Origin of the sequence: Dictyobacter alpinus (assembly GCF_003967575.1) — a bacterium.
Lineage (GTDB): Bacteria > Chloroflexota > Ktedonobacteria > Ktedonobacterales > Ktedonobacteraceae > Dictyobacter > Dictyobacter alpinus.
Window position 1 is genome coordinate 1 of sequence record NZ_BIFT01000003.1, and the last position, 115,343, is coordinate 115,343.

At 54.2% G+C, this 115,343-nt stretch carries 118 protein-coding genes (1 of these 118 running past the window's edge); 46 read left to right on the plus strand and 72 right to left on the minus strand.

Translation table 11 applies throughout. The features are described from left to right. Positions 1 to 111: 111 nt before the first annotated feature. From EL633_RS35190 to EL633_RS35225, 8 genes are all read right to left on the minus strand, one after another. Positions 112 to 477 carry an ArsR/SmtB family transcription factor gene (locus EL633_RS35190; protein ID WP_218027667.1) on the minus strand — a complete coding sequence of 122 codons (366 nt, stop codon included), beginning with the start codon at positions 475 to 477 and terminating at the stop codon, positions 112 to 114. A gap of 208 nt (positions 478 to 685) precedes the next feature. Continuing rightward, positions 686 to 904, minus strand: a complete 219-nt coding sequence (locus EL633_RS35195) for a hypothetical protein (protein WP_126631991.1) — start codon at positions 902 to 904, stop codon at positions 686 to 688. Positions 905 to 1,144: 240 nt separating this feature from the next. After that, the gene (locus tag EL633_RS35200) at positions 1,145 to 1,747 is read right to left on the minus strand and encodes a hypothetical protein (RefSeq protein ID WP_126631992.1); all 603 of its coding nucleotides are present in this window, start codon (positions 1,745 to 1,747) and stop codon (positions 1,145 to 1,147) included. A gap of 68 nt (positions 1,748 to 1,815) precedes the next feature. Then, entirely contained in the window at positions 1,816 to 3,108 is a 1,293-nt protein-coding gene (locus EL633_RS35205) for a DNA polymerase III subunit beta (RefSeq protein ID WP_126631993.1), read from the minus strand. A gap of 94 nt (positions 3,109 to 3,202) precedes the next feature. Further along, complete coding sequence (locus tag EL633_RS35210) at positions 3,203 to 4,546, minus strand: DNA polymerase III subunit beta (protein ID WP_126631994.1); 1,344 nt, start codon at positions 4,544 to 4,546, stop codon at positions 3,203 to 3,205. A 278-nt stretch (positions 4,547 to 4,824) separates the two neighbouring features. Further along, positions 4,825 to 5,040 carry a hypothetical protein gene (locus EL633_RS35215; RefSeq protein ID WP_126631995.1) on the minus strand — a complete coding sequence of 72 codons (216 nt, stop codon included), beginning with the start codon at positions 5,038 to 5,040 and terminating at the stop codon, positions 4,825 to 4,827. Then, complete coding sequence (gene ruvC / locus EL633_RS35220) at positions 5,037 to 5,576, minus strand: crossover junction endodeoxyribonuclease RuvC (protein WP_126631996.1); 540 nt, start codon at positions 5,574 to 5,576, stop codon at positions 5,037 to 5,039. The genes EL633_RS35215 and ruvC overlap by 4 nt, the downstream gene beginning before the upstream one ends. A 3-nt stretch (positions 5,577 to 5,579) precedes the next feature. After that, a complete protein-coding gene (locus tag EL633_RS35225; protein WP_126631997.1) occupies positions 5,580 to 5,795 on the minus strand; it encodes a hypothetical protein in 216 nt (71 codons plus the stop codon). A 45-nt stretch (positions 5,796 to 5,840) separates the two neighbouring features. Here EL633_RS35225 and EL633_RS35230 point away from each other — a divergent pair, with 45 nt between their 5' ends. Then, a complete protein-coding gene (locus tag EL633_RS35230; RefSeq protein WP_126631998.1) occupies positions 5,841 to 6,071 on the plus strand; it encodes a hypothetical protein in 231 nt (76 codons plus the stop codon). A gap of 185 nt (positions 6,072 to 6,256) precedes the next feature. Here EL633_RS35230 and EL633_RS35235 read toward each other — a convergent pair whose 3' ends face one another. The 52 genes from EL633_RS35235 to EL633_RS35490 all read right to left on the minus strand — a co-directional run bounded on the left by EL633_RS35235 (position 6,257) and on the right by EL633_RS35490 (position 52,377). Continuing rightward, positions 6,257 to 6,625 (minus strand): hypothetical protein, encoded by a 369-nt coding sequence (locus EL633_RS35235; RefSeq protein WP_126631999.1) that lies wholly within the window; start codon positions 6,623 to 6,625, stop codon positions 6,257 to 6,259. Positions 6,626 to 6,903: 278 nt separating this feature from the next. Continuing rightward, on the minus strand, positions 6,904 to 7,797 hold the full coding sequence (locus EL633_RS35240) for a hypothetical protein (RefSeq protein ID WP_126632000.1): 894 nt from the start codon (positions 7,795 to 7,797) through the stop codon (positions 6,904 to 6,906). Further along, positions 7,794 to 8,303, minus strand: a complete 510-nt coding sequence (locus tag EL633_RS35245) for a DUF6908 domain-containing protein (RefSeq protein ID WP_371865606.1) — start codon at positions 8,301 to 8,303, stop codon at positions 7,794 to 7,796. Before EL633_RS35245 ends, EL633_RS35240 begins: the two co-directional genes overlap by 4 nt. Continuing rightward, a complete protein-coding gene (locus EL633_RS35250; RefSeq protein ID WP_126632002.1) occupies positions 8,284 to 8,886 on the minus strand; it encodes a hypothetical protein in 603 nt (200 codons plus the stop codon). Before EL633_RS35250 ends, EL633_RS35245 begins: the two co-directional genes overlap by 20 nt. Before the next feature lie 108 nt (positions 8,887 to 8,994). Next, the gene (locus EL633_RS35255; protein WP_126632003.1) at positions 8,995 to 9,201 is read right to left on the minus strand and encodes a hypothetical protein; all 207 of its coding nucleotides are present in this window, start codon (positions 9,199 to 9,201) and stop codon (positions 8,995 to 8,997) included. A gap of 166 nt (positions 9,202 to 9,367) precedes the next feature. Then, entirely contained in the window at positions 9,368 to 9,880 is a 513-nt protein-coding gene (locus tag EL633_RS35260; RefSeq protein WP_126632004.1) for a hypothetical protein, read from the minus strand. A gap of 118 nt (positions 9,881 to 9,998) precedes the next feature. After that, positions 9,999 to 11,360, minus strand: coding sequence for a pentapeptide repeat-containing protein (locus tag EL633_RS35265; RefSeq protein WP_161982711.1), 1,362 nt, complete (start codon positions 11,358 to 11,360; stop codon positions 9,999 to 10,001). Positions 11,361 to 11,498: 138 nt separating this feature from the next. After that, positions 11,499 to 12,338, minus strand: a complete 840-nt coding sequence (locus EL633_RS35270; RefSeq protein WP_126632006.1) for a hypothetical protein — start codon at positions 12,336 to 12,338, stop codon at positions 11,499 to 11,501. After that, positions 12,277 to 13,332: a hypothetical protein gene (locus EL633_RS35275; RefSeq protein WP_126632007.1), complete on the minus strand. Its 1,056-nt coding sequence runs from the start codon at positions 13,330 to 13,332 to the stop codon at positions 12,277 to 12,279. The genes EL633_RS35270 and EL633_RS35275 overlap by 62 nt, the downstream gene beginning before the upstream one ends. Before the next feature lie 71 nt (positions 13,333 to 13,403). Continuing rightward, positions 13,404 to 14,075 carry a PDDEXK family nuclease gene (locus tag EL633_RS35280; protein ID WP_126632008.1) on the minus strand — a complete coding sequence of 224 codons (672 nt, stop codon included), beginning with the start codon at positions 14,073 to 14,075 and terminating at the stop codon, positions 13,404 to 13,406. Positions 14,076 to 14,185: 110 nt separating this feature from the next. Beyond that, positions 14,186 to 14,512, minus strand: coding sequence for a hypothetical protein (locus EL633_RS35285; protein ID WP_126632009.1), 327 nt, complete (start codon positions 14,510 to 14,512; stop codon positions 14,186 to 14,188). Beyond that, positions 14,509 to 15,567, minus strand: coding sequence for a PD-(D/E)XK nuclease family protein (locus EL633_RS35290; protein WP_126632010.1), 1,059 nt, complete (start codon positions 15,565 to 15,567; stop codon positions 14,509 to 14,511). Before EL633_RS35290 ends, EL633_RS35285 begins: the two co-directional genes overlap by 4 nt. Before the next feature lie 106 nt (positions 15,568 to 15,673). Then, complete coding sequence (locus EL633_RS35295; protein WP_126632011.1) at positions 15,674 to 15,862, minus strand: hypothetical protein; 189 nt, start codon at positions 15,860 to 15,862, stop codon at positions 15,674 to 15,676. Positions 15,863 to 16,001: 139 nt separating this feature from the next. After that, positions 16,002 to 16,589 carry a hypothetical protein gene (locus EL633_RS35300; protein ID WP_126632012.1) on the minus strand — a complete coding sequence of 196 codons (588 nt, stop codon included), beginning with the start codon at positions 16,587 to 16,589 and terminating at the stop codon, positions 16,002 to 16,004. Next, entirely contained in the window at positions 16,586 to 16,954 is a 369-nt protein-coding gene (locus tag EL633_RS35305; RefSeq protein ID WP_126632013.1) for a hypothetical protein, read from the minus strand. Before EL633_RS35305 ends, EL633_RS35300 begins: the two co-directional genes overlap by 4 nt. Positions 16,955 to 17,038: 84 nt before the next feature. Next, on the minus strand, positions 17,039 to 17,959 hold the full coding sequence (locus EL633_RS35310) for a hypothetical protein (RefSeq protein ID WP_126632014.1): 921 nt from the start codon (positions 17,957 to 17,959) through the stop codon (positions 17,039 to 17,041). 41 nt (positions 17,960 to 18,000) lie between these two features. Next, a complete protein-coding gene (locus EL633_RS35315) occupies positions 18,001 to 18,324 on the minus strand; it encodes an ATP-dependent Clp protease adaptor ClpS (protein WP_161982712.1) in 324 nt (107 codons plus the stop codon). A gap of 32 nt (positions 18,325 to 18,356) precedes the next feature. Further along, positions 18,357 to 19,937, minus strand: coding sequence for a hypothetical protein (locus tag EL633_RS35320; protein WP_126632016.1), 1,581 nt, complete (start codon positions 19,935 to 19,937; stop codon positions 18,357 to 18,359). An 89-nt stretch (positions 19,938 to 20,026) separates the two neighbouring features. Then, positions 20,027 to 22,015 carry an ATP-dependent DNA helicase gene (locus tag EL633_RS35325; RefSeq protein WP_126632017.1) on the minus strand — a complete coding sequence of 663 codons (1,989 nt, stop codon included), beginning with the start codon at positions 22,013 to 22,015 and terminating at the stop codon, positions 20,027 to 20,029. Between the two features lie 108 nt (positions 22,016 to 22,123). Continuing rightward, a complete protein-coding gene (locus tag EL633_RS35330; protein ID WP_126632018.1) occupies positions 22,124 to 22,969 on the minus strand; it encodes a hypothetical protein in 846 nt (281 codons plus the stop codon). Then, the gene (locus tag EL633_RS35335; RefSeq protein ID WP_126632019.1) at positions 22,966 to 23,580 is read right to left on the minus strand and encodes a hypothetical protein; all 615 of its coding nucleotides are present in this window, start codon (positions 23,578 to 23,580) and stop codon (positions 22,966 to 22,968) included. Before EL633_RS35335 ends, EL633_RS35330 begins: the two co-directional genes overlap by 4 nt. A 132-nt stretch (positions 23,581 to 23,712) precedes the next feature. After that, entirely contained in the window at positions 23,713 to 24,192 is a 480-nt protein-coding gene (locus EL633_RS35340) for a hypothetical protein (RefSeq protein WP_126632020.1), read from the minus strand. A 16-nt stretch (positions 24,193 to 24,208) separates the two neighbouring features. After that, positions 24,209 to 25,087, minus strand: coding sequence for a hypothetical protein (locus EL633_RS37175; RefSeq protein ID WP_174845201.1), 879 nt, complete (start codon positions 25,085 to 25,087; stop codon positions 24,209 to 24,211). Positions 25,088 to 25,251: 164 nt separating this feature from the next. After that, complete coding sequence (locus tag EL633_RS35350) at positions 25,252 to 25,581, minus strand: hypothetical protein (RefSeq protein ID WP_126632021.1); 330 nt, start codon at positions 25,579 to 25,581, stop codon at positions 25,252 to 25,254. Next, on the minus strand, positions 25,571 to 26,482 hold the full coding sequence (locus EL633_RS35355; protein WP_126632022.1) for a hypothetical protein: 912 nt from the start codon (positions 26,480 to 26,482) through the stop codon (positions 25,571 to 25,573). The genes EL633_RS35350 and EL633_RS35355 overlap by 11 nt, the downstream gene beginning before the upstream one ends. Then, on the minus strand, positions 26,466 to 27,206 hold the full coding sequence (locus tag EL633_RS35360) for a hypothetical protein (protein ID WP_126632023.1): 741 nt from the start codon (positions 27,204 to 27,206) through the stop codon (positions 26,466 to 26,468). Before EL633_RS35360 ends, EL633_RS35355 begins: the two co-directional genes overlap by 17 nt. Before the next feature lie 85 nt (positions 27,207 to 27,291). After that, on the minus strand, positions 27,292 to 28,593 hold the full coding sequence (gene dnaN, locus EL633_RS35365; RefSeq protein WP_126632024.1) for a DNA polymerase III subunit beta: 1,302 nt from the start codon (positions 28,591 to 28,593) through the stop codon (positions 27,292 to 27,294). A gap of 8 nt (positions 28,594 to 28,601) precedes the next feature. Next, a complete protein-coding gene (locus EL633_RS35370; protein WP_126632025.1) occupies positions 28,602 to 29,585 on the minus strand; it encodes a ThiF family adenylyltransferase in 984 nt (327 codons plus the stop codon). Further along, positions 29,582 to 30,484 (minus strand): Mov34/MPN/PAD-1 family protein, encoded by a 903-nt coding sequence (locus EL633_RS35375; RefSeq protein ID WP_161982713.1) that lies wholly within the window; start codon positions 30,482 to 30,484, stop codon positions 29,582 to 29,584. The genes EL633_RS35370 and EL633_RS35375 overlap by 4 nt, the downstream gene beginning before the upstream one ends. A gap of 4 nt (positions 30,485 to 30,488) precedes the next feature. Further along, entirely contained in the window at positions 30,489 to 31,319 is an 831-nt protein-coding gene (locus tag EL633_RS35380) for a hypothetical protein (RefSeq protein ID WP_126632027.1), read from the minus strand. Then, on the minus strand, positions 31,265 to 32,077 hold the full coding sequence (locus EL633_RS35385; RefSeq protein ID WP_126632028.1) for a hypothetical protein: 813 nt from the start codon (positions 32,075 to 32,077) through the stop codon (positions 31,265 to 31,267). Before EL633_RS35385 ends, EL633_RS35380 begins: the two co-directional genes overlap by 55 nt. A 57-nt stretch (positions 32,078 to 32,134) precedes the next feature. Then, a complete protein-coding gene (locus EL633_RS35390) occupies positions 32,135 to 32,653 on the minus strand; it encodes a hypothetical protein (RefSeq protein WP_126632029.1) in 519 nt (172 codons plus the stop codon). Positions 32,654 to 32,670: 17 nt separating this feature from the next. Beyond that, entirely contained in the window at positions 32,671 to 33,336 is a 666-nt protein-coding gene (locus tag EL633_RS35395) for a hypothetical protein (RefSeq protein WP_126632030.1), read from the minus strand. A gap of 76 nt (positions 33,337 to 33,412) precedes the next feature. Further along, positions 33,413 to 33,910, minus strand: a complete 498-nt coding sequence (locus EL633_RS35400) for a hypothetical protein (protein WP_126632031.1) — start codon at positions 33,908 to 33,910, stop codon at positions 33,413 to 33,415. 94 nt (positions 33,911 to 34,004) lie between these two features. Next, positions 34,005 to 34,826 carry a hypothetical protein gene (locus EL633_RS35405; protein WP_126632032.1) on the minus strand — a complete coding sequence of 274 codons (822 nt, stop codon included), beginning with the start codon at positions 34,824 to 34,826 and terminating at the stop codon, positions 34,005 to 34,007. Positions 34,827 to 34,934: 108 nt separating this feature from the next. Next, positions 34,935 to 35,312, minus strand: a complete 378-nt coding sequence (locus tag EL633_RS35410) for a hypothetical protein (protein WP_126632033.1) — start codon at positions 35,310 to 35,312, stop codon at positions 34,935 to 34,937. 70 nt (positions 35,313 to 35,382) lie between these two features. Then, on the minus strand, positions 35,383 to 35,841 hold the full coding sequence (locus tag EL633_RS35415; RefSeq protein WP_126632034.1) for a hypothetical protein: 459 nt from the start codon (positions 35,839 to 35,841) through the stop codon (positions 35,383 to 35,385). Positions 35,842 to 35,916: 75 nt separating this feature from the next. After that, positions 35,917 to 40,728 carry a DUF6094 domain-containing protein gene (locus EL633_RS35420; protein WP_126632035.1) on the minus strand — a complete coding sequence of 1,604 codons (4,812 nt, stop codon included), beginning with the start codon at positions 40,726 to 40,728 and terminating at the stop codon, positions 35,917 to 35,919. 79 nt (positions 40,729 to 40,807) lie between these two features. Then, on the minus strand, positions 40,808 to 41,818 hold the full coding sequence (locus EL633_RS35425) for a hypothetical protein (RefSeq protein WP_126632036.1): 1,011 nt from the start codon (positions 41,816 to 41,818) through the stop codon (positions 40,808 to 40,810). Between the two features lie 73 nt (positions 41,819 to 41,891). Continuing rightward, positions 41,892 to 43,073: a hypothetical protein gene (locus tag EL633_RS35430; protein ID WP_126632037.1), complete on the minus strand. Its 1,182-nt coding sequence runs from the start codon at positions 43,071 to 43,073 to the stop codon at positions 41,892 to 41,894. Between the two features lie 150 nt (positions 43,074 to 43,223). After that, positions 43,224 to 43,733 (minus strand): hypothetical protein, encoded by a 510-nt coding sequence (locus tag EL633_RS35435; protein WP_126632038.1) that lies wholly within the window; start codon positions 43,731 to 43,733, stop codon positions 43,224 to 43,226. Positions 43,734 to 43,860: 127 nt separating this feature from the next. Beyond that, complete coding sequence (locus tag EL633_RS35440) at positions 43,861 to 44,295, minus strand: hypothetical protein (protein ID WP_126632039.1); 435 nt, start codon at positions 44,293 to 44,295, stop codon at positions 43,861 to 43,863. Positions 44,296 to 44,421: 126 nt separating this feature from the next. Next, positions 44,422 to 44,997: a hypothetical protein gene (locus EL633_RS35445; protein WP_126632040.1), complete on the minus strand. Its 576-nt coding sequence runs from the start codon at positions 44,995 to 44,997 to the stop codon at positions 44,422 to 44,424. 593 nt (positions 44,998 to 45,590) lie between these two features. Next, the gene (locus tag EL633_RS35450; protein ID WP_126632041.1) at positions 45,591 to 45,797 is read right to left on the minus strand and encodes a hypothetical protein; all 207 of its coding nucleotides are present in this window, start codon (positions 45,795 to 45,797) and stop codon (positions 45,591 to 45,593) included. A 409-nt stretch (positions 45,798 to 46,206) separates the two neighbouring features. Next, entirely contained in the window at positions 46,207 to 46,632 is a 426-nt protein-coding gene (locus EL633_RS35455; protein WP_126632042.1) for a tetratricopeptide repeat protein, read from the minus strand. A 14-nt stretch (positions 46,633 to 46,646) separates the two neighbouring features. After that, entirely contained in the window at positions 46,647 to 46,997 is a 351-nt protein-coding gene (locus EL633_RS35460; protein ID WP_126632043.1) for a hypothetical protein, read from the minus strand. A gap of 322 nt (positions 46,998 to 47,319) precedes the next feature. After that, a complete protein-coding gene (locus EL633_RS35465; protein WP_126632044.1) occupies positions 47,320 to 47,532 on the minus strand; it encodes a hypothetical protein in 213 nt (70 codons plus the stop codon). Further along, complete coding sequence (locus EL633_RS35470) at positions 47,516 to 47,941, minus strand: hypothetical protein (protein ID WP_126632045.1); 426 nt, start codon at positions 47,939 to 47,941, stop codon at positions 47,516 to 47,518. Before EL633_RS35470 ends, EL633_RS35465 begins: the two co-directional genes overlap by 17 nt. Before the next feature lie 14 nt (positions 47,942 to 47,955). Further along, positions 47,956 to 49,179, minus strand: a complete 1,224-nt coding sequence (locus EL633_RS35475) for a P-loop NTPase family protein (protein WP_126632046.1) — start codon at positions 49,177 to 49,179, stop codon at positions 47,956 to 47,958. Positions 49,180 to 49,312: 133 nt separating this feature from the next. Then, positions 49,313 to 49,972 (minus strand): tetratricopeptide repeat protein, encoded by a 660-nt coding sequence (locus tag EL633_RS35480; protein ID WP_126632047.1) that lies wholly within the window; start codon positions 49,970 to 49,972, stop codon positions 49,313 to 49,315. Position 49,973: 1 nt separating this feature from the next. After that, positions 49,974 to 51,026, minus strand: a complete 1,053-nt coding sequence (locus EL633_RS35485) for a bifunctional DNA primase/polymerase (RefSeq protein WP_126632048.1) — start codon at positions 51,024 to 51,026, stop codon at positions 49,974 to 49,976. A gap of 325 nt (positions 51,027 to 51,351) precedes the next feature. Continuing rightward, positions 51,352 to 52,377 carry a PP2C family protein-serine/threonine phosphatase gene (locus tag EL633_RS35490; RefSeq protein WP_161982714.1) on the minus strand — a complete coding sequence of 342 codons (1,026 nt, stop codon included), beginning with the start codon at positions 52,375 to 52,377 and terminating at the stop codon, positions 51,352 to 51,354. Positions 52,378 to 52,800: 423 nt separating this feature from the next. Between EL633_RS35490 and EL633_RS38005 the strand changes: the two genes are divergently transcribed. Then, on the plus strand, positions 52,801 to 52,926 hold the full coding sequence (locus tag EL633_RS38005) for a hypothetical protein (protein ID WP_281275987.1): 126 nt from the start codon (positions 52,801 to 52,803) through the stop codon (positions 52,924 to 52,926). A gap of 1,126 nt (positions 52,927 to 54,052) precedes the next feature. Here the strand turns inward: EL633_RS38005 and EL633_RS35495 are convergent. Together EL633_RS35495 and EL633_RS35500 are read right to left on the minus strand one after the other, a co-directional pair. After that, positions 54,053 to 54,946, minus strand: a complete 894-nt coding sequence (locus tag EL633_RS35495; RefSeq protein ID WP_126632050.1) for a hypothetical protein — start codon at positions 54,944 to 54,946, stop codon at positions 54,053 to 54,055. 683 nt (positions 54,947 to 55,629) lie between these two features. Next, positions 55,630 to 56,496 carry a hypothetical protein gene (locus tag EL633_RS35500; protein WP_126632051.1) on the minus strand — a complete coding sequence of 289 codons (867 nt, stop codon included), beginning with the start codon at positions 56,494 to 56,496 and terminating at the stop codon, positions 55,630 to 55,632. Positions 56,497 to 56,702: 206 nt separating this feature from the next. Here EL633_RS35500 and EL633_RS36880 point away from each other — a divergent pair, with 206 nt between their 5' ends. The 4 genes from EL633_RS36880 (at position 56,703) to EL633_RS35515 (ending at position 61,492) form a co-directional block, all read left to right on the plus strand. Next, a complete protein-coding gene (locus EL633_RS36880) occupies positions 56,703 to 56,855 on the plus strand; it encodes a hypothetical protein (protein WP_161982715.1) in 153 nt (50 codons plus the stop codon). Between the two features lie 355 nt (positions 56,856 to 57,210). Then, positions 57,211 to 58,107 carry a conjugal transfer protein TrbL family protein gene (locus EL633_RS35505; protein WP_126632052.1) on the plus strand — a complete coding sequence of 299 codons (897 nt, stop codon included), beginning with the start codon at positions 57,211 to 57,213 and terminating at the stop codon, positions 58,105 to 58,107. A 51-nt stretch (positions 58,108 to 58,158) separates the two neighbouring features. After that, positions 58,159 to 58,407 carry a hypothetical protein gene (locus EL633_RS35510; RefSeq protein WP_126632053.1) on the plus strand — a complete coding sequence of 83 codons (249 nt, stop codon included), beginning with the start codon at positions 58,159 to 58,161 and terminating at the stop codon, positions 58,405 to 58,407. Between the two features lie 58 nt (positions 58,408 to 58,465). Beyond that, entirely contained in the window at positions 58,466 to 61,492 is a 3,027-nt protein-coding gene (locus tag EL633_RS35515; protein ID WP_126632054.1) for a VirB4 family type IV secretion system protein, read from the plus strand. An 89-nt stretch (positions 61,493 to 61,581) separates the two neighbouring features. Here the strand turns inward: EL633_RS35515 and EL633_RS36885 are convergent, their stop codons facing one another. Further along, positions 61,582 to 61,722, minus strand: coding sequence for a hypothetical protein (locus tag EL633_RS36885; RefSeq protein ID WP_161982716.1), 141 nt, complete (start codon positions 61,720 to 61,722; stop codon positions 61,582 to 61,584). A gap of 138 nt (positions 61,723 to 61,860) precedes the next feature. Here EL633_RS36885 and EL633_RS35520 point away from each other — a divergent pair, with 138 nt between their 5' ends. The 5 genes from EL633_RS35520 to EL633_RS35540 all read left to right on the plus strand — a co-directional run bounded on the left by EL633_RS35520 (position 61,861) and on the right by EL633_RS35540 (position 74,518). Then, entirely contained in the window at positions 61,861 to 64,974 is a 3,114-nt protein-coding gene (locus tag EL633_RS35520) for a type IV secretory system conjugative DNA transfer family protein (protein ID WP_126632055.1), read from the plus strand. Next, positions 64,971 to 67,079, plus strand: a complete 2,109-nt coding sequence (locus EL633_RS35525; protein ID WP_126632056.1) for a hypothetical protein — start codon at positions 64,971 to 64,973, stop codon at positions 67,077 to 67,079. The genes EL633_RS35520 and EL633_RS35525 overlap by 4 nt, the downstream gene beginning before the upstream one ends. 323 nt (positions 67,080 to 67,402) lie before the next feature. After that, positions 67,403 to 68,764, plus strand: coding sequence for a hypothetical protein (locus EL633_RS35530; RefSeq protein WP_126632057.1), 1,362 nt, complete (start codon positions 67,403 to 67,405; stop codon positions 68,762 to 68,764). A gap of 42 nt (positions 68,765 to 68,806) precedes the next feature. After that, positions 68,807 to 72,445 (plus strand): DNA-directed RNA polymerase subunit beta', encoded by a 3,639-nt coding sequence (gene rpoC / locus EL633_RS35535; RefSeq protein ID WP_218027668.1) that lies wholly within the window; start codon positions 68,807 to 68,809, stop codon positions 72,443 to 72,445. A 429-nt stretch (positions 72,446 to 72,874) separates the two neighbouring features. Next, the gene (locus EL633_RS35540; protein ID WP_126632058.1) at positions 72,875 to 74,518 is read left to right on the plus strand and encodes a hypothetical protein; all 1,644 of its coding nucleotides are present in this window, start codon (positions 72,875 to 72,877) and stop codon (positions 74,516 to 74,518) included. Positions 74,519 to 74,745: 227 nt separating this feature from the next. Here the strand turns inward: EL633_RS35540 and EL633_RS35545 are convergent, their stop codons facing one another. After that, positions 74,746 to 75,519, minus strand: a complete 774-nt coding sequence (locus EL633_RS35545; RefSeq protein WP_126632059.1) for a hypothetical protein — start codon at positions 75,517 to 75,519, stop codon at positions 74,746 to 74,748. Between the two features lie 504 nt (positions 75,520 to 76,023). Here EL633_RS35545 and EL633_RS35550 point away from each other — a divergent pair. The 6 genes from EL633_RS35550 to EL633_RS35575 all read left to right on the plus strand — a co-directional run bounded on the left by EL633_RS35550 (position 76,024) and on the right by EL633_RS35575 (position 81,978). Then, positions 76,024 to 77,436, plus strand: a complete 1,413-nt coding sequence (locus EL633_RS35550; RefSeq protein WP_126632060.1) for a hypothetical protein — start codon at positions 76,024 to 76,026, stop codon at positions 77,434 to 77,436. A 20-nt stretch (positions 77,437 to 77,456) separates the two neighbouring features. After that, a complete protein-coding gene (locus EL633_RS35555; RefSeq protein WP_126632061.1) occupies positions 77,457 to 78,032 on the plus strand; it encodes a hypothetical protein in 576 nt (191 codons plus the stop codon). A gap of 162 nt (positions 78,033 to 78,194) precedes the next feature. Then, on the plus strand, positions 78,195 to 78,653 hold the full coding sequence (locus EL633_RS35560) for a hypothetical protein (RefSeq protein WP_126632062.1): 459 nt from the start codon (positions 78,195 to 78,197) through the stop codon (positions 78,651 to 78,653). Between the two features lie 355 nt (positions 78,654 to 79,008). Further along, positions 79,009 to 79,575 (plus strand): DUF2690 domain-containing protein, encoded by a 567-nt coding sequence (locus tag EL633_RS35565; RefSeq protein WP_161982717.1) that lies wholly within the window; start codon positions 79,009 to 79,011, stop codon positions 79,573 to 79,575. A 456-nt stretch (positions 79,576 to 80,031) separates the two neighbouring features. Next, positions 80,032 to 80,688, plus strand: coding sequence for a hypothetical protein (locus tag EL633_RS35570; RefSeq protein WP_126632064.1), 657 nt, complete (start codon positions 80,032 to 80,034; stop codon positions 80,686 to 80,688). Positions 80,689 to 80,898: 210 nt separating this feature from the next. Next, complete coding sequence (locus tag EL633_RS35575) at positions 80,899 to 81,978, plus strand: phage antirepressor N-terminal domain-containing protein (protein ID WP_126632065.1); 1,080 nt, start codon at positions 80,899 to 80,901, stop codon at positions 81,976 to 81,978. A 248-nt stretch (positions 81,979 to 82,226) separates the two neighbouring features. Here the strand turns inward: EL633_RS35575 and EL633_RS35580 are convergent, their stop codons facing one another. The 3 genes from EL633_RS35580 to EL633_RS35590 all read right to left on the minus strand — a co-directional run bounded on the left by EL633_RS35580 (position 82,227) and on the right by EL633_RS35590 (position 85,222). Continuing rightward, positions 82,227 to 83,273, minus strand: coding sequence for a ParB/RepB/Spo0J family partition protein (locus EL633_RS35580; protein ID WP_161982718.1), 1,047 nt, complete (start codon positions 83,271 to 83,273; stop codon positions 82,227 to 82,229). A 4-nt stretch (positions 83,274 to 83,277) separates the two neighbouring features. Continuing rightward, a complete protein-coding gene (locus EL633_RS35585; RefSeq protein ID WP_126632067.1) occupies positions 83,278 to 84,288 on the minus strand; it encodes a ParA family protein in 1,011 nt (336 codons plus the stop codon). A gap of 625 nt (positions 84,289 to 84,913) precedes the next feature. After that, entirely contained in the window at positions 84,914 to 85,222 is a 309-nt protein-coding gene (locus tag EL633_RS35590; protein ID WP_126632068.1) for a hypothetical protein, read from the minus strand. Between the two features lie 16 nt (positions 85,223 to 85,238). Here EL633_RS35590 and EL633_RS35595 point away from each other — a divergent pair, with 16 nt between their 5' ends. Together EL633_RS35595 and EL633_RS35600 are read left to right on the plus strand one after the other, a co-directional pair. Then, complete coding sequence (locus EL633_RS35595) at positions 85,239 to 85,931, plus strand: hypothetical protein (protein ID WP_126632069.1); 693 nt, start codon at positions 85,239 to 85,241, stop codon at positions 85,929 to 85,931. A 147-nt stretch (positions 85,932 to 86,078) separates the two neighbouring features. Beyond that, complete coding sequence (locus EL633_RS35600) at positions 86,079 to 86,840, plus strand: hypothetical protein (protein ID WP_126632070.1); 762 nt, start codon at positions 86,079 to 86,081, stop codon at positions 86,838 to 86,840. Positions 86,841 to 86,921: 81 nt separating this feature from the next. Here EL633_RS35600 and EL633_RS35605 read toward each other — a convergent pair whose 3' ends face one another. The 3 genes from EL633_RS35605 to EL633_RS35615 form a co-directional block, all read right to left on the minus strand. Then, positions 86,922 to 87,329: a hypothetical protein gene (locus tag EL633_RS35605; RefSeq protein WP_126632071.1), complete on the minus strand. Its 408-nt coding sequence runs from the start codon at positions 87,327 to 87,329 to the stop codon at positions 86,922 to 86,924. Between the two features lie 310 nt (positions 87,330 to 87,639). Next, the gene (locus EL633_RS35610) at positions 87,640 to 88,143 is read right to left on the minus strand and encodes a hypothetical protein (RefSeq protein ID WP_126632072.1); all 504 of its coding nucleotides are present in this window, start codon (positions 88,141 to 88,143) and stop codon (positions 87,640 to 87,642) included. 234 nt (positions 88,144 to 88,377) lie between these two features. Beyond that, entirely contained in the window at positions 88,378 to 88,641 is a 264-nt protein-coding gene (locus EL633_RS35615) for a hypothetical protein (protein WP_126632073.1), read from the minus strand. A 72-nt stretch (positions 88,642 to 88,713) separates the two neighbouring features. On the opposite strand from EL633_RS35615, the gene EL633_RS35620 reads away from it, so the two are divergent. From EL633_RS35620 to pgeF, 3 genes are all read left to right on the plus strand, one after another. Beyond that, positions 88,714 to 89,043, plus strand: coding sequence for a hypothetical protein (locus tag EL633_RS35620; RefSeq protein ID WP_126632074.1), 330 nt, complete (start codon positions 88,714 to 88,716; stop codon positions 89,041 to 89,043). A gap of 485 nt (positions 89,044 to 89,528) precedes the next feature. Next, the gene (locus EL633_RS35625) at positions 89,529 to 90,845 is read left to right on the plus strand and encodes a protein kinase domain-containing protein (protein WP_126632075.1); all 1,317 of its coding nucleotides are present in this window, start codon (positions 89,529 to 89,531) and stop codon (positions 90,843 to 90,845) included. A gap of 166 nt (positions 90,846 to 91,011) precedes the next feature. After that, on the plus strand, positions 91,012 to 91,875 hold the full coding sequence (gene pgeF / locus EL633_RS35630) for a peptidoglycan editing factor PgeF (protein ID WP_126632076.1): 864 nt from the start codon (positions 91,012 to 91,014) through the stop codon (positions 91,873 to 91,875). A 74-nt stretch (positions 91,876 to 91,949) separates the two neighbouring features. On the opposite strand, the gene fxsT is transcribed toward pgeF, so the two are convergent. Then, complete coding sequence (gene fxsT / locus EL633_RS35635) at positions 91,950 to 94,208, minus strand: FxSxx-COOH system tetratricopeptide repeat protein (protein ID WP_161982719.1); 2,259 nt, start codon at positions 94,206 to 94,208, stop codon at positions 91,950 to 91,952. Between the two features lie 199 nt (positions 94,209 to 94,407). Further along, positions 94,408 to 95,307, minus strand: a complete 900-nt coding sequence (locus tag EL633_RS35640; protein WP_126632078.1) for a hypothetical protein — start codon at positions 95,305 to 95,307, stop codon at positions 94,408 to 94,410. A gap of 417 nt (positions 95,308 to 95,724) precedes the next feature. On the opposite strand from EL633_RS35640, the gene EL633_RS35645 reads away from it, so the two are divergent. The 24 genes from EL633_RS35645 to EL633_RS35755 all read left to right on the plus strand — a co-directional run. Next, complete coding sequence (locus tag EL633_RS35645) at positions 95,725 to 96,876, plus strand: hypothetical protein (protein WP_126632079.1); 1,152 nt, start codon at positions 95,725 to 95,727, stop codon at positions 96,874 to 96,876. Between the two features lie 199 nt (positions 96,877 to 97,075). Then, entirely contained in the window at positions 97,076 to 97,300 is a 225-nt protein-coding gene (locus EL633_RS35650; RefSeq protein ID WP_126632080.1) for a hypothetical protein, read from the plus strand. A gap of 137 nt (positions 97,301 to 97,437) precedes the next feature. Continuing rightward, entirely contained in the window at positions 97,438 to 97,593 is a 156-nt protein-coding gene (locus tag EL633_RS37075) for a DUF5679 domain-containing protein (RefSeq protein WP_170216772.1), read from the plus strand. Positions 97,594 to 97,710: 117 nt separating this feature from the next. Continuing rightward, the gene (locus EL633_RS35655) at positions 97,711 to 98,088 is read left to right on the plus strand and encodes a hypothetical protein (RefSeq protein WP_126632081.1); all 378 of its coding nucleotides are present in this window, start codon (positions 97,711 to 97,713) and stop codon (positions 98,086 to 98,088) included. Between the two features lie 226 nt (positions 98,089 to 98,314). After that, positions 98,315 to 98,713 carry a hypothetical protein gene (locus EL633_RS35660; protein ID WP_126632082.1) on the plus strand — a complete coding sequence of 133 codons (399 nt, stop codon included), beginning with the start codon at positions 98,315 to 98,317 and terminating at the stop codon, positions 98,711 to 98,713. Positions 98,714 to 98,946: 233 nt separating this feature from the next. Next, positions 98,947 to 100,263 (plus strand): universal stress protein, encoded by a 1,317-nt coding sequence (locus tag EL633_RS35665; protein WP_161982720.1) that lies wholly within the window; start codon positions 98,947 to 98,949, stop codon positions 100,261 to 100,263. 93 nt (positions 100,264 to 100,356) lie between these two features. Continuing rightward, positions 100,357 to 100,725 (plus strand): DUF6788 family protein, encoded by a 369-nt coding sequence (locus EL633_RS35670; RefSeq protein ID WP_126632084.1) that lies wholly within the window; start codon positions 100,357 to 100,359, stop codon positions 100,723 to 100,725. Positions 100,726 to 100,742: 17 nt separating this feature from the next. Continuing rightward, a complete protein-coding gene (locus EL633_RS35675; protein WP_126632085.1) occupies positions 100,743 to 101,153 on the plus strand; it encodes a hypothetical protein in 411 nt (136 codons plus the stop codon). Positions 101,154 to 101,562: 409 nt separating this feature from the next. After that, a complete protein-coding gene (locus EL633_RS35680) occupies positions 101,563 to 102,393 on the plus strand; it encodes a hypothetical protein (protein WP_126632086.1) in 831 nt (276 codons plus the stop codon). Between the two features lie 80 nt (positions 102,394 to 102,473). Then, on the plus strand, positions 102,474 to 103,892 hold the full coding sequence (locus tag EL633_RS35685; RefSeq protein WP_126632087.1) for a hypothetical protein: 1,419 nt from the start codon (positions 102,474 to 102,476) through the stop codon (positions 103,890 to 103,892). Beyond that, the gene (locus EL633_RS35690; protein WP_126632088.1) at positions 103,889 to 106,228 is read left to right on the plus strand and encodes a DNA translocase FtsK; all 2,340 of its coding nucleotides are present in this window, start codon (positions 103,889 to 103,891) and stop codon (positions 106,226 to 106,228) included. Before EL633_RS35685 ends, EL633_RS35690 begins: the two co-directional genes overlap by 4 nt. Positions 106,229 to 106,433: 205 nt before the next feature. Continuing rightward, positions 106,434 to 107,360 (plus strand): glucosaminidase domain-containing protein, encoded by a 927-nt coding sequence (locus EL633_RS35695; protein WP_161982721.1) that lies wholly within the window; start codon positions 106,434 to 106,436, stop codon positions 107,358 to 107,360. Between the two features lie 215 nt (positions 107,361 to 107,575). Then, positions 107,576 to 108,010, plus strand: coding sequence for a hypothetical protein (locus EL633_RS35700; RefSeq protein WP_126632090.1), 435 nt, complete (start codon positions 107,576 to 107,578; stop codon positions 108,008 to 108,010). Beyond that, on the plus strand, positions 108,007 to 108,729 hold the full coding sequence (locus EL633_RS35705; protein WP_126632091.1) for an RNA polymerase sigma factor: 723 nt from the start codon (positions 108,007 to 108,009) through the stop codon (positions 108,727 to 108,729). The genes EL633_RS35700 and EL633_RS35705 overlap by 4 nt, the downstream gene beginning before the upstream one ends. Positions 108,730 to 108,849: 120 nt before the next feature. Next, complete coding sequence (locus EL633_RS35710) at positions 108,850 to 109,977, plus strand: phosphoadenosine phosphosulfate reductase domain-containing protein (protein ID WP_126632092.1); 1,128 nt, start codon at positions 108,850 to 108,852, stop codon at positions 109,975 to 109,977. 629 nt (positions 109,978 to 110,606) lie between these two features. Further along, on the plus strand, positions 110,607 to 111,998 hold the full coding sequence (locus EL633_RS35715; RefSeq protein ID WP_126632093.1) for a hypothetical protein: 1,392 nt from the start codon (positions 110,607 to 110,609) through the stop codon (positions 111,996 to 111,998). Between the two features lie 237 nt (positions 111,999 to 112,235). Continuing rightward, positions 112,236 to 112,736, plus strand: coding sequence for a hypothetical protein (locus EL633_RS35720; protein ID WP_126632094.1), 501 nt, complete (start codon positions 112,236 to 112,238; stop codon positions 112,734 to 112,736). Between the two features lie 37 nt (positions 112,737 to 112,773). Continuing rightward, the gene (locus EL633_RS35725; protein ID WP_126632095.1) at positions 112,774 to 113,049 is read left to right on the plus strand and encodes a hypothetical protein; all 276 of its coding nucleotides are present in this window, start codon (positions 112,774 to 112,776) and stop codon (positions 113,047 to 113,049) included. A 35-nt stretch (positions 113,050 to 113,084) separates the two neighbouring features. Continuing rightward, entirely contained in the window at positions 113,085 to 113,300 is a 216-nt protein-coding gene (locus EL633_RS35730; protein ID WP_126632096.1) for a hypothetical protein, read from the plus strand. Positions 113,301 to 113,530: 230 nt separating this feature from the next. After that, positions 113,531 to 113,980 (plus strand): hypothetical protein, encoded by a 450-nt coding sequence (locus EL633_RS35735; protein WP_126632097.1) that lies wholly within the window; start codon positions 113,531 to 113,533, stop codon positions 113,978 to 113,980. 6 nt (positions 113,981 to 113,986) lie between these two features. Further along, positions 113,987 to 114,235 (plus strand): hypothetical protein, encoded by a 249-nt coding sequence (locus tag EL633_RS35740; RefSeq protein ID WP_126632098.1) that lies wholly within the window; start codon positions 113,987 to 113,989, stop codon positions 114,233 to 114,235. A 59-nt stretch (positions 114,236 to 114,294) separates the two neighbouring features. Beyond that, positions 114,295 to 114,651: a hypothetical protein gene (locus EL633_RS35745; RefSeq protein ID WP_126632099.1), complete on the plus strand. Its 357-nt coding sequence runs from the start codon at positions 114,295 to 114,297 to the stop codon at positions 114,649 to 114,651. 63 nt (positions 114,652 to 114,714) lie between these two features. Next, on the plus strand, positions 114,715 to 115,209 hold the full coding sequence (locus EL633_RS35750) for a hypothetical protein (protein WP_126632100.1): 495 nt from the start codon (positions 114,715 to 114,717) through the stop codon (positions 115,207 to 115,209). Between the two features lie 113 nt (positions 115,210 to 115,322). Then, positions 115,323 to 115,343: the beginning of a hypothetical protein gene (locus EL633_RS35755; protein ID WP_126632101.1), read on the plus strand. Its footprint extends 327 nt past the window's final position; only the first 21 of its 348 coding nucleotides appear in the window; it begins with the start codon at positions 115,323 to 115,325; its stop codon lies beyond the right edge, outside the window.

Consider the following 115,343-nt stretch of genomic DNA (forward strand, 5'->3'; position numbering starts at 1 on the left):
GTTGGTCCTCCAGAACAAAAATGAGCTGGTGCTTGGCAGCACCAGCTCAGAGAATAGTGTGGATGAGAGAGATTATAGGCTGCCCTCGTGGTTAGGGGTGAGCCTGCGGAGTCAGAGAGCTTCGATGACATCACGCGCACGCACGAGAGCATCACGTTTTACGTAGTAATAGGCCCAAAGACCCTTTTTACGGCAATCAACGAGGCCAGCATCGCGCAGGATGCGCAGATGGTGAGAAATGGTTGGCTGTTCCAGCGTGAAGCTCTCCACGATCTCAAAGACACACGCCTCTCCCTCATAGCGGTTGAGCAGGCTCAGTATACGCAAGCGTGTTGGATCGGCCAGAGCTTTGAACAAGCGGGCCTGAACGACGGCATCAGGCTCAGGCAGTGGAGAGATAAAGCGAGGAACGGCCATTGATGTGTTCTCTCGTGACATCTGGCGGTTATGTTGTTTATTCGGTGTATTCGTTACCATGAGTAAGCCTCCTGATGGCATAAGAAATGCCTGTCCAGGAGATTTTTTCCTTGGGCAGGCACAGATCAAACAAAACATATCTTTCTTTGAAGCATGGGTTAGCAAGTATGGTGGGGCACGTGGTGCGGAGGATAGACGGTGCATTATTGCCACCTCGTGTAAAGCATTTCAGTAATCTGCGCAGACTCTCTGCCATGCTGCAGAGGGGTCACTCACGAATGTCCTTATAACAAGCAAAGGGGGTATGCCAGTGGAGATCGGTGGTCTGAACGCGGAGGGTATTTCCCTCCAGTTTAGTACCAACAATCTCTACCACGCACGCACCTGGAACCAATCGGGCAACGACCCTGGGGCCTGCTTCACGCCGATATGCTTCAATGGCAGCGCGGATGGTTTCGGCATCAGAAGTAAAAAATTGACGTAGCATGTGCTCTCCCTTCTTTCGCAGACTATATTCCATCGGACTACATGGATTGAGAGGCCACAAGGGCATCGGCTTCCTCAAGGAAGCGTTGAGTAGGAACACTACTGGGCCGCCAGCGTAGCCTGGTACAGTCAACCTATCCTGGTTCACCGACAGCAAAACAAGGTGCCATTGCGACACGCTTCCTCCTTTTTCCCGATAGGCCTATCACTACGAAATTCGTCGGTATCTCATGATGCTGTATCATTCACCCCCTCTCCTTGGCCCCGTCATCGCCTGTATAGCAGGTGCCGGCTTGCTGGCAACATCTTTGATGAGCTCAAAAGGTCTCGGTTCACGGTAGCCGCTGCTCGTCTCGATGGTCAAAGATTTCCGGTTCTTCCGTACCACCTTCACCAGGCCAAAGGCGCTATCAAGCACGTAATCGCCCACCACTGCCAGGCGTACGCGAGCTTCCGCCTCTTGCCGCCACTGCTCCAACCTTGCTTGCTTCTCGCGCTGCTGCTTTCGACGCCCGGAGGTCACGTCGGTGATCAATGCGGTAAGCCGCGTGCGCTCGCGGTAGAGCGGCTCCAGCTTTTTAGTGACCTCAAAGCTTCTATCCATCGCGCCGAGCTTTTTCTTATTCAGCTTTGCTGAGGCGCGGCCACCCCGGCCCACCATTCCTAGGTGAAAATGATCCGATATGTCGCGGGGAAAGAGACGCTCTAGCTGGGCCTCCAGAGCGGTGATCTGCTGTTGCACTGGCTCTAGTTGAAGCTTGAATGTCTCTAGTTCTTGCTGATCTTGCTCGTCCAGCACATACGCTTCCTGCTCTTCGCGTTCCGGTCTGGGGATCTCAGCCATATTTCCTCCCATAATAAAAGCCGGCCTTTATCTGATAAGGGCCGGCTCAGCAATTGAGACGTTCTTCACTATCGATTCGGCGTCATCGGCATGACAATATAGATGGTCTGCTCCCCTGGCCCTTCATAGCATGGCCTTGCAACCACTGGCCGCGCTGGCGTGGTCATCTCTATCACCACCTCTGATGCCTTTGTCGCCTTCAGAAAATCGAGCATATACTGGCAATTGAGGAGGGCATGGGTGTCGGGACCGCTGACAATCGCGGGGATCTCGTGGACGGTTGGCTCTGGCTGCTCCTCAGCAGAAGCCTCAATAAAGGCCGTGTCCCCGGTGATGCGCAGCTTTGCGATATTGCTCGAATCCTTCGCTACAGGCCAGATCGTCTGATATCCGCTCAATAGTTCTGCGGTATCGCAGACGACACGAGTGCTGTAGGATTTAGGCAAGGCCCCCTCATAATTGGGATATGTGCCCTCAGTCGGACGGAGCAGGACGACAGTAGTATCTGTCGCAAAGCGCACCTGGGAGATAGTAAGGTAGGGGAGAGTGTTTGCCTCCTCCTTCCCATTCTTTTCCAGTACTTTTTCAAGCGTGGACAGCACTTCTATGTCCACTCCGCAGTCTTTCGGGAGGAGCTTCCCGATCTGCGCAAAGTATTTCGCGTCGATGAGGACAGCGTGTTCCCATGAACCAGCGCAGGGCACGTCAACCACGTGCTTCACGAGGCGAAAGGCATCGGCTGCCACCATGGTCAGCCGATCATCCCTGAGATCGGTGAAAATGGCTCGATACACGGGCCGGGAATCATCATCCGCCGCAACATAAGCGACCTGGCTCAACATGCCCACGAGGAGGTTGCGAGGAAGACAGAGTTGTTGGATCTGCGTTTTGAGTACTTCGTATTTATAGGTATTTGTGACACGCGTACTTCCATTTCCCGACGAGTCCGGCTCGTATTCCTCCCTGGTCTCTGTGTAGGTTTCGCCAGGAACGTGCGCTGGCTTCCAGTCTGGATACTCCTCGGCCTCTATCCCCCGGACGAATTTGCGGCCAGAACAGGTGATTTCGACGGTGCCTTCCAGTCGCCGCACCGCGATGTCCGCCCGCTTAGGCAAGACCTTGATGGTGTCGAACAACTGCTTGTAATTCACCGTGTATGCCCCCTCCTCGGCCACCTTCACCGTGTGAGCCGCCGTGAACGTGACCCGCATCGTGAGGTCCGTCGTCGTGAAACTCACTACGCCATCTCTGGCCTCGATCAGCACGTTATTGAGCACCTCTAAGGCGAAGCGACCCTTGCAGGGGGCCTTCACCGCGCCCAGTGCTGACATCAGCTCGGCCTGGTTGATCGTAAATTGCATAGCGTTGTTTTTCCTCTCATTGCACAGAAAAAAGCGCCAGCACGCAGGCGTAATTCCGCGTGCGTGCTGGCGCTGTTCATCGCCAACGTTCTCTTTACGCCTTCGCCGCTGTGACCGCGCACCGATAATCGTCTGATCCGCCCGTGGGACGCAGTACTATGGGATCTTCAGGCCCGCTCATTTCTATCGTCACCTGGGGTGCGGTGATCGCCTTGAGCGCATCGGGTAAGCAGCCCCATCCGGTGGCAAAGCTGATATTCTCGCTCATCGAAGCTACTGCCTGAACCTGATGCAGCGCTCTCTGGAGAGACTGGTCGTCGTGTCCCGCCTCGATACTTATTCCGGCCTCGTTCACATGAAGCCACATAACAGTACTGCGAGCTTCAGCAACGGTCGAGACGGCTTTACAGGCATTCAACAGGTCGGCGGTCGCACACACCACCTGTGTCTCGCGTACTCTGGCGAAGAAGGACCGATAGTCTGGAATATCGCCGTTCAGCAGTCCTATGCTCACGCGCATATCGCCCGAAGAGAGGCGGATTTCTCGCGCTCTCATAAACGGTTCTGCGTCAAGTATGTCCTCCTCGTCTTTTTTGACGTGCTGATGTTGAAGCAAAACCGCCTCCAGGAGAATGTCTGACTTCTTCGGAAAGAGCTGGAGCGCTCGCTCCAATGGTCTTGCAGGGATGATTACCGCATGCTCCCAGTCCTCTGCCCCGGGAAGTTCGGCCCAACGCTGGGCCAGGCAGTGACCATCGCGAGCTTGCAGCAAGAGCACCTCGTCCTTGAGGCTCAGGTAGACACCAGTACGGCCCTGGTCCCCATTGCCATAGTCATCTTCCGATGCGACCGCCCACGCGACCTGCTTGAACATGGAGAAAAGTTGATCCCGCCCAACGCGGGCCTGTTGCGTCATTACAGCAGCAAGCCGATAGAGATTCACCTGTTCTTTGTGTTCACTTCTTCCACAGGTCGGACAATTTCCCCACTGTGACTCCTTTCTGGTGTAGGTCGCTCCTACCTCGGGATGTACTGTTCCTTCAGAGAAGAGACTTGTCACAACAGTCGTATCAGGGGAGATACTTGTTCCCTCGACAGGCGTTTGCTGTGTGAGATCGCCTGGACGTTCAACGATCACCGCTTGCTCTTCCCGCCGCAGAGCAATGGAGCCATCAAACATCTTGACAGCATTCACCAACGCCTGGTACTGCGCAGCATGCTGACCCTCCTCCGGAATGGTGAGCGATTCGGTGATCGACACACTTGCTACTACTGAAGGGGTTTCCAGTCTACTCCAGCGGAATGGTGGTTCCGTACAGGTTCGTAGCGTGAGCCGGCCATCTTGCGCCTGGATCTGGACGAATGCGTGCATGTGGTAACGGATATTGATACTTTTCAGCGCATGCAAAAGGGCATGCGCGTCTACGGTAAATTGCAAGGTATACTCCTTTCGAGGTGAAACAATGAAAAAGGCGGGTATGAACCCGCCTGGAACAGTGCGCTCGCGCTTCTCTCGCGCGAGCGTGGCATCAGATTCGCTGAAACGCGGATAACGAGAGGTGGAATGAGGCTGCTGTTTGTTGCCGATACACGGCCTTCGAGATAGCCCGCAGGATGCGAAGGCTGTTGGGGGGATGCTCCCGCCCTTGCGTGCAGCTTTGCCCAGAGGTCCATTCCACCAGAGGAGCTGATAAGGTCCTCGCTACCTGCGCGGCATCAGAGCTGGGGGAATAACGAAAGTTGTTCTGGCATTTGTGTGGGGAATACGTTTCTCGGAGGTTCCTCTTCCTCGGCCAAAGACTTGGGCGCTGAAAGTCGTGCGCACTCATCCAGGGAGAGCACATCAACACCCACCACATCAGGAAACAGGACCAATTGCATGAGTGGGGGTGTAGCCTGCCCAGCAAGCAGAATCGTCGTATCAAATGTCATACGCGATGGTTCCTTTCAATCTGTGAACGCCACGCATGGGTATGAGCGTGGCAAATGGCGGCAGCGGCAGCGTCGGCGGCATCATCTGGTCGCGGAATGGCCGAAAGCCTGAGAAGCACTCGCACCATTTCCCCAACCTGGGATTTGTCCGCATTTCCGTAACCAGTGACCGCAAGCTTTATTTGCGAGGGAGTATATTCGGCAATGGAAAGATGCGCCTGTTTCAGCGTGAGCATGGCAACCCCGCGCGCATGAGCCACATCAATGGCGGTCTTGCGATTTTTGCCAAAAAACAAGATCTCCATTGCCGACTCTGAGGGACGATAGGTAGCGAGCAACGCGGAAAGCTGATCATGCAGAGACTGCAAGCGGTCCGGTAAAGGGGTATGCTTCGGGGTCCGAATCACATCACAAGCGAGCATTTGCAACCCCCCGTGCTGTTCGTGAAGAAAAGCGTAGCCAGTAATCGCGATACCTGGATCGACGCCCAGGATGATCCGTTCTGGTGGAGAGCGCTGGGATATCACGTGAGCCATCCCTCACTCTCCGTTATAGTAGCGAATCACGTTCTGTGCGGCAGTCACGAACTCTTGCGGCGTCTTTCCGTCATCCCGCGCGTTAAAGTGTGAGGCCGCCTCGTCGGCGATTTCCTGCGCATGTAAGGTGACACTAATGTCAATATCTCCCACACGTCGCCGCATGTAGGACTCCACCTGGGTGAGCGAAAGGCGTGTTCGCCAATCAGTATGGGACATGGGATTTCTCCTTTCAAACTAGTGGACAGGACAAAGGCAGGTGATGTGAGGTATCGCTTGCGGGCAAAATCACGAAGTGAATGGTGTATCGATATCTTCGAGGGAATCGACGAGATCCTTTATCTCCGCTTCCGTGTGCGCTGGGAAGCACTGCCAGGCAATGTGGACGGCGAACTGGCGCAGTCGCCTCGCTATGTCGGACGAGCTGACCAGCTCATAGGCATCGGCATCGTCGGTAATACGCTCAGCCATCGCCTCGAATTGCCTTTCGCGTAGCTCTTCTATTTGCGCATCCAGCCGCCTATGCTCGTCAACGGAGCGTTCTGCCTCCTCAAACAGCGGGCCTCCTCGCTGAAAACGCTCTCGAATGACGTTCTGGGTCTGTTTCACTTGCTGAATTTGATCTCGAACGGCCATCTTTTTTAGGGTCATCGTAAAATCATGTTGAACAGGTAAAAGGATTATGTAACACTAATTAGGTTACTCTTGTTTATGCCGTAGAAAATCCATTTTTGTGAGAGGGATGCCTCTCTCAAAAATTTTCTTTGCGCTTCATCGTCAAAGTAGTCAAGCGCAGTTTCAATACAGCCTGCATTCGATGCCCGATGATTATCGGAGATAAGCCAGTAGCTATGATGCCGACATCTCCCTTGCCCATCGGGCTTGCAATGGAATTCGATCTGGATATTGCCATCAGGAGTAGCAATGATCCAGGTATGCCAATGATTCGTAATGACTAATGCCTCCAGTATGGTCAGATCAGCTATGCGCTCCACAACCGTTTGACGTTTCATCCAATCTGTCATTTGCAATATATCTTCTGTTTGCATAAGCTCCTCCTTTCCTCGAAGAATGAAACAATTGTTACCTGTGCAAAAAACATCATCAACATGATTTTACGATGACCCCTTTTTTACTCTTTCTTCATTTTTTGGGGTAAAACAAAAGAGCCGGGGACAATTCCACCGACTCCGGGACAGGTTTCTTTTTTATCAGGCTCTTGCTTTTTGCGACGCAGAGCGCGGCCCTGCTGATCAGGATCGGAGCTTATCGGTCACATCGTCACTGTCGGGATTTGTAACCCCCTTAGTTTGAATAATTGGGCCAACTACAATTTTCCCTTTGCCTCATCATCCGGGAATTGCAGGGTTGGTGGCTGCCCTATGCACAGAACATGCGACGCGATGATATCGTTCAACAGCTCCAACCGCTCGTGTTCGCGCCACTGGCCGCCTACCCAGGAGCACTCCACCCCCATTTTCCGGTAGGGATTGATTCGCTCGCGTACTATGCCCTGCCCCAGGTACAGTAGCGTGGGGCGATCAGGCTGCCGGATACGATAGAGTCCGCTCACCTCTTTCGAGAGAGCCGCATCCTGCACGAGAGCCCAGTGCGACCAGGAAAGACCGCACCAGTCGAGGCCGCCGGGCAAACCCCTTTCAAGGTCGCCCGGCAGTGCGAGGTTTTGGAGATGGCTGTCGTTGCGCGCTGGCGATGGATATCCACGGAAGCTGCCTGCCCCTTTATTGAAGGTGGAAGCGATGTAGCCCCTTGGCATCCTGCCGAAGTTCGCCAGAAACCGGTGAGGCTGAAGCTTCCGGTGACGTGCAATGGCAACACACTCATAACCCAGCCGCTGCGATTTGGGCACACCGCGAAGCTCCATGACGGAGACTTCAAAGCAGGCCGGGACACGTTCTTGCCGGAGACGCTGCCGAATGGCCCAGAGTGGCGGCCCGGCAATATGCGGGCTTTTAAATGGCATGTCGATTCCAAAAACCCCCTTGAGGTGTCCCATGCGCGTCCGAAGGTCGCCAGATTGACCGATGTACACGACAAAGGGGAAGATGCGGTCGTGGAGGGAAATGACGATGCGGATGCGATAGAGACCCGGGCAGGTGGAGATACGCGCTTCCCTCCAACTCCCTTCCAGGTTCTGCCATGTGGACCAGACTCGTTCCAAACAAAACGGCGCAAGCTCGTGCTGTGCGATGGTCATCATGTTCCACCCAGCGCTCCCTGCTCTTCCCCCGCCTCAAGAGCAAGGATAGGAGGCGGGGCCACCGTAACGATCCGAGATGCAGCTTCCGCGAACCCCTGATACTTGATATTTTTCGCCCAGATACGCAGCAGTTCAGCCATGTCCCTCTTGCCGCGCACGTTGACCAGAACCTCTTGCGTCCGAGCGTCACGCCAGAGGACAGGGGTTTCCATGATACCAAACACGGTTTGTCTGAGCCGCACGGGAAAGCCGTACTCGGTCATCTCCAGCTCAGGGTCTGGAAACTGCCGCTCTTTTACTGTGTAGTAGTGCGCAACCAGGACATGCCGCTGCTCGCCTTGCAGAGGGTCCAGCGTGGGCCAGCTCTCGATGATGAGCGGCATATAGGGTTCGTTCTCAACGGAGAGAGTGAACTGCTCCGCCGTCTCAAACTCTTCCCACAGCCTGGCCGCTCGTACCACGTCGTGAACAGACCGAAGCAGCAGTTCACCCGCGCTCTTGCCCATGTGGTCCACCTCCGTTCCGTTGGACAACAATCACGCCGAAATCAGAGGATTGGCTAACTACCTCATCCTGGGATGGAAGCAATGTCGCTTTCACCTCAACAAAAGTCTTCTTCTCAGAAAGCATCGACCTGGCCTTCTGTAACGCAGATTCGTAGGCGGCAAGATAGCCAGCATGCTGCATTCCATCGTCCCTATACCCAGAGAAGCGTACATGGGGAAAGAACTCGTTTTCCAGCGCCTCCAGTTCAGCCCGCGCACGGGATACGCCGGGATAATAATACACAGGCTGGCTAATCTCGACCGCAAGCACAATGGTGGGATCGACGATATACTGCTGTCTGCTAAGAAGCCATCCATGTTCCATCAGCACTACACGATCTGTATCCTCGAAGACAATCCAGCCCTCGATAAACAGGCCATGTGGGTCGAAAAGTTCCGGTATGGCAAAGAACAATGGATAGGCGTTTTCATAACAATGACCCCAGACCGCGCCAACCTGCATCGAAATGAAAAAAGAGAGCATGTACTCGTGCTCAGACCATGCTCTCCCTTGGACCTGCGTGTGATCACCGTGGGAATTCATCAAAACTGCTCCTTTCCGAGCGCAAAAAGAAACCCCTGCCGGCGGTTCTGCCAACAGGGGGACTCAAGAGAAAAACGGTAAGGACTGCTAGACCATGAGGGATCTGTGCTAAAAGATGCCTTGCTGCTGACGCTGCTCAGTGGTCAGCAGATTCAGGTGCTGACATGCAGCCTCTGTATACGTGTCAAACACCAGGACGTGGAGTTCTTGTTGAAAAGGCTGGATACAGGTCTGCACCAACTTCATCATGATCTTGCCATCGCTTCTGCGCAATCCCCACGAGCCAATAGGATGCAGTATGACCTCCAAGTCCATTTCTATCTCCTTTTTTCGGTTATCCGGCATAATATGTAGGAGAGCTTTGTGATTACTGTAACAAATGCTCCACAAAACAAGAGCCAGACGCGTAATAATTCTCTTTCTTACGACCAGCTAACAGGTGAAGAAGCTTTTTCAGAGGCAGGCTCCTCAGCGTTCTTCATTACGCATTGTTTCCTTGCAAGACTTTTTGTCGCTCCAGCTCCAGTATCCACTCCTCTTTCACATTCACCAGCGGATAGACTGGACTCTGGCGCTCTAACTGCTCAAAAAGTGCTTCTACTGCTGTCAACTGTTCATCACTCATGGCAGTAAGCGACTGCATACCATAATGTAGGAGGTGCGAGACTTTCTCAACTAACCGGGCATGTCGAACTGCCATTTGAATTTCTTCGGTATAGGGTAAGAGTTGCCAGTGTTTGATCATATTGCCATCCTCATCATGAGCTTTGCCATCGGCGATGGCAAAACCTTGTTTGACGTGCGTGATGAACAAGTGCGTTTCGGTGCGCTTCGTTACAAAGTGCAGATAGATACTGTACAGGTCTTCTTTATACTGGATATAAAGAACGACCATATCGCCCATCTGCACTGTTGCGAAACGCTGTTGTAATTCGTTTGGTGGCGGGATCGTTGGCTCTGGGTAGTCCAGTCCCGTCTTTTTGCTTCTAACCATGAGTGCCTCCCTTATACCTTGCATTCCTCATTCTGGTTCAATGATGAAACCCAAAAAGGGGATTAATACGCTCACCACTATGGCATGGCTGGATACGTCCAGCCATGCGGTGCATATTTTACTGGTTCGTCAAGACGCGAAGGTGATCTAGAACATCTGCGTGCTGCTCTTCGCTTATTGCCGCGCCTGGCTGTTGGCAAAACGCTGTCAACACACCACGCAGAAACCAGTAGAGCTCTTCCTTTTTGAGGGAGGGGTGCTTCTCGATCTCCTCGTTCATGAGGTGGTGGAGGTCTGAATTAATATCGCTGAGGTCTACTGATAGCTTTTCCTCAGAAAGCCATTGCTGGAAACGCGCCTCATAGTCCTGGACAAAAGCTCGCAAGCTATCAACCGATCCCAGTGCCTCTTTCACCCACGCCGCCATATCCGTTGATTGGCGAAGCAGGAGTTTTGTAAATCCGGGCCAGCAAAGATCAGTTTCGTGGCGAATATAGAGGGCAAACTGCTTCTGTTGCGTTGTATGAGCACGCGAGAGAAGCACCATACTGATAAGATCGTGGTTGTTGTAGTCGATGTTTGTCTTGCCATTATACCTCAACCTTTTTCCAAAGCTCGCACCTTCACAGTTGCAGTTACGGAGGTAGGCATCCTCTACATTGACGGTGTGAAGCTTGCTAAAGGAGAAGTTGGCATCCCCAAGCGTAGCCTCTTGCAGATTTGCACCGAACCAATCGCTGTAGGAGCATTGCGCATCTGTCAGTATGGCCTGGTTGAGTACAGCATAGTGGACCGCCGCATGCCTCAAAATTGCCTCAGTAAAATTAGCCTTTGTTGCCTCTACCTCCTGCAAACAGGCTCCCTCCAGATTCGCTTCGTTCCAGATAGAGTCCGTCAAAACGGCATAGTCGAAAGTGGCTTGCTTTGCTTTCACACGTGTACAAGTCGCATGGGAGAGCGTTGCTCCCGAGAAATCGGCGTGTGTCAGATCTGCGTCGATGAGTATCGCATGGGAAAGATCCGCACGTGTAAAGTCTGCGCCACAAAGCTCCGCCTCCTCCAGAAGCGCATATTGCATCTGAGATTGATTGCACTTCGCCTCACGCAGGTTCGCGCGAGTGAAATTTGCACGACTGAGTTTGGCTCCGTAGAATTTCGTGCCTTGTAACTTGGCCCCGGCAAAGTTGAAACCTTCAAGATGCATTGAAGAGAAATCTTCTTCCTGGAGGTCATACCCCTGGAAATCCTTCTTTAACAAAGCATAGAGGCGCGTGTAATCGAGGCCCTCTTCTGGTAGAACATGGTGATAGGAAAGCAGTTTCTTGAGACGCCACACTGCGTCCGTGAGCGTGCAGCGTGCAACCGCTTTCTCCAGTTTTGCTAATAGGGGGTGGTTATCGCAAAGCAGGTGATAAAACGTGTTGGTCGTATTCATGTTCTTGCTATAACGATGCCCCCGAACGGTCTTGTTCGGGGGCATCGTTGCTCCTTTCATAAAAACAGCAGCTCTCATTGCGAGCTGAAACAACAAAAAGCGAGTGTGACAGGACAGTGAATAGGGACGAGGTGGTGAGAAGACAGCCAGCTTTTGTGCCGCTGTGGTAGCGTGTGGTATGTGTTATGCCGCTGACGACATGCCAGCAGGCCCACCAAGGGGAGCGCCGCTCTCGAATTGCCACAAGGGAATTGTCGAGAGAGAGAGGAGATGCGCGCCGACAGCATTGGATCTGAGCTCCAAGCGTCGATGATAGGTCCAGCTCCCCAACACCCAGGAGCATTCCAATGGCAGGTTTGAGCGATATGCTTTCAGACGGGCGGCAATCTCCCCCTGTCCGATATACAGAAGCGGATCGCACCCCGCCACGCGCAGGCGATACAGTCCCAGACCATCTTCAGGCAGGTGTTCACGATCAAGAAGGGTCCATGATGTCCAATCCAGGCCGCACCACGATCTGGCATGGGGATTGCCATCAAGCGGTCCAGTTAGCCTGACTTCTTGCATCTGTCGTTCAGGTGATGAAGACCACAGAGCACTCCATTCGTCGCGTGTGCGCCCAAAGTTCGCCAGGGGGGCTACGTCTTGCTCTTGATGACAAAGTGCGAGCGCCAGGCACTCCAGGCCGAGTCGGAGGGGCTTGGGTATTGTCGGAAACGGTGCTACAGATACCTCAAAGTGCGACCGGGGCAACGCTTGGCGCCACGTCCATAATGCCGGTCCCGCAAAGTGCGGGTCGTGGAGCGGTGAAACATCGCTATAGACATGCTTGAGTGCCCCCAATCGTTCTTTCAGGTTCTTTGACTGACCGATATAGGCCATCTGCGTGTGCTCTTCATCGACCAGCAGAATACGATAGAGACCTGGACCCGCAGGAACTTTCTTCCCGCGCCAGCTGTTCTCAAGCGGAATCCATGGATGCCAGGCCGTTTTCTCGTACAGCGAGGTGATAACCGTTCTCATGATCCTCCTTTCGTATGATGCTCAGAACAGGTGCCTCCTCATCCTCGAAGATGCGGTGCTGCTGGCGGATCGCACGCCACCGATAGTGTTGCAGCTCCCGATCACGGAAGTTGGCGAGCCATCTCCGCACAAGCCAGCAGTGAATTTTCCTCTGTCTGCCTAGCTCTGGACCGTTTGGGGGCCGACGAAGCGTATAGGTCTTGTCGGCCCAGGAGGCGTATCCCCAACGACCCAGCACGGGCCGCAGCGACGGGTAGGCGGAATCTGTGGAGAGCTTGATTCCGTACTGGTCGCACAGCCAGAGCAATTCACCGAGGGCTGGAGCAAAGAGGCACCCCCAGATATGGATTTGCCTCACTCCCTCGCGCCCAACGAATGGGATGACCTCGTGGATGATCTCACGAAAGATCGGCATGGTCTGACGCGGGAAGCGACCCAGGATGCAGAAGCCGCCCAGGCCGAGCATGTCCCCCTCCTGCAGATAGGGCAACACGCCCTGCACGCAGGAGAGATACTGTGAAGCTGTCACGCCCTGCGCTGAAAAAATGCAGCGTAAGTTCTCACGATGCACGCTCAGAAATCTGGCCGCCTGGATCGTCGTGATGCATGCCTCCCAGGCATCCGCTTCCGACCACCGGCTCTTGCGCCGTCTTCCCTGGTAATCCCACTTTTCATCAATCAGCTGGTCGTAACTGGCCCGGTGCGTCACACGATCTGCATAGCTACATTGCTCTGCGTGCTTGATTTGTCGTCGGAGTGCCGCCTCGAATGAGAGGCGCTGCCCAGGGCCATCACAGAAGGCCCCGGAATCCTGGACAATTGCGAGTGTCTTAGGGGAAAGTCGGACATAGTTCGGGCTTTTCGTCGCGAGTGTTCGACCATACACAGGGCTGATGCATGCGAAAGGGCCAACTTCTACGGGAAGCGTGTTCCAGTCGTCCTCCGCACTGCCACAGTACAGTCGAATAGCTTCTGTCTGAGGAATTACGTGCATTGTACCAGATCCTTTTCTCGTAGCTCCACGACATTTCTTTCCAGGCGAGTAATCATGTTTTTTCTTTCCAGCTAAGAGGCTTTTACTTCTACAGCAAGGGTGGGCTGGGATATCACCGGGGTGAAATGGCTTTGGTTGGCTGCGCGATATGCTGCTTGGAGGCGAGGTGAGTCCATCACGTGAGGAGCGCTCAGCGGTTCAGGGCAGGCACACTGCCAATGAATGGTAGGATTGGATGTGGCAATGACCACCATGCCGCAATTCTGGCACTCGCACCAGCCATAGTCCTGGCCCCAGCGCCCGTACGCATTGAGCAGGTGTGGGTGTTCTCGCGGAGGGAGTTGGCCTGGCCGCACGAGTGGGTAACGAATGCGTACTGGATCAGATGCTCTGTTGAGCACGTAGTAGTAGTCGTCTCCATAATCGACAAACGCCCCTCGACAGTATCTTGAATCAGGGATACCAACGTCCCCAAAAAAGGTATAGACGTTAACGCGCACCTTTTGCGCGAGCAATCGCATTTTCTCGCGTTGCTCTGGCTTTTCACCCTTCACTTCCACAAAGCAGTGATGGTCAATGAGCCAGAAATCGGGCCGGTAGTACAGAGCGGAATGCAAGCAAAACAGTTTCGGTTCGTAGCGGTAGCGGATACCAAGCATGTCAAAGAAAAAGGCCCAGCGGGCCTCAAGCTGGCTTCTAAATGTGTACTGACCATAGGTGGTTGGTTTTGCAGCGATAGACATGGGATTCACACTCCATTTGTTGCATAGGAAAAAGGCCCGGCGAACTTCGCCTGGGCCTTCCTCTCGATTCGTGATGATTGAACAGCTACAGGGGACTGAGTACGCAAAAGTTAGTCTTCGTACACATCGCGGTAAAAGGCATCCTCTTGCTCCTTGGCCTCAACCAAGAAGCGTTTCTCTTCGAGACAAGCCACCAATGCCTCCTCTGAGAGAGGCAGGACAAGTGGTAGGCAGATGCCATGCGGCACGATCTTTCCCGATTCATAAAAAGCCGCGTGGAGATTACAGGATGGAACCTGGGTGATTTCCCAGGTTCCATCCAGATGCAGGCGAACGTACCTCGGCAGTAAATCTACGGCAACCTCGACATCCGCGTCCTTCGTTGCCGCGAGAAAGACATTGAGGGCCTGGCGGTAGCACTCCATATCGCTGCTCATTTCGTCACCTCCCGCTCGATGTGGTCCTGTGGAGTAAGGCACGCGTAGCGCACACCACAGAACTTACAGGGTGAGAATGCCGCAGGTTGAATGCCTCGCACGCGGAGAAATTGGCCCTTCACAATCGCGGCCTTCAATTGGGCAAAATGATCATGAAGTTGTGGCAAGACGAGATCGTCATAGTGTGAGATATCTGACCACTCGTACCGAGGCGGCTCTTTCTCTTTGATGTAGCAGTGGCCAACACGGGTGGGCTGGCCGTCTGTGATCCAGGTGTTCTGCCGCAAAAGAATGTAGTACACCGCGAGCTGGCTGTCATACCCCAGTTCTTCGGACGAGAGTTGGGATGCAGTGACCTTGTTATCGGAAATCCATGCGGTACCATCGGGGTCCACGCCGAACTGATCGGGAACGCCCACAACATGGGCACCGCCAATCACCCCATGCAACAGTTTGTAGTGTTCTCGCCCGCCATCTTCACCGTCAAAGCGACGGATCACCTCGCCGTCAGGCCACCGAACCGGAAGACCCTCGACCAGGGCCGCGTAAGGCAAGACAATCTGGGACATCGGGGTCGTCCTGGCAAACGTGGCAGACCAGCGATAATAGGCCGTCAAGGGATATTTCTCCGACCAGTTCCAATTGGAGAGGTACTCTTGCTGGTGGGCATCGATCCGCGCGGTCAACGTTTTGTACTCGGGATGAGCCTGATTCCAGTCTTTTCGCGCATGGCTATTCGCTGCCCCAGACTTACGGGACGCAACGTCAAGATGAAACCAGTCCTGCAGATCTTCAAAGATGGGGCCACATTCCTGCTGCCACACCTGGAGATGTCCCTCTAGCAACGGAACTTCGTGATATGCCCGCTGGATGATTTGTTGGATGACTTTTCCGAACCAGACGGCTGCACCCATATCAAGCACCGGTGTCCTCGGATTGGTGAGATACTGCAATTCGTACGACTTGGGGCAGCGGTCGAACGTGCGAAGTTGGGAGACGCTCAAGGGACGCTCTTTTAAAATGGTTGATGTTACTTCATCAAGAACAAAAGGCACGTCATTCCCTTCCTTTCAAAAAGGAAGGCGGATCACCTCTCAGCTAAGAAGTGATCCGCCTGGTATACAGTATGAAACAAGAGCTATTCAGCAAAGTAGTTGAAATTTACGTATTCCACATCATGCGACAGAAGTGCTTGAAATTCTTTAACTGTTCCTCTGTCCATTCCTCCTTTTTCCCATCTGCTAGCAATGCCTCTTCAAGTTCTTCGGCAGAGCTAGGAATAGCGCCATCAAGTAGCTCATAAATCTGATGAAGCACTTTTTGTGCTTCGTGTTCTTGGGCTTGTGACATGTTCTCCACTGTTTGTTCCTTGTGTTCACATGCAACGACATCTGCCGGGATGGTTCCCGACTCAGCTCAGAGACCTTGACTATGGCAGTCAGGAAAAGAGAGCTGCGCTTATACACCATCGCGACGGGTGTTTTACTGCTTAGAGCAACCACTGTATGCGCTCAATCCGCTCCATACAGGAAGGATGAACGCGTCCCGTATTCACATATCCGTCGCGAAGCCATTGATCGTCAATTCCTGCCCGATTACCACGCGACCACTCCTGTGTTATTGACCCATCCATCTGTTGGACAAAGCGCTCATATGACAAAAACGCAGCCGCGTAGCCGCGCTGAAAAAGTGGCCTGCGGTCGATCCCCTGTTTGCGAAACAATCCACACAGGGGATCTGTATTGCCATTCTCCTCTTCCATGCGCTCAAACCCTCTGAGAAAGCGGCGCACATCGAAGTCGTGCAAAAGCTGCGTCATGGGTTCAAAAACGCCCTCGTTCCACATCCCCAGGTAGTAGCGCTGAGGATGAACAAGCCGTGGATCGAGATAGGGGGAAAAGGGATTGGGCGCCATCAGATCGTCTTCCTCGTAGATAACCTGGATATCTCCATTAGCCAGGGTCGCTTTCCAGGTCACCTCACGCCTTGGTCGCTCTCTTGTGCGCGTAGCAGAACTCCACATGGTTCTCTCTTCGCTTTGCGTTCTTTCATCCATTCCATGTCCGGTTTCGTTCACGCTCGCCTCCATCCTCGACTCGTTTGCTTTTGCCAGCAGCCATCGCGCCACTGCATCGGCAGTGTGCGCCCGCGCTGTTTAGGCTCTGGGACATCCGTGATGTGGGTAAACTGGGCCTTTGTTTGTCCGCCATCGACTAAGCGGTAGAGAAGACCATCTTCATCGCGATACAGGCCGTTCCCCAGATAGATCACTGGCCGCCCGATGCGCTTGCGAGCTTCCACTGTGTTTACAAAGCGGTGGGCGAAATCAGCGAAGCGCACCTGGAGCGGCCACCAGTTTGCAATCTCCTTCGGTTCTGTAAAGCTCGTCTGGGTATGTTTGATGAAGAGCCAGCCGTCGCGCTCTTCAAGCGTTTCACTCATATTCTGTTCCTCATAAAACAAGGGCGGGGCCACTCCCAAAAGGAGCCGCCCCGCCGAAACGAGAGACAAACGATTGACAAACGATTACTGAGGCTCACCCGTGTCAAACAGGGAGAATTGATAGCGCTGAGCGCTGTGCTTCTTCCACAGTTCTTCAAGCTGCCTCGACCAGGCCCGCTTTTTGTGCTCCCCTGTCTTTTCCTTGAGGATAGCGGTAATACCCCTGGACCAATCGGTGATCTGGAGGGCGTCAGCTATCCATCCTCGTACCCGTGCATGAGTCGTCTCATCAAGAACTGAGAGATAGACGGTGGCCATAACATGGTTGCTTTTGCAATGAACCAGGCTGACTCCATAAAAATCCTCCTTCAGCTTCTTGATGACGTAGCCAAGATGCTCGTCTTTCACCACCCAACCGGGCCATGCCCACCACGTCTTTTGCGTTCCCATGCGCACGGATTGCTCAAGATATTTGAGTTTCTTCGCTCGCGCGCTCGTCCGTTTTGGCTTCTCGGCTTTTCCGTCGTTGGTGCCGGACATCTCTTCGTCGAACAGCGAGAACTGCTGATAGCGGTTGCCATTCGTCAGCGCAACCGGCGTCTCGGGCTGGATCTCCGTTGCTGGTCGCGGAAAGACAACGCAGGCCAGAGCGCTCACATGCCCTTCCCAGATCGGGCGATGGGGGTAGAGGCGCGCCGGATGGCGGATAAACACGTTGCCGCCAGGAATCGTGATAAACATTCGTGGCGGTTGTGGTTCTCCTGAGTTTCTGAGCGTCGAGTGGCCTCGGTCTACAAGATAGGCGATGGCCTCCTCGTACGCCCTTCCTCCCTGTAGCATCAGGCGTGCCTCAGCCAGCTCTTCTGGAAAGAAGTAATGCTGGAAAGCGTATTCCACGGCCTCCTCATCGCTACACGACACGGAAAGCATTGCATCACCCATGACTTCTCCTCTTTTTGTGCTGAGGTTGTTCGATAACAAGAGTCCGGTGTGCGAAAACATCATCGACCAGGCGCTTGTTGCCGAACAGGTTATGATGGGTCCCGTTATTTGGCCTCGACAGTAACCGTTAAGCCGTAGGTGGACAGACATTCCTGGTAGTGCTCCGCCGTCTCCATTGGACAGACAATCACGACCGCCTGTCCAATGGTAAACGCAGCCTCAGCAATTCCTCTTGCTCTCTCCAACGAGAGCACTCCTACAACAGTCATGAGCGCCTCCGCGACATAATCGAGGCGGTCATAATGGTATTCATCTCGATGCAAAATGACGGCGTGCGGACGAAGCGGTTCCACATGTGTCTGCGGGAGTGCTTCGCGCTGGGCAGTCTCAAGTTGGGTAGACAGTGAAGGGGGTAAGCAATTACTCATAAGAGATCTCTTCCTTTCGCGATACATGCGGTTTATAGACCAGGCACATCGAACAGAGAATGCAGAATATAAGGCGTTCCCTGCTTTTTGAGTCTTTTTGGGGCTGCTCGCGTTATCACAACACCGGGGTCAGGAGCGAGCTTTGTCCCCGGTAGAGGCTGTTCCCGATACAAAGGAGGTGAGGCGATGGCGGGATCGCACACGGCATCTTCCTCTTGGGGGTCTGGAAGTGGTGGAGCAGGAGTGAAATCAGGCTCCTGATCGATTCTGCACGTCAGCTCTTCCAGCGCCCTGGCGTCATCAGCAAGTTGTCGTTCTTGCCGGGCGATGTGCTCATGGCTTCGCTCAATACGCTGGCGTGCCTCTTCAATCCTCTTGTGAAGCCTGTCACTCTTGCGTTGCTGTTCAACTTGCCACCGTTCTCGTTTGCTTTTGCTATACCACTGCTGGGCGAGCCGATAGTCAGCCAGAATATGCTGTTCCATAAATGTTTCGTCAGACGTCAAGGGAATATAGAGCTTATACTCTGAGAGAATGTACTCTGTCACCTGCAAGCTGAAAGCTCTCATCGCCTCCTTCGTCTGTGTGCTTGCCTTGCCGCTCGTGTAGATGGGCAGTTTCCCTTCCAGCATGCTATTGAGAAGTTGACTATATGCCTCAACCAGCTTGCTATCGGCACTAATATACATCCAGGCTCGCTTGAGGCGCTGATTGGGATAGTTGTCTTCGGGATCGAGGCCATCCCAGTGGGCGTAGAAGTCATTCAGGCGCTTGCTCAGCGAGACGATACCGGTTTGCCAGGTCGTGCCTGCCTCAACAAAGGAACCGTTGGGAAGGTCCTGGTAATCGCCGTACTGTACAACCTGGATGTAGAACTCCTGGTAGCGTTTTTGCCGGGCGACCTGCGCGGGGACAACCGAGACAAGCTTGCTCAGACCATGGTCAGCGAGCATGGTGTAGGCATGCCTGATGTGCTTGAGAAAGACAGACGTATCGCCGTTCACGGTGAAGGGAGGATTCATCAGACACACGTCATAAAAACAGTCGAGGGCTGGATGATAGCGCAAAAAGTCCTCCGCCACGACGGTATATCCTTTGCTCTCCAACGCAGCGCGTCGATATGGGTCCAACTCACAGACGTCAATAGTCGCCATCGGGTAGCGCGCTCGAAACGCGTCGGCGAGATGCCCCAACCCCGCACTGGGCTCAATAACCCGGATTGGGCGACCCTCTTGTTCATAGGCTGCAAGCAGACCGAGCATGGTATCTCCCCACTCCAGCTCATCCAAGAGTGCCTCCACCACGTCAGACGGTGAGTAAAAAAAGTCGAGCGGATTTTCTTTGGGCATCTGACCCAGGGCCACGGTTTGCCTGAGCAACGGGCATGGATCGAGAGGGAACTCAAAACGCCTTTGATTGGGAAGGTAGACTCCCCCTAACCGCTCGACAGCGAGCTTTATCCTCTCGTAGAGCTCGCTGTCGAGCTTCTTGGTGATGCGTATCTGATTCCCTTTCAGCACTTCAACGTAATGCTGTAAAATGCCCAGTTCAACCTCAGAGAGTGTTTGACCTCCTTTTGTGGCGCTCTTTGACTTCTTCGTGGCGTTAGACATATCCACCTCCTCAGCAGAGCAACAAAAAGGCCTGACCCACGGGATTATCCGTTTCGATCAGGCCGTCATCTTCTACGTTTCTCACGTTGTTATACTGCAAAAAAGCGCTCAACATCGGCGATCTGTGTGGTACGCCGACTGGGCGGAAGAGCACCCAGCACATCTCTCCCATAGCCCTTGGTCACCAGACGCGTATCAAGAATTGCCATCACACCGCGATCTTCAGACGTGCGCAGCAGGCGCCCAACGCCTTGCTTGAGTTGGAGTACGACTTGTGGCAAGACATACCCTCCAAACCAGTTTTCATTGTTTGCCTTCATGAGGTTCACGCGGGCCTCATGCACTGGATCATCGGGAACTCCAAAAGGAAGCTTGTCTATAACGACCAGGGAAAGGGCCTCCCCGGCGATATCGACACCTTCCCAGAAGCTTTTGAGGCCGAACAGGACTGAACCTTCCTCGGCGCGAAAGCGTCGGGTCAGCTCCGCCCGGCTCATATCATGGCCCTGGCTCAGAACCGGGAACGGCAGCGAGGACGCGATTCGGCCATAGACCTCATCGAGCATGCGACGGCTAGAGAAAAGAAGGAAGGCCCTACCGCGAGACGCCATCACGAGTTTCCCCATCTCATCTGCGACCGCCTGCATGTACCGCTGAACGTGTAACCCGTTTCCATAGACGGGTTCGGGAACCCCACGAGGAATATAGAGCAGGGCACGGTTTTTGTAGTCAAACGTCGCCGGAAGGATGCGTTCGATCACCTGTGGGTAGTCTCCCTGGCTCAAACCGACCTGCTTGCGGAAGTACGCGAAGTTGGGCCGTCCATTTTCTTCCGGTTTGGTAGGGTTAGGCCCAACGGTGGCCAGTGTGGCGGAGGTCATCACGACGCAAGGCGACTTGTCGAAGAGCTTCTCTTTGAGAAAAGGCGCTACGTCAAGCGGAGCTGCACAGACCTGAAATTTGACCGCACGCTGACTTCCTACAGCAATCCGTTCAAGGTAATGGACATACTTCCCCTCTGTCTGCACCGCGAACACGAGCTGCATACCGTTCGCCAAATTTTGTACACGCTTGAGCAACTTGTCGTATAATGCAGACTCTTTCTCGCTCTGGTTCTCGGGTCGATTGAGACGAAGGGCGTCCGCGAGATCAACCAGTTTGGTCGAAAGTGCCAGGGCTTCAGGCATCGGCTCGCGGAAAGGCACTTTCGTTGAGGTTCCGAACTGCGTCTGCTCCACGCGCGACCACAGATTAGTCGCCAGTTGCCCGATCTCATTGTAGAGCGTTTCTGGAGCATGTTCTTTGACAGCGCGTAGTTGGAGCAACGAGGCGAGTTGCGTTGGGCGAATAGAAACGGTGAAGGCGCTGGTGGCCTCGTCGGCCAGATGATGTGCCTCGTCTATGACGAGCACATCCGTCTCCCGATGTGGAAGGATCGCGCCGTCAGCTGCTGCATCAAGCAGCAGCAAGGTATGATTGACAATCACGACCTGCGCGGACAGCGCGGTATCACGCATCTTGCGGATATAGCACTGATCGAAAAAGTCGCACTTGCTCCATGCGCACACATCACGATCACCATTCACCTGAGCGCGCAGATCGGCAGACAGGGTGAAATCCAGAGCCTCGAAATCTCCTGAAAAGGTAAAATCGCTCTGGACCCTTTCAAGCAGTTGCTCCAATTCTGGATGCAGGTCAAAAACCCGTAGGTCCTTGCGTGCCTCATGCAGTCGGTCGCGGCACACATAGCTCCCAACGCCCTTCATCATCACCGCCCCGAAGGGCTGTAGGTGCCTTTGGAGGAACGGCACGTCTTTGAAGTACACTTGATCCTGCAATGCTTTGTTGGCGGTACTCACAAGAACCGTTTTGCCTGAGCGGATCAGAGGCACGAGGTAACCGCCCGTCTTGCCCGTACCCGTCGGTGCCTCCAGGATGACAGGAACTTCTTCCTCAATGGCACGATCCACCTGGATCGCCATCTCGATTTGTGCGGGGCGCAACTCACGACCTCCCTTGAGGAGATCTGAAATGAGCGATGGAACTCTCGATGCGGGTGCTTGCTCATGTATGCTCATAGCTCTTCCTTCCCAAAAAGAAAGCCAGGAACAGCACGTATGCCCTGCTCCTGGCTGAAAACAGTCGTTGAAAATGGCGTTTATATTTCCTTGTCAGTACGAGAAGGTTTAGTAGTCAAAGCCGAGAAGCTGCTTCAGCTTCTCGTGGGAGGCACATTCCTGTAGAGACTTGCCATCGAAGTAGAAGAAGTGCTTTACTCGCTTCCAGCGCTGGCTGGCAAAGAGGGATTGCTGGCTGATGGCATCGCCAGGTGTGAGCAAAAGGCACTCACTCTCTGTCCAGAGCCAACCAAAGGGCTGGCAGACCCCGGTACGCATCCGGCTGGCAAGAAATGCCTGCGTCCTTGCACGGTGATGCACTGAGTAATAGCGGCTCTTTGCACGAACCGCCGCTTCAAGTGCATTGAAGACATCTTGCGGATAGGGTTCCCGCTCCTTGCTCTCCTCTTCTGCAGGCTGGCCAGTCGCCTGTTCAACGACACGGTAATGCAACAATTGGGAGATCCCCCACTTGCGGTCAACTTTTTGCTGCTGCCGCCCTTCCCGGCGCTGCGCTTTCTCGGTGAGGAGCGCTCTGGTTGCCTCGGCCCACTCCGCCGAGGGATTCGCGACGAAGCAGAGCGAGGTATGGGTGTAGAGCGGTGACTGCTGTAACAACGTGAGCATCGCGTGAGCCTGTGCTTCATACTCAACGACTTCTAGCGGCGTCTCACATCCTTTGTGGCACGCATACACGGTATAGCCATACGGCCAGTGCGGCTCGCACCGAAAAGTTGCCTTGTCCATGCGATACACGAGCAGGTCACGCCGCATGCCTGTCGCATGAGCTTCAACCCACCAGACGGAGCCAGGCAGTGGTACCTGGCGGGCCTCCAGGGTACAATGGTCGAGCGAAAAGCCACGCTCACGCCAATAGCGCCCGGCCTCCTCGATAGCTCTCTCTCGTGCGTTCATGGCGTTGGAAGCGTCCCGTCGGGAACCGAGACGATTTCATAGTTGTAGCGCTTCCAGTTGGTGATATGGTAGGCCTTCTCGTTGTCCAACGCGTAAAAGACGAGGCTCTGCTGAATGACGCGGGTTCCCTTACGCTTGACAGATTTGCGGTACGTCCCTTTGCGGAATGTATCATGTTTGGTTTCATCGGTAAACGTAAAAGGCGTCTCGAAACGGATGATGGTTCCATCCGCCAGATGGGTGGGTGGCCGTTTCGCCTGCTGGATGAGTTTCCGATAGATATACTCGTAGATGCGCACCTGGTGATTGGTCTGGCAGTAGTTCATGTCAAACGCACAGCCCGCGCAGGTGCAGCGCAGGTATCCTCTGTCTTCGCCCTCCTCGCGAACCTGGTAGAGATCTTTTCCAATGCGCAGCGTCCCGTCTGGCAGCAACGTTATTTTCTGGTTGTGGCAGTCCACCCAGGTGGTTTCACCCCGTGCCACACACTCACGATGGCGAGCCATAAAGTCCTCATCATGAGCTACCGCCTCGCGATAGGACGCCAGTTCAAGTGCGTCCCATTGCCTTTGCAGCGTCGCTTTGATACTGACTGCTGATCGTTGTTCCATCCATCAACTCCTTTTCTCGTTTTTCGGAGAATAAAAAAAGCGGCCAGAGCGTTTTGTGCTCTAACCGCTTTTCAATCTGGCTTTTTTCGTCCAGGGGATAACGTCACCTTTTCATATTCTGTAGGCCCAGCATTAAGGATGAGAGATGGGAACCAGCGTGTAGCGTTCAATGATCGTTTCATCCAAAGGGTGCTGGACAACCACATAGGTGTAAATTTCGTAGTGTCCCTGATGTCCTTGATAGGTAGCTCCATTGCCATTGAGATAGATCGCCCCATCGATGCTGATACCCACCATTGGGCGGAGGATAGAAGCATACACATGCCAGTTACTCAAATCCTGACCAGTCACGTTCTCCTTCAGTAGAGCTCTCATTTCAGAAGAGTGGGTGATCCTACGGGCGACTTCCTCCTGAAACTTTTGCTCTGACAGGCGCCTGGCACTCTCACCATATGTCCCTTTCACCTTATCCACAATCTCTCCTGGCGTCTTTTCCCCGCTCAGCGTTATTGGAACCTGACTGGTGGGCAGCAGCATCGATACCTCCCAGACGAGGGCTTCATTCCGATAAACTTTGTAAACTACATGATCTAGCCATATTCGTTCGTTCATGCTCCACTCCTTTTCTTTACTGAACATTAGCGGAATAAAGGGGGATATATCCCTGCGCATTCAGCGCATCCAGACGCTCCTGATACCCATCTGACTGGGCGGCACCCAGAGCCAGGAGCGCATGCAACATCCGCTGCGTCACGTACACGAGCGCGTCAGCGGGAATCGACGGCTGACTCAGGGCAGGCACTTCTTGGATATGGATCGTATAGGTTCCCTCATTCCTGCTTGGAGCGATCTCTATCGTGTAGGCAGCGGAAGCACCGCTCTCCTCTATGAGGTGATAGGCCTCGCGCAGTTCAGGAACACACTCAGCGTCCGTCATTAGCCGACCAGATTCGGCAAAGACGGTCAGGGAGGGAAGGAGTGCTTCCACATGCGCCTGGGAGAGGTGCATTGTGTAATCGAGGCGCTCGTCCCCGGCACCTTTGAGCACACGTTGCGCTTCCGAGAGCTGAGTGTAGTACTGGAGGCGTGCGCCGTCTGACTGCGCCTGCCGGGCGTCGAGATGCGGCGTCAGGTCAAGGCCAAAGCGGATAGTGAGACGCTTTTCGTGCCTGCTCTCATACAGTATTCCCGGCTGCTTATACCGATCCGAGAAGAAAAGGTAGAGCAGCCCGCGCGGGATGTGGGAGTCCAGACAACCACTTTGCGCAAAGTGCCGAAGGTAGGGAAGCACGCACTGGACCATCTCCTGTGTCAAGTGCATACGGTTGCGCAGCGGCAGACCCTGATGAGCGTAACGCTCGACCTCTTCGGAAGGAAGCTCAACCCCTAACCATACCGCATCTTCATCGGCCAACGAGCTTTTTTGCAGGGAGCATGGTTGCCCATCTACATCGGTAAAGGAGATGAAGCGAAAACCACGCGGTGTTGTTGTTGATTCCTCGAACATGAACCTACCCCTTTCAGATGCAAGAACCACGTAAAAAGCCTCTCGTCAGGCTCGTGCCCAGGAGAGGCTCTACAACAAAAGCAAACAATGTATGTACATTGTTTGACATATATACATTTCAACGATAAACCTGATAAAAACAGTAGACGCGAGTGGCAGAGGGATCAGGGATGAGTTGGCTTGACGATGACACTCACCCCATCGTGAAAGTACTGCCACACATCCGCATCGTGTGCTGCCGCATACGTTTCCCGCCAGGCCGGATGGGTAGATCGATTATGAATCTTCAGCCCGCTTACGGCTATCAGTTTATCAAGATAGCACTCGCATGCGTGCCAGGCCTTGCTTTGCAGGACAGTCACCAGGAAGGTTCCGTCGCTGGTATAGCCACTCCAGTAGTAAAATCCATCAATGATGACTTCCTTGGAAAGCAGTGCGGCTGGCACTGGGGGTGGATGCTCCAGATACTCGCGCACAAAGACACTATGGTTCACGTGCGTCTCCTATCCGCTCTGGCAGGGCGATATGCCGCCCAAACAGCTCTCCGAAATTGATGCCATCACCGAAGGTTCCAGCAGGGACCTGCATGACCCGTGGTCCCGTTCCACGACGTGGCGTGTCCCGCGCACACGAATTCCACAGGCGCGCGGCGAGGGCAAAGTGTGAAACGGGATCTTCTTCCAGCCACTCGCAGAAGCAACTGGCCCGCGAGCGGATCTCCAATCCCAGATGATACTGCCGTCTAATCTCCTCCATATCCTCTTTCGTCCACATCGCGTCCAGACAGGGATCGTCCATCGTCACGTTCAACCACACCGAATCCGTCTCATTCATCAGCATCTGAACAGCCAGTGCAAGCGAGGCAAGCGCACCGCCCTGGGCACTGCAGCGCTTGACAAGTAACGCCTCGCTTGCACCTCCCCGCGAAACTGGAATCTCAAAGAGATCGTCATCTTCGTACACGCCATGAGCGCGAAACCACTCTTCATCTACAGTACCTAACAGGTACAGCAGGAGCTTCCAGCCGAAGGGAAGCTCCTGCCACTGATCCTCATCGTAGAGGTCGAATCCCATTTCACCGATAGGGATTCGCTCCATCAACCGCCTCTCTCCGTACAGGTCGTCTGGCAGGAAATCTACTGGCAAAGGGAAGTAGTGCTCATCCACTAGGCGAAAGAAGTTCACCTCGCACTCGCTGTAGTCGTGACCTGACTCTGGAAAGATAGACACCCCCTGCTCTTGATCGCGCTGAAACTGATCAGGAAAGCATTCTTCGTACAGTTGAAGCATCTCTATGATCGAGAGGAACTGTTCGAGGATATCTCGCCCCTGTCCAACACTGAAAGGAATGGCTTCTCCTAAGAGCACATGCCCTCCGTCAGGCAAGAGTGTCATACGCATGCTCCTGCCTGCTCACCCGGTAGCCTTCCAGTACGTCACGGAGCATGGGAATTGTGACATGCGGAGGAAGTTCCTCGCGTTTCTCGCGTGTCCCACGCCGACGGGTATCAAGGCATTTCTGGAGTCGGAACGTCGTCAGGACGACTCCGGCGGGGCTGATGACCCGTGCATCCATGTCTCCATCGTGGCGAAGCGCCATAGTGTGTGCAACCACTTCCGCCTCGCCTTCGTCATCAAACCGATTTGAACATTCCCAACCACTTTCCATCAACTCCCAATAGGTGTCTGGTTCTCTTCGCTTGATTTCTACCGTATAATGCACACCGTCCGACTGCGGCACTGGCCAGGCTGGTATCCACCTCGCATCGCTGGAGAGTGACCCATCAATGCCCCAGATCCGCTGCGTTGCTCCTTGCCCCCTAAGCCACACGACCCCCTGAAGCGTTTTCCCAAGCGTTCGCTGCACATAATTCGCGCAATCCTGCACAACCTCATCATATGCACCTTGGGGAAGAACCAGGATAATAAAAGCAAACGGCGTGATAGAGGGGGGCACGAGTCCCTGCGCCAGCGCTTCATCGGAGATTTCGACGCTGGCTGCGATGGTTGCCTGAGAGTACGATGCAAGAGCCTCCACGAACTGCGGTGAGGGAGCACCTATCCCGTGATAGGTCAGATCGTGATACGCCAGGCAGGCAGTAGGTTTCCCTTGTTTCATTGCACGTTCCTTCACGAGCAGGGTTCCAGGATCGCTACAGGCTGAGAGGGAAACCTGGGACCCTACGAACAGTTTTTTCGTCCCGTTAACGAGCTGCGCCCATAGAAGAGAAAGAGTGGACGCACGTGTGCGATCCAGTTGGACGCATTACACCGACGGGCGCTCGTGTCATCCCAACCTCGAAGATCAGTTCTGGAGCGGAGATGACTCCGAGAACTTTAGCAATATGGGAGACGTTGAAAATCAGCGCTTCCTGATCATCGCCCTCGACTGCGACGGGGATAGTAGGTGCCGCCCCCCCAACGTCAGCAGCTTCTGACGCAAGTTGCAGCGTCCCCGGCTCTACCCCCATGCTGGATTTGATCGTGAGGTGCCCAGCATCGTAGTCTGACTTGGCAAACAGCGAAGCCAATTGGACAATCTCACGCAGATCCGCTGTCTTGATGGTCACACTTGTTTGCTTTTCACGGGGCAGAGCCGCCTTGTAATTGGGAAAGCTTCCCGATGACAGGATGGATGAGAGCACCATCCATTGCGTGCTGAAAATGACCTGGCTGTTGTTCGGCGTCAGCCGGATCTCAACCATTCCGTCGGTTGGGAGAATACTTGCCAGTTCCGTCAGAGATCGCGCTGGAACCAGAATATCGCTCGTAAGGGCACTTTCGGCTGGCAACGGCAACGTGCGGAAGGCCAGCTTTCCATATCCGTCTGCTGCGGCGAAGGTGATGCGTTGCTGCTCAATCTGCAGAAGAATGTTGCTGAATACTTCATTGCGCACCCCACCATCGTCTACCGCGATGGAGACTTCCCGAATGACTTCTTTGAGAAGAGCCGATTTGAGCAATGTTGGCTTAACACTCAGCTCTGGGCCCGGCATGGGAGGAAACTCTTCAGGGTCAAGGCCCCGAACGTGGACAGGGCCACGTGGTCCTTTGACCTGGACATCGTAGGTAGTGTTATCTACCGAAATCTCGATTTTCCCCGGCGTCAGGGCACCAATCAGATCAGTAAACAACTTTGCGGGAACAGCGACGTTCCCTTCCTCGGTAATCGTGGCTTCGATCCACCCTGTGATGCCAATGCTCAGGTTCGTTGCATCTAGCCTGATACGATTTTCCTCGTCGGACATGATGCGAATATTCGTCGCCATCGGAAACGCTCCCGCACCTCTGGCGACAGCATGGTTGACCATGCTGAGCATACGGTTCAAACGATCTTGCTCACAGACGAATTTCATACCTTGGTATCCTTTCTTCAAAAGAGTAAGCACGAAAAAGGCACAGCGTTTTTCGCTGTGCCTTGAAACACTGGAATAAAGAAGCGTGGCTTCTTGGAACGGAGTGAGACCAAGCGGAACAATAGAGCGCATGGCAAGGAGATGAACCACTGAAAGCGTTACGCCTCATCCTCCTCATCACTATCTTTATCATCGCTCCCCTCTCGACTTTCGACCAGCGTTCCCGGCGTGGTGAAGAAGGGAACTGGGAGTCCAAGCGCCAGAGACAGGCCTTCGGGGGTTGTCTCTAACGAGCGGGTGACAAAGGTGGAGTTGTCGGTATAGGTCGCAAAGGTGGTGAGCCCCCCATACATCAGCATTTCTACATATCCGTAGACGAGCCCTGCCATATGATTATTGATCGTGCGCGATTGTTGCATGGCTGGTTCACCAGCGAGCACCAGGTCTTTGCAGGAAAGCCGAGCAGACGCGCTCATCTCTTCGTCGGGTAGCGGTACCAGCAGTTCAGGATGAACAAGTGACGGCGACGGCAATCGCAGGCACAGTGGACCTGCCAGTGCTCCACACAATTCGTCGGCGGTCGCGACGTTTCCACAGAGTACTTGCCCGGCGTGCAGAGAATTTCCACTATCGATCCACCACAAGAGCGAGGGATACTCGTTCTCTCGCGTTCCATAAGGGTTCTGTTTCGCCAGGCAGTCCGCCATCTCCTGTCTGGCCTTTGCATTATCAACGCAGCCAATCAAAATCGTCAGTTCGTTCCAGCGACGCGCCAGCAGCGAGGAGGAGAACTGTCCCACGTGGGCCGAGATCTCGTGCTCAGAGAGTCCGAAAGCAAACGCGAGTCGGTTCACCAGCAGTTGTGCCTTTGGATACCCAATTTCCGCAGGGCAAAAGTTCTGCCGCGCGCGGATGTTGCCCTCTTCGACAGCATCGTGATCAACAATAAGCAGTGACGCATGGCGAGGTTCTTCGCCATGCACTTGTGCCCACGTGCGGTTAAAGTCCCACACTAAACGGGCCAGGTGCCCAACAAGCCAGGAGCCAGTGCCGCCTGCACCAACGACGACGATCTGCACCGTTTTTGCTTGGTAGGTGAGTACGGGGCGTGGAGATTGCGTTGCCAATCCTGGGTAATTCATTGCGGCTTCTCCATCTGCTCTGTCGCCGCGCAATCTTCGACCCCTGCTGGAAGCGCGAAGAAGGTACTGGCGGGCACATCCCAAGCATAACCATGGACACAGACGCGTGTCCGTATTTGCGGATGAGTATTGATCTGGCCGATGACGAAGTAGACCTTAAAGCCCCCATTCACCAGTTCGTCTCGGTCGTCTGTCGAGGAAAAGTAGGCCCGCATAGTATGGTGTGAATGCCCTTCGATCAGCGCTGTCTCGTCCTGCTCAGAAGAGGTAAGGGCCTGCACGCTGCCTGCCGACTGAACTTGTTCGGGCTCGTGAACGCGCCACGCGTCCTCCCAGGTCAGATAGAAGAGCCGCTCAAGCATGTGGCCATGCTCCCTGTCCTGTGACGCACGCGCACGGTCGAAGACATCCCGAACAACCTCCTCGTCAACCAGGGGATGTTTCCAGGCAACATACGGTACAACCGGGGCCAGTCCAGGAAGATGGCAGGGAGCGGAAATGGGCATGAGCACTTCCAGACCCGGACACCCTGCAAACAGGAAGACACCGTTGCCCGCAATCACGTATTGGTAGATACGAGAAGCGTCGAGTGCAGGCAGTTCTGGGCGCATGAGCACATGATGGCTGGGCGCAAACGGCAGAGAAACACGGTTGGTGCAGAGTGCTTCATCGCCTGGCACATCCAGGGTGCCATTGTCGAGCGCAAACAATGACATGAGTGAGGCGAGCGGGAGCAGACCCCGAATCTCGCACAGCGCAAGCGGGAAGGGAATGCTCATTCCGAAACAGCGTACCGAACTGTACACACCGTCTCCTGCCACAATGAGGTCCGTCTCATCATCGACCTCCAGGCGAGCTTCTGCCGAAACATGCAGCAGGTGATAGGAAAGTGATGACATGATTTTATCTCCTAGCATGGATGACTGAGTTAAGTAAGTGGTCCAGCGAGAGTACCTTAGTGGACTGGGCACTGGCCGCTATGCCAAACAGATCTTCATGGGGGAAAAAGCGAGCCTCTTGGGCCGCAAGCTCTGCCAACAGGTAGCGAATGTCCCCTGGATGTTTCTGTGACTTATTGTTCGCCATATGCCCGTTGAAAGGACTGTCGAGAAAGAGGTGAAATGCTTGGAGTATGGTTGATCCGCTGGCCTCAGGAGCCCGGTTTGCTCCGAAACAGATGCTTCCGTTCGAGCTGACATTGGAAAGTGGCGCGTGATACAACGCCGTTTGAGCCGAGATATCTGTGTCCTTGACCGCCCAAATCCAGTAGTTGCGTCCGCACCCGGTAAAGACAAAACCAGGTAAGGGCACATCCACTTGCTGGAGACCAAGATCATTATCGATCACGGCGAGATGGTGATGGGCCGGTGGGATGCAGATCGATAACCAGCGTCGGCCTGCTGCATCAATACCACATCGAAACGTGCCTTGCGGCATCCAGCCACTGTCAAAGGGCATCGTGTGGAATGCAGTCCGGACGGCATCGGCAGGAAGGAGCTTGCATTGCTGCGAACCATTGCGCTCCCGCCAATAAAAAGCGAACATCTCATTGCTGCCGAGAAAAAAGAGCGCAGCGTTGATTCTGATCAGCCCGTCCTTGGGAATCTTGAGCAGGTCAAGAATGACATCCGAGGTAAGAAACTCTTCCAGTCCAGGCATGGGCAAGCCCTCTGGGATGCTTAACTCTTCTGTTCCTGGTGCATCTGCTTCGTCAGGATAACGCTCTCGTTCCATACGCGTATCACCTCCGTAAAATTGGGGATAAGATCCCCTTCGAGCCACTTCATAAAGTGGTCAGATTTCTTTTTCATATCCAGGGCTTCTGCATACTGCTTTATCAGTTCATCAATGGTCTCGATGCTCCAATCAGCAGTAGCACAGGGCATTTCCATCGTGGCATCCAGCCAGACCGTCCCGGTGTCGTTGGCAACCAGGTCGATGACGCAGCGAAAAAATGCGAGTGGCTCCCGCTGACGCTCGCACACCTCCCGAAGGGCCGCATCATCGACCTTCCCCTCCTCAATGGGAATGGTGAAGATCGCGTCCCGCTCATCACCGAAGAGATCCTGAAAAAAACCTTCCCCAACTTCACCAATCAGGTAGAACATGAGCTGCCACCCCAGATCCATTTCTAGGAAGTCGTCACCAGTGGAGAGATCGATACCGAAAGGCTCGACGGGGATGGTATAGCAGCGATTGTCCTCACCAGCATCATCCAGCACATACCACAGCGAGAGCGGGAACAAGTTCGTGTCTATCAGCCGGAGCAATTGGGCCTCATGCGGGCTGTACGCCTCGCCGCGTAAGGGGAAAAGAGGGGCCAGACCCTGGCTGATCTGCTCCATCGACTCGGTATACTCTGAGGGAAAGTAGTGCTGATAGACCACGAGATAGTCTATGGCCGAGCGTACTCGCTCAAGAAAGCGCCTTGCCTCATATTTGTTCAGCGGAACCTGAAAGGCGCGCAGTGTGTCAGTGAGGTCCGAGATCATGTCACATAAAAAGCGCAGCCAGAGACATGTCTCTGGCTGCGCCCTCCTTTCGCAAGGTTAAAAGCCGAGGGGTACCCAGGGACTGGGAGCGGCCTGAGCATCCTGCAACTTTCTGCAGATCTCGCTGACGATGCGTTCGTCGCTGTTCTCGTATTCAAGCGCATGGTTGATGCGCGACTGATAGGATAGGAGCCGGGGGAGCGCTTCTCTACCGATGAACTGGCCGCTGATCTGAAGCAGCTTCAGTTCAAACGTCAGCTCCATTACCGGGTGTATGCGTTGTGGGATGGCACAGAGGTCCCCAATAAGTGCATCGATCTCTCTCCCTCCTTTCGTTCCCAACTGCGGTGTCACCCGGATGACGGTCTCTTTTGATCCATCCAATTTGCTTTCCTCCGACCAATTGAGGGTTGCATTGGTGGCCGCAGGACTCACCTGGCTGAGCCAGCGTTTCAGGTTGATGTCACGCTGCTTTTTCGCTTCCTCTTCACCTTTCTCAGCGACCACACGCTCATCGAGTGCGGTCAGTTCCTGTGGGATTTCAAACTCTTGATTTTGCAATTTTACTTTTGCCATAAAGACGCTCCTTTTAACTACTCGAACATGGAAACCGTCGCATACTTCTGTTCAGGTTTTTTGGTGGCTTCCTTACTTGTGGCCTTGCTGGATTTCTGCGTAGATGCAGGCACAGGAGAAGGAGATGCCTGGGGCGTGGAGGAAACTGTTGCACTGGTCGAAGACGAGTGTGCGTTCGCTGCTCCCAAAGCGGTCGTTGCAGACGACTTTGGCAAGGGCTGAGATGGGCGGGCTTTTCGCTTCGCCTCCTCCTCTAGCCGTCTGCGTTGCCGATCCGACCACGCCAGGAAGTGAAGCTGCATGGTGGCCGCGATGGCCTTTTGCAGGTTATCCAGAAATGCGCGCTGGGAAAGCTCTGCGGCACGGAACGCTTTCGTGTGAACTACACCATCAGGCACTTCACGTGCAAACAGTAGCACAAGCGGACCTTGTGGATCGCCATCGTCGTGTTGGATCGTCACACCAATGAAGAGATCGTTCGATCCTTTGAGCAGATCAGGGACCGTCCAGTTACGAGCTGTGTTTTCAGAAGGTTCCTCTTGTTCTGCCTCCGTTTGTGGCTGTGCCATTTTTTCGCACTGTTCTGCTGTCTTGACGAGCGTGGGTGACTGTTCATCCGGCAGTCCATCGTCGTAATAATCAACAATCTCGCCGTTATCGCCGTAGATAGGCTGTGAAGCCATACATTTCTCACTTTCATCACCAAACATAAAGCCTGCCCAGCCTTGAAAGCTGGGCAGGCTAAAAACGATGTGCGCATCATGCGTCGCCGTCTTCTCGAAGGAGATGAGGGCGATGGAATGTCATCCATGCCTGCGCCTCTTCCTGGTTGACCTGACACACGACCTGTGGATCTGAGGCGATAAAGTACAAACGCTCTACATCAGCATCGAAGAAGGCCATAAATGCGATAATGCTCTCTGAAATTGCATCTCCGCCATACGCTTCCTCATGCAAGCCGAGCAGGTCATCATCGTCAGAGGCCGCGAACCAGCGGGTCACATCCACGGTTTCCTGCTCACTCCCATCAATGGAGTAGGTTGCATGCACCGATGGCGAGAGAAGCTCTGAGTCAGTCTTGCTCTCAATCTGAGATTTCGCCTCTTGTATGTAAAGGGTGAGCCCTTCCTGCAATACCTGCTGCGCAACGTCGTCGGTCAAGAGCATTTCGCTCAGTTCGCCTGGATCGCGTCGTGCGAGATCGAAGAGCTGCGCGGCCATCTCCAAGCCAGCTTTTGGAGTAATACTTTCTTCCATAAAACCCTTTCTTCTGCCTATTCAACTCAAGACGTTCAATGAGATGGAGTGCAGACGAGGTGGGCCGCGCGTACAGGTCGGAGAATACCAACCATTACCAGTACAGATCCACACGTGAAACCTCCTGCTCCAGCTCTTGGAGGCGGCGTTCCGCCTCTGGGGGAATGGAGAAGTCGTGTCGGCTCAGGAATGCCCGCAATGGGTCAGCGGCGGAACGCCTGGCCCCAATGACCCAGTGGAAACCGCCATTATAGGAGTAGGAACGGCAGGGGATCGCTTTAACCTCAGCATTCAACAAGCGGTCGGGAAAGTAGAGTGCAAAGGCATCCATCTCCTGGGCGTACTCTACCCGGTACTCAGACGGTACTACGACGCTCCCATGAGATGCCTGTGCACGTTCTCGCACTCCGGGCCCAAGCCGAAAGTGGTAAGGCGTTGCCCAGTCGAGAAGAATGCTCCCCGCTCCATGATAAGTTCGGTAGCGGAAAAAGAGTTTTGTCCCTATCGGCTCTTTGTGCAACGCGTTTCCTGGAAGGTTTCGGAACGAGTCAACCAGCGGCCAATCATCGTTGGGAAAGATGACAAAAAAGCCTGTGCCGTCTGGGTGCAGCGCGATCTGCCGATCCTCACCCTCAAATACAGGTGGTTCGGGCAATGCGGAACAATCAATCTGCATCTCCCCTAGCTGGCGGTGATACTTCTTCGTCCAGCGCCAGGCACGATGAAAGATACTCAGTGGCCAGGCATCGAGCGGCAGATAGGCGTAGAGGTGCCCAGCTCGCGTGTCCGTCCCATCAAATCCTTGATCGTCGCGCATCAATGCTCCATCGCAGACCCCCGCCAATGCTTCCACTGCGTGTTTCAAGCGCTGGTACCGGCTCCGGTCAAACGTCGCCTCATCTTCTGCACAATCCATGACGTTCCTCCTTTTCGACAGAGAAAAGCGGCAATGGTTGTTCGTTCCATTGCCGCTGAGCGTGAGTAAAACCCGTGGGCGAGACTCCCCTGGAGGGTGCGCCTCGTCTTAAATTTCCACACAGACCACGATTTGTGCTTGACCAGACACCTGTACTGTCTCCTGCGTGACTGGGTATGGCACAAGCTGTGCGAGTCTTTGCGCGAGGCGATCTGGCGGAACAGGGCGTAGGTCGTCGTAAGTGAACCCTGTTTGCTCGACCACCCTGACCAGTTCGACCAGTCCGGTATCCCCAGAACGTTTTCCTGGCTGACAGATGTAGTGGCGTTCGGCCAGTTTTTGCACGACGTGCATCGCGCGTTGCTCATAACGCAGGCGATCCTCCTGATTCCAAGAATTACCAAAATGCAACAGCGTTTCCCCACGACGTTCTGGGAATGTCTGCCGATAATCGACAACGATTTCTGTGTTGAGATCGAATGCCATCGTCATATCCTCCTTATGAGTTGCTCAAAAAAGAGCCTCGTATACTTGCTTGTCGGTTTGTCTTGTTGCCCTAGTGAACCAGGCCAATCACCACGCCGAAGAGAAACCAGAGGTAGAGCGTTGGGAGAGACCAGACCACGACTCCAAGCCAATACATGGTTGATGAAGAGGGTGATGCACTCGTTTTCGGGAACGGAATGGCAAAAGCGGCGCATAAGAGCACCATTCTGACCACAATGATGGCGAGAGCACCATAGGCCAAACCGAGCGGCTGCACGTGAACCAGAACGGCCCAAATGACGTAGAAAGGCTCGACCAGGTAAAGATGCACGATTTCCCAGGCTCCCGAAAGAGACACAGCGCAACCATGTGAAAGCCCCAGTTCATTTTTTTCCTGCTCATATTCTTTGATAGCTTCAGGACTCATTGATGCTTTGCGTGCGCTCCAGCGACGAGAGGGACTAAACGCGGCGAAAAATGAGCCAGCAAGCGCACTGTACAGAAGCAAACAAGTTTGAAAAACACCCATTGAACCTACTCCTTTGCAAAAAACAGAGCAGCCAGATCTCTGTGTGGACCTGGCTGCTCAAAAACAAGAGAAACGTTATTTGCGCCGACCTTTGCGCTTGGTGGTGTACTGCTGTCTGAGCAGAGCCCATGCATCGAGGGCGGCACTCGCCACAATTGGTTCTGCCCACGGGTCGTCGGTCACTGAGATGGGAATGGCTGTCACCATTTCCTCCTTCGTGACCACCCGTGTCTCGGAAGGAGCGGTACCCGGGGCAATGTCAGCAGTTTCTGATGGAACATCGACGAAAGACGCCGAGGCAGAAAGCGGCATCTGGCGAATTTCCTCCATTTGCACTGGAGGCGGTTCGCTCTCGTCGTCAACCGCCTGATTTTGCTGTTGTTCCAGTTCGGCAGCGGCCCGGAACATCTCTTGCAGTTCCAGCGCTTCCTTCTCTGGATCGACGATCTCCCCTCGCTCCAGCACGCTCACCATTTCGCGCGCCATCTGCCCAATGATGTCACCCTCCTCCATCTCGTCTTCTTCGCCCAATGACACCAGTCCACCACTTGCCACCTGCCCTTCGACCAGGAGGCTCGCCTGGGTTTTGCGCGCCATTAAGTGCAGAAGTCGCAGCGCCATCGATCCCAGGTAGGCAAAAAAGACGACTTCAACATCGACCTGTTGACCGAGGCGTAGCGAGCGGCGTGCAGACTGTCGCAGATCTGACGTTGACCTGGGAAAGCTCATGTAGGCGATGCGCGGAAACGCAATGAGATCCAGGCCCACCTTCACGAGCCTGGGATTGCAGATCAGGACATCGACGCCAGCCTTGACCTGCCGATCTAGCCATTCCTCACGGTCCATGGTCTTCTTCGTCGAGTTGGAACGAAGGATAACGACTTTGAGCTTTTTCCCACCGCGCTTGCGCACCTTGGTCTCTAGCAGCTCTTTCAGGCGAGGTTGAACGTCATAGACACCGGTGTTCTCCGAAAAAATGAGGACTGGGAGTCCCTGGTCCTGCTGCTCTTGCACATAATCGATCAGGCTCCGCTCCAGCGGGAAAATCATGTCCTTGGGCAGAGCAGACGCCTTCCCGAAAACCAGACCATGCTTCGTGCGGCACTCCCAGCCCAGCCACGGCATGTTGGGGTAATACAGCATCGCGTAAAACCAGGGGGATAGGCCAGACTTATCGCCCGATGAGAGCATTTTGCCCAGGTTGCGGGTCGCCTCGCGCTCAAACTCGCTATATTCTGGCCCGAGGACGGGACCCATCGGTACCACACGAACTTCTTCTCGATACTTGACCAGGCCGGGAACAACATCGCGCAGCTCCGTGAACGTCGAGCAGCGCGCCACCTTCCCCATGCACGACGGCGCAACCCCCGCGATCTCTTTGTAGACCGGCATCCCCTGGCGAATCTTCCGCTTGCTATCGGACCCACTCCCCGCTTCATCTTCCTCTTTATAACTCTTTTGAACCATCTGCCGCTTGCCGTTTTCATCGATCCAGCGCTCGACATCTTCATACGGGTATTCCTGGCGGACCAGCTTGAGCAGCAGATAAAACAGACGGAAAAGCGACGAAGAGTAGCCGTTAGAGAGTGTTCCGGTGAGGCCAAGCATCCGACCGCAGGCATTCGCCAGGCTCTGGCGCGCAAAATCGAGCGCGGTGCCGTCTGCGCCTTCATGCATCTCATCGGCAATCAAGAGTTTGAAGAAGCCGTTGTAGTAGTCAAGGATGTAGTCCGCGATAGGGTACCGGCGTTTATAGGTATTGCGCACGCACGGCGGTCGGAAACTCTGGCTGGGCAGGGGGAGCGCTTCAGCATGTTTGGAACCAACATGCTGCACGAGGGTAGTCTGCCCACAGCGTCGTTCCACACGGGTGGTAGGTTGGGAGGAGAGCGCGGAGAAAGGGCGCCAGTTTTTTTGTCGCTTGGCAACGTACTGCCAGAGCGGTTCCCCACATTCTGGACACGCCCGCTTCACCCGATGATCCTTGGCTCCTACCAGATCCCCTTCCGTCATCACAAGAGAAATCGGATGGACCACCTCTTCTTCGTGCAGCGCCAACCGGTGTTCATAGTGCAAAACCGCAGCACGAACGATTTCACCCTCGCGCAGCAGTTGCTGGTAGTCCTCGTCCGTTGTGGCAAGATCACGGATGAATGCCTGGATACTCGCCTCACACTCCAGTTGCAACTCGCGGAAAAGCTGGTCTTGGGCGATGATCAGCTTGCGATAGGCATCTGAACGAAGCAAGAGGCGACTTTTGAACTGCTGGAGGGTCTTTTGTGTCTCCTCTGCCTGCGACGTAGCCGCGATCTTTGTGGCGAGCAGCACGCGGTACTCGTCTGAGTCAGGCGATTGGCACTGCTCGACGCGCTGCGTTGCCTCTCTCTGCTGTGTCCATGCCTCCTCTTGCTGAGTGAGCAACGCACGGTACTCACCGTCCGTCTCCCGTAGGCGATCAAAGAACATGTCAATGAGGTGTGCTGATGCCGCATATCGCGTATCATAGGGAGCACTTCCCTGGCGCAACGTCTCCCGTTGCCCAATGAGTATGCGGTAGCCCTCGAACGAATACAGATACTCTTGGACACGCCGTTCATAGGCGTTGAGACGATTCCCACTTCGCCCTCCCTGAGTCCGGCGCTGCTCGCGCAGCTTTTCCAGGGTCTCCAAACGCTCGGCGTACTCGTGGCTATTCTTTACCTGCTGCTTGGCCCTCCGCTCGTCGAGGATGGTATGCGAACAGTTCGTACAACACGGAACCATCGCAGGCTTACCGTTCGCACGTTTAAGCAGTTTGACCAGACCGTTGTCTCTATCGATGTAGCGAGCGGGCTTCAGCGCGTACTGAACACCCCACTCCGGCGTCAACTTGGCCGTACTGAAGGTCACAATGACCACATGGCACGGTTTCAGCGGAAGTGGCTTGAGTGCAGCCTCAAGGGTCTGGCCTGAAAGTTGGACGCGGGCTTGCCGGTTCTCTTCTTCGACAACATGGCACTGCTTCTTCCATTCCTCCAGTTCGTACGTAATGCGTGCCACGATACGGTCTACACTGCCTACCGTACCCAGACTTGTGCCAGCGAAGTCGGGATCAAACGCACGAAAATCAGCGGAGGCATCGCTAAATGACCGCTTCTCTTCCTGCTCATTCGCCTCCTCGTCGTCATCGTCGTCGCTGCCCTGGGATGATCCAAAACGCTCGACGATGACGACCCGCGCATTGGGGAGGGTCGCTTCGATCTCGCGCTTCCATTTTTTTGCCATGATCGGCGGGCTGAGCACGACGGCGGGGAAGAAAGGCAGACATCTGGTCGCTTTCGTCGCAAGTTCGGTGCAGCCACACGCATAGAGGTCAGAAAGGAAGGCGGTGGCAATCGCCATAAAGGTCTTTCCACTTGCCATCTCTGCGATCTCTGCAATGCGCTCCAGCAACTCATCTTCGTCAATCCCACCCTCTTTCCACTCATTGACAAAGCTGTGAACCTGAGCCAGGATCGTGTCGTACTGCTTGCCGAGCGGCTGACGTTTAAGCAGGCTCAGAGCCTTCTTTGCCCACGGGACCTGACTCGCGTGCCGATAGCGCGGTGCATTGAGCTTCGTCACCTGTTGCATTAGTGATGCCCCGAAGTTGTCCAAAAACTCGGCCATCGAGAGCGTTTCGTACTCAACGGCCCACTCCACGAGCGTTGCTCCCCCCGTCTGCACCAGGATCAGATCGCCCGTTTCCAGATCGGTACACCACAGCGATGACTCGAACTTATCCGTCACCTTCTCCACAATTTCGGCATCATCTTCGACCTTGTTGTAGTGTGTGGTCTTACGGGTATGCCCCTTGACCAGGATGCGCCGTCCGTCCCTACCCACCAGCACCGCGCGATTACAGAGACCAGCCACCGCAAAGACGACCACATAGCCCTTTTTGAACTTGTGCATGGGGTGTCCGACAGCGAGGCCAACTTTGCGAGGGTTGGGAAAACGCGCTGACCAGTAATCGTCGCTGGCCCAGACGCCTAATTCTGGGCGTCTGGTCTTGGTGGAAAAGGTGCCAACTTGCACTGCGGCGGCATCGGGATCGAATGCCCCTTTCACAAAGTAGCGCAGCTGACCGTGAGGCGCGTTGGGAATCTCGTATTGCGGCGGATGTTCCTCGGTCCCAATGATGGGAAGCAATGCACCCATATTGGCCCATTCTTCGACGCGCGACAGCAGATCCTGCTCGGCAGGCACCATCTGGGGACGTTTTTGTAAGAAGAGCACCACCTGTTTGAACTGGCCGTACATCGACACTTCTTCACGGCTCTCAGGAGGCCGCCACTGAGCATCGGGAAAGCGAACACAGTGCATTTCCTCATAATGCTCTGCCAGGAACTTCGCGACCCCCGAACGGCGAAGCACATATTGGGGAATGACCCAGACGAGAACGCCCCCTGGGCACAACTTGAGAGTTGCCCGCTGCAGGAACGTAAATTCCAGACGATATTTTCTCCCCTTCAAGCTTGTCTGCTCGGTATCGTCATCGTAGTCGCTATTCAGATAGATGAACTGCCAACCACCGTCTGACGATTCACCATTTGAGAGCGTCGTTGAAAAGAAGCTGGTGTGAAGCAAGTGATTGAGCCGATCCGCCGCCGCCTGGGCAAGGGTGGCCTGAGGTTCGATCCCATAGGTTTCCACCTCAAACTCGGCGTAACGACCGTGTTTGCGCTCGTGTTGCGTACGCAAGGCATCGACAATGATCTTGATGGCGGTTGCGTCACCAACGCAAGGATCGAGGACTCTGAAGCGTGCATCCTCGCGCTGAGCCTTGAGGTAGTGCGCGATAGCACTGGCGACGGGTGGCGGCGTAGGATAATGACCCAACTTGACTTTTGATTGAGGTCGTGCCATACTGCTTGTATCCTTTTCGAGAGAAAAAACTACCCCCCGGTGCTGCTACACCGGGGGGCTTTTACCTATCAGTGAACGGTTATGCGAGAGCTGAGGAATACGCGTCGGCCTCCTCTTCGTCAGGTGAGACGAGATTACTAATGCGACCGTCCCGACGTGCCTGCTTCAGATCTGAGTCCAGCAGCGCAATATTTGGCTGACAGAGCCAGGCCTGAGAGAAGACTGGTGGTCGCTGCTTCTCCCCGTCCGGCGTCTCTTCCGAAGAGACCTGCGCACACCAGACAGTGAGCGGCACGTTTTCCCCACGCTCCACTCCTCGCTGCCAGAGGTAGTCACACCACTCAAGTGCCATTGCCCAGGGGGCACGGAGATCCAGAAACGCGAAGTACGATTCGGCCAGAAAGGCGGTCGTGTGCAACTCACAGTGCGTGCGATATCCCTCATCAGTCTCCCCAGGCAGGCGTTCGGGATGTTCATTCCCAGGGACGAGGAGGAGGAAGAGGGGATGCTTTTCGCGATTCTGTCGCTCTTCGAGTACACCCAACGTTTTTTTCGTCGCGGTCGAACCCTCGGCACGCTCTTTTCCGCGCCCTTTTTTCTTCGGATTGATGCGCCGGCCTTTTTTGGTCTTGCGTTCCTTCTGGACAGGGGCCGCACCGCGTAGCGGGTCATACATCGTGAGCATATTGGATTCAATGACCCGTTGCAGATCCTGGCTGGGCAGATCGGCCTGGCGATAATTCCAGTGAAGTGTGTATCCAAGTGCAGCAGAATCCGGGCGGCGATGAGCGAGCACCACCGTTCCAACACCATCCAGATAGACATCATAGGGATTACTTGCAGTCAGGGCCGACCAGATCCCATCCAGGATCGTGCCTTGCCCACGCATGGCGACCAACGATAGATAGTAGAGAGGTGTGACATCAGTTCCTTGAAAGCGAAACTTGGGGCCAGCGATATAGCAATTGACATAGGCGTAGTATTTGACTGCACCTTTCACGCGCACGAGAATACGTGGGAGATGGGTTTGTTCTACCAGTGATTGAGGAGCTAAAGCGGCGGCGGCAGTCATACGGGAAGAGGGTGGCATACCGTGCTTCCTTTCATGGATAAGAGACCGGTGGTAGAGCAGCACCACCGGTCCAGGACAATAGTTAGGGGGGTTACTTTTGGGTGAGCTGATTGTAAAGCAGCGTGTACTGACTCACACGCAACTGTACGAGGTCAGCAACACGAAAGTGCTGGCAGATAGCCTTGATCGTATCCTGGCTTCCGCTACAGTAGGTGTCGCGAATCCAGGCCATCTGTGTCGCATTGACTAATGGATCATCCCCTGATGGAAGCTGAGGAAGCTCCACAGCGGTTCCATCGATGGACTCATGCTCCTCCGTCACCGTGACCTCCGGGCGCTCCTCGACAATCTCCTGAGAGCGCTGGACCGACCAGATCAGGGTCTCATCGAGCAAGCCTTCGCGCAGAACTTCGCGAATATGCTCGGGTGTACGGTGTGCGTTGAGGTACGCAATCGTCGCCGGTACATTGAGGGGGAGTTCGGGAATTTTCGCCACCATAGGGAAGATGGTGGACTGATCGCCATCCTTCGGCCCAACGGGTTTGGGCGTTCCAGGCACCATTGGGATGGAGAACCCCCAGTACGGAGCACGCGGAGGCTTTTTCTCTTCCCACTTCTTGGGATCAGCAGCCACCTGTGCTCTTATAGCGGCGTTATAGGCGTCGAGCACGCGGAACTGTTCGTTTAAAGCAGCCAGCATATCGTCCACCAGGTAGTTCGAGAGGCTCACCTGGAACCACTCGTTGAAGCCATTCTCTTTGTCGAGCAGTTCATGGATAAAAACACGCATCTGCAGTTGTGGCTTCTTTTTGGGCAGGCCAGTCTTCTTGCTGATCTGGACCGTCCCATCGCGCTCGGTGGCGATCCCTACGCCGTAGGCGATCCCCACGCGATCATCTATCTTGCGCCCCATCTCCCACGTGGATTTGATCCCGTAGGCAACGGGGATGAGGGAGCAGACCGCACCGTTCCAGTTGAGATTCCAGTAGGGCTTTTGCCGCACCTCACCGGTTTTATGCTGCACAGTGTAGCGCTTTGTTCCGCGAGACGCGAGCAGCTCGTCAAGGGTGGGATTGACGTCCGCCGGAACATGCCATCCAACTGCCGTTTCAAAGGTCGTCGTCGTCAGGTTTCCCGTCATATACATCAACTGAGGGTTGGGTTGCAGCGTCGGCTTGACAACTGCATCGATCTCATCGTCAAAGTCCACATCCAGCGGAACGAGCGAGGTATTCAGGGTAGAATCGTTCATAAACAATGTTCTCCTTTGCAAAATGGTGAAAAACACAACAAACGCCGCGCTCAGGTGAGGCGGCAAGGCTCGCAATCGAGTGCGCCATTCTCGATTGCGGCGGGGAAGCAGTACAAAAAGCGGGGCATCGGATGATGTTTTCCGATGCCCCGCACTGTTTTTGTAGGAAATTCATGCCAACTGCCCTCTCGTGCTCGAAACCACAACCCAACGCCCGTCCTGATAGGCAACAGGGAATACAGCAAGTGCGTCTGGATGCCAGATCTGGATCGCGGGCACCTGGTAGGATGCTGGATAACGGAGGTGCGCAACTCGCTCGTCGTGCTGCAGCGCGAGTTGCAACGCTGTAAGCAACTCATCTTGCAGATCGCGAATTCGCTTTCGTACCTGCTGGTCATGTTGTGTCTGGCGATAGGGATAGGTAATGCGACCCTGCGAACCTCCGAGGATCGCTTCTACGGCCAGGACAATACACGCATGCACACGCGAAGTTTCGTCAGATCGCTGCCCGGAGAGCAGAGCTCCCGCCTGAATGGAGTTGCCAGTAGTGCGATACGCTGGCGCGAGGAGCACCTCTGCCTTCGACTGCTCAGAGAGCGCATTCAGGAAGGCAGCGACAGTGCCATATTCACAGACAGATCCAGCCTTCGGGCTGCTCTTCTTTCTAGGGATCTTTGCCATAAGTCGCCTTTGCTTGACGTTAGGCCCCTCCAGGCCGCTACAGCGCTGATAGGGGCGGTCCCAATAGACACTTGCAAAAAGGGAGGGCGGACCTCGCGCTCGATGAGGGGAAGAGAACCGCGCCATATCAGACAATGGCCCCCGTCTGATCGCGGGTAGACACGCCATATTCCAGGTCAAACTCGCTTTGGATTTTGACCCGGCGGTCCCGTCCTGAAAGCTTGAGCGTGAGGAGGATGCTCTCATCCGACGCTTCCGCATCTTTGAACGCTTCCATCGTCAGGATGCCCTCTAAAAACAAGCGGACAGCTACTCTGCTGGAAATGAGGACGTGATCAATCAGGTGTTCGCGGCCTTGTGCTCGGTCTGTCTCAATGACGCTAACGATTTCGTCCAGAGCAGGAGCTGGGCCAACCTCTGTGAGCACGTAGCTCTCTGCTGTGTCACCAAAGGGGACACTCATCGCCCAGTTGTTTCCCGTGTGGGCACCTTGTAGCTGAAAAAGCGTGATGTGCTTCTGTGAGACCTCAAAGTTCGGGCCAGTGACTGTTGATGTCGCCATGAATGGTTTCCTTTCCGTTCAATGAGTGTGCTAAATGACAGTGCGCAAAATGCCGGTTTCGCACGCGCAGTTCACGCGAAGAGGTACGAGAGCCGGCGAATGATGGAGGTCGAGAAGTGGGAGTGATTAGTAGGAGTAGTAGTTCGAGGAGCGTCTGAACTCTTTTATGGTGAAGCACCAGAGCAGGACGGCACCGACGAAGACGGCCACGACCCAGAAATGGGGGATGATGGCCGCCAGCAAAAGGAGCGCGATGAGCAGAAGGACGAGCAGCACATAACCTGCCCCTTTATTGCTGCTGTGGCTAGAGGAGCTGGAGGAACTGCCGCTGCTGGTCGCCTCGTGCCACCAGGAATAGTAGAAGAAACTGGAATGGGAACTGCTGTCGCTGGAAGAGGTGACGCTGTGGTCCGATGGGGCTTGGGGCGCGAGACTCGGCTCGCTGATGAATACACCCTCCGCGAGCGACAGGACAACGAAAAGCGAGAGAAAGCATAGCACAACCGTTGGAGTCGTGTCATCAATGTCAAGCAGCCTCAAGAGTGCCGCGATCCCGATGAATGCGAGAGCAAGCACAACCGCGTACACCCAGATGCTGATCCCCCACCACTCAGCGCTCCATTTGCCAAAGGCGACCACCGCCCACAGCCAGAGGCATGAGAGACCAAATGCAATAATCGCCAGGATATGTCGCTTTTCCATGAGTATGGTCCTTTCAAAATGAGTTTAACAGTGAAAAACATGCAAAAGGGCCACTGCCGAACGATGTCGAGCAATGGCCCTTTTTGTGATATAGATGGAGCAAACCGATCACGGCAGTGAAAGCCAAGTATGATGCGACCCGCATGTCTCCCCATTTTCGTCTCTCGCATCTAATGCGGAAGACCGAGAGAGCGTTTTGCTGCATCACCTCATCATTGCGACAGAAGCCGCCTTTTTGTCTGCTTGTAGTGGGCAGAGTGGAATCCGCGTGAGGCAGGAGGAGGAAAGCGAAAACGGGTGCGCGGGCAGCGCTATAACAGAGTGATCTCCCCTGAGAGGAGATACCGCCTCTGTCCAACGCCAGATCGGTATTCAGTTGTCGTAGGTGGTCGGCCAGGAACGCTCGCTTACATACCGTGCCTCCTTTTTTGGGCGAGATGGAGAGCCTGGCTCACTATCAGGCCCAAACGAGATCTGCTTCCCCCATTTTTCGCGTAAAACAAGAGACCTGCTAGCCGCGCAGCGGAGCAGGTGGATCGAGGCCGCGAGCGCTGAGGGAATAGTCTGGTGGATGGGAAAGAGGAAGGTCGAGATTACGGGCGAGGAGTACTGGTGGGGTGAACATCAGTCTTAGTGGGTTGTCTCCCCTTCGGCGCCGTATACGGCACAACCGTGGGATAGTAGACATGCCCACCTGATGGTATCACGCGCACCGGTTGGGGGGCTGGGCTGGTCATCACATGTGCCAGCAGGCCCAGGAACGATCCACAGAGTACTGCAATAATGATCCAACGACGCATAGAGATTCTCCTTTCTGAGGGAAAAACGGCTGCACACCTGGTGCAGCAGGGTTTATTGAAAAACAAGACACCCACTGCCAACGCACGCAGGGGGAGCGCGTGCGTTCGTGGAGCGTTCCGCGTAACAGCTAAAATGAAGCAGCGTCAAACTGGTCTTCCCGCATGTGACGCTACGCAAGAGTTCGAGCAGCCTTCTTGACGGCTCTGTTCTGTGCGCCATTCCCCCGCCGCCATTGGTGCTTGCAAGTCAAATAGCTGCCCATAGGCAAAGCTTCCAGATGCAAGCCCAGACGACCTCATGCAGTGCGGCTCAAAGCCTGCCCCATTCAATCGCGACCACGCTCTTTTGGCGTTGCCGCGCGATAGCTGATACCCTTCTATAAGGAAGTGTTTTCCCATCACCACTCTCCTATGGGACTTCACCAGCCACGATGCAGTCCCTGGCATGTACCGCGCGCTCCAGTTTGATCTGTTCTATCGCCTCTCGATAGGTGGGATCAGCAGGAGCGAGGTGATGAGCGCGCGTAAAGTCAAGGAGCGCCTGATCATATGCCTCCTCTCGTCCATAGAGAAGTCCCCGGTGAAAATAGACCGCCGCCCGTTCACGCGAGGAAGCGGTGCAGTTCAGCGCGGCGGTGAAACTCGCCAGGGACTCCTCTACCCGCATCTGGAGTGAGAGCACCACGCCACGATAATCGTAGAGTTGCACACAAGGACCACACTGGATACCCCGATTGAGCGCGAGGATCGCTGACTCGTAACGATCACGCATGACGAGCCAACGGGCCTGCCGCAATACTGTATCTACCTGGGTTTTCTGAGAAGTTTGAAGCATAGACATACCCTTTCTTAGAAAACTGCGTTCTCGGCTGATTGATAGGGCAACACCGCAGAAACAAAGGGGAAGGCTGCTTGCCAATCGTGGCGACGATGGTAGCCCGAAAGAAGTTTGTGGATGGCACGCTGCGTCAAAATACAATGGGCTTCGTCGCCGACTGTGATATGCCAACGTCCAGCAACAGTCACCTGCACTTTGTGGACCTTCGCCCACCCGTTCAACATGGCTAAAATCTTCTCCGCAGAGAAGGGCAGACGCTCTTTTTCCGTGAGGAAGAGGCGCAAAGTCTTGTCATAATCAATGGTGACTGTATGATCATCTCTTGTCGTTGTGTAAGCAATGCACAAATGGTGAGAAGACATAATGAGGCTCTTTTCTTGTGATGAATGGACAATAAAAAGAGGCCGCCTGTCAGGAAAAGACCTGGTGGCGACCTATGAGTGATACGTGAAAGTTCAGCGTTGGAAGAAATTCTGGGAAGATGAAGGAGCAAGATGGCAGAAAGCGGCACGAGTACGCCTCTCAAGCGAGCTCCACCTGTAGCAAGAACAGTGATGTATGCCAAACGTGCTAGATGCTAGGTGGGCAAAAGAAGGCGTACTATGGCTTTCACTGGCGAAAAAGGGGTCGCCCGAGCAGACATGCATCGGCTCGAACGACCGTGAAGGAAGGCGTACAATCACATCATTCAGGATTAGTACTCTCGCATGTCTGCTGCGCAGGATCTTGTTGGAGAGTGATTCGAGTTCCCAGGGTCAGGCTCGTCATTTGCACAAACGGCACCAGCATGTGCCCCATGTAGTGCTGCGACCAGCAACACAATGACTCACTGCTGGTCGGCAAGACGTGACCAGGAAACACTGGAAAAGGGAGGCAGATATCATCGGAATGCCACATGTTCACCTCCGTTTTCAGGACGATGCTCCCAAAGAGCATCGACAAATCGTTTGGCCTGATCAACGCCGTCGATCTGCAAGAGGTGTGTCGCTGCGGACTTGACGTATCCCCAGGACTGCCCATCTATCAAAAACGTTCGTCCAGCGGTATCAGAGCAGAGCACATGTCCACGGTAGGTCTGTATATGGCGATGCCAGCAGGCAATATGTGCAAGAATCTCTATGCGTGCTTCCACTGCCCAGATCTTCATACACTCCACCAGTTCATCGGCGACCTTCGTCACGAACAGATACTCGTCTTTCTCTATCGGGCGTGCCCAGTACCCTTTGGGGGCTGGACACGCAAACAACGTTTGTTGTAGACGAGTGAGCCAGGGAAGCCTCGCCTGATCTGATACCATACGAGACACAGGGCATCCCTCCTTTAGCGTACTTCCTGACACTCACGATCTGCGCCCACCTGGTCGGGGATGGCAAAGACGATATGATGGTCGAATTGCGCCGCCAGTTCGTCGTCGAGTGCCTCGCTGAAGCCAATACGGGATGGAGCCGTAAAATACTCCAACACCGTTCGCCACATTTGGGAAATGAACGGATACCCATAAAGAACGAGCACATCAAACGTCGCTCTCGGTAATGGTTCAGTTCTCCGCATTGCCATCTGCATCTCGCGAATAGATGCAATGCTGACGCAGGACGTTATCGTTTCCTTCACGCTGGTTTGCACTGGATACCGTTCGCTCAATGATGCTTCATCCTCGTATGAAATCCACGCATTGTAAGCGCGCACCAACTCAGGTTTCAAAGACGCTTGCGCGGTGACCACCAGAATACGCGAAACGTAGCTGTACAGCAAAAGTCTATCGAGGCAAGCGAAAAGAGCTCCGGTATTGTCCTGGCCTGGAGAGAGCTTTACCAGCACCCGCCCGTGGCCTGCGAGCGTAGCCTCGATACCGACTATGGCGTCACGATGATAGCCAGCAAGATTGTCGGGCAACACCGGAAAAGGGCCGATGCGTGGAGCGCTGGCAGATTCCTGAACCCGAATGATCTCGCGAGCGGCTGGACGTAGGGTGGCAAACCAATCATTCCCCATCTTTTGCTCCAGGGGTCGTCCGCTTCTTGCTGCTCGTGGCGCAACAAAGGAAGACTCACCATGCTCAAACACAGCAGGCAGGCAGGTGGTCTCAACAGGCACCGGCTCGTCTTCGTTTTCTGGAAACGAGACGAGATATGTGCCATCAAGCGAGAGCGAATAGACATCCTGCCCGGCCTCCGGGGTGTAGTTGTCTACCAGCCGTGCGAGCTTTGTGTGGATGCGCGGCAAAACGTAGGCTTCGCCTTCGGCTTTCCAGCACTCGGCGCTTCTGCGCTGACGCGTCCGTAGGTTCTGTATCTCCTCCTGCGCATCAGTGCTACTCGTCATCAAGCACTCCACGTACTCTTTGAGTGCCTTGTACAGGCCGTACTCAGTGTCGTGCTGATCCCGTAGCGACTTGAGCTGCCCTGCGACCCAGCGCAACGTCTTTTGACTACCCCGCGCCTTCCAGTGTTTGGCCTCAGCGAAAGCACCACGGCGATCATACGAATAACGCTGGCGGTCAAGACGGTTGGCCCAATGTTCAAGCGCGTGAGCGTGGGAGTCCACTTTTGCGCGGAGGGGCATGAAGGGAAACGAGATGCTTTTGTCGGGCAGGGGGGCTTGTCGTTCGTTCATAGCTTCTCACTCTTTCTATCTACAAAAAGTCTCCTGTGTCTTCTCAGGAGCGCGAACACAACGGTCATCTTTCCAACTGGCGTGCCCGGAGCCGGGCTCCTGTATGATCCAACGCCTCCCGATACATTTGGCTGTCAGGGACGAGATCTAATGCATACGCGAAGTCAACCAGCGCCAAATCAAATGCTTCTTGTTGGGCAGACAACAGACCACGCAGGTACGAAACCTCAGCTTGTTGATGGGCAGAGTCGGCATAATTCAGTGCCTGAGTGAGATCTACCAGCGCCAGATCAAGCTTGCCACGAACAGCACGCGCCACAGCAAGGTGGCTATAGGCGGCATACGTGTCCTTCCGCGAGGGCGAATCTTCCTGTTCGGACAGGGCGCTCTGCCTGACTGCCGCAGAATACACATTTTCCGCTTCCTGATACCAAGCCCTTGCTCGTTCGTCACGTTTCGAGGATGGCGCCAGAAAAGAGAGCGCCCGCCGGTAGCGACGCTCCAAGAGAGATACAACTGTCTGCTCATCCTGTTGCCCATCCTCACGAAGCAAGGCGAGAACCATATAGCGATCACCGAGCATGGACAGATGCTGGATTCGCTGCTGGACCTGACTCTGATCCAGATCCAGCAGTTCGTACACCAGTCGTGTGGTGACCGGATCGTTTCTTTGCGCGATGAGTTCTTTTACATCCTGCTCATCACGCACGCTTAGCTGCTGCATATCAACCCTTCTTTCGTGTTGTATAGCCTTGCTCGACTAGTGCCCGCACCGCTGCCGCAATATCTCCACCCCAGAACCAGTAAGCAAAAAACTCAAATTTGGTAAAGTAGCGGCCCATTGGTAAACCGACTGATGGAGAAAAACAAAACAAACGGTCTGTTCCATCAGCATTTAAGGTACAATTCGGGCCGGGGCCAGCTTTGCCGGGGTGGCGCAAATAGCGCTCCAGGTAGCCCGCCGCGTTCAATGCAGGCTCAGAAATGTCCCAACCAACGAGGAGTGACTCCCAGGTATTGATTGGGTCAGCCATGAACAAGTCTCCAGGCCGCTCACCGGGCACAGAAACCCTGGGCGTCCACGATCCAGGACGAGATTGAAACACGCGAGCAGGCTCCACCTTCACCAATTCGGGCGCTTCGTCGAGGGTTTTCAGCGACGCGTAGAGTTGCTCACGTTCGACAGCGCTGATAGTCCTGATTGTGCTAACGCTCCCCCGGAGCCGTACATAGGGTTTCCCGTTCGGATGCACAGCCCCACGTGACGGATCGATAATGATCAAGCCACCCTCCTCGCGTGTCTCCACCAGTGTCTCAAAACGTTGGGGAGGGGGCACCGGGCGAAGCGCCAGTTTTTGATTTCCTGGTCGCCTTTCTTTCTGAAACGCTTCTGGACACCGAAAGAGGATGTGTCTTCCACCCTTGGGTGTCTTCTCTTCGTAGCCCTCGGCCAGAAACTCATAAAGAGCCTGCAGGCCTGCATTACATCTTATGAGCTTTCGCCATGCCTCGAACGTCTTCGGATCGTCGAAGTCGAGGGCGACTAAACCGCCACTCACGTAGCCGGTCACCACGGCCAAGCCACGATGAGGATGTCTGAACCATGTTTCTACCTCCTCAACTGAGGGGCAAAACTGCTGATAGTTTTTCCAGCCAGAAACCGCAGGCTGTTTGGAGCCATCCGGCTTAATGGGAAGCACGGAGAGTCCTGCCTCCAGGGCAGCAAGCGCAACCTGGCAGGCCGGAGTTTGGCTCATAGATCGCGGTGCTACTACCATACCTATGCTCTCCGTCTCAACTCAGCCCAGGCTAATCGGTCCACCTGGCAAAGGCCCACAGGCACATACCTTTTCGCGCTTTCACCTCGCGAGGCCGGAACCTGGAGGGCTGGGAAGCAGGTTGCAGTCCGGGTTCCGTATGACAACAGGGATTGCAGCACACAATACGCGGCGTATATAAATGCTCCAAAGAACAATGCAAGCATGAAATGAAGTACGATGGGCAAGATTTATTTCCTTTTTTCTCTCCTTCCTCTTGGAAGGAGGCTAGGGAACGATACTGGCCCACATCTAAAGCGCAGGCCAGATCGACGAATAACGGGGATTAGCTCAGGGAAGCAACGGCCTGCATTTCGACTCGTTGAGCGAAAGAGGGGACAATGATCGTTTTCAGATCCTCCACTATCAGGCCGGTCTTGATGACGAGCAGGCCAATGTTGTCGTGTCCACCTCCGTTGAGGGCCAGATCGACAAGCGCTTCCGCCATTTCCGAAGCATCAGCCTCGGAATCCGACAGGATCGCATGGATCGCTTTCGCCTCTGGATCACGAACCATTTCCCATAAACCATCCGAACATAATAAGAGGATGTCGCCGTTCTGGAGTTGGAGATAGCCAGGTTCGTCAAGATCGACATTTATTTCTCCCAGTGAGCGATAAATGATATTGCGCTTCGGGTGGGTGTACACATCACGTGGCTCGATGTCTCCAGCTTCAAGCAGTTGGGCGACGTACGAATGGTCGCGGGTCAACTGCTTTAATCCAACTCCTGGCCGACACAGGTAGGTGCGGCTATCGCCGACGTTGGCAATGTAGGCTTCTGCCCCAACCGAGAGGACCGCCGTCATCGTGGTTGCCATGATGCGTCCGAAGAGCAGCGGATCCTCATTACGCAGGCAGACTGCCTTGTTTGCCTCACGCATACCGTCGAGAAGCAGATCCTTGAGTGCTAAGCCTCGCACGTTCCCCATGAGTCGGGGGAGAACCTCATCGACGAAGGCATGAACGGCAATGCGGGATGCCTCCTGACCGTTGGCGTGACCACCTGCACCATCAGCCAGGACAAAAATACCGACGGTCTCCCGGTCGCCGGAGCGCACCAGCCGCTCGGCAAAAACATAGTCTTCGTTTTTTGTGCGTGATGGATTATTCCCCGCATCCAGGCCAATACCAATTTCCAACTGTACCGGCGGGATGGACGTTGCCGCCCAATATTCACGCTCGTTGTGACCAAGCCACTCCACCGCTTGATCAAAAAGAAAGGCTGCGTGATCGGTTTGTCCGTTTGCCTGAGCAGCCAGGCTGTTCCGAAGGTAGGCAAGGACGAGATCGGAAGAGTGGGAAGTAGGCATGATAGACACCTTTCTTTTCAGAGTGAAAAAGATCGAGGCACGTTGCATGACCAGGAGGAAAACAACCACGACTGAACGCGGCATGGCTCCGCTCGAAAAGCACAAAATCTTCCCTCTGTGCTCTTCCCTGGGGACAGAAACCCCGAAAAAGCACAAAAAGGCCCCTTGATGCAGCTTTCCTGCCGCTTCTTTTTTGAAGCTTTATTCAGTGAATACTGCGATAGACACTACCTAGGGAATTTTCATTTGTTGATGTTTCGAGTGCGGAAACCTTCTCCTTTTTAACCAACGCCACACAGGACGTATCATAAGCGAACGCACTTCAATCAGTCTTTATAGAAGAAACTGCTATAGTTAAAACGCATTACGCAAAGACACACAACAGAACCACTCAATCAAAGGCCATCATCAGGAGAGTCTCGCGTGCGAGCCACCCTCATTGGGATGGGAGTCGGCAAGGCCAACATCTCCTACGATCCTGAGAGACCGTCACATCACTCGATCACCAAACAGGGAAAGCGTTCCCATGTGATCGTGATGGTCGTGTAGCGCGCGAGCTATCTACACGGCGGCTTAGCAGCCAGGAAAACAAGCTATGTACCATCCCCAACGGGGAGTACTTCTTTGATCACTTTGACTATACCCAATGAAGGCAGGAACGGGACGGGATGGAGACGGGAAAAATGCGGCAAAAGACGGCAAAAGACGGGAAGCCTATCGACCTCATCCATACCTGGACTGCCCGTGGCCATCGAAGTGCTGACCTGCTCCCTTCGACGGCAAGAGAAGGAGCCAGATCGAGATTACCGAAAATGAAAGAGCGAAGGTTCTCTCGCAGCACCTCACACCTGCCTCGATGCGTAGCACACATTCCAGGTACTCTTCTCTTTGGTGACCATTACGGGTTCTTTTCCCGTCTTTTTGCCTCAGACGTATGCAGCTGGCAGGGCGCCCACGTCTGATCATCCAGAAAGAAATAAATTATTAGAGAGTAAGTAATACCTTGCGGTATCCTTACAGCTCTAATAGGGGTGCCATCACACGCATTCAGCAGGGGAGCAGAATTGGGTGAACACTCAACTCAAACAGTATCAGCGCAAGCACTTCTACTATCGAGGAGCGAAACAACCAAACACTCAACCACAGCATTCTGCGGAGGCGTGGAGTCTTCTGGACGGATGACCATCCTCCCGACTCGGGGAAAGCGTTGTGGATGGATACCCCATCCTCCCGGCTCAGGGGAGAGCTGTGGCGACGCTTTACGCGTTGCCGCCTCCGCTCAAGAGGGAATGTTGTGTGGACGGTACCTCCGTCCCACCTGGATTCACCAGGTGGCGCTTCCGGGCTTTGCAGCCCCTGGCCCACAGGAAACCTTTCGGGCTTGCGCCCCACCCGGTCAGGGTGAACCTGGGAAAAACGCGTCCCCTCACTCCCCGGTCAAGGGAGATCGGGAAAAGAATAGGTAGCTTTGGGCCCGCCAGCCCCACCCAACCACGGGTGTCCCATCCGGGAAGGGTTTCTGGTGGAAGCGGCCCACCCACCGGCAGAGGGTTGCCCCCTCTGCAAGGGTTCTGGTGGTGCCGCCACTCCGCCGTCGTGGGATGACCCTCCCACACAAGAGGTTGAGCAGGAGCGCCCTGCTGCCGTTGAAGCATTGCCCCTGCTCCAAATGGGGTTAGAAGCCTAGGGTGAGACGAAGCAGGAACCAGGCCAGCCCGATGGCCAGCGGAACAGCCGCAACCATCACCAAAGCCACGATGCCCCGGGTCAGGATTTTGCGACGTTCGATTCTGGCTTGTGCCTTCTCCATCTCCCTTGGAAGGCTCTGTTCAAGGTTCTGGTTGAATTCCTGCTGAGTTTTGATCGCAGCCTGCATGACCTGCACACCATGAGTGTACATACCCTGCACGCCTTGCTGATACCAGTACACGTTTTGCGACGCTTGCTGATTCAGGCGCTCAACTCCCGCCATCATCCACTGGGCACCTTGCTGCGCTTGTCGGACGCCATCGAGAGCAGCTTGCGCATACTCGCGATTATATTGGTGAGCCTGATGCAGGGCGCTTCCCTGATCCTGCACCATCTGGTGGTAAACACCGTAGAGACGCTCATTACGCTCCATATAGATGTTTGCCTGATTGGCTTTTCGCTGTTGGTCGCCTTCGATCCACTTGTTCTGCAATTCTGTTGCCCAGAAGGCAACGGAGTGTTGCAGCGCGCGAACGAAGTCAACTACTGTATCTGGATTAGCGGCGTCCAGATACAGTCCATGGGTATCTGCATTGATCAGGTCTTTGTCGGCTTTGTACAGCGACCAACCTGTCACAATGAAGGCAAGCTGGATGCTCGCGTTTTGGACGTCACCTGCAAAGGCCGCCCGCAAAGCCTCTTCTCTCCACATCTCTAATTTTGCTCTGTGCTCCTGAAGGGATTGCTCCAAGAGATTGGTAGGGGTTCCACCAAATTGCTGCTTCTTCTGCACGGTATCCAGGTAATAGACACGCGCCTGGTCGCAAGCATCAGAGACGATAGTGGTCAAGAATGGGTTTTGCTGATTGGAGGTTGTCATGGTTGGTTGTTCCTTTCTTGGAACCCACCAGGACAGTCCCATGCGATTACTCGCACAGGAACATGTCTCATGATGGTTCCTGTGCGAATAATTTTTTTCAACAATATGTATCCCTCTGAGGACACAAATACCTTAACTGGACAACCAGGGGACAAGATGGGTTTGAGACGGGGGAAACACGGAAAAAGACGGGAGACGCACGGTGAAACGACCGTGCTGTGTCATGAGAGCCGGAGCACTCACCTTGACAGTGCTCCGGTCTGTGGCGAAAGAAATAGGAAAGAGGTAGCACCCAAAGGGCGCTATCCTCTTGAGATGATACTACTCCACACACTGTCAGGGAGCGAAAGCCAGCAAGCTCAATTCAAGGTCGCAGTGATGCCGAGACACCACTACTACTGTCGAAGAGCACTGGCTCCACTCAACGCACAAGCAGGCGCGTCGTAGGAGTCTCCTGATGGAAAAACCATCTTCCCGACTCAGGGAAAGCCTAAAATTGCGCATATAAGCAACGCGCAGACCTCTTTTCAGGCTCTGGAGAGGAAACAGCTTCAGACAATACCTTCGTCTCATCCCGTTTACGGATGTGCGCGGAAGCGCAAGGGGCCTCTTGAGCAGTGCAGCTCCACCCGGCCAGGTGTCCTCAGAGAAGGTAACGAAAGGAACAACTACAAGGACGATAGTTAGTTGCTGTGGACGCGGCAGCTCTTCAAGAGGAGATTCAGGAAGGAATCCTCGCCATTGAGAAATCCATACCGCTCACACTCAAAGCTCACTGCCAACTTCGACAGCTGCTTCATCAGTGCCGTGACATGCTCCGACAACTGCTCAGCCGGGACGCTGCTCTCTTCAAGCATCAGCTCAACGATGTGAAGCATACCAGGGAACCTCTGGTAGGCCGGATTGTACATCGCCAGACAATAGTGCTTGCCAAGAGATGTATGCAGAGCGCGAATCTCAGAGAGACGGTGCTGCAACCGGCGCTGTTGGTTGTTATTTTTCAGCTCGAACAACCGAAAACGAGCCCATAACTCCTCCACCCACTTTTGATAAAAATCCAGATCCTCGCCCTCGGCCCGCCCGCTGTCAATTTGAGTACCCAGGTGGGTCAGACCACGTGCAATGGCCATCAGTTCAACATAAAAGGGTCGGTAACACTCAGGCAACACCAAGGCAGGCATCAGCGCCCCGAACAGCTTGCTGATTTCCCACAGGTCGGCTTCGATCTGTGGCGTGGTACCGTGAAAAGCATGTGACAAGCTGGTCACTTGTTCCCACACGGAATGCAGGGCAAGTTGCAACTCGTACTGCTTTTTTCCCTCGGCCATGCGCGCGAGACGCTGGTCTTCACATTGCCTTTCATACTCGGCCTTCAGAGCGCGATATACCGCCTGATGTACCGCCTTATTGCGCCACCCAGTGAGCAGATAGAAGATCCATACCGTCATAACAGGGACAAGCATGAGTCCACAGATCAGCACCGGATAAACCACCAGGGCATGGACGCACGTTGAAAGCAAAGTATTCAAGTCAATGGATGGAACGGACATAGGTGAACCTCTTTCTTTTTTCTTGGCGGCTGTTCACCTGAAACAGGTGTTTCCCTCCAAAGCTCACCGCTGTCATGGCTTGCGCCATACACAGGGCGAGTATTCTGCAGGTACTCGTTCTGTGCAGGCGACTCATTACACAAACATCGATCAGTGTCCGTGGTGGACGCTTTTCACTGTAGCAGGGCAAGAGGGGAGCGAGTCTGGTGCCAGACGGAAAAAACACAGGATCGGGGCAGGAAGTAGACGGAGGAACGGCACCAGACTCGCAACGCCAGAAAAAAACACGGGAGAAGGGAGGATGCGCAGGCAAAAGAAAAGAGTACCTGATCGATGAATGCTACTATCTCAGCCTGTAAAGCCACACGATGAATCTCAATTGGCTGCTCATTGCGCAACGTCAATCTTGCTCTCATACCACTTAACCGCCGCCATCCATTGGGCGAGCCGTCACGGCTGAACCACACCTCAGCTCCTATCCAGAGCCGACATCCCTTCAGCATTTCCCGCTATATAAGGAAGGGAATCATTTCATCACAGACCAGGTTCGTCATCCCCGTGTTTTGCCGTGTTTTGCCGCCTTGCTCCCGTCTTTTTCCTGGCATTTTCCCTGCCTGCGCCTGTGCCATACCCATCTGAGCTTGTTACTCTGACTTTCGAGCAAAAGCCAAGAGGCGCACGCTGCCTCTGGAAAGTGGAAACGAGAAGAAGAGTATGCATTTTTTTCTGACCGGACTTGTGATGGCCGATCTCATTGGAGACCTTGGCAACGCCGTCGCTAACGGCATCGGCCAGTTTTTCAGTGGTTTGATTGGCAATATTCTCAATAACCTCAATGACGCCATTGGTCCCATTGTCGCCTTAATGGGCAACACGCCCTTAAATCTCACAACAGCCAATCCTGTGATCAACGGGGCCTGGCAGACGATGGTGGGTGTCGCGGATGCCTTTTTAGGCCTCTACGTGATTATGAAGATCATCCAGATCATGCATGGAGAGGCAACGGGCACGACCCATATCCCATTGGGCCAGTTCGTGCCCAAAGTCATCTTGACCGTCATTTTGATCCATGCATCTTCTTTTCTGGGCCAGGAGCTTCTCATCATCGTCAATGCACTCTGTGAGCTGGTGCGCACAAATGTACAGGACCTGGCGAGACAGGTAAACGGTGGAAAACTGTTTGACACCAACCAGGTTCTAGGCCTCTCGGTCGTCTTAGCCATCATCTTTGGCTTTAGCATGGTGCGAGTTGTTTTCCAGGCGGTCAAAAGAGTGGTCTTCTTCAATGTCCTCTATGTGCTCAGTGGCCCGGCCTTCTTAATGAGCCTGGACGCCCAAACCGCTCCGTGGTTCCAGTTCTGGCTCAGAACCTACTTAGTCACGGCTTTGGAGCAATTCTTACAGTTTTTTACCTTTGGCTTAGGATTTCAATTTCTTATTGCAACGAAAACGACCGGCTTTACAGGCTTTGTCCTGGCGATTGCCCTCCTCAATTTGACGGCAGAAATCCCGTCGCTTATGTCGCGCTTTGCCTCTTCATCAGGTGGAAGCGCTCCGGGGCTTGGGTCACTCGTTCGCGGTGCAATGACGGCTGCGGCCTTGTTAATCTAGAAACTTTTGCCCGATTCCGGGCCTAGAAACTCACGAAAGGATTTACGAACAATGGGAACACTGAACAACCTTAATACTATTGTTACCCAACTTCAACAACATGCCGCGACCATTGGAATTACCTTGGCCGGTCTGATGATTGGCATCTACTGCATGATGATCATGCTTTCACATGATAACTCAGCTATGGCAAATCGCAACAAGTGGGACAACCTTCAGAAGGTCCTCATTTGCGCTGGCATCATCGCTGGGACTGGAGCATTTATGCAGTTCGCCCAGGGTCTGGGAAAGATGCTATGAAGTCAGCTCACTGGCGGCTCACCCTTGATACAAAGGTGAGCCGCTGAAAGGAGGAAGCATGCAAGACGAGCGCGACGCCAATCCACTCGTAAAAAACGTTCCAGGGCAACTGTTCTCATTTGAGGAACGGGTATTCGGCGTGATGAGCATTACACAATTGCTGAGTGACCTTGGTGCGGGTGTGGGTATTCTTTCGCTCACCGGGTCACTCTCCCTTGTGCCGCGCCTCATTGTGTCCCTGATTCTGCTCATACCGGCACTCATTCTGATTCACGGGAAAACCCATGACCAGACACTCCTGTCCTGGATCTTGTTGTATATACGCTCCCTTTTCATTGCGCGGCACAGTACCTGGCAACCGCTGCAAGAGTTGCAGGAAAGAGCAAAACGCAAAGAAAAAAAGGCGATCAAGACAGATGGTGCTTCCATCCAGAGCACCTGGATTGCCCTAGATAGTCTGGATCGAGGCATCGCTGGGTATAGCGAGACGGGGAGGAAGGGGCCAGCGGGTCGGTACTGGGCTGTGTTAGAGTGCGAAGGGCACAATGTCCGTTACTTACCCGAAAGCGATCAGGTAAAAACCTTTAGCCGCTTCGAGACATTTCTCTGCGGGCTGGAGTTCCGTCTCCAGTTCATCTCACACATCGAGCAGGTTGATCCTGCGCACTACAAACCACTCCTCGTGCAAAAACAGGCGGTGACAAGCCTCGCCAAGACCCCTCGTCTGGCTGCCCTACAGGAAGCGAACATCCGCTATCAGGAGCAGCACCTACAAAATTGCACACTCACACGCCATTTCGTGGTCCTTACGGCTACCGCTGGGGAAGAGGCATATCGGCAGGCAGATGGGGAAAAGCAGGGCGTCCTGAGCTTTTTCTGGCGCATGTTCTCCAAGCAAAAGCCAACAGAGATTCCGCGAGAACAGGTTCTCGACCAGCTTCGCGTTCGCCTCTCAGTCCTCAAAAAAATACTCCAGCAGCTTGATGTGCGCTGCCAACTCCTTGAAGACCCGGAGCTGCTCAAACAGTTTGTCATGTGCCTGGCCCTGGGCGCAGAACTACCCACGTTTACGCCACGTCTGGAAGGTGCAGTGGAGGCAGCGAGGGCTTTGGCTGTTGCGGCAGATGCGGTCGATCTGCCCACAACACAGGACCCGAACAGGACAGCGCCACAGAAAGCGCGGCCACCTTCTGGCAGAAGTAAGAGCTTTCACAAGAAAAGTATCAAGGGGCTTCACGGCAAAATCGTGTATACGAGCGCCAACGCCCAGGCCCGTTTCGAGGCTGGAGTGGTGAATCTGGCGGATCTGGTTGCCCCCTCGCGCATTGACATCGAACCTGACGTGCTCGAAGTCTCAGTCCGAGAGAAAAAGCGGTTTCAGCGATACTTCCACGTTGTGGGTTACGGGCATCAACTGCTGTGCGGATGGGTCGGCGACTTGACCGAGTTAGGGCTTCCCATGGTGATCTCGACCACCTTTGATCCCATCGACAGCCAGTACATGATTAACCGATTGGAAATGCAACTGGTTCGTCTGGAATCCAGGAGAATCGCGGACCAGAAGGCGTTACGCATAGGGCGCGCCGGCAGAAATATCGAGGCTGACCAGATCCGCGCTGTGACCCACGCCCTGGCTGGGCGGCGTATGAAAATTTTTGCGGTGCAGATGACCATCGGCATCCACGCCTCCTCACGAGAGCGGCTGGAACAACGCACGCACTACCTGCTCTCGCACTTACGGCAGAAGCAGCTCAGGGTCCGACCGGCCATTCGTCGCCAAGATAAAGCCTGGCAGGCCACGCTGCCGACCTGTCCCGTCACGGAGATCGATGTATCGGTCAACTTGCCCTCCAGCGTGCTGTCCTCTTTTTTACACATGAGTTCGGGCATCATCGGAACACCAACCGGCGTCTTCATGGGCTTTACCGGCTCTGGAGCGAGCCGCCGACCGGTCTTTTTCAACCCGTGGTCCGAGGACAAGCGTATCCCTAATCCCCACGTCGTGTTCGTCGGTGAATCGGGGATGGGCAAGTCATTTACGGGCAAGGTCTTTGTCAGCGGCATCATGGGCATGGGCATCGCCGATGTCGTGGTCTTAGACCGCGACGATGATTACCTGCCGCTCCATGAATACCTGGGTGATGAGAGCCAGCGCTACAACCTGGCACGCGGCTGCCCGATTAACTTTTTCGATATTCCCTATGCACCCTCCGACGTGGACCCTGACGACCCCTCGGACCTGCTGGCGGAATTTATCGATAACCAGCTCCTGGCGGGACTCACACTGCTGCTCTGTGACGCAGACACGAGGCTTTCCAAAATCGAAGAGGCATATCTGATGCATGTGGCGAGAAACGCCTATGCAGGCAAAGGTATCACCTCCGAGGCCATCAGGACTGATCCTTCTACGCTCCTGCGCGAGATGCCAACGCTCGCCGACTTCATCGAGACGATGCGCTCCACTCCAGCCTCAAGCGAGACGTTACAGGCATCGCTCATCGAACGGCTGGAGAAGGCCGCCTACCTCTTTAGCGGTCAGACGAGCGTGTCCATCGAGAAGCCCCTTACCATCTTTTCCATCCACGATTTAGATGAGAAGTGGTATGCGCTGATGACCTTTGTCGTCCAAAATTTCCTGATGCGTCACCGGGCGCTCCGGCAGGACGAGCGCTACCTCGCCTATGTCGTTGAGGAGGCCAGCTACATGTTAAAACACCCGGCAGGGCGCAAGTATCTAGAAACGGGGTCGCGCGGCTTTCGGAAGTTGGGTATCGCCCAGATCACCCTCTCGCAACACCCCCGCGAGTTTTTGACCGACGGCGCAGTGATTATGAACAACTGCGGCTCTGCATGCTATCTTGGCATGCAGCAGTATGCGGCCCAGGAACTCCACCTTCCAGAGGAACTAGAGCGTACCCTCACCGCCGCTGTTCCAGGTCAACTGGTGATGCGGGTAGGTAACGAATTTGCGGCGGTCGCTATTGCGGCCAGCCCGCTCCATCGGAAAATATTCACGACCTCTCCCCAAGAACGCAAAAAGTTGCGCCAGAGGGAACGGCAACGTGCTGAATCTCTGGCCTCATAAGCCAGCAGGAAAGAAAGGAGATCGTTATGCCGATGATCCTCGATAGGCTCAAAAACACACGTGAGGTCAGAGTAATACGCGCAGCAGCCTCACATCCCAAAGTCATGGCGGCCATGTGCTGGCTCAGGGGGCCATTCATACAGCATCTCATCCTCCTGCTTCTGGCAACACTCGTTGCCTGTTGCCTTGGGTACAGTCTCCTCGCGTTCCTCTCCCAGGCTCCGATGCATCAACCGGTCGCCTCACTAGTGTATCAGGGAACGAGGGGAGGCCAGGCCGGAGACACGGTTCTGTGCTGGTTCCGTTGCTTTCGACCGGCGTACATAAGGACATCGCTCGCCTAATGGGCACGAGAAGGGAAAACAAAAATGGTTCACTTACAGATACCCGGGCAGACAACACCCACAGCGCCGACGGTTCCTCTGCATTTGATGGTCAATCAAGCAGGTTCGCTCCAGGGGAGCGAGTTCCTCGCGATGATCATTCCATTTGATGAGGGTGAATTGCAGGCACAGGCGATGGAAAACTGGTTTCAAGCATGTGCCAGTGATGAGCCTTTTTGCCTGGAACTGGTGGGCACACGTCGAGAGCAAGGCTTTTTACTGCGGGCCAGCTCAGAGGCTCAACTCACGCTGCTCTGTAAGCAATTCCAGGCACAATACCCGCAGGCAGAAATTCAACGGGTCGCCCCCAGCGCAGATCCACTCATTCTCCATCCCGGGGAGCAGGCTATCATTGGAGATTTTGCACTGACCCAGCCGTCATGGATGCCACTCAAGACCTTCACCGGAAAGACGCTTGCAGAGCAGGGCAACGATCCACTCGCCAACCTGCTGGCAGCAATGGAGGCCGTCTGGCCAGGGGAACGGATCATCTGCCAGCTCGCTCTGGTCCGTGCCCCCGATGATTGGATTGGTCCGGCGATCCGCAAAGCGGTTGAGCATCCACTCCAAGAGGAACGTGACAGATTTGCCGCCTCGTTAAAGGGAACAGACGCTTCCAGCACAGCCCGTGGTTGGCGGATCTTCTTCAGCTTCTTCGGGGTCTTCGGAGCCCTGTGGGGATACCGGCTTTACCGCGAAGGAGCCCAAGTCCCCCTTCTGCTGCTTATCCTGGGGGCTGTCTTGGTTGGCATCCTGGGACTGGTCTGGTGGATCAAAAACAGTCGGCGCGAGATCTACGATATGAAACTGGTGGCTGAAAAACTGGTGCGTGCTGCTTTCTATATGCAACTCCGGGTCATCGTGGTGGGAAAGAAAGCTTCCACCACGCCCGAAACACTACGCTCACACCTGACGGGCATGGAGGTCGCCTACCGTCAATTCTCCCTGGCGAGCGCGAACAGTCTCGCCATAAGAGATGCCAAACTCATCGATGTCAACCATACGATGGCCGGAACGCTATGCCTACCTTCACACGCCTTCGCCTATCATCATCCCTGGTTACGCTTCTTCCATCATGGATGGAGTAAATTCATCTGTAATGGCCTGGAGTTGTCAGGCATGTTTCACCTGCCCCAGCAGTTCACTGACCTTCCACTCGTGAAAAGAATCAGCGTCAAACATCTCCTGTTCTCACCAGAGGTATCTCACGCCGTTGCCGAAAGCCAGGATCCACTCCCACCGGTTGCCATTGGCTACTCGAAGCATCGCAGTTTCGCGATCAAGGTCTTGCTCCCGTTTCTGACCCAATTTTCGCACAAGTTTCTCGTGGGAAGATCCAGGTACGGGAAATCGGTGCTGATCCAGTTGCTCATTGCTGGTGTGATGCGCCACGTACGCGATGCCTCTCCGCAGCCAGGGATTTTCTGCATTGATCCGCACCGCGATCTCATTTTCGATATTCTCAAGCAGATTCCACCGCACAGGGCCAAGGAGGTGTTGCTGTTGGATTTTACTGAGAGTACGCACATTGTTGGCCTCAATCCCCTGGATGCAACGCAAGGGCTGACACGCGACCAGATGGTTTCTTCACTCATGAGCTGCTTTGAGCGCATCTGGGAGAAATACTGGGGGCCACGCATGTCCTTCTTTTTGAAGAACATCTGCTTGCTGTTGATTACGCTCAATTTTCGCTTATGTGCAGCAGGCCGCGCGAACGAACAATACACGCTGCTCGACATCAATCCAGTCTTGCAGTACAAAGATTACGCCACACTCGTTTTGAATCAGCTTGACCGGTCGGAAACCTGGCACCAGGAGTTGCTCGCATGGTTCCAGCATACGTATTGGACGTTGCCGACGAATAGCTCATTTCGGCAAGAAATCATTCTTCCGATCTTGTCAAAAATGAGTGTGTTCAACGACAACATACAGCTCAGGCGCATCTTTAGCCAGCCGATAACAACGGCAGCGGTTCACAAGGCGATCACCGAAGGAAAAATTGTCTTATGTGCGCTGAGTTCTCGCGATATGGACGAGGCCTCCGTTAATATCTTAGGTTCTACCTTGATCAATACGCTGCATTACGCTTTTACACGGCAGCAGGATGTGCCGCTCATGCAGCGCCGCAAGTGCGCAGTGTTCGTAGACGAACTCCAGAATTTCACCGGCAGCCAGTTCTCGAAACTCCTGTCGGAAGATGCCAAGTGGGGATGTTCCGCCCTCTTCACCACCCAAAACCTCAAGAGGCTCAACCAGCTCCAGGATGGCCTGCAAGAAATGCTGCTCTCCAACTGTGACAACCTGTTCGCCTTCAACGTCAGCGCGGCGGACGCAAAAATTCTGGAGTCTGAATTTCAGGAGCGTGTGACGCAGAAGCACATTCTGAGTCAGCCGCGTCTGCATTGCTACGCCCGCGTTGCGATACCAGGCTATCCGCTCCAGTTCGCAAGCGTGACCCTCGCACAACCACCTTCCTGGGGCTCATCTCCCGACAGGCAAGCCCTGGCAGATGAGATCCAGCGCGAGAACCACGCCCGTTTCAACAATGCCGCTGACATTGACCGCCAGCACGAGGTGCATCTCAAAAAATTCCTGGATGTGAGCCTCTTTGCTGATAAAATTCAAAAGGATGCAGAGTCCATCGAATACCATCGCCAGCGTCGAGAAGAGGAGGAGCGCCGCATCCAAGAGTTGCAGCAGGATGCCGATCAGCAGCAGAACAACGAGTCCGATGACGATCCAGCCGATCAACAGGGAGAGGTCAAGCTGCCTACTGCCAGATATGATGCCACATCTGCTGGCAAGGGGGGACAAACGGGGCGAGAACAGGGGCAGAACACATCGACTCCCCCCCCGAAAGGAAACGCTGCGAGCGCGAACCAGGGCGACAACGACGCTGACGGGCTGGCAAAACGCAAACGCACCCGCAGCCGTCGGATGAACCGGATGAAAAGTAAGGCACCTGTGGGTACTCCCTTTCCAGGGATAGAGTCCTCACCTGAGACGGGCCCCGCAGGCGAGGTTCGTCCACTGCCACCCCCCTCCAGTTCTATGAGTTGGGGCCGTGAGGGGGGTGAACGAGGGGAGCGCGGTGCATGAGTGTCCTTCAGCAAGAACTTCCACCGCTGCTAAAAGAGGAGGTGCTTCCCCTCCTCACATCAGATCAGATCACCGATCAGCACATGGATGTACTCAGGTGGTTGGTATGGTTGTCACTGCTCACCCGCGAGGAGTTGGGACGCGTCCTCAAGCGAGACACGCAAACACTATGGAACCACCTTGATTTCTTAACCAAATGTGGTCTCATCGATTACGTGATCCTCAACGAAACGGGCTGGCCACGCCGCCACCATCGCTACTATATCACCGACCTTGGCCTGCACGTCCTGGCGGCGCGGCATGCACCAGCGCTCTCGGCACGCAAAATCGCCATGAGTTATCCGGTCACGCAGGCAGATCTCCTTGAGCGCCTGGCACGGCCACGCGTTCATTTACTCCTGTGCGAACTCGTCACGCGACTGATTACCGAATGCCCGGCGGGATACCATTTGAGCAGCTATCAACAGCCATACAAACAAGCCTATAGGGATGTCACTGGCAAAAATCATACGATGACGTTTGACGCTGCCTTTCTTTTGCAAACTCCCGGGGGAGCACAGCACGCCTTTTACATTCACATCGATCAGCCAGAACATATGTTTAGTCAGAAAGAAGCAAAGGTCTTCATAAAAAAGCTTTTCGCGCTGCGCCAGTGGATGCGTTTACAAGGCGAGGTCATGCCGCACCTGCTCTTGCTCTCCGGGGTAGAACGCTTCTCCTTCTGGTCCGAACACCTGGAGCGCATCACGCTCAATCAGGGCATTTCCCTGCTGAGCGGTTCCATCACCGATACGGGGCAGATGCGAAAAGGAGCCTACGCGCCTATCTGGATTCCCTTTCAGAAGCTCCCTGAACATGATGGACGAGTAAAAGAGAGCGATCTGCTAGATCTTCTCTCACTGCTGGATCGGCCCATCTCATCGCGCATCGCCGAACAGTTCTCTCAGTACTTTACCTTCCAACATCTGCTTTTGCGCAAAGAGGCCAATGCGCTTTCTCCAAACAGGCGCACACTAAAACGCTACGTTGAGAGCTCGCTGCAAGAGGCATCAACAGCACTCACGGCGCTCCTTACCCCACGCGTTCTCTCGCCAGAAGAACGCAAGCAACGGCCCGCCCACGCGGAAATGTCCAGAGAGATCCTCGATATCCTTTATGGGGCGAAAGAAGAGCGCCTCGCAATGAGTACGCAACTCACGTTGGCCCTTTCTAACCAGCAAAAGGACATCTTAGCCCATCTCACCAGGCATCCCTACTTGAGCCAGCCTGATTTGCTCACGCTTCTGCACCCGGAGAGTCAAAACGAACGCCTCCTTGCACGTCAGATGACGCCGTTGATCCATATGGGATTTGTCCGTGTCTACTCATGGGACAATGCACCTTCATGGCGAGTGCACGAGCGGTACTACGCAAGCGAGTCTGTTCTCCGGTTCTTCGCCGTGCGCCATGGGCTTTCTCCCGCCTACTACCTGCATCCGATATTCCCCAAGGATGAAAAACGCCATCCGGTCTCGCCGCTGTCCAGAAAGGTGGTCTGGCTCCAACATGGAGCTGGTTTGCTCAAACAGCAGATGCCCCATACTGCTGGTGTCTACACCTGTGTGCGAGCTATCCTCGCCGCATCCTATCAAGGTGCTCCGTACCGGATCAATTACTGGAAGAGCGCACAGGAATCGGTACGTTGGCATCAGGACCCTTTCCATACAGAGGAAGATGAACCTGTCTCCTTTATTCGCCCAGATGCAGAACTCCTCTATACAGTCAACGATGTATTCATCCCGCGCCCGCTCCTCATCGAATATGATCGTGCGACCACCTACAGCCGAGAACACACGCGAAAAATGAGGTGCTACGCCGATTACCAGCATTTGTCTCGCACGATGCTGCCTCCTATGCTGATGATTGTGCGAAACGAACGCGCAGCGCAATCAGTTCGAGCTGCCATAGTCTCCGAAAAAGCCTTCGATGTACGTGTCATTATGATCCTCGAAGAGCAGGTGGTGCGGGAGGGCCTCTTGCCTGTCCTGGACCAATTACGATGCCTTTCCCTCCCCACAGAAGGGGATACCGTTGCACTCTCATCGCCCATCAGGGAGTCCGGCTAAACTCTGCCATCCTGTTTTTCCCGCGTTCCCGACTTCCGCCGTCTTGCTCCCGCGCCCATCGGTTAGACTCTTCCTGGTTTGAGATTTACTCTTGCGAGTCCACCAACAACCGCCTCGCCCTCCGGCCAACCGTCTTTTGCCGCGTTTGTCCGTCTCGCTCCTGCCTCTCTCCCGTCCCACACCCGTGTCAGCACTGCCCTCCCACGTTACGCTGAAACATATGAAACTCACCGCTTCCGGTGAGAAAACGCAGAGTACGTTCTCCATCCTGGCGTTTTCGGGCCAGGGGAAAACAATGAAAAAACAAGAAAGGACACGAAAACTTGCATTACTCATCATGGGTGTCGTCGGAAGTCGTCAGACGCTCATACCGTAGCATGAGTGCCATTCCCTTCACACGCCACATCCATCCACGGGCGAACGATCCTAGTTGGGAGTTCGGGTGGCGCATGAACGGAAATTGGCGCCGCCTGTTGCACCTTCCAGAGGAATCGTACGCGCTAGATCTGGCCTCGCATGCTGGCGTCATTGTAGGACTCTCAGAAGAGGGGGTTCATATGACCCAACTCCGCATTGCGGTCAATGCGGCACGGCAAGGCTGGAAGGTTGTTCTGTTTGATGCACAGAGTTCGGAGAGAAAGGCAGCCGAATTTGTGGCAGCCATGCGCCAGGCAGGCCTCGGAGACACCTATGTCTCTTCGAGGACAGACGAGCATGGGACAACAGAGAGAACCTCCACTGCTCATGGGACCAGAACAGATGGGGATCATTCATACCCAGAGATCTCGCCCCATGCTCTCGACGACGCGCTACAGTGCCTGCTGGGCGGAAAAGATCCCTTCTCGGATATGAGTGCCCACATTATGCCTCCACATGGCCTCCTCGAACAGGTGCGAAGAGAGCCGTTCGAGGAGCCACCGCCGGCAGTGCCCTATGAGAGTGCCAACGCCGTCTACCTTGGCCTCAATGTGTGGGAAGGCGCACAAGAAGCCCAGGATACAGCTCAGGCGTGCCTCTCCGATTTTACACGATTTTTGAGCACGACCCGAACGCGCCACGTCCTTCTGCTCATTGAGCACCCGGCTCTTCTCTTCAACATGCAAGAAATCTGCCCGCTCTTTGCGCTCCTCGAACAAGCACAAGGTAGTATGTTTGTTTCAGCGCGCTCGGTTGCCGACTTTGGGAAAGAGGCTCCCAGACTGCTCAAAAATGCGCGAACCCTCATTGCACACCGCAGCACACCGGAGCCATTCGAGCCATATGTGTCACAACGCGGGTGGAACCAGCGCCCTTTCTTTGGTGAGGCCATTCGCCAATTTCACCGTGACGAGTGCTTTGTTATCCATGCAGGCCAGGCCACACCCGTCCGCGTCAACCCCATCTTTATTGATACCGACGGCGTTGTCGGCTCACGGCTGTCTCCCAGGCCCTCCACAGACGGCCCGGCTGCCGCACGCATTCCCTGGCTTGATCTGGACATCCAGGATGCTGAGTTTGAGGAGTTCCTCGCCTCTGCTTTTGGTCCCCTGGCTCAGGATAGGAGCAATGAACAGGCAATGCCACCACAGCGTAAAGGTGCAAGGCAAACGCGACCTCGTAGGGGGCGCACCCGCTCTGCGGAACTGCTCTCCAATGATCGCTCCCATCTTCGTAGTGCGTTATCGCTCCTCGGTCGCGAACACTAGCAAGCCGAGAGACACGTAGTTGACGTTCGTCGGCATCCGGGAGTGTTTTGCTCTTCGGATGCCACATCGAGCAAAGGCATTGCTACTCACATTGAAAGGATGAGCATGATGGAGCATATGGACGCAATTGCGGGACTGCGCCTGACCCTGGCCTCCCCAGAGCGCATCCGTTCGTGGAGTCACGGAGAAGTCACCGAACCAGAAACGATCAATTACCGCACCGGTCAGCCAGAACCAAATGGCTTGTTCAGCGAACGCATCTTCGGACCGACAAAAGATTGGTCCTGCGCCTGCGGAAAATACAAACGCGTGCGCACACCTGGCACCAGGTGCGAGAAATGCGGCGTCGAGATGACCACCAGTTCCGTGCGACGCGAACGTATGGGTCATATCGACCTGGTGGTTCCCGTTGCTCATTCCTGGTTCGCCAGGAATGCCCCCAGTACCATCGCACTCCTGCTCGACCTCTCCCCGCGTCAATTGAGCGCACTCCTCTCCTATAGCGTCTATATCGTGCTCTCCCTCGACGAAGACCAGAGGCAGGAACATATGAATACTGCGCAGCCTGCGGACCTCGATAAACACTGCACAACCAGGTTCGCAGGCCTGCGCGTCGGTGAGTTTTTGGACGAGGAAGAGTATCGCGTGCTCTCTCTTCACTTCGGGCACCTCTTCACAGCGCAAACAGGAGCCATTGCCGTACGCGCCTTGCTTGGCGCTCTCGATCTTGAGAACATAGCTGCCCACCTTCGCCGGAACATTCAACACGATGCCAACAGCCAGAAGAAGGCGATCAAACGACTGCACCTGGTCGAGGCATTTCGCGAGAGTTGTGTGGATCCCGCATGGATGATTCTTGAAGCCATTCCAGTTCTTCCGCCAGAGCTGCGGCCACTAGTGCCGCTCGGCGGCGGGAGATACGCCGCCAGCGATGTGAATGCTCTCTACGAGCGCGTTATCTACCGCAACAACCGTATCAAGCAGTTCCTGGCTATGAACGCTCCAGAGATGATCCTGAACCATGAGCGACGACTGCTGCAGGATGCCTGTGATGCGCTCTTCGACAACGGTCGTCGCAAAAATCCCGTGATTGGGTCACACAAGCAGGCATTGAAGAGCCTGACCGATACACTCAAAGGCAAAGAGGGCCGGTTTCGCCGCAATCTTTTAGGGAAGCGGGTCGATTACTCCGGGCGTTCCGTTATTGTCGGCGATACCTCGCTCAAATTGCACCAGTGCGGCCTTCCAACCAAAATTTGCCTTGAACTCTTCAAACCGTTCCTCATTCGCAAACTGATGGAGTGGGACGTCGCGCCACACGCACACGCAGCCAAGAAGATGATCGAGCGCACACGAAAACGCCACCCGGTGATCTGGGATGCGTTGGAAGAAGTGATGCGGGGCAAGGTGGTCTTACTGAACCGCGCACCCACGCTGCACCGATTGTCCATCCAGGCGTTTGAGGCGGTACGCATGGATGGTTCACAAGCCATCCGTCTGCACCCGTGCGTCTGTTCCGCCTTCAACGCTGACTTTGACGGAGATCAGATGTCCGTTCACCTACCGCTCTCCGACCTGGCTCAGGCCGAGGCAAGAGCGCTCATGCTCTCAACGCGCAACCTCCGCGCTCCTGCCAGTGGAGAGCCCGCTATCTCCATTTCCCAGGAGATGGTGCTCGGACTTTTCTACCTGACACAGGAACGACCAAGCGCAAAAAGCACGGGGCGTATCTTCGCCGATGCAGCCGAGGCACACATCGCCTTCGAGCATGGCATCATCGATTTGCACACGCGCTTTTTTGTACGCATACCCGACGAGCATATCTTTGAAACCCCTGGATTGCTCAGAAGGGCTCCTGAGCGAAAACGGATGGAAACAACCCTGGGGCGACTCATTTTTAATGAGGTGCTCCCAGCTCCGTTGCGTTTCAAAAACTACGAAATGACAAAAGAGCGATTGAAACAGGTGATCGCAGAGTGCCTGGAAACGTGTGGCGAGGCGAAAACGGCAAAGCTGGCAGACGCGCTGAAGCAGCTTGGGTTTCGCTATGCGACTCGCAGCGGCATCAGTTTCTCGGTGCTTTCTGATATTGAAGTGCCACCAGAGAAACAGGGCCTGCTCGCACAGGCTGAGGTAGCGGCTCAAGAGATCGAGGAACAACTGCATGCAGGAATGATTACGGCTGATGAGCGGTACCAACACCTGATCGAGATCTGGACGAAAGCGACAGACGCCATCAGCAAAAGGCTTGAGGCGGCACTTGACCCCTGGGGAAGTCTCGCCACGATCATCAGGTCAGGAGCCACCAAAGCGAAATTTCAACAGATCAGGCAACTCTCAGGTATTCGCGGACTCATGGCAAGTCCGACGGGAAGAATCATCGCGATCCCCATCAGAGGGAATTATCTCGAAGGTCTAAAAGTGTGGGAAATCTTTATCGCAGCCAGTGGCGCAAGGAAAGGCTTTATGGATCGGAGCCTCAACACCGCGCGGTCCGGGTATTTAACTCGCAGGCTCGTTGAGGCTGCCATCGAGGTCTGGATTACCTCCATCGATTGCGGCACACAAGCGGGCCTCCTGATTACCCAGGAGGAAAGTAAGGCCCTCGGACTCCCCAACATGTCAAGCCGCTTGCTCGGACGCGTGCTCGCCGAACCGTTGCCGGAAGTTGATCTTCCTTGTAGAACGCTCCTCGATGACACGGCGATAGAACGTATCATCGCAGCGGACATCCCTGCGGTGTTGGTGCGCTCTCCGCTGACCTGCGAAGCAAGCTATGGTATCTGCCAAGGCTGCTACGGCCTCGATCTCGCTACAGCTCGCCTGGTTCGTTTGGGCGCAGCCGTCGGCATTGTTGCAGCTCAGGCGGTAGGAGAACCTGGCACCCAGCTCACGATGCGCACCTTTCACTCCGGTGGGGTGGCCCACGCCCAGGGTGATATTACGCAAGGCCTCCCGCGTGTAGAAGAGCTTTTTGACGCGCGCCACCCAAAAAATATGGCGATTCTCAGTGAGATTGAAGGAATGGTGACTATTGAAAAGGGCCAGGCGGGCCCCACTCGCCTTCACGTCCGTTCCTTAGAGAGTGGGGAAGAACGCTGCTACGACGTCCCCCTCGGCAAACAACTCTTGATAGAGGACGGGACTCAGGTGAGAGTAGGTCAGCTCCTGAATGCTGGTCATCCCGACCCACAAGCGCTCCTCCAACTGTGCGGGCGGGAGGCCGTGGCGCGGTACCTGGTCAACGAGGTGCAGCAGGTCTACCGAAGTACCGGCGTGTACATCGCTGATAAACACGTGGAGTGCATCGTCCGGCAAATGGTTCGGTATGTGTTCATCAGTGAGGCTGGTGACACGAGTTTCCTCCCCGGCGAAGTCGTAGACCGTTTTTTCTATGCAGAAGTCAACGCACGTATTCTGGCACAAGGCGGGCAAGCCGCGACCGCCCGCCCAATTCTCCTGGGGCTCACAAAATCGGTCTTACAAACGCACAGCTGGCTCGCAGCAGCCTCGTTTCAGGAAACAAGTCGTGTCCTCACACGTGCCGCCATTCGTGGGCAGTGGGACAATATTCGCGGGTTTAAGGAACGCCTCATTATAGGTCGTCGCCTCCCTATGGCCTCAGATATCGCCAAAAATCGAGACACCGTTCGCCCGGGTGGGCGTGGAGAGGTTGCTTGAAAAGGTGACCGCCATGAAGGTTTTCTTTGCTGTGTTCTCGTTGTATACTACAGTGATGCACAAGAACGTTCTTATTGGATCATTCTAGCGTTCCGTTTGGAGCATATGGCACAGCTTAGAAGGTCTCTCGAAAAGAGAGAGGACGTCAGGAGGGGCCCCTTCTCATACGAGAAGTGGGTGCCACTGAAGAGATACGGATGCGTGCGTGCAGGAATAGGGTACAAACCGCTGTTCTCACGCGCCGTGCGCACCGAGCTGTATCGTTGTTGACACGTCCCCGTGGATGTGTTCTGAAGGAAATAGGAGAGGGCAATGCCTGTTAATGACATTGAGAAACATCCTCATTCTTTCTTCCACGAGGAAGAGAGGAGACTTCCACTGATGCCAGCGCTCATCGTTGGAGGTGCTTTTTTCGTTGGAATCTGCCTTATGGCATTAATAAACAGAGCTGAACTTGGCATTATTGTCAGCCAGTTTGGAGCGCTCTGGCCGATTGCGCAGAATCGACAGGAGATCCTGCGCGTCTGCTTCAAAATCCTTTTGACTGGCCTCGTCTTCGCCGCTATCGCGCTGGTCTGCTATCTGACGTTCTACGCTGTGAGAAATTACAAACAAGATGGGCAGGATGAACAGGATGAAGCCTTGCCCGTAGCAACAACACACACAGCGTCTCGGGCACTGTCTCGTACTCCCGTCATGGCGACGTCGCCATCTGCAACACAGAGAGACCTGATCCCGGCGCCTGCTTCTCCCCGTCAGCAAGTCCCGTCTCAGCGTCCTGCAATGCAGCAGCTCCCATTCACCCCTATCCCAGAAACGGTGATGATCTCTGCACATGCGATCAATGCACAGATTGAAAAAGAACACGCCGAGATCCAGTCGGTGGGCACCATCTATGGAGATACGGTAGTAATACCAGAAGAGCGGCTAGATCAGCAGGCAGCAAAAGAGGAGAAGTCTCTCGTTTCCTCGAAGCAGCAGCTGGGCCAGATGGGCGATGAGCCCACCCCCATTTACATCACCATCACGCTCCTGAAGACCATTACGATGGCACTTCACGTCCCTGGAAGTACCAAGACGTATCCTGTCACGCTGGATGACCTGAACTCGAAGGCGCTCCAGCTCATTGCGTATATTGCCCGGCACCAGGGCAAAAAGGTCAACCTGGGCGATATGAGGAACGATGTTTTTGGGAACGATGACATGGATACCAATCAGGTACAAGAGTCGCTCAACACAGCCAAACGCGAAATTCGCCGCCGCATTGGCCAGGCGGTTGAGCGAGCCAGGAACGATTTCGGGACGGATGTGTTTCCCACAGACCTTGATATCTTCGAGCTGGCAAAGAAAAAATATTGGTTACCCGCGCACTGTCGAGTGACAGATCTCGCCATCCTCGAAGAGCAACACCAGATCATCGAGCAGGCCGAAACCAGCAACCAACTGGTCAACTATGTGCCTGATGCTGTATACAAAGCCTGTATGACACTCATCAACACCTACAGTGGGGACTTTATTGAGGATCTCCTTGTCGATGATCCGTATGCTTTCGATCCCCCGACCGACTCCTGGGCGAGGGAACCCTTTACGCTGTTCCGAGACTATTACCTGGATGCCATTCTCTACGCCGCTGAATATGAGCGCAAGATGGCAGATAGCGCGAACACACCGGCACAACAGCGCGAACACTATGCGGAGGCAGGGCGCCTTTTCTCGTTGGGGGCGATGGCAGCCTGCAACAAACAGGTGTTCGATGGAATGTTCGACACAAAAGTGTTCTTTAGCAGTAAGCCTGGTCGCAGGCATGGAGCACACGTGCTTTTAAGCGAGCAACTCATCCGGCGCGCCATTGCGCTCTATGGAAAAATTGGGAACACCATCGTGGCCAAGCGCGTCTACGCAACCTATGAACAGCAGATGCACTTCGTCTCCAACAAAGGTTGGACTGCCGACCCAGAGACCCTGAAAGACCTGGAGGCTGCCATGCAACAGACAGGAGCCTATCGCTTTCCTGATCAGATTGCTTCGCCGTATGACCTGTCGAGCAATTTGGTCGGCGCTGAAAGTGCCTAGACCTGCAAAATACCCCCTCCCGTTCTGGAGGAAGGCGACGAGTACACCGGTACAGGGGGTACACCCTGCTCGAAGAAGAGCGTTTTTGAGGGTCGTCAACAGCGGGAGGGGGGGGTCAGACGAGAGGGGGGGATATTGGACCGCGACAGCCAACCAGCGTTAAGAATACAGGCGGCACCTGTGAAGGGTCCAGACCCCCACTCAACCGGGTAAGGGGCCTGGACCCTTCAGGTCTGTTTGTTTTGTTCATGGGGACACTGTTCGCAGCGATATCCATAGCCCATCCTCACCAGCCACTCAACTGCTTCATCTTGCATCTGTGGATCAAGAAAATACTGGACGCGCGTTTCATCTCCACCGTACGGACGCGACATGGCTCGTATATCCTGCCGTTTGGCAGCCGCCGTCATGATATCTCTTGTCGTCCCATGTGACACCGTAAAGGAGCGCATAGAGACGCTTCCCTCGGGAAGATCAGTCGGGAGACGGTGAGGTTTCATCTGACCAGCAGGAACGTAGGGGGGCGGGATCGCCCGTTCCGTCGTTTCAGAGGGCTTCGCCCTCGGCTCGGTTCCTTGCTTGAGACGCTCAATCTCTTGCATCAATCGCTTCGTTTCCTCACTATGTCGAGCTTGCAATGACTCGATCCGCCGATGCAATGCAGCGATCTCTCTGGTATGCTGCGTCCTCAGTTCCTCAAGCGTCGTCGGCTCGACTATTTTTTCCACGCCTTTTCGCCCTGTTGGCCTGCCATCCTCCTTCATAGAGCGTCCAACAAGAGTAGCCAGCGCCACGAGGTCCTTGTGCGAAATAAGCACCGTATTCCCCTGAACGGGACTCTGGTAAGTTTCGATAGCCAGATCGGCAATCCACCCGCGCAGGGTCCGTGGGTCAGCAGGGGGATCAAGTAACACACAGGCATCTTTCAGCGCGTGGTAGCGTCCCCTACTCATCTCTTGCAAGCTCAGCTTCTTTCGCTGTTTCGTCTCCTCGTAGTCCATGAAAGCCCCTCCAATCATTGGTCTCCCAAGAGATATTTTTCTTGTGCATCATATCACACAATAAAGAGTGCAACAAAACATACAGCAAAAAGTACCACCAAATTACAAACCGAAGACAGTGAAATGAACAGTTCGGCTCGCTGCATACGCAAAGCAATCGGCGATGAGCAAGAACACGTATCCGTTTTACTGTTCTATTTGATGTATGTTTCACTGTATATTTATAAACCTATAGACCGGCTCTACAGGCTGGATTAACGCTATTTTTTACGATAAAAACATGAGCCGCTGCTTTTGGCGTTGCCTCAATCCGATAATGCTGACTTTCTCAAAGACGACGCAAAAGTTTAATTTTTGCGTCGTCTTTGAGAAAGTCAGCTATAAAAACCTGGACATCTCCACCAAAATATGTTATATTTTTCTCAAAGCTTATGCAAAAGTTTAATTTTTGCGTCGTTTTCGAGAAAAGCGGTTCAATTGAACGACTACAAAGAGAGGTATGGTATGGCACAAGTCGTTGGCCAGGATCCACAAACGGTCGGGTATATCCCGGAACGCTCGTACCTTTGGCATTTTATTCAGCAAAAGGAGATCAAAATCCAGATCGTTGAGAGTGCCAATGGTCAAAAAGTCCCTCACATCATCGCTGTTCCAAGTTGGGTCAGATCTCGCAATATGCAGTTGTACAAAGTTGGCCTGGACTTAGGCAACAATGGGCCGAAGGCAGCCATGTTTGACAGCAACGGAAGGATCGTTGTCAACCATATGCAGGCGGTCGTCAAAGCGGTACAAGATCTGGCTGCTGGAGAAATGGGCACAACCTACGAAGAACTCATTCTACAGCCGAAACCCAAGCCGCAAGACGAAAACACGGCGGTTGACACCGCAGAAAACGAGTCCGTCCTCACCGCGATCAAGAATAAACTCACCGGGCAGAAAGAAGAATACGAAGAAATCTCCCCGGGGAAGATCTGGATCGATCAACAAGCGGTTGATAACGATGGCGTCTCCCTTTCTAAGGGAACGACCAGAGCACGCTTGAGTGATCCCCGCTATGCTCAATTTCTGATGTTCACTATCGCCAACCTTTTCGAGAAAGCTGGCTACCCTTCCGGCGACTATGATGTACTAGTGGCCCCAGGGATGCCGAATGAGGAAATGGTCGAGACGGCAACGGGTTCTCAGCTCGACGAGGAAACGCAAAAGGCTCTATCGAGCGCGCTCTGCACGAAGCGCTGGCGCATTCGTATCACCGATCCCTATGGTCGTTCTAAGCAGTTCAACTTTAAAGTGGCCGATCTGGCTCCTGGTCCGCAGTCCTACGCTGGTTTCTACGCCTGGCAATTTCGGCCTGACGGCCAACCGGCCCAGACCATCATCAACGAGATCCTGCTCGCAGATCTCGGTGCCAATGATCTCCATGAGTTGGGCATCCGCCTCAAGTTCCAGGAAAAAGTGATCAACGGGGAAAAGCGCTACGACGTTGCTGTCAGTGCCACGCGCGAACGCAAGGGCAACGGCATCATTCTGGCCATCATGCAGCCGTTCGCGAAACGGCTAAAGAGACAGTATGGCTTGGAAGAGTTGGATGATGCTATTGCCCAGCAGGCATTCTTCAAGCGCGAAATTACGGTTGGTGGGTTCCGCGAGGATGTCTCGGCCCTCGTCGAAGCGGTCAAGGCTGAGGAAGGGGCCAAAGTCATCACCGATGTGTTCAAAGGCCCAGCACGACCACGGAGTTTCTATATGCTCGAAGGCGGCGGGAATGTGCTCCTGCGCGAGGACCTGGTTGAAAAGTTGAAGAGTTTGAGACGGACACCAAAAACCTACCTGCTGATGGGTGCTCAACACGCGAGTCCGCTCAACGCTGTTGGGTTACTGGCGATTCTGGATCAGATGTGCCGCTATGGTCAGTAGTCGTATAGAGGGGGAGAGATATGGAGCGGAAACAACGCAGTTCATCGGGTAAGGCAGCAGCGAAGGGAACTCCACCCCCTTCGCTACCGACGAGACCAGATCGTACCGTCACTATCCACCCGCGCGTCTCGGTGGACGAGAACCAGATCGTCAAGGAGTTGGCCGAGCAGGTCAATCAACCAGAGACAACGATCTGGGGCGATTGCGCCTCCATCGGCTTGCTCATCACCCTCATGAAAAAAGGTCCAAACACCCTGGGCATGTACGGTGGGCGCTGGAGTGCCAAGGAGCTGGCCCAGGAGATTCGTCGCCGGATCCTCAACGAATTGATCGATTTTCAATATGAACAGGGAGAGTTGCCCGGCCTTCTACGAGACTACATGGCAACGCTCAAAACCCTGGCAGAGCAGAGGCAGCAGGGCATCCTCGTTGCCTCTGCTCTGCCAGGCCAACAGGAAGCGATCCCCCCCACAGAAGAGGACGAGCTCATCTTTAGTGCGCAGGGGACAGATGCCGATAGTGTCAATCAAAGTCTGGGAGGCATGGGCTTTGCCAGGTTGAATCTGGGTACAGTGGGCGACGATACAACTGAGTGATATCCCTGGCCCGCGAGCGGCGGGCCACTATACCAATAGTGTGAAGAGAGTGTCGTGCGCTCTCGCAGAATTAGGCCCTCCGCGAGAGAGCGCACAGCAGGTGAGTTCACCCACATGCGTGTAGTATACTCCATGTGGGATACCCATATCAGGAGGTTTCACATGGCAGGCATACTTTCGGCAACTGGCACCCAGAAACCAGCCCATTTCGTCTCTATCGTCATGCAACTCATTCTCTTTGTCGCGTCCCTCGCAGTGCTCGGTATTCTGATCATTGTTGTCGGAGTAGTTCTCGTCTTTGTCGCCCTTGTGAGCATCGTCTTCCTCATCCTCGCCGGGTTGTTCCTGGGTGTACTCATCCTTGTATTCAAGGTATGCAGCGCTCTGTTCTGCCAGATCCTCCGCATAGGGAAGCATAGCACGACAGCAGCATATGCGAGGATCTCAGCCTCCAATCGGTATCAACACATCCTCAAGCCCTGGCTGGTCGAGGCGCTCAAACGCCTCCTGCGCTGGCTCATTCCATTTCTTCTCTGGCAGCTCTGGCAGTGGGCAGCTCCAACGGCAGGAGCTGCCGCACCCTGGGCACAGCAGCGACCACGCCATTCACTCTCTGGATAGCCACCACACGAACTACCCACAGGAGGTTTCAGCGAGACGCATTTCTTCTTTCGACAGCTCATCCCCCCAACTCTCCTTTCCCCGCTCTTTGCCATATACTCATCATTACCGCATTTTGCCGCGTTTTGCCGCGTTTTTCCTGCCTCATTCCTGCCCTAGTTCCCCAACACACCTGTGGGCTCAGGTTACAGTGATTTTTGTCCGAACGCGGCGAGGAAAGGTTTTGCTCCCCCTCTGGCAAAGCCCCTTTCTCTGAAAGGGGCACGCCACCCCATCGCCACCTGGCGCATCAGCAAGCCACTTCCGCGTTGCGGACACACAAAAAAGAGCTGAAAAGCACCGAAAGGAAATGACGATGGCACAAAAAACTATAGGAACACGACGACCTCTTTTATTGAGCGCAGGGAGCATACTCCTCATTCTTCTTCTCGCCGGGGGTCTCTCCCTTGTCTTCGCACTGCATGGATCTCCTCATGCTTTTGCCGCCTCGCTTCAGCAGGCGACAGGAGCTACCTGTGCGCAGGCACCGAGCACGGAACATTGCAATACTCAGGACCCGGAGCTGCAAGGGTGCGCGGCAGATGCCCAGACGCTGGACCAGATGAATATCGTCGAGAATGGCATTACCATCGGGAGCGTCGAGCGACGTTGGTCAGCCCGCTGCCAGAGCTGGTGGGGGCGCGTCTTCGATATGCGGCCATACTCACAGGCCAATATGTATATTGGGGTTGCCGGCGCAACACTCTCTGCCTCTCCAACGTTCGTTAGCAATAACTACCGTATTCTGTATAGCTTCATGGTGTTCGATGCCACGCCAAACCAACCGGTCCCAGCTATCACTGGCACCTTGGAGATTGATGGTATCACGACACCACCGAGCGCGACGCTCCCGACTATCACCATTCCTGGGACAGCACAGTAACCAGTGGGCACGCCACGAAAACAGGAAGAAGCTAAATGGTTTCAAATAGGGGTATTCATAGGAACCGTACGAACGAGCGAGACCAGCAATGGCAACAAGACCGAGAACAGCAACATATTCTGGTGACCCTCCAGCAGCCTGCCCATCGTTCATGTCCCCTTCGTTCTTGCTGAAAAGATTGAAGAAGGTCAAGAGAGCGAACGACCTCCCACATACTGGGGCCGTTCGCTTGTGCGCGGACAAAAGCAATGGGCGGCTGCTTTTTTGAAGCGTTGCCTGGAGATCGCGTTAGACATTTTTGTATAATGCGTTAGAGAAGGGAGAATCAACAAACCGTTTGTCCCAGACCAAAGCAAGAGGCCAACGTGCGTTAGATATTTTTCACCAATGCGTTAGATGATCGATCCCTCAAAGCTATGTCCGAAGCATTCTTCCCTTCGTGGCAGGAAAAGACCTATGAAGATTGAAGCAGAACATGACTGGCTCACCACCGCAGAGGCGGCGTTCCATCTTGGGGTCAATGCCTCACGGATACGCCAGCTCCTGCTCAAGGATCAGGGATGCCGTGAAGATCGACGTACATTCCCATCGGCGCGAAGAGCCAATCCTCAAGAGGAGCGAGAATTGCAGGCAGACCGTCGAGTTGGTCGTATACCGCGTGAAGGTGTGTGGCTCATTGGGGTCAAAGATATTGAGAGGCGAAAGCTGATGCTCGGGCCATTACAAATCGGTCGGCCACACCAATGGAAAGATCATTACGCCGATTGCCCCTGGTTCTCTGGAACCTCTGCGCCAGCCAGGGAGGCACTGGTCTGGGCATGTGATGGCGATAACAGCTGCAGTACTGTCATGCTTTCCGAAAGCATACAGCGCTTCTATGAGCGCTGTATGCCTGCTCCGGTACTCATTGAAGGAAGCTGGGAAACAATGATGCCAAAGAAGTATACCCAGGAACTTCACTCAGCTTACCAGCAGCACGCGTATGGCAAAATTGCCACGTTAATGGCTCCTTTCCATACGGCAAGCGGACTGGCAAACGTCATCATACAGCTTGAGCGCTCGTTTACACGACACACCAAGAGAAAGGCACCCATGCCCAAGGTGGAAAAGTAAGGCTATTGGGTCACCTCAACTGAAAGCATTCAGAAGGAAAATCTCAACACCATCGTGACATTTTACGCCATTCATGGTAGAGTAGGCTGCATCATTGGCAACCGACTCGGTATCAGCTCTGGGAGCGATGCATTTTCACCATGTGTGGAGGACGTGTTTATTTGGGTTACAGAGAGACCAGAGCGTTTCTCTGAGAGGAGCAAAAGCATCATGCAAGATGAAATGAGCGATCAGTCTAGCAAATCTACAGATGACGGGCTTGATGAAGAGGTCTTGTCCAACGCGGTCGATGATATTCAAGTCGATGATATTCAAGTTCCAGAAGAAATAGCGACTCGCCGAGAGATCGTCGAGTTCATGGCAGACAAATTGGAGGGTGCCCTGACTGAGGGTGGAGGTATCTACCTCTCGATACCAGGCATGTGTAAAGCCCTGGGCCTCGCCTCACAATCTCAGGTCCGTCGTATCAAAGGCACTCCGACCCTCTTCAAAGGATTGCGGCTCATCTCGACAAAGACCAGCGGTGGCCCTCAAAAAATCAATTTCCTGCGAGCTGACAAAATAGCACTGTGGCTGGCAGGTGTTGAGAGCGCCAAGATGCGGCGAGATACAGAGAGGCAGCGCTTTCTCCGCGAGAAGATCGAACGGTATCAGGAAGAGCTGGCACCTATCGCCACGCAAGTGTTTCTCCGTGTCCTCAAGGAAGGTCCACAACTCGCTTCGATGGTTCCAACGGTTCAACCGGAGAACCCCCTTCTCATGACGCTAGCCCAACAAATCCACGACATCGCTGGTGCCGTCCCCTCTATCCAGCAGGGTGTCGTCGAACTGCTCGGTGCAACGGACGCACAAGCGATCAAGCTGGAAAGCCTGTTAGAGATCGTCAGTAGCCAGGCCATTCAATTGGAGAGCCTCCTGGAGATCACCAGCTCACAAACCCTGAACCTGCAGCAGGCTATTGAACTGTTGAGCCGATATCTGCAAAGTCAGGAAGACATTGAGGAAAAGCTCGAACGCGTAGACACCAGAACAAAACGGCTCTCTCCAGATCACGCGATCAAAGTGCAGAACGCCGTTGGGCACATCGTTCGATTGATCCAGAAGAAAAATGCCTCGATTAGTGACCAGATCGCCCACCGTATGGTCTACGGTCGCCTGAAGAGTCATTTCCGACCTGCCACCAGTTATAAGGAGATCGACGACGACCGGTTTGAAGAAGTCATGGAGTTTCTCCGCCGCGAGTATCGGACGATCCTGGAAGAAGGGCCCAAACAAGAGAAGCTCTTCTAACGCTGCACGCCATAATGACAGTCCCCCGGCTCTCACCCATCACCACGATGATTGCCTCTTGCGACAAAGGGTGTGCTATACGGCACACCCTTGAACTCAGCTCAAAACAAAGGGTGTGCCGTATAGCACACCCTTTGAACTCCTCTGCTCGCGAGGCGCAAACCAGGTTCCCGATCCCCTTGCATTCAGAAACTACGCCCAGCTCATACACCGCTGCTACTTTTGGGGATGCATCCCCAAGATGCTACTTATGCTCGTTGTAAGATCGCCTCAATCTCATTTCTCATATTTGTGAGAATGGTTCGCTCTTCTTCAGATGGGGACCTGTCTTGTATCAAGCTGACGAATTGCCGTAACCGTTGCGTTGCGAGGTGTAGTTTCGTACTCCTTTGGATCTCAGGAATGGCGGTCTCTTTTTTCGATACGTCTTTCTTCACGGACTCCAACTCTGGCTGTTCTCCTGTCTCCTCCTGCTGTTGGAGATCACGAAGAAGAGCAGCCAGGGTGGCTTCAGGATCATCTGAGGCCACAATACGCTTCGTGGCGATATCAAGAGCATCTGTCAGGAGCTTTTCATAGAGGAACGCATCAATCAAAGGAGAGAGGAGACGCGCGGTGAGCCCTGGCTGTCGCTCGTCCAATACCTCAAGCCGGCGCAAATGCTTTGCAGCGAGTAGCCCCCGTTTTGCACTGCTCTCCATTTCCTTAATACGAGTAAACATCTCGATAATAAGCGGGTGCGACTGTGCAGCAGCCATACATTCCTTAATACGGTTTCGACTGATACCAAGTTCTGCCTCTAGTCCTTCTTGTGTGTATCCCCACTCATGCTTAAAAATAAGATAAAGGCGTCCTTCTTCTACTGGCGTCAAATCTTCCCGTGCCAGGTTCTCTCTCGCCGTATCAAACGCTGATCGTTTATTATCGTACTCAACCAGGATGACCGGATACTGACTTAACCCGGCGGCCTTTGCGGCCTTGAGTCTGGTATGTCCCCCCCTCACCACCTGCAATTTCCCATCCTGATCGGGATGATGGCGTACCGGAAGGGCATCTTTGAATTCCTGCGGTGGGGTCTGCTTCATAGAGGTCACCAGACTCTCAAAACGCTTGGGATTCTCAGCCTCTCTCGTCTGATACTTGCTCGGTAAAATATCGTCGATAGGGGCAAGAAAAACTTGATAGAGACTAGATGAAGAGGATCCACTCACCCCTATGACCTCACCCTGATTGATCTTACTGGTGAGTGATGCGAGCCCTTGCAGTGTCTTTGCGCCACCAGATTGTTTTGCCATGACCTTACGCTCCTTCTCCTCCTGATTGCTGGCGCGCCCACTCATAGATCGCCTCGCAATGGGGACAATGTGTTTTCTTTCCAAACGATCCTTGATACCCATCAAGCCGCATGGCGAGTTCAAAAAATTCGCGCCCAGCCCGGCTGGTTTGGTCAACCTCATAAATGCTCTGGGCAGGGTAGTAGTCCTGGGTTGCGGCCACCTTATCATCGTTGTGAATAGGATGCATAAAGATATCCTGATGGGCAAGATAGAGCTTTGCGAACTCCTCCGTTACCTTCTCCGTCTTGTGCGTAAGCATAAACGGAAATACCCCTTTGAGCACGGGTCGGCGCTCTACCGGGTGATACTGAAACATCTGCGTAGTTTGCTGCTTCATCTGAGCAAACGCCAAAAGGGGATAAGGTTCTAACAGTACTGGGGACCAGATTTCACCCTTTGGAAGACGTAAGATAGCCTTCCCCAGCGCTCCGGGCTCTGCGGCAAAGTCCCAGATGATGTATTCCAGATACGCTGGAGGCGCTTGCATCTCCAGGTCGGAGAGCTCGGCCAACGGCGGAAGGTGGTGAGGGGCAAGATAGGTCTTCTCTTGCCAGAAAGGGGGATCTTCCGGGGGCGGAGCGAGCTGGGCCATTAATGCGTAGAATCGGTCAAGAAGGACATCCTGCGCTTCGTTGATAATAATATGCGTCTTCGCGACCTCGATATTTGTCTCGCTTGGAACAACATACAGCCCGTTGCGAACCTGATACATCGCATCGAGGAAGGGTTTTTCTCGCTGAATGACATCAGAGAGGGTATATCGCCTATCTTCCCGAACCTTGGACATATCCTTGAGGCTACTCGTATTGGGATGGCTATCAGTATCCACAACGGCGACCTTGCGACCTGAAGCCGCAAGCCAGGTCGCAAGGTTGATCGCAGCCGTCGTCTTCCCGACTCCCCCCTTGCCCGACCACATGTAAATATTCCTGATTCCATTGATCTGCTTCACGATTTTCTGCAAATCAACCATGAGCACTTCCTTTCAATAGAGATGAAACTCCTTGCGTTTTCTCTCCTTTGGGGATGCATCCCCAAAGTATTTTTTTCTGCGGCGGCATTCAGAAAGACGCGTGCTCCTGACAACAAATAACGTGCGGTTCTGATGACCGCCACCCTTATGGATAAGTATAGCACTTCCCTCTCCTTTGGGGATGCATCCCCAAAAAATCATCGTCTGGATAGGAAGTTTGGTAGCATCAGCCTTCCTGTTCAAAAAAAGGAGCGTGCTCTCACATGCTCTTCAATACATGCACCCTCTATCCATGCAGAACTGGCCTTTCCCTCAAACGCATCGTATACGGCGTGGATTGAGGGCGCTTTGCAGCACACCCGCGATCACCGCCACATTCACCACAATGTCAAACCGGAGAAGCTGCTGCTCTCTGACGTTGGGATGTGTAGCCATCGCATCCAAAACAGAGACAATGAGCACCCAGGAAAAAGCTGATGCCTCTTTGTACAGAGCCACGGATGGGTGCAGACTGATTACCTGATGAAAGATATCTGCTATCAGAGGATGGAGAAGAGAGCGTGCAGATTTGGAGCTCGACGAGTGGGAGATACCTTTTTTCCTTGTGGACACAGCAGGATACCATTCATGCCCTGACCTGAGCAGCCAGGGGAAACTTCCTGACCTCAAGTGAGGGCAACGGGTCCGCCGCGATCAGGAAAGCCACCAGTGCCATCCGGGCCGAGAACGAGACACCCGGTGGAAAGCATAGGGGCGAGCAGACGCAAGCGCGAGCCAGCAGCCCTAGTCCCATATGAGGAGTGATCTGGACCAGCCAATCGGCAGCGCTTTTGCGACATTTCTCTTGTACAATGGACAGCCTGTTCGTGAAGATGATAGGATACAAGGAACAAATTGCACCATAGCGGAGCTGGCGGCCCGGCATTCTACACATGAAGAGAGGAACACTCGTGGCAAAACCTGATGACCAGCGAGACAAGCAGACACTCGTTCCCTTACAAGAATTCAGAGGACCGCGCGAGCGCTTGACCGAGGCACAGGCTCGCGTGTTGGCCGCGCTCTCTTCCAGCTATACCGTGTGCATGAGCAGTCATGCTGTCTCCGTTCCCTACCATGATCAAGTCCTGATTGGCAATGGCTCACGCCTCTCCCCCGCGACGATTGAAAGCCTCAAGTGGCGTGGCCTGATTGAGGAAGCGGGCCGAGAACTGGAACCCTCGCAGCCTGGCTACCCCGAACATTGGCGCAAGCAGCTCCTCTTCTTCCGCCTCACACAGACAGGGAGAATGACGGTTCTACGCCAGGCACTACACTTTACACCAGAGGAAGTAATATTCTCACTTCCGTATCGAGTCGAGTTGCTGCTTGAGGAACTCAACCGCTATGAGATCCGGTATCACTGCGAGCCAGAGGTCGCGATCCGGGGAGTCATCCCGTCTGAGCGCTTCAACTGGCAGGTACGCCTGCCTACCTGGCGCATAGTGGTGGTTTACAACGAGGCCGACAATCTTTTAGGCGTGGCAGGTGGGAAAAGCGGAGAAAACGAAGCAATGCCGCTCTGGGTTCGACCAGGGGGGCACGGATGGAACATTACCTCATTGGCCAGGGTCAGGTTGCGCCCGAAAACAAGCACGCCTCCTTGATGTTCGTCAGCACCATAGTCTGCCCTCTTCCAGAAAGGCGACTGTCGGTAGGCCATCGGTGATGTATGACTGGTCAGTTATCGGTTCGTTGGCCAGAAACATGTTCACAGCGCGGGATGGGGAAGGCAAAGAGAGAAGGGATACGCGATGGAACCATCAGAACCAATGGACGATCAATATATCAACGCCGTGAAAGCCAGCGAATTACTCCGCATCGGCTACAAAACGATGTTGCGCTGGATCAAAGCAGGTCGTATCCAGGCAATAGAGCGGCGCTATGACTATGATAACGCTGAATTTCTTATTCCCCTGCAAGAAATAGAACGCTTGAGAGCGACACTGTCAATGAGTCAACGCGAATTGCTCACACGCTTTTTGAAGCTTGAACTGGATGCTCAGGGACTCGCCAGCAGGTTGCTCCACGCGGAGGGGCAAATATTTTCTCTGCAATCCGATCTGGCCCAGCTCCACATGCTGGTGTTCTCTCACCTGGGCGAGCCATTTGAAGCGGTAACGCAAGAGGGGCAGCAACCGGAAACTGGCACGGGGGCGAAGCGGCATCAGCCAGAACCAACGTATCCAGCGGATCGAAGCTTGGCCGAGCCACCTCCTGGCAGTGCGCGCCTGACTGCCTTTCTCCGCGAGCATGGCGTCGCGACGACGACCGGCCTTGATCACCTGGTCAAGGCGCAGATCGAACCACTTCTGCTCGACCGAGGCGCCAAAGACAAAAGCCGCGAGCGCTGGCTCACTGCTGAGATGCAAGGTCGGCTTGTAGTCTTCTGGGACAGCGCCAGTAAGCGCTATGTTCCCTGCTTTGACTGCCCACACTATCAGGCGACCACAGAAGCGCCAGAAGACCAAGAAGACCAAGAAGACCACAAGGACAACGAAGACAGCCAGCCTTGATCAATCGTCAGACCAGGAACAGTAGCTCACGAACCGCGCGACTGGCGCTTCGTGCGACCCTGGCCAAGGGGACTGATGGTTTCAGCCTTTCAGAGTTCTCTCCTCTTTGGGGAGAACTGCGACCTCGACCTCATCTTGTAATAGTTGAAGCGCCTGCCGTGCTGCGGCGAGTGCAGGATCTCTGGTATCGGGCTGGCTCTGCACCTCAAGGATGGAGAGTGCCTTGCTCACGCGTTCCAACAGCTCCCTACGTTCTGCATCCGTCAATTGAAAGAGATGCAGACGAACCTCGCTGCCGTCAGTAAACGAGAGCGTCAGCACTTGTCCATGTGGAGGCATGATTGGCTCAACTGCTCCCTCAGTCATCAGAAACCGCACATCTTCTGGACGCCGATGCAATTTTTCCAGCCAGCGCATCACACGATCTTCAATCCACTGCTCTTCGCCACGCAAGTGTTGTACGAGCAAGCATGGGTGTCGTCTTGCCATCGCTCCTCTCCCTTTCTGTTCCCCTGTTGGAGCCAGCACCTGTGTATGCCCCCAATCTTATCAAGGCGCGCCAGGATATCTGCGAGCATGATGCCTCACTCGAATGTTCACTCTTGCCTTTACCAATGGCGGCCTGGGTCATCTAGTGCAACGACATCTGTCTCGATGAAGCAATTCCGCGCGTCGGCATAGGATGCGGCCTCTTGGAGAATATCCCGGTAAATAACCTGTTCTAATTGCTCATCTGTCTCGTAAGGAATGGTGAGAATGTAATCTACCTCGTTCGGATGCTTTTCCATGACGTACTGACTCAAAATATACCGCTCAATTCGTCGCGCACCCTCCCTTTGCCACGCACGTACTTACTATTGTTCTCGACTCTCAAGGAGAGTTTCACCTTGAGAGTCCTGATCTTCTCCACAAGTTTGGCGATTTCGGTCAGCAGGAGGATCAAATCGTGCTTGGGATTCGCGAGGTATTGCCGCCAGTGGCGCTCACCTTCGTCCAGATCAAGTGCGTCAATTGCTGGGTAGCCCAGTTCAGCCGCACGTTTTCTGGCTTGCACGACCAGGGCTATCCGTTCTTGCTCCGCTCTGGCGTGGTTCGCAAGAGCGTGGTCACGCTCACGAGCAAGCGCCTGACCAACGAGGCGAGCCAGATCTGCATCTCGTAGAGAAAGATCTACAAGCAGGTCGAGAGATTGCTCGGTAAGACCCCCGAACGTTTGCGTGATTTTCTCACGAGCGATGTCAGCACGGGCGAGAGCGCTGCGTTGTTCGATCTCCCCAGTGCGGCCCGGATCTTGGCCTGGCATTTGCACTTCTCCCTTTTTGCTTGTCTTTGACCCCCTGGCACACGCGTATCCACGAAAGGTGTCCTATCTGCTCTAACGGATCAGCCTGGAGCCTGTCACTGGCCTCCTCTATTTTGACCGAGATGTATTGTTCCATACTATGACTCATATTGCACGTCAACGCATGCCCTGAGAGGCTGATTAGTAAAAGAAGGCGAATAAAATACTCCGACTCCGCGCCAAGGCGTGTGCAACTTATGCTTGGGTCTGGACGTTGCGCCTGCCGAGAATACCGTGGTATTCACTGATGGGCACAACCTCAACAGCATATCCTTTTTCCTGGAGGTCCTGGGTGAGCGTCGCGAGCGCTCCCTGGATCTCGCTCTCCAGCCAGTACTCTCTCTGAACTGGCTTATAGACTTTCAAGCGCTCATGCTTGTCTATGGCATCAGCAAAAGTCGCAAATATCTGCTGTCCACGCTTATTTGGGACAGAGAGCGCAAGATACACTTTTTTCAAGGCGTCCTCCTGGTTCTACTCCTCGTCCGCGAGCCCTTCAACATCCCAGTATACCATGAAGGCGAAGCGAGAATGCCTGGAATCGATCTACGAGTCTATCTGCGCCTGATCCGGGGCCAGGGTGAACAGGCAGTTGACCTCGATGAGCTGGCTGCCTGGAAACTCTTACAGATTTTGCTGGCGGAATGGGTCTACCAGGGGCCGATCCAAACGGTTGAGCCGAACTTCCGGTGCCTGGCTGCCGGTTGCACCAATCGGGCCACCGAGAGCACTGGATTTTCTGGCTATTGTGCCATCCGCAAGAGCCTTTCCGAGGGTGAGCAGCTCGCGCCCGACAGGCCAGGGGCGACGGCTCCCCCTCTATCGCCAGCAATTGACCGGTCAAGAGTCGCCTGGCTATGAGCGTCTATTTAAGCTCAAAATACTTTGTCGGTATCAATAGTCATTACCGGACAATAGCGATTGATCTATAAAGTGTCGGATATTGGCTATATTTATTTATCGGTAATGACTATTGATACCGACAAAAAGAATCCGATTGATGACCGGTCAATTGCTGGCGATAGAGGGGGAGCTGTCGCATAGGTATCTGTCGGAGGGGAAGATCAGTGAGAAAGGGAGCGCGAGGGTCGAAAGAAGAGGAGAGTGCCCTGCTGGACCAGCGTGCAGATCTGCTTTCGAGGTTGGCGCTGGTCTTCATCGGCTCGCGCGACTGATCCTCGCACTTTGCTTTTCTCGTCAGAATAGTGTATGCTGTACAAGAAAGAATATCTTGTTTTTGATAGTCGCGCCTGCGCTACGTCTAGTATTGTAAGAAGACAGGCTAGCGTCTTATCGAGCCGGGCGGATCGGGGTGGCCTGGCGTAAAGAAGCGGTGTAAAGAAAGAATGTACCAGGATCTGCTCAATGATGTCATGTCGCACAGCGATAATAATATCGAGGTCCCTCTTGATATCACGCAGCAAGAGGCTTTTGCTGGCACCACCTCTATCATTACCTTTCGATCAAATACCGCTTGTCCTATCTGTCAGGGACAAGGCCTTATCTCCGGCATGTTTCTTCCGAAAAAATGTGATACCTGCCAGGGGCAGGGCGTTGTTCCTTGCCAGAGAAGCCTCCAAATAGGCATACCCGCAGGTGTCTCCTCAGCAGGCACCCGGCTCCGTGTCCCGGGTGAAGGACTCATGGGATTGTTCGGAGGACAAAGAGGGGATCTGTATGTCACAATCCGAGTGCAAGCAACGCCACAGGCATCCCTGATCCAGCAGCCCCATCCGGTGCCTTCCTGGCAACGACCTGGAGCCTCGCCGCTCCCACCAGCTCCTCCAGCACAACCTCGCAATTTTGCAAATCAACCCACCATCGCCGGTCGCCCCACCATCGCTGGCCAGTCAGGTCAAGCGCTGCCCCCCGTCGATCTCGGAAATTATCACCTCCAGCGCCTCCTTGGTTCCGGCGGCTTTGCCGATGTGTATCTGGGCCGCCACACATATCTGAACACCTATGCAGCGGTCAAGGTCATGCGGGAACAGATGACGGGCCAGAACATTCAAGCGTTCATTCACGAGGCACAAACTATTGCCTTACTCAAACACGCCCATATCATCCGTATCCTCGATTTTGGCGTAGAGGGTTCGACCCCTTACCTAGTGATGGATTATGCGTCTGGTGGCACGTTGCGCCAGCGTCACCACGAGGGAGAAGTGCTCCCGCTGGCCCTGATCCGCTCCTACGTCAACCAGGTCGCCTCCGCACTTCAGTATGCCCACCATCAACGGCTTATCCACCGCGATGTAAAACCAGACAACATGCTCGTCGAGTCGAACACGACCATCATGTTGAGTGATTTCGGGATCGCGGTGGCCGCACACCGAACGCAATCCATCAAACTCCAAGAAGCCATCGGAACCGTTGCGTACATGGCTCCTGAACAAATCAACGGCAAGCCACGTCCGGCCAGCGACCAGTATTCGCTGGCGGCTGTGGTCTATGAATGGTTGTGTGGCGAGTGCCCATTCGAGGGTGACTCTGCCGTTGAGGTTGCCATGCATCATATACGTTCATCGCCACCATCGCTTCGGGCGAAAGTGCCGTCGATTCCCCCATCGGTGGAACATGTGGTCTTCAGAGCGCTTGCCAAAGATCCTGCTCAGCGCTTCGAGAGCGTCGAAGCATTTGCGGATGCCCTCGAACACGCAAATTGACCTAAACCCGTCCGTTTCTCATACAGAACCCCCACACGAGGCCGGCATACTTGCGCCTTTCATTGATTGTGGGCCTTTTCGCTCACGCACGAGAAGGGAGAGCCAAAGGGTATGTTACAATACGAGTAAGACTTTTACTGGACACATCCATACTGAGGAGAAATGAATGCAGCAACCGCTCTTACAGGAACAGAACAACCTCCATTTAGATACACCCATGCTTCTCAACTGGCATGACCAGCTTCCATTATTGTCCTATCATCTCTTTCAATCTCATGAGCATGTGGTCAATGTCATTTCAACTCGGTTGGGTGGTGTAAGCGAATCCCCATACGATACACTGAATCTTGCACTCAGCACACCTGACAATCCGCAGTCCGTTCTGGAAAATCGCCGGCGCCTTTGCCGTGCTGCTGGGGTCGCACTAGAGGACATCACTATCGGTCAATTGGTCCAAGGATTAAATATCGCCGTCGTCACGGAAGAAATCAGGGGAAGAGGCGCCCTTGACAGGGCAGCGGCCCTTCAAGGCACCGATGGCTTATTGACCAATCTGCGGAACGCACCACTCGCGGTCCTGGTGGCCGATTGCACCGTCGTATCCTATTATGATCCAAAGCACGAAGTGATCGCGCTGGCCCACGCAGGTTGGCGCGGGACAGCGGGCCTGATCGCTTCCAGTATGGTGACGAAAATGCATGAAGTATACGGAAGCAACCCAGAGGATATTCTCATCGGGATCGGACCAAATATGGCAAAAGACAACTTTCAGGTTCGTGGTGATGTCCTCCAGGCGTTTCAGGCCTCCTTCGGCGATCAGACCGACACCTTTTTCGCGCCACAGTCGGATGGCTCATTCTTGCTGGATCTCAATGCCGCCCTGATCGCGCAGCTCCTGGCGAGCGGGATACAGGAAGAGCACATGGAGATCGCCGGGATAGACACCTACGCCCGCACAGATGTTTTTTATTCACACCGCGCGGAAAAAGGCAAAGCTGGAAGGTTTTGCGGCCTCATTGCGCTCCGCTAGCAGCCATACAAAAAGCCCTGAGCTACTCAGTCAGAGTGTGCCCAGGGCTTTTTGTATGGCTCTCTCCCCACACATCATGTGCTCGACGTCTGCTCCAGACGCTGAAGGAGTGCTTCGTAGGCAGCACGTGTCACCTTTGTTTTCTGATTTTCGGACCCCAACGCCTTTTCCCGGATCTCTAACGCACGCTGATAGAGCGGCTTGGCTTCTTCGTATCGGTCTTGCGCCTCATACAGTAACGCCAGATTATTCAGGCTCCGAGCAGTTTGAGGATGGTCTGGACCCAGTAATTGTTCGCGGATCTCCAGCGAACGAAAGAAAAGGCGCTCAGCATCAGGATATTTTTCTCGCTTTTGCAGCGAAACATAAATGTAGGCAAGATTTTGCAAGCTCTGTGCCGTGTCCAAGTGAACGCCGGGAAGAAGCCGCTCGCGGATCGCCAATACTTGCAGATGCAACTGTTCAGCTTCCTCTTTGCGTTCCAGTGTCTCGTAGAGAAGTGCCAGGTTATTCATCGCGTGGGCGGTGAGTTGGTGCTCATGACCAACGGTGCGATCAAATATCTCCAGGGCCTGCGCATAAAGCTGTTCAGCATACTCGTACTGAGTGCCCCCTCCCCAGAGGGTCAAAGCCTGGCTATTGAGGGTCTGGGCCACTAAGATATGATCGGGACCCAGAAGGTGCCGCCGGATCTCCAGCGCACGGCGATACAGTGCCTCTGCCTCTTCATAGCGCGCAATATCAAAATACAACCGTGCAAGATTGTAGTTGCTTTGTGCCACATCCAGATGGAGAGGACCAACGAGCTGCTCGCGAATCTCCAAAGCCTTGCGGTACAGCTCCTCGGCCTCTGAATAGCGTGCTCGCTCACGCAGATAATACGCCGCCTGATTGAGCAATTGCGCGGCCTCCGCAAAGGTAAATTGCTCCTGTTCAATCAACAAGGCACACACCTGGGCTTGTGCGAGCAGGCGCTGGCAGACATGCCAGGATGAGACATCTATCCTGGCCGGGAATACGCGGTGGACAGCACGCACAACTCTTTCGGCCCAGGTTTTCCGCTCCGCTGCATCCATCGTTTCTTTCTGCACCAGCTGAACCAGGCGATGAAGACTGAGCATTTTCGCATCTACCGTGCGCCGTATTAAGGAATATTTCCACAGCGATGCAATAGCCTGGTGAAGCAGAAGTGGATTGGCCGCAACTGAGACGAGCCTGGGTCCAAGTTCTCCCGCTCCCTCCACCACCAGCTCTTCTGGAATAGCATCAGGATCGAGAAACGCGCACACCCGGAGGAGATCAGCAGCGGCTGGCTGGAGCGACTCAACTTCGGTAAAAGAGATCGACCAGGTTGTGCTCACTGGCGCAGGATGATCATTAACGATACCACCACGCCGCGCGAGGAGCGCCAGGCTCTCCTTCCTATATAGCTGCAGATATTCGGTAATACTACACGAACTCTCTTCCATATACGCCCCGGCCTGATCAAGCGCCAGGGGCAGGCCACCCAACTCGCGAACCAGATCCCTGGCGGCAAGACGATCTACCTCGCTCGCATCATCCATCCCCCCTTCCGACGAGATCCGCCCAGATCGACGAAGGATGAAGAGTGCTCCAATTTCTTCGCTCATTTCTTCAACATCGAGACGATGAGCAAGTCTCCCCATCGCCTGAGCACGAGTCGTCAGCAAAACGTGCCCCTCATACGTAGCGGGAAGTGCATCTCTAACGAAGGTAAGGTCGTCAGCATTGTCAAAAATGAGCAACCAATCTTTATGCGTTTGCAACCACTTTTTAAGCGCAGCAACGATGAGAGACGAGTCTTGAGCGCTGCGCTCTGGTAGCTCAAGCAACGTGGCGATATGCAACATATCAGATAAGACGTTTTCGCGCGTGTCCGTCTTTATCCAGAACACGACGTCATAGTCGTTGCAGTAGCGATACGCGTACTCGATCACAGTCTGTGTCTTACCAATACCGCCTAAACCACACAGCGCCTGGGGCTGTGTAAGAGCGACGAGTGCATTCTTGTTTAAAGCATGGTGGAGCTGCCTAAGCAGCTCGTCGCGACCCGTAAACAGGGCATTGCGCTGGTAGGGCATATTCCCGGCAGGGACCACACGCTTCGTGAGAAGCTGCACTTCTGAGCAGCCAAAATACTCGGTGAGTTGCTCGACATAGTGCTGGGGAACGCGAACCTCCCCCAACACCCAACCTCGAAAGGTGCGCTCTGCGATCTTCAACTCTCTGGCCACCTGGGCAATAGGTTTCCCTCGCAGAAACCTCGTGATGTTATTCGGGTGTTTCGGTCGTTTCTCGGTAGCGCTTGTCATACTTGACTCTCCCTGAAGGCGTCTGGGAAGCGTGGTTCCCCGAAATCTCGCATGGTTTTCGCTGAAATCTCGCATGATTTTGGGTTCCCGCTCAATGCCATCCTTCGCTACACTCTTAACAGAGGATGCACAAGGTTTGCACTACAAAGGTAAAACTATGTGGCAGATAGACTCGAAGCAAAAGCACATTAACAACTTATCAAATCGTGTGTTGTGATCCCTCCATTTTTTTTCGGATGCATTCTTGGAATGAACGAACAAGCCTAGAGCGATTACGACGCATCGGATCGAGTTCAAAAGTATTGTCACCAAGATCATACCGTGGTGAGAAAAGTAGTTGTTGCATCAGATCAAATCCTTCATCAGTAGACGCGTAAGCATAAAATTTTGCGATCTGAATAGAGGGATACTGGTCACAAAAGAATGCAAGAAAACTCTGGATTAGCATACGAAAGTATGTTCGACGTTCTGGTCGGACAACAGCCGAAGCAATATAACCATTGTAGGTCTTTCCTGACTCGTAAAGCATGATGTCATCTTGAGAGATATCGCGTTCCGATATTTTATGCTCTAGCAACTGATATATGATTTCAAGTGGCAATGGCATGATTGTAAGGACGCCCCAGATCTTTGTTCGATCTGACTGATCAAACAAGATACGGCATTGATATGGGTTCTTTTCCCACCACCTGGCAGTAATATTCATATCTACCACATCAGCTGTACCATATACCTCATAATCGAGGGCAAGAACGTACGGCAAATCACTGGGTCGAATCCAGTCTGTGGCACCTACTTGTTCCGGCTCCTTCGAGGTCATCTTTTCTAGGAGAGCAGCCACTTCACTGTAAGATGTTTGCCCTTTAAGATGTGATGACAGCAGCATAATAAATTCTTTTGGATAAAATCCTTCTGTTTTTCCAAAAGGCGTCACCTTTGGTATTTTCTTTGCTTGAACGAGCCTTTGAAACGTTGATTTAGGAATACCCAGTTCCTTGATGGCATCTGAAGCCATCAATAAATCGTCACTTGGAGCTTTTTTTGCTGAACGTTTACGTTTAGGCAGATCAGATTGCGTATCGCTGGAATGATTACTCATAAAAACCATCCTTATGCAACAATATTAATCATTATACCATGTTCTGTTGGACTTCTTGAACCTCTTTATAAAAATTTGAACGTCTATACCTTGACACAAACAAATCCTTGTGCTACTATTCGTATTGAACCTGTTGGTTCTCTTGAGACAGTTAACGTAAGAATTGATCCTGTTAGCATACTTCAAATCTTGAGGAAGCTTTCAGATAAGAAAATAGAAAGACGCCTGGAATTGCAGTTCCAGACGCCTTCAATGTAGACCCAAGCCTTGCTACCGGTACAGTTTACCAGACCTCTCCGGCAGTAGGGCGTTCAGCCAGGCGGCTTTTCGCCGCCCAAATTCCGGGCCTGTGCAACAGTGTCACATAAACAGGCCCAGATGTCAATCTGCGCAGGGGCGCAGCTGGAGAGGGCCTGAATGATGACAAACGCTGTACCATTTGGTGTGTATATCGCACCGACCAGTATCATCCGAGCTGACATTCGCAAGCACGTCAGCAATGATGGAGAATGGTGCTATATTCAACTTCTCAAGCGAAACAGCTATGTATCCTATACGGCGTATGTCGCCCCCTCTCTCGCCGACCTGCGGCGTATCTCTCTCAACGAAGCCGACAGCAGCGCTGCGGCAGATCGGGTGTTCGTCTCCACGGTCTCGCGCCAGGATCTGCACCTGGAGTGCGGTCTCCTCTCTGCCCCACAGGCTGAATCGCCGGTCTACGTTGCACCTGACTGCATTCTCAAGAATAAGTGCTCAGGCGATGGCGAGGAGCTGCAACTCTTCGCATCCTCGGCCTGGCTCTGTTACTTCCGCGTTCTCCAGGTATTTGCCGATGGATCAGTAAGCATCCGCGTCGCCGCGCTTCCACACCGTGTTCATGGGCAATGTGGTCGCTCGTATTTTACGACGCTTAGTCGCGATGAATTCGCTTTGGCCCTTGAATTGGAGCGCCATGACCTGACGCTGGCAACCTGTGATCTTCGCGAAAAGGTCGAGCAAAAGGCGCACGCTATCCTGGGCCATCCGGTCGAGCATAGCCATCCAGCCGTGCATTCCGACGATGGGGAACAGGATGCGCCTACACCGAAGCCATCCTATCCGCCAGAAGTGCTCAAGCTGCTGCGACCTATTGATCGGCCTCTGTGTGCTGTCAGTCAGAAATTGCCACTTGCCGATGAGGAACAGTTTCCAGAAGCGCAAAAGCCGAAGACAAAGGGGCTCAAGCCTGTCTTCGTCCCGGAAGCCATTGCCCAGGAAGCTGTGGCTCGCTTCAAAACCATCACGGGCAAAGATCCGACATCCCGGAAGCTCCAGCAGAAAGTATGGCTACAGGCTGCGTTAATGGCCCTTCGCTCTTACAGGGAGCAAGCAGCACAGAAAAACACTGTCGAAGCAGACATTGGGCTGCAAGATCAGCAAATACGCTCAGTCCTGGTGAACTGGCTCTCCAGTGCGGTGCAGCTTGTCGAAATCGTACCGGCTCCAGTCAAGCCGAGATTCAAAAAAGACGAAACACCACGTCTGTATGGGTACGTCGTGCGCATTCAGCAACCAGAAATGGCTGCATAGAGCGGAAAAGACGTACTTCTAGACGACAAACAGGGAGACGAGGAGGAAAAAAGCGCCAATATATCGGACTACAACGGTGGCTTTCTCTGCCGAGAGCGCAAGCGCACAGCGTCTTGTGAAAGGGTTTTGTCGCTTCGCGCAAGGATTGTCCAGGTGGTAGAAGGGTCTACGTTGGCAAGAAAGGACGTTGGAGAGAGGCATGAAGAAAAACAATCCGCACCCTCCAGGTGCAGAACACGAACTGATCGACCTGGAGCTAAACTGCTTCGTCTGTCATGGTCGGCTCTACGCGCCGCTAGCGGATGCCAGGAACGTTGTGGCTACTGTCAATAGCGGTGGCACCGCACTCCTCCTTTGCCCATATTGTGGGCAGGGAAACGTTATTCGATTGCGTAGGCCGCCTGATAGCGTGCCCTCGCCTTAAACGAGGAAGAGAGATGACCGCCCACCCTCTTTTGGGGCCAGTGCAGTGACTCCTACGTGAAGTTCACTACGGGTCAACAAAGAGGGCACGTACAGACAGATAACGCTAGAAATCCATTCATTGAAAGGAGGTGAACTATGGCAGAACAGCAGGGTTACTGTGTCAAATGCAAGCAGAAGCAGGACCTGAAGGATACGGAGCGCGTCACCATGAAAAATGGGAAGCCTGCTCTCAAAGGAGTCTGTTCCGTGTGCGGTACGAAAGTGAACGTGCTTTTGGGCGCCGGGAAATAAACAGTTCCATACGTACGGACCGCCACCTGCACACATCGTTCGTCGTGCAGGTGGCGGTGTATGTCTTTGGCTTATTCCTCGCCCCCCAGGAACACACAATGATTACAAAGGAGCCATATGGACTCTGATATAGCAAAAGCTCTTGTTAAGCCAATGCCTCTCGATCTTCCCTTCCCTACACCTTCTATTCTGGCCTGGGAAATAGGGATCGTTGTTGTTTGCGTGATAATCATCGTTTTCAGACGTTTTCTGATACGCACAGAAGCAGGAAGATGGTTACTGTCCTTCCTGCGGATAAACCTTCACTTCGCAGGAATATTCCTGCTTTTGACTTTACTCAGCCTCACTCCCATGGCTAGCCTGATGCTGTCCACACTCAATATCGGAGCTACGCTTCGGGATCTAGGTGTTGGCCTTGTTTGGGGCATAGGCTTTGATGTTCTCATGATCCTCTGGTTGAGAGTGTTGATCGGGTTAGCAATTCGTAACGATTGAACTTGCTTACTGCACAAGCCGAAAGAATGGAATGGATCTCTGGACAGAAGACGAGATAACCCTCAACGAGAGTAGCACCTACAATTGATACATAAAAGCCAGTCCGATGGTCGGCGTGCATAGAAGCACACGAGGTTCGACTCCTCGCCTGGCATTTCTCACTGTCCTCGTAGTGTAGCCTTGATAAGAATGACCAGTGCTTGAAAATCATACCGGAAGGAGAGAAATGACGACATCTAGCTTTAATGAAGTGTATGAGCGGGCAAAAAGAGAATTCTATGACAAGCAAGCAGCGCTCACTAGGCAACGTCTGATGAGTGTGCCCACCAGCGATTTACTGGGCGAATTGCAGCGTGCGGAGCAAAATACCACCATGACCCACGAAGAGGAAAAAACCGACGATGTCGTACGGCTGCTTATCCCACACATACGTGCCTGCGCTCTGCAAGATGTAGCCATTATTAAAGAAGTAATGCAACAACGCGCTAGGCTCTTGATGGAACGCGTGGAACACTTGCGCCAGGTAACAGCAACAGCGACAAAGGAGATGGAAACATGTTCAGAGGAATTTGAACATCTCCGTCCATTCCTGCCAGCCCTTGAGCCGGATACTGCATCTTCATGATTCCTCACTGAGGTATACAACCCCACTGTCAGGTCACATGGACCCTTGTTCCTTGCAGAAATGATCAGATGGCCCTGTTAAGGGGATCACCTGACCATTTCTGTCTGCTTTATCATCGATCCACCATCACCTCAGTGCTGGGAAATAACAAATCTACACACCTTGACCGCCACCTGCACGGATCGTTCGTTGCGCGGGTGGCGGTGTTCATCTGCGAAACGAAAGGAGATCGCATGCATTGTGTTGACTGCGGAAGCTTCATTCCCCAGGGTCACGTTGGGCACTTTATCGGTGGGAACGTTCATCTGCCTGTATGTACGCGATGTACTCAGAAGGAACGAGGCGGACCACCGCCCATACCTCCGTGTCCAGTCGAAACCTTATATCCCGGGATGTATGTCGGTCATTTTTCCGACGAAAAGCTGTTGACGTTACTCGATTATGGGTCCGGGTCCGGCGAGATGCGCAGCGAATTATGTGGCCCCGATGACCAGAATGTTCTCTGGCAGATCCGTCGATTCGCAGGAACACTAACGCTGGGAATGTTTGAGTATCGCCGGGATGGCACCAAATACTATACCAGAAGGGATGGGAGGCAGAGCAGTATACGCCACTTCCAAGCCCAACTGAGCGAAAAGCATATCCGCCGTGATCAGCTTCGCTGGTTCCCCTGGTATTCCTACGATACCTACACCATTACAGGACCACCACCACTCTCCATGACCGAAGGCACGCCCACCCCCTGGGGAGAGGCAGAGAGTATCACTCATGTGACAGATGGTGTCTATTGGGTGAAGACAGGCGCACACGGTGGCTTCATGATTGCCGTTCACAGAGCTGCTCAACTCCTCTCACAGTCAGCTCTCACAATTGGCGCGCTCTTTGACCACTGGCTCTGCTATGAAGAGAAGAGCGCCGGCGCAGTCGTCATCTTCGAGCACCGCGAGTGGTGCCACATCTTCACAAACCCGGACCCTGTAGGCTTGGCAACAAGCATCATTCGCCGCTCTTACCCACAGTATATGCAGTTCATCGAAAGGGAAATGATGATACGCCTCTGGGGTTCCAAAACGAGGGAAGACGCTGATCTTAGCGCTGCCGTGCTGGGTGAAGATACTTCTGGCCAGACTATCGCAGTCGTCATCAGCGGCACACGATTGGATACAAATCTCGTCTCGCTGGCCTGCCAGATCGCGAAAACCGCCAAGAGAAAACTGATCATCATGTACATTCTCGTTGTTCCCCGCTCCCTCCCGTTGAAAGCAATGCTTCCCAGTGAGACTGAACAGGCCGATGCTCTGCTCACATCAGCATTGCACGTCGCCGAAAAGATTGGCTGCACAGCGGTAACGGAAGTCGTCCAGGCACGCGAGGCCGGAGCAGCCATCATTGAAGAGGTACAAGATCACCAGTGTTGCCTCCTGCTGATCGGTTGTGAGCGGCGGGGAACGGGGCAGGAGTGCGATCTCGGTGCCGTTCTTCCCTATGTGCAGACAAAGGCCCATTGCCGCGTCTGGTTTGTCATCGATCCACCATCCCCTCAGCGCTGATACCCATCAGTCCCACCACATGAGCAGAGTGCGAACGCGTGCCAAGCGTTATCCTCGGATATCGTCTCACCTAGCTTCTTGAAGGAGTCTCTCGTGACAAAACGGCCCATTGCACCCAACGGAGAACATGTCACCTATCAATTGCAATCCAGGAAATGCGGGAGGAAACCCTGCAAGACCTGTGAGCACGGCCAGGGCCACGGTCCTTACTGGTACGCCTACTGGCGAAAAAAAGAAAACGGTCGTGTGACCTCAGTCTATATCGGAAAACAGCTTCCGCCAGGCATCTCGCCAGCAGAGCAAGATGGCCAGTGCAGTGAGTCCGATCAGCAGGAGTGCATTGAGGCTCCTGCATCCTCGCGTCGAAAGCGCCAGCGCCGGCAGACTGGAACAAAGGCTTCTTTGGTCGCAGAAGACTATCAGGCCTCTCCACGGCTACAGCTTGCTGCGCTTTCGGGATAAATAAAGGAAGGAAGGCTTTGAACACAGTTGACTTTACGGAACTAGGAGCGTTCCGAGAGGGTTTGCCAGAAAGTGAACGTTTTGAGACGTTTCGTTTTTTTGTTGCTCGATGGGACATCGTGAAAGCACGCTACATCATCCAGAAGGCAAACAAGCCGGTTGGTTCGCTGAGAGTTGCGAGTGCTGCACGAGTGTATGGGTTGGATCGGCCACAAACAGAAGAGAGCGCAGTAGCAGTCGATGAAACACGAGGGATGAGTGAGACAATAGATACGCGTGTGCCCGTCATCCTCGCACTCTTAAAGGGTGCATCGTCTCCCATACTCATAGATGGATTGCATCGGCTGTACAAAGCCTATCGAGAAGGAAAAGAGACACTTCCTTGCTATGCTCTCACATCAGAAGAGGAGCAACTCTGCAGAATATGAAGTATGGGAGTTCCGTTACAGCGCTGCGCCTGGTGCTTCTCTTCTTTCGTACCTCTCTCGTAGATCGTCCAGGCTAACACAACACTGCCTCGTCCAAGCTGTGGGACCGCACCTCTGTGCGGATGTGAAAGTCGCGTTTCACACCATGAGGCACCACGCCTTCCGTCATCACCTCCTGGCATACCATCTTCCCCTGATCGGTGTTCTCAACGATACGACGTGCAAGGCGTTTTTTCACTCTCTGCTGTAGATCGTGTCCTGCCCACCATAAGAAAGGAGGTTCCCCCAGCAGCCAGATCCAGCTTACAGGATGAGCTGTAAACGAGCATCCTGCTCCACCGGCATCTCACATCACGAAGGCTTCGGCAGTGTGGATGACGGTACTAAGCCCTCACCTTCAGCATGATTCATGTTTCGCAAAAAAGGAGATAGCATGACGCAGAATACCGGCGGTTTCACCGTCCGCTCAGCACCTGGTTCCGCCTCAAATAACTACAGTGGAGGGGTACCTCCCTATAGCGGCCTGGCACCTCAGCCCCAGCAGACGGGCGGAAACAAAAAGCAGGGAACGCCCCAGGAACAGCTTGCCTACGAGGAGACAACGACGAAGATTAGCTCCCCGAAACGGCAGATGAACCTGGGACTGGCCGAGAAGTACACCGGCCTGGGCGCGAACGGCGTCCAGATCATCACCACGTTCTATAGCATCGTCCAGATCTGTGTGGGTATCCATGATACGACGCTGGCCACCTATGGCCCCTTCAAGGGGTTAGGGATGATTCTGAGTGGCAACCCCATCTACGCCCTGATCGGCCTGGTGATCGCCGTCGTGGCGCAGCTCCTGCTGCAAGCGGGATGTCAACGCATCTCCAAGCGCTGGAAAGCGGAGCACATCACGCAGCATCAGGACCAGCGCTTTGGGATCATCAAAGTCGCGCTCAATGATCGTGTCGGCCTCTTTTTCACGGGCCTGGGCTTCCTCATTGACGCCGTATCGGACCTCTCGTTCGTCTTCGCATTCCACATTCCCATTCACATCTGTTTAATCTTTGGCTTGATGATGAATGGAGCCGCCACCTGGCTCTATTATGACGGCGATGAGCGCTTCCACTCCGCCTACATGGTTTGGTGGCGGCTGGAAATGGCCAAGAGAGCCTGGGCACAGGCCGTCATCGAGAAAGCCCGCATTATGCAGGGGTTGACCAAAGACGGAAAGGCTCTTGCCCAGTACACACAGTAAAGCAGGCTCAGGCGGCCACCTCGTTCGCTTGGTGAGTTGTGGCCGCCTGAACGCCTTTTCACACAAAGGAGTTCTACCGCATGATGTCTCACGAACAACATCCCCTGGCCTACATCGGTGGGCTGGTTCTTGTTCTCTTTATTGGCTACATTCTCCTCTCGACAGGCATGGACATGGGCATGGTGATTGTTGTCATCATTGCCCTTGTTGCTGCCGGCATCGGGGGAAATATGCTGCTGCAACGATACAAACGCGTCGGAAAAGAGCATTTTTTCAACTCGATGGTTTCCAACATTGACCCAACATTGCCCCCACCCTTTCCTGAAATGGCGGACGAGTTGACCCAGGCAGCGGTCCCTTATCACATGCAGGAGCCGTACAGTGACGAGGAGGAAAACCTCTTCGGCGGTCGCATTCCACGGACACATCCTGGTTTCTACAGCGGGAAACAGCAGGGCCATATCACTACAATCACAGAGCACCCGCAACAAGAGTTGTCCGGGCCGGATGTACGTGGTGCGCTCACGGCTGGCGCTTCTCAGCCCCCACAACAGCAGCACGCGCTTCCTGAGTCGCATGAGTACGAGTTGCAAATTGGCGATCACGCCTACGTCGATGTCACACAGGCGTATGTGAATGCTCTGCTTCTCGACCCATCGGGCAACATTCCTCGCGTGCTGGCTGAAGAGCTGGCACTCAAGGGAGTGGCACAGCTCTTTATCGACGTGAGTGGGGACTACACCTCGCTATTGAACGAATTTCCCTACGGCTACCACGTGATCAGTCCAGAAGCCTATCAGCAACAAGAATCTGGTGCGAATACCCAGACCGTGGCCTTGAGTCAGTCCCAGGAGACGCAGGCGATTGATTTTGGTCACACGCTGATGCAATATGGCTGGCAGGTGCTCTTTGACTTTGCAAGCTATACCTCGCCAACCGAAGCGTCTATTGTCCTGTGGGGTATCATCGATGGCATGGCTGGCTGGGAGCGGAAACAGTACAAGCAGAGCAATCGCTACCTGCCAGCCGTCATCACCTTGACTGATGCCTACCGCCTCTGCCCCGACGACGACCGGCACAGCATCCACAAGGATAAGCCGGGGCTGGCACAATCGGTGCGCAAAGCCATCCTCAATCACCTCCAGAAACGTGGACAATGGGGACTACATTGGTACCTGGTCACTCGAAGGGTCACTGGTATGGACCCGGAGGCTCTGCAGCAATGTATTCTGTGGATTGTTGAGCATCCAGCAGCCGCAGAAGTCAAAACAGGGTGGTTAAGTGCTTATATGGGGATCGCCCCTCAGGAAATCGAGCGCGTCCCTGCAGGGCAGGCTCTGATCCTGGACCGAACGAACCGTGTTCCCCAATACATCCGCTTCCGTCACTCCCACAGCGAACCAAACAGGCAGACAGACGCATTGACGAATACCTTTAGCCTCCCGGCGATTACCAGGCAAAGTGGGGAGAACGCGTCGCTCCCTTTTCAGCAGCGGTGACAGATCCTGGTGATGTCACCGCTGATTCCGTCGATGAGACGGCCATTCCTATCGTCGAGGAGAACGAGACGGACACACCCGGCACCCAACCTAAACCTTTCAGTCCTGCGGAAAAGGCATGGGGAGCGGTGTTGTATCAATACCAGTCAGGCAAATTCTGGACGGCTCATGCACTGCGCTACCCTCCGAAAGAGGGCAACCTCATTCAGCAGGCCCTCGCCCTCGCTCTCATCCCCGATGGGAGTGGGCAACTGATGGCTGACCGTCGTGCCAAACGGCTGCAATTCTTCATCGAGGCGCTCCAACCATCCGAACGCTCCAGCTACGCGGAGCAAGCGCGTCTTCAGTTTGAGGAGTGGAGAGCGGTACGAGAAGAGCCATCGCCGTCCGAAGAGCAATTGGTAGTCGAGGTGCAGAAAACGGCACCTCCGATAGAAGTGTCCCCACCTGGCGTATCACCAGAGCCACGTGTTCTTCGTCCCTGGAAATTGCCCGAAACGTTGATCCTGCCCTCATCAGGCGAGGAGAAGCCGGAGGAAATCGCCCGCGTCATCGCGCGTCTGAAGCAGGAAAGCGACCAGAGGGCACAATTGTTGCAAGAAACCCTGGACAGCTTTGATGTAAAAGTCGAGGTCAGGCCAGAGGATATCTGCATCGGTCCATCAGTCGTGCGGTACGCTATTCGCCCGACCGGCATTCCGGCGACAAGGACGGATGAGCATGATAAATCCAAAAAAGTTGTGATACGTGATGGCAAAGGAAACATCACGTATAAAAAGCGCACCAAAGTCAAACAGATCATGGCGATGCAAAATGACATCGCTCTCTGGTTAGAGGCTCAATCGATGCGGATGGAGGCTCCTGTTCCTGGCCGACCATACGTGGGTGTAGAGATCCCAATCAAGGATCCGCGCAAAGTGACCTTTAACGAAATCCTGCGCACCAAGGAATACACCGTGCTGTGCCAGAAGACACGGTTGCCTGTAGCACTCGGCTGGGATTTGACCAATCGTGTCTGGGCCGTGGACATCCGCAAAATGCCTCATTTGCTTGTGGCAGGCTCAACGGGTGCTGGCAAATCGGTCTTCCTGAAGTCCCTGATTGCTGGGATCATCCGATACAACACCCCCGACGACGTTCGGATCGCGCTCGTTGATCCCAAGATGGTCGAGCTGGGCAAGTTTAAAGGCATTCCCCATCTCTTGTCACCGATTGTAGACGACATGGAAAAGGTCGTGCCTCTCCTGAAAAACGCGGTGGAGGAGATGCAGCGGCGGTACAAAAGCTTTTCAGAGTTGGGCGTCACCGAACTAGAAGAGTACCAGTCACTCAGAAAGGAGCGTATTGCCCAGGGAGATTTCTCCCTTCCCAATCTTCCCGCCATTCTCATCGTCATCGACGAACTGGCACAATTGATGATTACCGCGCCCGATGAAACAGAGTCCTACATCACTCAACTCACGCAACTGGCGCGCGCCACCGGCATCCATCTGGTGCTGGCCACCCAGAGGCCCTCAGTCGATGTCATCACCGGAGTGATTAAAAACAACCTGCGAACCCGTATTGCCTTCAAAGTCTCTTCTGCCATCGACTCAAGGACGATCCTGGACAAAGGGGGAGCCGAAAAGCTCAATGGTAGTGGCGATATGCTTTATATGGCGGAAGACAACAGCAACCCGGTGCGTATCCAGGCACCGTTCATCGCCAATATCGTGGTCGAGGCCCTGGTACAGTACTGGGTAGGGGAAAACATCCGTCATGCCACGGGAGATGAGGACGGCAATACCCTACTAGAGCCGGAGCAGCTCTTCCAGAGTATGCTGTGGGAACTTGAACCGATAGAAGGAAGCAAAGCACCACCACGACCGAAGAGAGACGTCACATTTACCGAAGAACAACTCTACGAACACTTGACGTCCTACCTGCTCAACGACATCATTCATGTCAACGGCACCGTTCTTCGCGGCACGCCGATTCCGATCCCGCTGAAAAACCTTTCGCCCGAAGATCGGTTGCTCGTGGCCGAGGCCGTGACCTGGCGAGGGCATCGAGGATCTGCTGAGACCCTGAATAAGAAGCTCAGTACGAAAAAGGGATCGGAGCTGCGTGACGCATTAGTCACCCGGGGTCTGATGGACCGCGAGACGCAGCAGCCGATTCGTCCATCCGAACGTCTCGCCCCACTTCTCATCGAGTGTGGCATTATCGACCCGGAGACATACGAGCGGATAGACACGAGCAACGAAGATGAGGAAGGAGAAGACGAAGAAAGCAGTGAAGCCCCAGAAGTCACAGACACCAGTGCTGGAGAAGAAGAGGAAGAAGTGCGTACCTGATAGATGGCCTTGTAGTGCGTCCCCTTAGTCCCTTCCTTATACAAGACGAGGCGCATGTCCCCGCTCAGCTCTCACACCTCGGCAAAGACACGCACCGCGCTGGTCTCGCGAGACCACAGTGCTAGTATAGCACAGCGTCGGCTTCTCCCCTCGTCTGGCCTCGATGAGGTATCACGTTCCTAACCTATCAGAAAGGTACGCTGCGATGTACGACCAGCATTTCTTTCCAGAGGATCAGTCCTATCCAGAGCTGGACGATCCTGCATTCTGGGGTGAGATCGCCTCCCAGGTGGACACGACCGCTCTGCTCTACCCACCGGTGCAAACGCCTCGCTATCCGTCTGACCCACAGCAGCCGTACCAGTATCCGACGACGGAGCGCCTGTGGTTGCCTGCACCACAACCCACGCAGACGGTTGTCGCAGTCCCTGCAGAAACCGAAGAGGAGATGCGTGACACAGACGTACAAGCGCCTGGTACGACAGGGCAACCCACGCAGACCCAAAAGCAGAATATATGGCTTCCCTTCATTCTGATCGGCCTGGCGGCCATACTGCTCTTGACGGTATTTGGCACCACAACCACTGGTTCCCGATTCATCGATACGACGCCGGAGGTGGCTGGTACCTGGAATGTTCACTGCCATCAAGGGACACCAGCAGGCGCGGGCGGCTCCTCTTCCATTACCGGTCCAGCCACTATAGACGCAGACTTTATCAATAAGGTTCTGGAGTACTACCACAGCCCAATGGCTGGTCAAGGACAGCTCTTCGTCCAGGTAAGCCAGTATTGTGGCCTCGACCCAGCGTTCGTGCTGGCATTTTACATGCATGAAAGCAGCTTTGGCCTGGGGGGTGAAGCACGCTACAGTCTCTCGCCGGGAAACTTGCGTTGCATTCCTGGCGTTAGATGCCAGGATGGATACGCCTGGTTTGAGAGTTGGCAGGACGGCCTGATGGTGCAGTGCCGCCTGCTGCGTAACCTGTACGTCGATGGGTGGGGCCTGACGACTCCGGAGCAAATCATTCCCAAATACGCTCCCGCCGCCGATAACAACAACGAAGCCGCCTATGAGTATGCCTTAGAGCATGCGGTAAGCACCTGGCGGCAGCATATCGTCGCCGTTTCCTAAATGGACATCACGTTTTCCAGGCCGCATCATACGGTCACTCAGCAGTTTCTTCCCTTAACCTCGCTGTGTTCTCTTTGCCTTACTGAACACTTCTGCAAGCCGGCGACTTGGGCGAGGTGCCGCGCTCTTGAGCGCTTTTTGTCGCACCCTTGAAGCATTGTCATTCGTACCACCGTCCCCGTAGCAGTTTCTCTTTTCCTCGAAAGGCACAGACAATGCAAATGACGACCCACCAACCACCAGGAGGGCCTGACACCCCTCTTCCGAAAGCGATACTTGATCTACTGGTCATCAATGCCAGCAACCTGGTTTATACGGACGAGCGAATTAAGATATTCCGCCGCATCCAGAACCTTGTAAAAAATACCGTAAGAACAGCCAATCGGCGCGGTCTCTGGCTTCTTGTTATGACGCATTCCAGTCAGGAGCGCGATCTCGCCTACCATATGACAGAGACGATGACCGGCTGGTGCCAGGGGGTACGCGCCGTTGAAGAACAGGATAGCGAAACGACGGCGCGAGCGGCGCTGGCCTTCCATCAACTCCACTTTCCCGATGTGAGCGAAGCTGAGCGATCATCCCGCATCCTGATACTCGGTAGCACGAGGGAGGTGGTGCTTTCTACTCGGTGCAATGAGGGCAGGCCATGATTGAACAGCAATTCCCACCTACCTTCTATGAGCACCAATCGCCAGAAGCGCTGTCGATAGCGACCCTGAGCAGGCTGTGCGCGCATGAAAGCCGCAAGTTTCTCAAGAAAGAAACATCGGATGATCGCTACGGCCTGGAATTGTTTCGCCGCGCCATCGTCAACCGCGACGAAACCGCCTGGAGCTACCTTTATCAGCAATACGCACCACTCGTGCTCACCTGGGTCTCCCAGTACTATACGGCGCGCCCACACGTCGAGCAAGACGGCTATGCATCGCTGGTGAATGCGACCTTTGCCAAATTTGCTCATGTGGTGACGCCGATGAAACTGGGCAACTTTCACCTACTGGCGGAAGTGTTGAAGTACCTAAAGCTGTGCGCCCACTCCGTCGTCACCGACGAGGTTCGCACTCTGCAGAGCAGATACAGCGAGACCAGCCTCGACGACGTTGAGCATGAGCCAAGGACGGACGATCCAACCGACAATGTAATTTCGGCCCTCGCTGCACAGGGATTGTGGGAGATCGTGCAAGAAGAGTTGCATGGCGAAGAGGAGCGTGTGCTCATCCTCGCCTATATCAACGGGTACAAACCCGCAGAAATATGGGATCGGCACCGTCAGCTCTTCCCTACCGTTGACGACGTATACCGGATCAAGCGCAATGTCTGCGAGCGCATGCGTCGTAACCGACGGGTGCTGGCAATGTGTCACCACTAAGGTATTCTAGCGGACCCCTCCAAGAATGGGAAAGAGAACCAGACGTTTTTCCCATTCTCTTATTTCCCTCAGCTTTTTTCTGAATTCACCGTTTTTCCATACGAGAAAAGAGGTAACCGTATGTCATGGCCTGGCCTCTCTACAGACCACACCGTTGCAGACCTGATCGAGCGACAGATGCCCATTGCCGCTTGCCTTTCTGGAGGCATTGACGGAGCGACGGCTGCCGCATATGCGGTCAACGATGTGCGAGCACAGGGCTATCGAGGCCCCATTATTGGGATACATAGCGATCTCGGGCGCGTCGAGCACCTTGATTCGCTGCCACAGTGCCAAAGGCTTTGTGATCACCTGGACATAGAACTGGTCGTTGTCCGCCGGCAGTCCGGCGATATGATGGATCGCTGGCTTCAGCGCTGGAGAGACAATCTGGAAAGATACGCACAATTGCTGTGTGTCAAGGTGATACTCCCATGGAGTACGGCCTCCATGAGATTTTGTACGGCAGAGCTAAAAACAGCCATTATCTGCCGTGAACTTGTTCAACGCTTCCCCAACCAGACGATTCTCCAGATACTGGGCATCCGCTGGGATGAAAGCCCGGACCGTGCCAAAGCTCCGATCTGTGCGCCACAGCCAAAGTTGTTCAGCAAGACACAAGGAACAAGTGGGTACTCCTGGAACCCTATCTTGCCCTGGGAAAAAGAGCAGTGCTTCGAGTACCATCGAGCGCACGGAATTCCCATTCATGAAGCGTACGAACAGGGAATGTCGCGCGTTTCCTGCGTTTTTTGCATATTGGCGAAACTCGCAGACCTCATCGCAGCCACCACAAACCCGGCCTACCATGACCTCTATCGCGAGATGGTCATGTTGGAGATCGTGTCTACGTTCAGCTTCCAGTCCGCGCGCTGGTTAGGGGACGTTGCACCGCACCTGCTTTCAGAGGAAATGCAGTGGGGGCTGACCGAGGCCAAACGAAAAGCCGCGCTTCGCACCGCTGCTGAAAAGCGCATTCCCACGCACTTGCACTACACACGCAACTGGCCGACCGCGATGCCCACCTGGGAAGAGGCAGAGATGCTCGCAGCAGTACGCTGCGAGATCGCCGAGATTATGGGAATCACGATTGGCTATACCAAACCGGACGCGATCAGGGACCGCTATAGCCAGTTAATGGAAGAGAAAATCAGGAGAGATGAAGAGAAAGCACGGGCAGAGGCCAGGAGAACACTCAGAGTCGCATGAGTCCTCCAAGTGTTCAGTCTACAGAAGTCGAGGAAGTCATGACGCATCAACTAAGAGGAACGCCCTCATCCAGACCGCGAACAGCGCTTGTTCCTAAAGTCTGGTGTGTACAGTGCGTTCGCAGAGCGCGGAGCGTTCCCCGTCGCGCGGTCATTGTCCTGGGGACACAGTATCTCTGTAGGCACTGCGCCTGTGCCCTTGCCATACAACGAAAGGCACGACAAAAAGGCACGGACCCCTCATCAACTTTGCAGAGACGATAGGAAGGCGAGAACATGTATACCAACGGCCCTCCGAACAGTATCGTAGAGTATCCACAGCTCTTAAAAAGGAGGTAAAGCGGAAGAATATCCCTCCCTACATCTGACCCTTCAGTTTAGGCTTTCCCACCACTACAGCGCGGCGTTTGCACTCGCATCACCACAACGCATGGTCAACGCGCACCTGGGCGACGACACTCCCTGTGCCGTATCTGCTGTCTAGTAGAGGCGAGCAGCATCCCGCCGTCACCGTTCCTGTAAAGCGAAATCGTCATTGATCGCCAACACACGCTTCTCTCATGTCGTTATAACACGCCGCCCGATACGAACCATCGGGCAGTTCTACACGTTTTCACAGGAGATACTACCATGATAAAACCGTCGATCCTTACTGAAGAGACGCCTACCCACGAAGAGCAAGATGAGGCAACACAGAAGTATACGCTACAGGATGAGGGCAACCAGGCCAACATGACACAGGATGGTCTCCCGCCTTCCTCAGCCGTCGTCGAAGCAGCTGCGCCCGCGATCACCCTGAGCACGGGTGAGACACTGCAACGGAGGCTCGACGGCAGTGTCTCTATCGGCGAGTGGCCTATCATACGGGTCACACCACACGGTCTCCCGACCCAGGTCCGTTGCATTGTACAGTGCCCCGATGAAGGAACGAACGAATACGATATTGCCGCCAATGATTTGTTGCTCGTCTCCCTTGAAGGTTCTGGTATTCGTAGAGAGGCTGAGGCTCAATGGTTCTCAGCCTACACCTACGCGAAAAGCATGCTGAAAGGGCTCACCACCGTCTTTTCAGAGACCGCAGTTGGTTCTGCCCTTCCCTACTCCTGGGGGGGCCAGGATCTTCTAAAGGCGATAACGCAGGCAGAAGAGGTGGCCTCGCTTTTTCCATCTCAGTTCCCCGATGCAGCCTCGTTGTTCGCAGCCAGCGTGTCTCTGCAAGAAGTCATCACCGCCATAACGAGCAGTTGCGAACAACGAGATATCGTTCCGTTCCTGGCCAGTGTGATGGGAGGCCAAGCATTCCTGGAGGTCTTCTCTCAACTGCAAAATGCGCGGCTCCAGCTCCCGGTAATCCAGCAAAACACCGCTCCCACGCTTCATGGGCCCGATCAGGCTGTAAATACCTCTGCCATCGACCAGCAGAATCAGGTCTCAATCATCCGCAAAGAGGATGAGGCCGAAAGGTTGCACGGGGAGATCGTCGATAATAAAAACCCTCTGACACAACTCTTCCTGGCTATGATCCTTGGAGCAACCTCGTTTTTAGCCATTGTGCTTCAACCAAACGTCGCCCCATTTACGGCGTGTCTGTTGCCCCTTGCAAGCCTGGCGATTGCGTTCAAAATCGCGGCCTACGACTTACGGCCAGGACAGATCAATTTCTACCTGCGGCGTGTCTTGCTCTCACCCTGGGAGATCATCCGTCGCATACTCTTTGATGGAAGTCAGCCGTCAGAACAGGAGCTGACGGTGCTCCGAGAACAAAACATCGTCATCACCGAGGCCTTACTCCAGGCGGCAACCGCGTTGAAACCGCCGTTTCCAGACATGCAAAGTACAGCCAATCGACTCGCAATCCTCATCTTTGAAGGTGCGGCTATTGGTGTCCTCATCGTGCGCGGCATAGATGCAATTGCTCAGCGGGACATTGCCTCTCTCGCCCAGGCACTTCTTGCGCTGGCGATCAGCAGTATCGCAACGTTTTACAGCTTTAAGGTACTCAAAAGGAAGCGCGTCAGATAATCCTTCCCTATCAGGGCTTTTTACCATAGGTTGGTTCCTCGACCACGGCAGCTCGCGCTTTGTGGGCTGTCGCAATGGGGGAAGCAACGATCCCACCAGGTACACCGTCACCAAGGGAACCGCCAGGAGGCGAGCCTACCAACGAAGAAGGAGGATACACTCATTCCACAAGAACGTACAGCACACAAAAAGAGGGAAAAAGTTCCCCCTAAAAAACCAAAAAAGGAGGAGATTCCTTTGCAGGAAAATGATTCGGCACTTGCGAACTTACTCAATGCTCCGTTTGACTCCCGGTACACCAGGCGCATTCTCGAAATACGCTTTCCAGTCCTGCTGTACCTGCTGGTGGATGAACACAATCGCTTTCGACTTATCGCGCGACCTGGCCTCCCTGGTGGCCACTTTCAGGTCGGAAAGCTCAATAGCGCTCGCAAAGAGTGGACTCCGGTTTCTCAGCAGGATGGACTCGTCTGGGAGTCAAAGCAGGAACGCGATTGCATCCTGCACCGTATTCATCGCCGACATGGAGCGGATCTGGAAACGGCCTTTATTCAGCATAATCCGACCTATACCACGCTGCACGGGGTCCAGGTCGTCAAGTCCATCGATTTGATCGAGGTGACCCCCTTGTGGGACCCGAAACTGGCCTGCCAGACGTTGACCTGCAACCTCATGGTGCAATGCGGCTGTCCACTTTACCAGCAGCTCCTAGACACAAGGAACTACCATTGGGCATAAATGCCTCTTATTCTCACCGATCCTGGGAGGACAATCCATGACAAGACAACTAGGCCGATCCGCGAGAAAGTCACGCTGGGAAAGTTGGATCGTCCTGCCAGCAATGATGATCTTTGTGATCCTCAGCCTCTGTACCTGGTGGTGGCTACGCTGCCGGGGAGTGAAGATCTCCCCCGAAATCAGATGGTACGACCTGTGGACAGGTGTCTACATCCGTCCACGCAAACCCGGCGAAACAACGCTCCACCTTTACTGGTGCCCCATTTGGTGCATCGCCATTCATTTCGAGTATCCTTTGCAAAATAAGCAATAGATCATTCAAAGGAGTTTCTCAAGGAGAATAGACACATGAGCGACGCATTTTCACCAGGGCAATGCTCTCTCGGATACCTGAAAACCCAGATTATCCACCTTCGTTCATCTTCAGAACCACAGAACGCGCAGACAGTAGCAGTGCTCACTCTGTACGAAGAGGAGCTGCGACGACAAGGCTGGCAAGTTCTTATCAGTGAAGAGGGCATTCCTTCATTTCAGCAGGTCACTAGCCTCGTCATGGCGAGCTAGTTCGCGCTCTTTCATAGAGGAGCAGGAGAGGCAAGCATTCCTCCCCCTCAGCTTGCCTCTCCCAAAACAGCAGATCGTGTGCGACATGAACCAGTTTCCGTAGAAGCGGATGCTGCGGTGCAACTCCCAGCCTGGTGATTTCCTATTGGCCTTGTAAAGCGTAATGGTACAAATAGCGGAGGCCAGCGTCAACTGGCCCCTCATCAGCCAAGAAAGGACTGACCTTTATCATGGCTCGCCCCCCCATTATACCGCTCACTCCCGGAGATTCCTATCGTAGGTTTTCATTGATGATCGAGCATGCGAATATCGCGCTCCTGCCTGCGGAACACGAGATGAGAGTGCATACCACGTCGGGATGTTTTAGCATCGTACATCGGAACACCGGACACAGTGCCGGAGAAGGTACCTTTAGCCTGGATGCTTTGCCCGTGATCCTGGTGCTCCTAGAGCACTGGCCTTCCTATGTCCAAAATGACAAGCTAACACACGCATTAGGAAACGCCACAGAGAGTGACGCAGATCCGCATCCCGTCGGTGAACAGTTGGATCGTGTGCGTCACCTGATCGCGAGCAACCGTCCAACGTTGCAGCAGGTTGGTCTCGATATTCTGCCTATTGATGAGTTGGGATACAAGTTCGGCAGATATACTGAACCCCACATGGGCCACCAGGAGTAAGGTTCAATGCAACAGACACATACCCTTGGACAACCCAGTCCCGACGAAAAAGCGCGCCGTCAAGCAGCGTTCGTTCCAGGGCGAGCGGTTCACGTTACCAGCACGTACTACGGCCCGGATCTCTTCGGTCATACAGGAACAGTGGTCAGCATTGACCCTCACTCACTCTACCCTTACAACGTCGCGGTTGAAAATGTCCCCGGTTTTGATCGCCCTGTCATACGCAGTTTTGACTGGTACGAGATTGATGTCTAAAAGAGACGCACTTACCGTGAGCAGAGTCGGCGCAACAATACTGCCTAAAGGAGTATGAGATGGCCCAATGGATTCGGGTGATTAACGAGCTACCTATCGTAGAGGTAAAGCCTGGTGGTAGCAAAGGATTTAGTGACGATGAACTCGTAATGCTTATCGGCACCAATGAGCCAGCACAAATGTTCCCTGGAGATGATGGCTTGACGGTGCTACTGTTTGACGAAGAGAGCAGCGATCCCGTGAATGAGCGGGCCTGCACCTTGCTACAAATCCCCACGGCGAAAAATCTACGCGAGCGGATTATTGCCAACGGGAAGCAACCGGATGAGGAACTGCTAGCGAGGTCCGATGATGAGCGAGCCTGGGAGATCAGGGGGAATGTTCTCCTGGCTCGTGTGAAGCAGAAATCAAGATAACCAGTGTTTCCTCTCTATTGATGAGTCAACCAAAAATCTCGGAGCATCCAGAAAGGTTGGATAATGAGCAACACCACATCTTCTTACATACAGGCAGGTGCAGCGCTCCTCGCAGCCGCGTTGCGAGACCCTGCGCCTATCCTGGATCTGGTGACAATTTGGGATTTCATGAAAGTCGTGCAGGCGGCAGTGAGCAACCTAACAGAGGAGGAGAAAACCAGTTCGCTCTATCAAGAGCATGTTCGCTGTTATGATCGCATTTATCGGCTCCAAACTGATATGACCCCTGTTGGCGAGGATCATATGCAACTGGGAGAGCTGCTCATTGAGGCACTTGCCGCTTACGCAGAGCAAGCAGCAAGCCTCTTGCCATTGCTTCTCGAACGATGTGACTCTTCCGCTGCCCTGGCATCGTTGCAAGAAGCATTTACCAGCGTGATGGAACGCGCAATACGCGAAATCGAGGAAGTGCCTGGCGGACCGGCTGTGCAACAGGCGCTCACAACCTTCAAAGAGTGGGCCGAAGGCGAACAGGTGAATGCGCTCCGCCTTTCTTGATCGGTCTGGTCACGGCAATGACCGGGGAAACAGCACTGACATAACAAGCCATCTTTTCAGGACGCTGGTTTTCCAGCCGTTGTGAGAAGATGGCGTTCCTCAAGAGGTTACGTATGAAAGCAACGAAACGACCG

Bases quoted from the DNA above. Each gene is read 5' to 3' on its own strand.
- EL633_RS35710 (WP_126632092.1), top strand. From the start codon at position 108,850: ATGTCATGGCCTGGCCTCTCTACAGACCACACCGTTGCAGACCTGATC.
- EL633_RS35605 (WP_126632071.1), bottom strand. From the start codon at position 87,329: ATGGCAAGACGACACCCATGCTTGCTCGTACAACACTTGCGTGGCGAA.
- EL633_RS35410 (WP_126632033.1), bottom strand. From the start codon at position 35,312: ATGGCATTCGATCTCAACACAGAAATCGTTGTCGATTATCGGCAGACA.
- EL633_RS35525 (WP_126632056.1), top strand. From the start codon at position 64,971: ATGAGTGTCCTTCAGCAAGAACTTCCACCGCTGCTAAAAGAGGAGGTG.
- EL633_RS35440 (WP_126632039.1), bottom strand. From the start codon at position 44,295: ATGGCGACATCAACAGTCACTGGCCCGAACTTTGAGGTCTCACAGAAG.
- EL633_RS35250 (WP_126632002.1), bottom strand. From the start codon at position 8,886: ATGAATTCCCACGGTGATCACACGCAGGTCCAAGGGAGAGCATGGTCT.
- EL633_RS35570 (WP_126632064.1), top strand. From the start codon at position 80,032: ATGAAGATTGAAGCAGAACATGACTGGCTCACCACCGCAGAGGCGGCG.
- EL633_RS35420 (WP_126632035.1), bottom strand. From the start codon at position 40,728: ATGGCACGACCTCAATCAAAAGTCAAGTTGGGTCATTATCCTACGCCG.
- EL633_RS35515 (WP_126632054.1), top strand. From the start codon at position 58,466: ATGCAAGACGAGCGCGACGCCAATCCACTCGTAAAAAACGTTCCAGGG.
- EL633_RS35260 (WP_126632004.1), bottom strand. From the start codon at position 9,880: ATGGTTAGAAGCAAAAAGACGGGACTGGACTACCCAGAGCCAACGATC.
- EL633_RS35610 (WP_126632072.1), bottom strand. From the start codon at position 88,143: ATGCCAGGCCAAGATCCGGGCCGCACTGGGGAGATCGAACAACGCAGC.
- ruvC (WP_126631996.1), bottom strand. From the start codon at position 5,576: ATGGCTCACGTGATATCCCAGCGCTCTCCACCAGAACGGATCATCCTG.
- EL633_RS35655 (WP_126632081.1), top strand. From the start codon at position 97,711: ATGGACTCTGATATAGCAAAAGCTCTTGTTAAGCCAATGCCTCTCGAT.
- EL633_RS35425 (WP_126632036.1), bottom strand. From the start codon at position 41,818: ATGCCACCCTCTTCCCGTATGACTGCCGCCGCCGCTTTAGCTCCTCAA.
- EL633_RS35640 (WP_126632078.1), bottom strand. From the start codon at position 95,307: ATGAGTAATCATTCCAGCGATACGCAATCTGATCTGCCTAAACGTAAA.
- EL633_RS35680 (WP_126632086.1), top strand. From the start codon at position 101,563: ATGTTTCGCAAAAAAGGAGATAGCATGACGCAGAATACCGGCGGTTTC.
- EL633_RS35540 (WP_126632058.1), top strand. From the start codon at position 72,875: ATGGCATTAATAAACAGAGCTGAACTTGGCATTATTGTCAGCCAGTTT.
- EL633_RS35385 (WP_126632028.1), bottom strand. From the start codon at position 32,077: ATGATCTCGGACCTCACTGACACACTGCGCGCCTTTCAGGTTCCGCTG.
- EL633_RS35600 (WP_126632070.1), top strand. From the start codon at position 86,079: ATGGAACCATCAGAACCAATGGACGATCAATATATCAACGCCGTGAAA.
- EL633_RS35315 (WP_161982712.1), bottom strand. From the start codon at position 18,324: ATGAGTAATTGCTTACCCCCTTCACTGTCTACCCAACTTGAGACTGCC.
- EL633_RS35590 (WP_126632068.1), bottom strand. From the start codon at position 85,222: ATGTGTAGAATGCCGGGCCGCCAGCTCCGCTATGGTGCAATTTGTTCC.
- EL633_RS35450 (WP_126632041.1), bottom strand. From the start codon at position 45,797: ATGCGTCGTTGGATCATTATTGCAGTACTCTGTGGATCGTTCCTGGGC.
- EL633_RS35395 (WP_126632030.1), bottom strand. From the start codon at position 33,336: ATGGCTTCACAGCCTATCTACGGCGATAACGGCGAGATTGTTGATTAT.
- EL633_RS36885 (WP_161982716.1), bottom strand. From the start codon at position 61,722: ATGCATCGGAGCCTGGGAGAGGAACGCGAGGAGACTGTACCCAAGGCA.
- EL633_RS35190 (WP_218027667.1), bottom strand. From the start codon at position 477: ATGGTAACGAATACACCGAATAAACAACATAACCGCCAGATGTCACGA.
- EL633_RS35695 (WP_161982721.1), top strand. From the start codon at position 106,434: ATGTACGACCAGCATTTCTTTCCAGAGGATCAGTCCTATCCAGAGCTG.
- EL633_RS35460 (WP_126632043.1), bottom strand. From the start codon at position 46,997: ATGTCTTCTCACCATTTGTGCATTGCTTACACAACGACAAGAGATGAT.
- EL633_RS35435 (WP_126632038.1), bottom strand. From the start codon at position 43,733: ATGGCAAAGATCCCTAGAAAGAAGAGCAGCCCGAAGGCTGGATCTGTC.
- EL633_RS35355 (WP_126632022.1), bottom strand. From the start codon at position 26,482: ATGACACTCTTGCCTGACGGAGGGCATGTGCTCTTAGGAGAAGCCATT.
- EL633_RS35715 (WP_126632093.1), top strand. From the start codon at position 110,607: ATGATAAAACCGTCGATCCTTACTGAAGAGACGCCTACCCACGAAGAG.
- EL633_RS35320 (WP_126632016.1), bottom strand. From the start codon at position 19,937: ATGTCTAACGCCACGAAGAAGTCAAAGAGCGCCACAAAAGGAGGTCAA.
- EL633_RS35200 (WP_126631992.1), bottom strand. From the start codon at position 1,747: ATGGCTGAGATCCCCAGACCGGAACGCGAAGAGCAGGAAGCGTATGTG.
- EL633_RS35330 (WP_126632018.1), bottom strand. From the start codon at position 22,969: ATGAACGCACGAGAGAGAGCTATCGAGGAGGCCGGGCGCTATTGGCGT.
- EL633_RS35375 (WP_161982713.1), bottom strand. From the start codon at position 30,484: ATGTCATCACTTTCCTATCACCTGCTGCATGTTTCGGCAGAAGCTCGC.
- EL633_RS35405 (WP_126632032.1), bottom strand. From the start codon at position 34,826: ATGGATTGTGCAGAAGATGAGGCGACGTTTGACCGGAGCCGGTACCAG.
- EL633_RS35545 (WP_126632059.1), bottom strand. From the start codon at position 75,519: ATGGACTACGAGGAGACGAAACAGCGAAAGAAGCTGAGCTTGCAAGAG.
- EL633_RS35285 (WP_126632009.1), bottom strand. From the start codon at position 14,512: ATGAGCAGCGATATGGAGTGCTACCGCCAGGCCCTCAATGTCTTTCTC.
- EL633_RS35620 (WP_126632074.1), top strand. From the start codon at position 88,714: ATGCCTGGAATCGATCTACGAGTCTATCTGCGCCTGATCCGGGGCCAG.
- EL633_RS35235 (WP_126631999.1), bottom strand. From the start codon at position 6,625: ATGCAAACAGAAGATATATTGCAAATGACAGATTGGATGAAACGTCAA.
- EL633_RS35305 (WP_126632013.1), bottom strand. From the start codon at position 16,954: ATGAGTGAAACGCTTGAAGAGCGCGACGGCTGGCTCTTCATCAAACAT.
- pgeF (WP_126632076.1), top strand. From the start codon at position 91,012: ATGCAGCAACCGCTCTTACAGGAACAGAACAACCTCCATTTAGATACA.
- EL633_RS35455 (WP_126632042.1), bottom strand. From the start codon at position 46,632: ATGCTTCAAACTTCTCAGAAAACCCAGGTAGATACAGTATTGCGGCAG.
- EL633_RS35730 (WP_126632096.1), top strand. From the start codon at position 113,085: ATGAGCGACGCATTTTCACCAGGGCAATGCTCTCTCGGATACCTGAAA.
- EL633_RS35390 (WP_126632029.1), bottom strand. From the start codon at position 32,653: ATGGCAAAAGTAAAATTGCAAAATCAAGAGTTTGAAATCCCACAGGAA.
- EL633_RS35480 (WP_126632047.1), bottom strand. From the start codon at position 49,972: ATGCAGCAGCTAAGCGTGCGTGATGAGCAGGATGTAAAAGAACTCATC.
- EL633_RS35280 (WP_126632008.1), bottom strand. From the start codon at position 14,075: ATGTCTATCGCTGCAAAACCAACCACCTATGGTCAGTACACATTTAGA.
- EL633_RS35310 (WP_126632014.1), bottom strand. From the start codon at position 17,959: ATGATGTTTTCGCACACCGGACTCTTGTTATCGAACAACCTCAGCACA.
- EL633_RS35340 (WP_126632020.1), bottom strand. From the start codon at position 24,192: ATGAACGAACGAATATGGCTAGATCATGTAGTTTACAAAGTTTATCGG.
- EL633_RS35490 (WP_161982714.1), bottom strand. From the start codon at position 52,377: ATGCCTACTTCCCACTCTTCCGATCTCGTCCTTGCCTACCTTCGGAAC.
- EL633_RS37175 (WP_174845201.1), bottom strand. From the start codon at position 25,087: ATGTTCGAGGAATCAACAACAACACCGCGTGGTTTTCGCTTCATCTCC.
- EL633_RS35660 (WP_126632082.1), top strand. From the start codon at position 98,315: ATGACGACATCTAGCTTTAATGAAGTGTATGAGCGGGCAAAAAGAGAA.
- EL633_RS35700 (WP_126632090.1), top strand. From the start codon at position 107,576: ATGCAAATGACGACCCACCAACCACCAGGAGGGCCTGACACCCCTCTT.
- EL633_RS35745 (WP_126632099.1), top strand. From the start codon at position 114,295: ATGGCCCAATGGATTCGGGTGATTAACGAGCTACCTATCGTAGAGGTA.
- EL633_RS35555 (WP_126632061.1), top strand. From the start codon at position 77,457: ATGGAGCGGAAACAACGCAGTTCATCGGGTAAGGCAGCAGCGAAGGGA.
- EL633_RS35560 (WP_126632062.1), top strand. From the start codon at position 78,195: ATGGCAGGCATACTTTCGGCAACTGGCACCCAGAAACCAGCCCATTTC.
- EL633_RS35750 (WP_126632100.1), top strand. From the start codon at position 114,715: ATGAGCAACACCACATCTTCTTACATACAGGCAGGTGCAGCGCTCCTC.
- EL633_RS35270 (WP_126632006.1), bottom strand. From the start codon at position 12,338: ATGAGAACGGTTATCACCTCGCTGTACGAGAAAACGGCCTGGCATCCA.
- EL633_RS35415 (WP_126632034.1), bottom strand. From the start codon at position 35,841: ATGGGTGTTTTTCAAACTTGTTTGCTTCTGTACAGTGCGCTTGCTGGC.
- EL633_RS35335 (WP_126632019.1), bottom strand. From the start codon at position 23,580: ATGGAACAACGATCAGCAGTCAGTATCAAAGCGACGCTGCAAAGGCAA.
- EL633_RS35370 (WP_126632025.1), bottom strand. From the start codon at position 29,585: ATGAATTACCCAGGATTGGCAACGCAATCTCCACGCCCCGTACTCACC.
- EL633_RS35520 (WP_126632055.1), top strand. From the start codon at position 61,861: ATGGTTCACTTACAGATACCCGGGCAGACAACACCCACAGCGCCGACG.
- EL633_RS35240 (WP_126632000.1), bottom strand. From the start codon at position 7,797: ATGATGACCATCGCACAGCACGAGCTTGCGCCGTTTTGTTTGGAACGA.
- EL633_RS35550 (WP_126632060.1), top strand. From the start codon at position 76,024: ATGGCACAAGTCGTTGGCCAGGATCCACAAACGGTCGGGTATATCCCG.
- EL633_RS35265 (WP_161982711.1), bottom strand. From the start codon at position 11,360: ATGCCCCCGAACAAGACCGTTCGGGGGCATCGTTATAGCAAGAACATG.
- EL633_RS35575 (WP_126632065.1), top strand. From the start codon at position 80,899: ATGCAAGATGAAATGAGCGATCAGTCTAGCAAATCTACAGATGACGGG.
- EL633_RS35295 (WP_126632011.1), bottom strand. From the start codon at position 15,862: ATGTCACAAGCCCAAGAACACGAAGCACAAAAAGTGCTTCATCAGATT.
- EL633_RS35740 (WP_126632098.1), top strand. From the start codon at position 113,987: ATGCAACAGACACATACCCTTGGACAACCCAGTCCCGACGAAAAAGCG.
- EL633_RS35485 (WP_126632048.1), bottom strand. From the start codon at position 51,026: ATGGTAGTAGCACCGCGATCTATGAGCCAAACTCCGGCCTGCCAGGTT.
- EL633_RS35205 (WP_126631993.1), bottom strand. From the start codon at position 3,108: ATGCAATTTACGATCAACCAGGCCGAGCTGATGTCAGCACTGGGCGCG.
- EL633_RS35685 (WP_126632087.1), top strand. From the start codon at position 102,474: ATGATGTCTCACGAACAACATCCCCTGGCCTACATCGGTGGGCTGGTT.
- EL633_RS35580 (WP_161982718.1), bottom strand. From the start codon at position 83,273: ATGGCAAAACAATCTGGTGGCGCAAAGACACTGCAAGGGCTCGCATCA.
- EL633_RS35725 (WP_126632095.1), top strand. From the start codon at position 112,774: ATGACAAGACAACTAGGCCGATCCGCGAGAAAGTCACGCTGGGAAAGT.
- EL633_RS35195 (WP_126631991.1), bottom strand. From the start codon at position 904: ATGCTACGTCAATTTTTTACTTCTGATGCCGAAACCATCCGCGCTGCC.
- EL633_RS37075 (WP_170216772.1), top strand. From the start codon at position 97,438: ATGGCAGAACAGCAGGGTTACTGTGTCAAATGCAAGCAGAAGCAGGAC.
- EL633_RS35500 (WP_126632051.1), bottom strand. From the start codon at position 56,496: ATGTCCGTTCCATCCATTGACTTGAATACTTTGCTTTCAACGTGCGTC.
- EL633_RS35400 (WP_126632031.1), bottom strand. From the start codon at position 33,910: ATGGAAGAAAGTATTACTCCAAAAGCTGGCTTGGAGATGGCCGCGCAG.
- EL633_RS35735 (WP_126632097.1), top strand. From the start codon at position 113,531: ATGGCTCGCCCCCCCATTATACCGCTCACTCCCGGAGATTCCTATCGT.
- EL633_RS35360 (WP_126632023.1), bottom strand. From the start codon at position 27,206: ATGAAACAAGGGAAACCTACTGCCTGCCTGGCGTATCACGATCTGACC.
- EL633_RS35705 (WP_126632091.1), top strand. From the start codon at position 108,007: ATGATTGAACAGCAATTCCCACCTACCTTCTATGAGCACCAATCGCCA.
- EL633_RS35565 (WP_161982717.1), top strand. From the start codon at position 79,009: ATGGCACAAAAAACTATAGGAACACGACGACCTCTTTTATTGAGCGCA.
- EL633_RS35495 (WP_126632050.1), bottom strand. From the start codon at position 54,946: ATGACAACCTCCAATCAGCAAAACCCATTCTTGACCACTATCGTCTCT.
- EL633_RS35275 (WP_126632007.1), bottom strand. From the start codon at position 13,332: ATGCACGTAATTCCTCAGACAGAAGCTATTCGACTGTACTGTGGCAGT.
- EL633_RS35380 (WP_126632027.1), bottom strand. From the start codon at position 31,319: ATGGAACGAGAGCGTTATCCTGACGAAGCAGATGCACCAGGAACAGAA.
- EL633_RS35645 (WP_126632079.1), top strand. From the start codon at position 95,725: ATGATGACAAACGCTGTACCATTTGGTGTGTATATCGCACCGACCAGT.
- EL633_RS35245 (WP_371865606.1), bottom strand. From the start codon at position 8,303: ATGGGCAAGAGCGCGGGTGAACTGCTGCTTCGGTCTGTTCACGACGTG.
- EL633_RS35625 (WP_126632075.1), top strand. From the start codon at position 89,529: ATGTACCAGGATCTGCTCAATGATGTCATGTCGCACAGCGATAATAAT.
- EL633_RS35325 (WP_126632017.1), bottom strand. From the start codon at position 22,015: ATGAGCATACATGAGCAAGCACCCGCATCGAGAGTTCCATCGCTCATT.
- EL633_RS35585 (WP_126632067.1), bottom strand. From the start codon at position 84,288: ATGGTTGATTTGCAGAAAATCGTGAAGCAGATCAATGGAATCAGGAAT.
- EL633_RS35650 (WP_126632080.1), top strand. From the start codon at position 97,076: ATGAAGAAAAACAATCCGCACCCTCCAGGTGCAGAACACGAACTGATC.
- EL633_RS35505 (WP_126632052.1), top strand. From the start codon at position 57,211: ATGCATTTTTTTCTGACCGGACTTGTGATGGCCGATCTCATTGGAGAC.
- EL633_RS35665 (WP_161982720.1), top strand. From the start codon at position 98,947: ATGCATTGTGTTGACTGCGGAAGCTTCATTCCCCAGGGTCACGTTGGG.
- EL633_RS35225 (WP_126631997.1), bottom strand. From the start codon at position 5,795: ATGTCCCATACTGATTGGCGAACACGCCTTTCGCTCACCCAGGTGGAG.
- EL633_RS35255 (WP_126632003.1), bottom strand. From the start codon at position 9,201: ATGGACTTGGAGGTCATACTGCATCCTATTGGCTCGTGGGGATTGCGC.
- EL633_RS35215 (WP_126631995.1), bottom strand. From the start codon at position 5,040: ATGACATTTGATACGACGATTCTGCTTGCTGGGCAGGCTACACCCCCA.
- EL633_RS35510 (WP_126632053.1), top strand. From the start codon at position 58,159: ATGGGAACACTGAACAACCTTAATACTATTGTTACCCAACTTCAACAA.
- EL633_RS35465 (WP_126632044.1), bottom strand. From the start codon at position 47,532: ATGTGGCATTCCGATGATATCTGCCTCCCTTTTCCAGTGTTTCCTGGT.
- EL633_RS35445 (WP_126632040.1), bottom strand. From the start codon at position 44,997: ATGGAAAAGCGACATATCCTGGCGATTATTGCATTTGGTCTCTCATGC.
- fxsT (WP_161982719.1), bottom strand. From the start codon at position 94,208: ATGACAAGCGCTACCGAGAAACGACCGAAACACCCGAATAACATCACG.